The following is an 85,882-nucleotide window of genomic DNA, read 5'->3' as shown; positions in this document are numbered from 1 at the left end:
AAGCTATTAAGCTATTAAGCATATGCTAACTATATTCATATAGAACAATCAAGATAAATCCGGTTTTCGCTAGCGGATACATTAGCATAATTTCGTTTTAAGCAATTGATAAATAAATAACCCAACTAACGTACATCGCACCGTTAAATCGACATGTAGTAACCTTTGTATTTCGTGACCAACAAAAATTAACTTAGCGGGCTAACACGACAACACACCCCCCAATTAAATAAAATAGCCGAACTTTATTCGCTCGGCTTTCTCTGGAAGGTTTATTAAAGTGATTATAAAATCTCGTCGGCAACCTCTTTTGCGTTCCGACATTTAATCAACTTGCGTGTAAACACCTTACGCTCAAACGTTTTACTCAGTTTCTCTGCTACACCTTTTAGGTGAGATGGCTTTAAACCCAACGACAGAAACGCACTCTCCTCGCTAAAACCTTCTAAATGTTTTCCCGTCACTTGCTCATAAGCTTCGATAATCGACCCAAATTCTGATGTCGTTAACGTCGTTTTAGCGTTGTTCTGTTTCTCATTGTTCTGAGTAACAGAAGCTGAAGCGAGTTGTGGAGAGCTCACCGTCTGAGTCATTGAACGAACCAACTCTTCTCGCGCTTGAATCCGGTCAAACTTTCCATTTCGAGAGAGAGGCAGTTTATCCAATTCAAGTAACTGAGAAGGTACATGGGAGTTTGGTAAGCATTGCTGTGCAAAGTCACGAATAGCAGCAGCATTAGCGACTTGGCCATCCGCCACTTTATAGATCGCACCTAACGCTACGTCTCCATTACGTTCGGTATAGTCGACAATCAAAACTTGCTCAATCAGTGGGCAGCGATTTAACTCTTTCTCAATATCGGGTAACGACACACGGACGCCCCTAACCTTCACATAGCCATTAACCCGACCAGCAAAAATAATGGTGCCATCTTCACGATAATAGCCTAGATCACCGGTTCTAAACGCTCTGACCTCACTACCTAGATCATCAATTATCGTCACAAAATCAGTTTGTGTAAGCTCTCCATCAGATAAATACCCTGACGCAAGGTTTACTCCTACTGTCATGATCCGACCTGCTACTCCTTGTGGAACATGTTTACCCAATCCATCCATAATAAAGTACTGATTTGCAGGGAAAGGCCTGCCATAAGGAATAACCGATTTGTCTTCGTCGGTGACAAAGTGCCAGATACTCCATATCGTGGTTTCGGTAGGACCACCAATTGAGACAAGGCGAATATCTTGCTCCAGCGCTCTAAGTTCATCAATCGTTTTAGGTTTAACGTAATCCCCCCCTTGGCAAACTAAGCGTAGAGATTTGAGTTTTTCACCCTGCATACAAGACAACAACATTTCCATCAATGCCGGAACTGACTGCCAAATAGTAATACGGTGCTTCTCAACCAATTGATTCCAACGAATCGCGTCTTTTTCTTCACCAGCCTCTGGTAATACAATGGTTGCCCCGCAAGTAAACGAAGCATAAATATCAAACACAGAGAGATCATGATGGAACGGCGTTACGCACATCAACACATCTTCAGACGTTATTTGCCAAGCTTTACACGTTTCCCCGATGACATTGGAAGTTGCTCTGCTGTTCACTACAACGCATTTAGGTTTACCTGTTGTTCCCGATGTATACAGATAATAAGCACCATGCTCACTTTGACTAAGCACCTCTAAGTCCGTATTGGAGAGTGATGGATAAGCCTGCTCAACAGGTTGCAATAGTGCTTGATAGAGCACTGAGTTTTTACGCTGTGACGTTTGGTTAGTTACCACTAAATTGGCATTGCAATTACTCAGTAGGTAATCCAAACGCTCTTCTGGTGATGAAGCATCGATAGGCACCCATATAATCCCTGATAATGAACAGGCAATCGTCATCACTAAATGCTCAGGGCTCTTTGGCAAACAGATGGCCAACACATCACCTTGCTTCAAGCCAAGGTGAGCAATATGCTGCATCACCTTATGGACGTCCTCCCCAAATGCCTTGTAGCTGATATGCCGTTCACCACAAATGACCGCGATATCATCACTCGCATTTTCCGCAAGATTACGCGCTATCTTGGATAAGAACTTGGAGCATTCAAACTCTTTTACATCACAGTTCAATTTATAGTGTTCAAGGTTGAGTACCTTATGTGAAGGGATGTCAAAATCATGGGTCTCACATACGGTCTCAATGTGACGCTCTATCGATTCAAGTATGGAGACAACCACTCGTTTATCTAGTGCGTCAACCGCATAGTCAAAACTCAATACTAGATTTCGCCTTTCATCAAAATTAAGGCGGATATCTAACGCGACTTGAGGGGTTTGGGTTATACCATCAAAGAAGACGAGTTCATCGTCATCGGATAATGCATCCCAAGTTAGACCATTCGTCACTACAACAGGTAAAGCCAATGAACTGGTTCGCGAAGTCATTAACTGACGATTGATATCAACACCAGAAAAGTCGAGATGATCAAGCGCCTCAAACATATCATTTTGCATACCCTGTGCTCGCTCTAGCAAGCTGCCTTTATTCTTTCGGTACTCCAAAATCACGAACGTCGAACCATTACCAAGAGGTTGATCGCTTTGTGGGATCGCTACCGGAAAACCAACTCTCATCTCTTGTTCTGTCGTCCAATACGACATCCCTTCAAGAACAAGAGCAGAAAGTGCTGAGTTCAAAAACAAGCTGTTGGCTGCACTCGCCATCGTTAACTGAGTTAATGCAGTTTTGTCTATAACAATGCTTTCTCGCTGGTAACGCGAAGCCTTTATATGATCCAATCGCTGTTTCCATGGAAGTGAAGGTGGCGCGCACTCTGGGTCAAGCTTACTTTGCCAGAACGACATATCTGCCTCCCTTTTGGCAGTGTCATGTTCACTATCAAAGTGATTGGTCTCAGCGCTGTTAGCACAGAGCTCATGCAAATGCCCGCTATTCTTTTTCAATAATTCAGAAAGAATCAGGGAGTGTGTTCTACCATCAACAATTAATGCATCAAAACTGGTAAAGACAATGGTCTGATAACCGATGTCAGAGTCAGGCAATTGAATAACAGAAACACGCCATGGCGACTTCGACAGGTCGTGCATCGTGTGATTACTCACTTGACGAATTTTACCAACTCTCTCTAGCGCTTGCTCAATCGACAAGTGTCGAAAGTCATGGGAGTCAAAATTCAAAGTCACCTTAGACGACACCTGCTGAACAAGCTTGTTCTCATCGATGTGCATCCGTAACGCATCGTACTTTTTTACCAATGATTCGAGGCGAGACTCAACTAAGCTCGATTCTATTTTCCCTCGGTATTCCCGGAATTCATGCATCGCAGTGCCACCCATAGGGATATGAGTAGAGCGACCGAGTAGGTAAGATTTTTGTAGCTCTGTTAAAGGCTTTGGACAAGAGGTAACTAAGGGTAACGAAGGACATGCATAACCTAACTGAGCGAGCGTACTTTCCAAAGAGTTATGTATGCTATTAGGTTCATCAGCTAAAGATTGAACAATCGCAATAAACTTGTTAAACAAGGTATCGACAAAGCCTTTAGGGAACACGTCCATTCGCACATCCCAATTGACAAAAATACCTTCGTACGCAGGCGCGATTTGTGCATCTAATGTAACCTGAGCACCTTGAGAGATTACCCAGTTCATTTTTCCGAAGACTTTTGTGACTGCCTCAGAGAATAAATCATCACCTTCAACATCCATTCCCGATGTAAATACGATAGGCGATGCTTGCACGGTCCCATAGTAACGCGATAAATCTCGCATCACCGTTACACCAGAATAGCTTTCATGGTTGAGTAATTGGTTCAGTTGATTGGCAGTACGACGACAATGATTAAGCGTTGATTCTTGAGCTTTCAAGCTAGCGCTGTAGATCAGCAAGTTCGAGAAATCACCTATCGTTGTCTCTGCATCGTTCGTATAGAAACCGCGGTGAAAAGTCGGCACATTCAATCGAAAATCAGGGCTGTTACAAGAGCTACCGACAGCTTGAGAGAAAAGCGTTAGAAAAAGTTGGGTTAAGGTTAAGTGGTGTTTCTTGGCTAACTCTTCGATCGAAGACCGTTGCTCTTGAGTCAACTGATGTGTGAACCGCTGACTGTGCCCATGCTGACGATCAATATCCCCATTAACATACGGAAACTCAGGTGCTCCAGCGATGTCTGGTAATCGTTGTTGCCACCATGTCTTATCAGACTGTCGTTTAGCTACGAGGTAATTGTCCGCCGCTTGTTTATCTAAATATTCAAAGAACGAATTCTTCTCTTGTGTCTCGTTGCCTTGATGTTCATCGCTATAGAGCTTAGCCAACTCTTCGACTAAGATTCGGAAGCTCTGTGCATCCACAGCAATCATGTCTACGTCTATATGCAAACGGCACTGCACTTTAGAATGACGTGTGATACCGATCTGCGCGGCCTGCCCATTGTCTAAATCCAGTTTCTGGTCAGTAATAGCAGTGCGCTTCTCTATTAAAAAGTCACGGGTAGCCGATGGTGAAAGGTGTTCAATATCATCAATGATAAGTTGATGAACAGAAGATAAAGGAGCGATGGTTTGTTGACCACCAGAAGTAACTTTCATCCGTAACATAGGATGATTGATGTACAACTTCCTCACCGCACTTGCCAATTTTTCTGAGTCGATATTTTCACCATCAAATTCAGCATAAATATGAGCCGCTACGCCTCCCATCGATTGGCCTGTTTGCCTACCGACATAATAAGCAGCCTGTACAGTCGTCAATTCTCTCATCTTCATTTCCACACTCATTCATCCATTTAATGTGCCACGAGGCTTATTAAACTAATGTAATACACCAGCTTAAGAATAAACTCAAACAAAAATGATAAGCGTTATCATTTTTGTTTAGTGCTAACTAATATGAGTTGATGTACTGATTGTATTGGGCATGATCTCACTACATCACCCAACAATAAGCTTGACAACACCTAGCTCCTATTTCAATAATCCTCAAAATTAAATGATAATAATTATCATTTATTGGAATTGAATGTTTTCCAAGTCATACCTGGACCGCGCATTTGATGAAGCCATAACATCAAGGAACACTTGTTTTAGGAGGAAGGATGCAAGAGTTAGAGAAGCAACTTAATTCAACCACGATAGAGCCACTGCCGAGTGTGATTGATGTAACGAGTGAAATCACTCTAGACGAAAAAAGTGAACGATTTATCCGTGATAAAAGATTCGAAATCACAGAAATTTTAAATGGGAAAGATAACCGTCTGCTCGTTATCATTGGACCTTGCTCCATCCACGACCCAGAGGCTGCTTTAGAGTATGCTCGTAAGTTGGCCGAACTACAGAACAAATATCGTGACCAGCTCTTGATCGTCATGCGAACCTATTTTGAAAAACCACGAACCCGCGTCGGTTGGAAAGGGCTCATTGTCGATCCCGATTTAGACAATAGCCATAAGATGAGTAAGGGGCTGTTTGTCGCAAGAAAATTCTTAAAAGATGTTGTTGATCTAGAGCTTGCAACGGCAACCGAGTTTTTAGACACCACCGTGTACCCATATGTATCTGATTTAATTTGTTGGGGCGCTATTGGAGCAAGAACCACTGAGTCTCAAACACACAGACAAATGGCTTCAGGCATCCCGTGCCCTATTGGGTTTAAGAATGGAACGGATGGCAATGTAACGATCGCGATTGACGCAATTCACGCCGCGAAATCTCCTCACCTAGTTTATGTCTCTGGTTTTGGTAATACACCCATGTCTGCAATGACACATGGCAACCCTAACGGACATATCATTTTACGTGGCGGAAAACAGCCAAACTATACTAACGTACACGTCTGTGATGTAACAAAACAATTAGAATTAAACGGCCTTAACCCCCGAATCATCATTGATTGTAGTCATGGGAACAGTCTGAAAATTGCCAAAAATCAACTCAATGTAGCCAGAAACATTGCAGAGCAAATCATTTCAGGAGAGCAGTACATCGCCGGCGTTATGTCTGAAAGCTTCTTAGTCGGAGGGGCGCAAAATATAGATGCGACGCCACTAACCAGAGGTCAATCCATCACTGATGAATGTCTAAACTGGGAAGATACCGTTGCAATTCTCGATGTCTTTGCAAATGCAATGGTAGAGGCAACTCACAAGAAATTATCGACGGTCGCTTAACCTAAAATTTTATATGGCGCATGCGCGCCATATAACTCTATGATGTCTAGTTATCGAGCGTTGCACCACCATCAATCCGCAAGTCATGCATAGTGATATGATTAGCTGCATTAGACATCAGAAACAATATCGATTGAGCAATATCTTTGGGTTCAGCAATCTTGTTGAGCGGAATACCTAGACGAAACTGCGTTGCATCTCCGGCAATGACCTGCTCCTCACCATAACTCTCATTCCAAAGTTGCAATTGCATTTCTGTACGTGTAGACCCTGGGCTCACAATATTGCAACGAATCCCCAAAGGCGCGAGTTCAATACCAATGGATTTTACAAACATGTGTAACGCCGACTTAGATGCTGCATAAGCCCCCATATTTGCTCTAGGAGTATTGGCAGCATTCGAACCGACAACAACCATATTCCCCTTCCCCCGATCTTTCATACACTTAGATACCGCCTGCATTGTGGCTAGAGCACCAAACGAATTGACCATAAATGTGTTTTCTATCTGCTCGAATGACATATCACACAGCGCACCTAAATGAAGAATACCAGCACAACTCACTAAGTGGTCAAACTCACCGTACTCTGCTACCCAATGATAAATACTCTGTTTTACTAACTCAGGTTTTGACAGATCCAACGGTTCAACCCAGAGCTGATCTGGATACTTTCTCGCTAGAGATTCAGATTTAGTCGCGAGGAGTTGGCTATCAATATCCGTAGCGAGCACCTTAGCTCCCGAGTCCAACAAACTCTCTAACGTGCTAAAACCAATACCTTTTGCACCACCCGTTAATAACACTAATTGTCCTTCAAGAAATCTTTCCATATACCTAAACAACCGAATAATAAACAATCAAAATTGCGACTTTTGTATGCATTTACATAAAACAAAAATCAAAGAATGTGAGCAGCCTTCAATAATGACGATTTACATCAAATAGAAATCATTATCATTAGCATTTAAATAAATGTAAATGTAATCTTACTGACCAAAATAAGCAACCCGATGAAGTGCATGACAAATGAGTTCCTTTAAGAACATCAATGTAAGTAATTGCACATCGTCATAACGATCTATACACAAAGAGGGACCTGTTATGAAACGTGAAGTCATTGGCTATTCAAAAATGGAAAGTGATCTGCTAGATAGAGAGCTATTGTCATCTCCATTTTTCTTCGCTTCTCCCAGTAATACGATGATGGGTAAAGGTATTGAAAATGAGTTCCACCAGCCTATTGCATTTTCAGAGCTAGCCGAGAAGGCGAACGAAATGCTCCAGGCGGCTAAAAAATCAGAAGCCGATAATCCAGTGCTATTTGGTGTCGTCCCATTTAACGAAGAAAACCCGACTAAATTTATTATCCCAGAGCAGTTATTCATCTCTAGTAGTACAAGATCCTTACACTCAAATCCGCTTTCTTCTGCCGATGCGCACGTCATTTCTTCCCCAAGCGGTAATCATTATAAGCAAGGGGTATCCGACCTTCTTGATATGTTTGCCAACACAGAGCTTTCAAAAGTGGTTCTTTCTCGGGCTATTGAAGTAGAAACAGACGCTGATATTCAGCAGCAAACTTTGCTTCGTAATCTGTTATCAATCAACTCGAAAGGCTATACGTTCGCAGCGAATATCAATGACAACCAAAAGCTAATGGGGGCGAGTCCAGAACTCCTTGTTGCAAAAAAAGGCAGTTATCTCACCTCTAACCCACTCGCAGGATCGCGCCCGCGTTCTGAACTGGACGAACAGAATCAAAGCTCAACAAATTCATTGCTCAATACCAACAAAGATCTGCACGAACATGGTCTAGTTGTAGAAGAAGTTGAGCGTGTGATGAGCAAGTATTGCCACAACCTGTACACACCTATGATTCCATCAGTCATAGAAACAAAAACCATGCTTCATCTCTCCACGGAACTAGAGGGTCAAGTCAGTAACCCTCACACTAATGTGTTGGAAGTCGCTGCTGAATTACACCCTACCCCTGCAGTTTGCGGTTATCCGCGACAGAAAGCGTATGAAGCTATCCGAAAATTGGAGCAATTCGACCGAGGGTATTTTACCGGTATGGTTGGTTGGTGTGATTCAAGAGGTAATGGGGAGTGGGTGGTGACGATCCGTTGTGCTGAGGTCCAAAAACGACAAATGAAAGTTTTTGCTGGAGCAGGTATTGTTGATGAATCACATCCACAAAGCGAACTGGATGAAACTGGTGCCAAAATGAACACCATCTTAACGGCAGCAGGTATCCAACTTAAAGATATGTTGACGGCATAGGTAGACTCATAATGTCGAATGAACATATGGATTATACAGATTGGCCAACACCCCAAGCTTCTTTGTATAGAGAGCTAGGTTATTGGCAAGACAGAACTCTTTTCGATCATTTTCAGCACTCAGTTGAGCGGTGTGGTAACAACATGGCTCTTATCTGTGGTGAGCGTCAATTTAGCTATTTACAAGCCGCAGAGAGAGTGTCTCAAATGGCTTCAGGTTTTCAGTCTTTAGGGTTAATGAAGGGCGACAATGTCGTATTACAAATGACAAACGTAGCCGAATTCTATTTTTGCTACTTTGCCTTGTTACAGAAAGGTATTCGACCCGTTTTAGCTCTTCCCGCTCATCGCTTCTCAGAAGTATCTTATTTTTGCCAACACGCCAAAGCCAAAGCTTACATTGTAGATGGGAAACATACTGGCTTTAATTACCAAGCCTTAGCTAAGCAAGTGTTAGATGAAAGTAATGAATTAGAACATATAATCGTTCGCTGTGATGCTACGAACTTGGCAGATCCAAGGTTCACATCGCTTGATGATTTCACGGGGCAACCCGACGATAAACAAGAAGCAGAAGCATCTGAACTGGCATTTTTCCAATTGTCAGGTGGAACAACCGGTACGCCAAAACTGATACCTCGAACCCACAATGACTATGCTTATAGCGTGATTGGCAGTAACACTATCTGTAAGTTTACTGAAAACACTCGCTACTTATGTGCGCTGCCGGTTGCACATAATTTCCCATTAAGTTCACCGGGAGCTTTAGGGGTCTTTTTCGCTGGAGGTACGGTTGTTCTTACGCATGACCCTACTCCAAAATCAGCGTTTAAACTAATTGAAGAGCATAAAATTACCGTATCGGGCTTAGTTCCCCCACTAGCACTGCTGTGGATGGAGCAGGCTCAATCCACTACTCATGATCTTTCAAGCTTAAAATTAGTTCAAGTCGGTGGCGCTAAGTTTAGCCAAACGGCGGCTACAGACCTACCAAACAAGTTAGATTGTCAGCTTCAACAAGTCTTTGGTATGGCTGAAGGGCTAGTGAACTACACTAGATTGGATGATCCTATGGAAGTTATTGCCTCTACCCAAGGGCGCCCTATTTCACAACATGATCGGATTAAAATCGTGAATGAAGAGGGGGAGTCAGTATCCTGCGGAGAGGAAGGTTTTCTTCTCACTCAAGGTCCTTACACCATTCGCGGCTATTACCAAGCAAAAGAACACAACCGTCTTTCATTCGACCAACAAGGGTTTTATCACACTGGTGACATAGTTAAACAGACTAAGGACGGTAATATCATTGTAACAGGGCGAGATAAAGACCAGATTAACCGAGGGGGGGAAAAGATTGCAGCAGAAGAGGTCGAAAACCACCTAATTCGACACGATGGGGTTCATGATGCCGCTCTCATTGCGATACCTGACGACTACTTAGGAGAACGAAGTTGCGCTGTAATCGTTAAAGTCGAAGGGGCAGACATAAATCCCTTCAAACTAAAATATTTCCTACGTGATTGTGGCTTAGCTGATTACAAAATCCCAGATTTAATCAAATTTGTCGATTCATTGCCCAAGACACCTGTCGGCAAAGTGAATAAGAAACGCCTCCGAGAGGCGTATGCTTAAGCACCCAAAGGTACTAACAAAAACCGATCTCATGAGATCGGTTTTTGTTTTCTAAAACAGGCAAGCTAGTACTCTTCATCCATAACTTCATGGCGTTCATCATGGTATGCTTCTTCATCCTTACCTCGTTTCCAGTAAGGAATCGCATACATATCTTTTCTAGACAGCTTGTACTCTTGTTTAAGCGCTTTACGACACGCAATCACGCTTTCATTTTCACCCGCAATGAAAGCCGAAAGCGAGTGAGATCCATTAGGTGCAATTAAGCCGGAAATGGCTTTGCTCAATAGATATTGATCACTCTTTTCGTCTCTCATTAGCCACTTCAAAACCAGACCTTGCGGATGCTTAATATCATGTTTATCTGCAGCATCCTCTATCTCGATAAATACATGGCCTTGAGTGTCGGAGGGAAGGTTCTCCAAAATAGCACTAATGGCTGGTACTGCTGTTAGGTCTCCCGCAATAATATACCAATCTGCGGGTTCAATTAATGGCTCAGGCCCAGCAGGGCCTACAAGGCCAATTTGGAAACCTTGTTCTGCTTTAATCGCCCACCCACCGCCGGGAGAATCGGTTCCGTGGATCACGAAATCGATATCAAGCTCATTCACATCGGCTCGATACTTTCTGACGGTATAGGCTCGAGGCACGGGTTTATGCTCAGGCCAAATCACAGTTTCACCTTCTCGATAAGGTAACTGCAATATCCCACTCTCCCTATTGGGGAAAAACACTTTTATGTGTGTACCATTTTGATCTTCAGGGAACCCTTTTAAAGAGTCGCCCGTAACAGTCACTCGCAGTAGATGCTTTGAGATCTTCTCCTTACGAACAAAGTCCAACAACATCGGATGTAAACGCACTGGTTGATCGCTCATCAATTTACCTCTTAAGAAATTCTATAAATAATTGGCGCTAACTTGCGAGCAATTATGCTGGTACTTCTTCTGCGTGGTTCTTCAGTGTCGCTTCGATTGCTTGCCACCACTCTTGCAATGAAACCGCTTCAATGAGCTGAGCGAATGAGATATTTGCGCCCTGCTTATTCCACTTCTCTACAAGTGTCATCGCTCGCATCGAATCTAGCCCCATGAAGATTAGATTTTCATTCACATCAATCTCTTCATAAGAAACACCTAATGTTTCGGCCACGTCAGACTGCAAAACATTGAGGCTAAGAATACTCTCTTCATTTGGGTTGATTTCCGCTATAGCTTTATCGAGTGTTTTAATGCTTCCCGTTCGGCCTGATATGTAATTGAGAGTGTGGATATGGTCTTCACGCGAAAAATCCGCGATCGCATCACCGATAATAAAGGGCTGTACATCCAACATGAATGCATCCAAAGCAGTCGATAAAATGCCAATGTGCCCGTAAATACCAGAGATGATCAGCTGAGTTTTTTGATTGTCTTTCATGTAATCAAGCAATGGGGTTTTCTTAAATGCACTGTAACGCCATTTAACGTACTCAATATCATCGCTTTCTGGAGCGAGCGTTGATACGACAGGAGTATGATCGCCGTTTAGCCCCGGACCCCAAAAGTCAGTTAACAAGGCTCTATCTTTTGGGTCTTGATTTGCGGGTTGTGCGGTATATACAACCGGGATTCCCGCTTGTTTCGCTACGTGTTTTAACTGCTGAATGTTCGTTAAAATGTCCGCCATAGGTGACGAATCAGCCTCATAGTAGCTCACAAAATACTCTTGCATGTCGTGAATTAAAAGTACCGCTTTACTAGGTTCGATAGTCCAGTTCGTTCTGTTTATTGGAAACTCATGGTGTTCTGGCAAGTCGTAACTCGCTATTTTCGGTATAGTCATTTGTAATTGTCCTTAATACTCTAATCAGCACTGACGCTCTCTTCTGTCATCTGATCAATTAAATCTTTGGCGCTTAGTAGTCAAAGTGGTGATCCAACAGGAATATGTGTAACCCTCTAATACATACTCAACGGATAAGTTCAAAACACTCTTATCACGTTGCCGTATTTTCGGGTTCTTCTGCTGAAAGCCCCCTTTCGGTACGCCAATGTTTAATTTGCTGATTAATGTACCAATGGGTGATACTAGAGAATAACGTTTCGACATACTCGCTACTCATCCCGGCCTCTTCTGCCCATTTTTTTCGGTCTTCTAGCATTTCAGCGACACGCTCTGGTGCCGGAATACTCTGCTCACTGGGCTTAAATTGTGCGGCGGCTTTGACATACCCTAACCGCTTAGAAAGAATATGAACGATCTCCTTATCAAGGGTATCTATTCCGATTCGTATATCATTGAGACTTTCGCAAACTTCTGGCTTCTTTATAGATGACACGTTGATTTCCTTTAGTCTTTGTTCCCTGTAATGACCCATTGAAGAGTGTAATAATAGAAGCACCTTTCTCAGGCTCGACGACAAGTCATCCTTCTAGAGCACTCTCGATTCAATCAATAGGACGTTGTTTATCGACAATATAGAGCTACGGTAAGCAGCTCGCGTTAGTTAAACTGGCGTATTAACCCAAGGTTCACCACTTGGACCAAGCAATCGCTTTTTATCAATTTTACCTACCGCTGTTTTGGGCAGATTAGAGACAATGAGCAATTCGTCTGGCTGTTTGAAAGAAGCCATCCCTTGGTCTTTTAGGAAGGTGCGTAGCTCTTGCAAAGTTGGGGAAAGCCCCCTTTTCACGACAGCGACTCCGATCCTTTCGCCTAGATGTTTATCAGGTACCGCAACCACGGCGACCTGTGCAACATTAGGATGCATAAGTAAATGCTCTTCGATTTCATCGGTAGCAATACACTCACCAGCTCGGTTTACGACGTCCTTAATTCTGCCAGTCACAACGATATATCCCCTCTCATCAACAATGGCTCGATCTCCACTTCGGTAGAAACCATCTTGAGTAAATGAGCGTTGGTTGTGTTCCTCTGCACGGTAATACCCTCTTAAAGTGTAGGGACCGCGAGTGAGTAGTTCGCCTTCTTCACCCATTGGAACAGTGTTCCCCTCAGCATTGACTATGCGAACCTCATCCCAGCGACTTACAGGTCGACCTTGTTTCGTCGCAACCAAGGTTTCATCATCCCCTAACCGAGTACAGGCGATCAGGCCTTCTGCCATACCAAAAACTTGTTGGAGTGCGCCGGGAAAGGTTTTTTGAACATCAAGAGCATCAGAATAGGCTAGCTTCGAGCCACCGACTTGCATCAGTCTTAGGCTAGATGTATTCGCACTTTCCCATTCTTTAGCCGCATTCCATAGCTGCGCAAGCGCGGGAACCAAAGCTGTCGCCGTCACTTTATTTTTCTCGATAACATCAAAGCAGTAATCAGGACTGGGGTTGGAACTGAAAATGGCACTTCCTCCAACATCAAGCGCTCCCAATAAACCGGGACAACCCAAAGTAAAATTATGCGCGGCAGGTAACACTGCGAGGTATACCTCGTCGGACGACAACTCACTTGCTGCTGCACAACTTTGGATGTTGAGACGATAATCGTTATGACTTCTAGGAATGAGCTTAGGTAGTCCCGTCGTTCCACCAGAAACTAAAAACAAAGCAGGATGATTTGGGTTTGGTCGTTCAGGAACGAACTGGCCAATATTACCCAGAGGTAAAGACGGATACTTTCCAGAGTCTCCCACAATATAGATATGCTTAAATGAAAGGGACTCTTCCGACAGTGAGTCAGCTATGTGTAGTGCTCTTCCATCGTTTTCTAAGTTAGAACCGAAGTAGGCCCTTGCGCCAGATACTTTCATGAAATGGCGAATTTCAACAATACCATGTGCCGGCAGTGCCAATACCGGAATCAAGCCAGCTCTTTGTAAAGCAAAAAACACTTTTGCGAAATAAATGCTGTTAGACACCTGAAATACGACCCGGTCTCCAGCTTTTAACCCGACCTCTTTTAAACCCGCGGCTATTCTGTCTGCTTCAGACTGCAACTCTTCATAAGTAAGGCTACCCGTCGGATCGGCTACTGCAGGTTTAGTTGGATGCAGAGCAACCCCTTCACTCAAAATTGCCCATAAAGGTGTGTTTAACCATAAGTTGTTCTGTTCAAACTTCGCAGATTGACGATCTGGTTGATCAACAAAGCCATATAACAAGCCATCTTGACAAAGCTTCTCCTTGAGCACGGTTTCCATGTCATTCCTTATTGTATGTTGAAGTGCTAAGACCAACGCTTGGAAGTATTAAGATACCCAAATCGATTCAGCACAATTGACGCCTATCAATACATGTAAATGCTAATAATAATCATTTGTATATAACAATCAAGTGGTGATATCGTGTATAGCGAATTTGAGTGAAATATTGGAAGTAGAAGATAAACTTCCGAAAGAAAAGGAAATTATTTTGTCTAAGCAAGAAGCAAATATTGATCTGGTAGAAATAATCAGTCAGGTATTAAGTGTTCCAGTCGAATCGGTAAAGCCGGACGTTAACCTCATCGAACTCGGTTTGGATTCAATCAGTATGATGCGCCTAACAGGCCAACTAAGAAATGCAGGGATAAACATTAGCTTTGCCCAATTAATGGCGACGCCAACACTCGAATCTTGGCAGACGATCATGACCTCTACTGAAGCTACAGCCTAAATTAAGGTTCTGACTTCTAGCACCTTAAACATTTTGACAACCGTTTGGGATCAATAAACGCCTTGCTTTGAGCAAGGCGTTTTTATTATATCTAACCGATTAGAAGTACAATTCTACTGAACCACCAATTTGGCGAGGAGCTTGCTTCGTAATATCGTCTCCACCGAAATTGAATGTTTCTTTCTGAGAATCAAACAAGTTTGTAGCGAATAAAGACATACGTCCGTTAGTAAACACATACGCAACTTGTGCATTTGCAACCCAGTAAGCATCAATACTCTGGTTAGCTGAGTTTTCAACGTCACTGAAGTAATCTCCAGTGTAATTCGCATTACCACTCAATTCGAAATTCTCAGCAAACATGTATAAAGCACCGAAGCTTGCCGTCAAAGAAGGGGCACGAGCGAGTTCTTTTGAGCTATTAGCATGATCTTTGTAGCTTGTTTTCAACAAACCAAGTGAAGCCAATAGCTCTAGGTTAGATGTTGTTAACCAACGGCTTCCTAGTTCTGCACCGTAAGTATATGCTTCATCAACATTATCAACTTTCACATCACCTTTTGATGAAGTCTCCAGTACTTGGAAATTATCATAGTCGTTGTAGAAGACGTTAGTTGTTAACTCAAGTTCATTATCTAGCAGACTATGGCGAGTGAAGAATTCATAGTTCCAAACGTATTCGTCTTCATACGTATATGAAGAAAATGCCCACGTTTTGTTATTGAAGCCAACACCGCCACCTCCAGAGTTAAAGCCCTTAGCTGCTCGGATACCCACGGTTTGATCTGATTCAGGCTTATAGGCAACTTCAAGCTTAGGAAGGAATACATTTGATGTTTCATCATAATCTAAGCCGAAGCGACCCGGGGCAACATAGCGTTTTTTGCTTTCGCGTTCGAATCGCCCTGCCGCTACAACTTCGATGCTCGGCATCACCAAGTACGTCACTTCAGCGAATGCCGACATAGCACGGTTTTTGCCTTCCATTGGTATAGATGACCCAGTCTGTTCAAATACATCATCATCTTCAGATTTGAAGTAGCGTAAACCAAACAAACCAGAAAGATCTTCGCTAAGGGAATCAAATCGAACCAAAGGCTCTATTTGGAACTCATTACCTTTCGATTTGAAATCCTGCTTTCTGCCCGCAGGATCAGTGATTCGATCGTAGGTGCGATCGGTGTAGATCAAATTATTTTCGAACACTAACGTATCTGAGATGTCATAAGATACATCCCAAATGCCGCTTGTTGACTGAGTTTCGTAAACAGCTCTATTGATCTTTGTCTGTTGAGATTCAGATTGAGGTCCAACGGTATCCATATGGGCAATCGTTAACGTGGTTTTGAATCCAGGAAGGCCTGCTGGCTCTAGTAAAAATTTACCGCGAGCTGTCGTCATCTCAATTCGATTAGGGTCACCGACAGGTTCATAGGCAGTAAGGTCTGCATAACTACTGCGTTTTTGTTGATCAACACTCAACCTGAAGGCCAGTTGATCTTCAAGTATTGGCGCTGAGATTACCGCAGCGGTTTGAGAATAGTCTTGCTGACCAATAGCAGCCTTAACTTTGCTCTCAAAATCGTAAGTCGGATCATTGGATTTTAAAACGATAGCACCCGCAGAAGCATTTCGACCTTGGACATAGCTTTGCGGTCCAAGATAAATTTCCGCTTGCTGCATATCCCATAAAGAGCGAGGACCGAACGCGACTTCAGAATAGCTGAGTGAGCGTCCATCAATTGAAAGATTCAATCTTGGCACAGAGCCACCAAAGGCTGCAAGACCACCGAATGAAGGACCTGACCCATCAACACCACGAATCGATGGTAGGTTATTACCCTGACCTGAATCTACAATGTTCGGTGTTAGCTGCAGCAAGTCATCGACCTCAGATGCACCTGGAGTAGTCGCAATACGATCTTCATCATACACATGCACGCTTGAGCCCGTATCATAAATCGAACGTTCTATTTTCTCGCCATACACGGTAACTTCAAAAGTAGTTTTTTCTTCGTTAGCGGTAGTTTCATTATTATTGTTCGTCGCTGCAAAAGCTTGACCACTGACACAAAGTCCCATGATGATTGCAGATAAAGTACGTAGCTTGAATTTGCTATTTCCTAGCTCATTCACTGCCGCGGGGCGTAATGCTGTCATTTAAAATTCTCCTTGATTAAGCATTAACTTTAGGTGGGCTCATGTACGGCATTTATAAGGAAAACTAGGGAAGACATTCAAAGGTTGAAAACGCAACAACTCAAAACGAGTATCAGCTGTACTTCCTTAGCTCCTTATTGACCACTGCTTTAATACATGAGCCAAAATTCCGACTAAAAAACGTCACATTGAACAAGGCCTAAATCACTCAACGAATAAATTGAAAAATGATTTTCCTTTCAATGACCTGACGAATTTTCAACCGTACTTTATCGGTTGCATATTTAAATGTAAAGCATTCTCATTTGATATTGATAATAATTATCATTTTTAACAATTAGCTTGGGTTTGGCATTCTGATTTTTGATGGCTAGAGCACCTAACGAGATGCCCTATTCATAAGGAGGGTTGAAACAAAAATTTAAAAAATAAGACAGCATTAAGCTTATGCAGAATTAATCTAAGACAGAATTTAGAGCTTTAGATAGGTACTTTAGTAAATGATTAGCATGATCTGTTAGTTCATGCAGTTCAAAGAGGCTGCTCTCTGCCTCTATCTTTAAAGACATGTTTTTCGCTTGCCTTGAGCCGCGAAAGGTTACGTTAAACCCGTCCGCAATTCCACCAGCAATAATACGACGTTTCGTTGAGCACCCATGAAATTCTGTCGATTCAAAAGGCAAAATATTAATGAATGGTGAAATAAAATAGTGTCCGCCAGATGTGCATTTATTCTCTACTCGATACCGTCCATGGCAATAATTTCCCCTAAGCTCTTTTACCGCCCTTCTGAGATATGAATCCACCGACTCATCATCGGCAACCTCTCCGATATAAGGAATAGTATTGACCATTAATGACGGTAGGTTTGCACAAGGATTACCCATTCTATTCATAAATGGTAGCCACACAGGCAAAGGAAAAGACGTCTGTTCGTCTGATCGCCAATGCCTATAAAGATACGCTGTACACAGTAAGGTGAGAATGTCACTCCAACCAATCATTAATTGCTTAGATACCGTGATAAGAGAATCACAAATCGACTCAGGAACATCCCTCTCACAATAAACTGTATCAGATACCGAGATATCGTGGTTACTCAGCGTCAGATTGGCTGAATCAAGATAATTACCCCAATAAGATCGGTCAACATCGAAACGGTCACTATCCAAATAATCGGTGTTTTCTTTGAGATAAACCTCAAACGTCTTAAAGTAGTGTTTTGGCGCTGTGTTATTCACTAAACACAGATAAAGCTCCGAACAACGCTGCTCAATTAGACTCATACTGTAACCATCGACCGCAATATGATGAGTTCTCAGATACCAAAAGACTTTCTGTGATCCTACAATATAGAGCTGTACCTTCGTAATCACATCCTTTTCTAAATCAATGGCCGTTTCGACGTCAGAGCGCAAATATGCATTTACTTGTTCTTGCGCGTTTTCTTCCCCACGTAGATCGATGACCTCCACTGTGGGTTTTTCGTCAAAACAAACCATTTGAACGGGATAGTACTGATTTTCCAATCGTCGAAATCTAAGCAGCAAAGCTTCCGCTTCTGAAACAGTCTGATTAATGGCATCGGCTAATTTTTCGAGATCGATAGAGCCTGAAATTTCCAAACAATGAGCTACTGTCGATAAAGGCCTATCTGGATGTTGAACGAATTCGTCCCAATATGCCTCCTGCGCATTAGTCAGTGGATACCAATCTTGGCGAGTCATTATGCTTTTTACCCAATTGATTAAGTTGTTAGTAATCCGACGCACCTGCATCAATAACAAGTACGTTCTATTTATTATTGCCATGTTGCGACAGAAAGCGCTTGATCATTGAACCTACAATATCAGGTGCTTCTTGATATGACGCATGTGCTGTCTGAGGAATGTTGGCAAAACAGCTCCCAGAAATTTTGCCTTTTAAAGCCACTGCCTCATCAAGAGAAAATATAAAATCGTTATCCCCTCTCATAATCAATGTCGGACAGCGAATCTGTTCGACTAAATCACAAGGATAACCCGATGCCGTGTTATCAAACCAAGCCTCTTTAACTGCATCAACCAGCTTAGAAAAATCTGGTTCTGGGTTAGTTGCCTCGTACAAAGCAACGTCCTCCGAGAACCTGTTGCGCCAAAAATCCGGAGTTAAACTGGATAATAGTTTCATAGATGGATCATCAATATTCACTTGCCATTGTGAACCGAGCGTCACCAAGCAAGAAACCCTATTTGGTTCTTGAGCGGCTAAGCGGTAGCCTACAATGCCGCCATCACTGAAACCAAATATCGAATATTGCTCAATTCCTAAAGCGTCGAGTACGGAATGAGCATCTTGCTGATACTGGCTGTAACTAAGTCGTAAACACCCTAGATCCGACTTACCATGTCCACGCAAATCAAGACTTATTAATTGATAATTGTCGAATAAATACTTATGTAACGGCTCTAATTCATGGATTGACCCAAGTCCACCATGAAGCATCAACAGCGGTTCACCAGTAAGATTACCCGATATTTCGTAATATATAGTTGAACCATTGACATTTATATAACTACTTTCATTTATCATTTTTCTTCCACTTCGAACTCTTTCAATTAATTTAACTGATAATGATAATCTTTTCCATTAATGCTTTTATTGGAATTATATCGGTTGTATATTTGATGTCCCGTACATTGTAGCCAAACTAAAAAAGCCACTTTATGAGTACTATTAAACAGTTATTTGTATTAAACGCTGTCTGTATGACAGCGATGATGTCGATCATTCCAGTGATCGGTCCGATTATTCGCGAAGTTGGTTTAATGGAATGGCATGGTGGCTTGGTGGTCGCTATGTCGGGAATAGCTTGGCTTCTTAGCGCAAAAAAATGGGGGGAGACCAGTGACAAGAAGGGACGAAAACCCGTATTGCTAGTCGCTACTTTAGGCTATGCGTGCTCTTTTATCCTCATGACGATATGGCTAGATCTATCCCTGAAAACAACCTTTCACTCACTCATCATACTCATAGGAATGATCGTTGCTCGCACATTCGTCGGCCTGTTTTTAGCGGCTATTACTCCTATTAGCACTGCGTTAGTGGCAGATATTACCACGCCCAAAGAGCGACAAAGTGCCATGGCAAGTATTGGGGCAGCAAGTGCAATAGGGCTAGTTGCAGGGCCAGCTTTAGGTGGAATGTTATCTCAATACTCTCTGACACTGCCGTTGTACGTATTGTCAGTACTCCCATTCATCGCCTGGGTTATTATCAAGATCCGCTTACCTGAAACAACAATAATCCACGAGCCTTCCGAGAATACTATAAGCTTTTTTGACCAACGACTTCGCTTCCCGGCACTCGCTATGTTCGCTTGTATGTTTGCTGTTATAACAGCCCAGATCATCATTGGATTTTTAATACTCGACCGCATCCGAGATACATCGGAACAAGCAGCTCAGCTGTCTGGTATCGTTTTGACCATCACTGGAATCACGTTAGGTATCACACAAGCTTTCTTAGCCAAAATGAAAAATAACGTATTACTAAAGAGTTTCATGATGGGTCCAATAGTGGCATGTGCTGGTCTCTGTATTGTGTCAGTAGCACACTCAGCTACGCTTCTTATTACAGGCTATATATTTATGGCAATAGGGTTGGGACTCTTGTTTCCTGCGGTACAAGCTATCACCGCCAATTCAGTAGATATGAACGAACAAGGTGCAGCTGCAGGTACAATTTCTGCCATCCAAGGGCTATCTTCCATTGTGGGGCCAATCACTGCAACGATACTTTATCAATACAACCAAAGCCTCCCATATTGGGTCGCGGCTTCGCTGATGGCCGGGCTATTTCTGTTCGTACTCATGAATCAATCTAAATTCAATTCTCAATTTGAACACACTGATACAGAGATAGCGTAGAAAAATTAATGTCAGTCACAGTAAGTAAGTGAGCATAAAACTCTCAGGAAAAAGGCTTAAGAACAAGGCAGCTATTTTCGACAAGAAACTTCGATAAGTCGTTATTCTACAATCAAGATTTCTAACGATGTTATCAAGTGATTTAACAAACTAGGCTGACCCATTGTTTACTATTATAGGTATTGCTAATAGTGGTATTTGCTACGATTGGTCATATCTAGTGTAAATTGCAGCAGCTAATGAGACTAGACTAAGGCGAATATTCAGATACAAAAAACCAGCACTGCGGCTGGTTTTTTTAATGATGACAAATGCACCACATTATAAAGACTGCAGAGTTATAAATATTGGATTATTTATAACCTCACGTCATTAGATTAAGCGTTACCTTTTACCTGCACATTTAATTGCTCAGCAAAATCTAGCATGCGGTTCAATGGGATAAGGGACTTCACGCGCAGTTCGTCAGAAACGAAGATCTCGTGTTGCTCGCCACCATTCTCAAGCGCATTTTCAATCGCTTCAAGGCCGTTCATTGCCATCCAAGGACAGTGCGCGCAGCTTCGACAAGTTGCACCGGCACCTGCTGTCGGCGCTTCAATCAGTTCTTTTTCAGGAACCAGTTGCTGCATTTTGAAGAAGATACCTTTGTCAGTCGCGACAATCATCTGTGGATGAGGCAGCTCTTTTGCTTTCTTGATCAGTTGACTTGTTGAACCAACAGCGTCAGCCAGTTCAACCACGCTTGCTGGTGATTCTGGGTGAACCAAAATAGCCGCTTCTGGGTATACTGATTTCATTTTCTTCAAAGCATCAGCTGAGAACTCGTCATGAACAATACACTCACCTTGCCAAAGCAGCATGTCAGCGCCAGTTTGATTTGCGATGTAAGAACCTAGGTGACGGTCTGGACCCCAAATAATGGGTTTGCCTTCAGCGTCTAGGCTTTCAACGATTTCTAGAGCGATGCTCGACGTAACTACCCAGTCTGCACGAGCCTTAACAGCCGCAGAGGTATTCGCGTATACAACCACTGTATGGTCAGGGTGAGCATCACAAAATTCTGTAAACTTGTCTGCAGGACAGCCAAGATCAAGAGAACATTCAGCTTCTAGTGTTGGCATTAGAATGCGTTTTTCAGGTGTAAGAATCTTTGCTGACTCCCCCATAAAACGAACGCCAGCGATGATCAAAGTGCTTGCCGAATGGCGGTTACCAAACTTAGCCATTTCTAATGAATCGCCAACAAAACCACCAGTTGCTTCAGCTAGGGCCTGAATTTCAGGATCTGTGTAGTAGTGTGCAATTAGAACTGCATCTTTTTCTTGAAGTAGTGTTTTGATGTTTGCGATGTGGGCCTGCTTCTGAGCGTCGCTCAGTGGAACTGGCTTAGGCGGAAACGGGTAAACTGTATCGATTTTATCTAGTATATGACTCATTGCTCTTGCTCTACGCAACTTCTTCCGAGAATTAGAGTATTCTACACAGGACAGCGATTGGGATCAAAAAGGATTGGTTTCAAGCGATGACTAACTAATGCTTAAAACGCATAAACAAAGCGATGCGTTGGCATTACAAAGAAGAGAAGTAGACACAAAACGAAAGTGATCAGATATAAAAAAGAGGTACCTGAGCACCCCTATTTTGTTTACAAGTGGGTTTTAGCCACTTTAGCCGAAGCACTGTTTGGATACTCGGTTACAACTTGCTGGTAATATTTCTTAGCTTGCGTCGCGTTGTTGTTACGCGTAGCTATGTCACCAAGCTTAACCAGAGCATCAGAGCGCTTGTTGGAGTCTTTGTATGACACAACAGCGGCAAAGCTCTTCACAGCTTCCTTATCTTGCTTTTTAGCGAAATAAAGCTGACCTAACCAATAATGGGTGTTAGGCGTGAAGGTCGAGTCTGGGAAGTCTTTTTGAAACTTTTGGAATGCTGCAATAGCACCCGTGTAGTCTCGCTGCTTTAGAATCATATCTACAGCATTCTGATAAGCTGTTTGCTCATCAACATCAGTACTGAACGTACCAGAAGCATCCTTAGAGCCTTCGCTCGCTGCTACTGCTACCGTTGCTGTTCCTGCTGCTTTCACCTCGCCTCTCACACGATCCAGTTCAATGAACAATTCACGTTGGCGCTCGAGCATTTGTTTCATATCGTAGCTGTTTCGCTCCAACTCACCACGAAGTTCACTGATCTCCAGTGACATATCGTCGATTTGCTGCTGCATTTGAAGCTGAACGAGATTACGATTTTGAAGCAAGCGCTCTAAACGCTCAATATCTGATTCGTTAGATGCTGATCGAGAGGAAGATGATGAATTTGTTGCGGTGCTATTGAGATCGGATACTGGAGCTGGTGCAGCGAACGTAGTGTTCGCTGCACTTGCCAGTAACGAAAGCAAAATGACTCGCTTTGTGTTACTGAACATGAGGCAATTCCTCAATTATATAGCCTACTGAAATTAGTAAACTAGTACTGCACGACGGTTTTTAGCGTACACGTCTTCAGATTGACCTAGAAAAAGTGGCTTCTCTTCACCGTAGCTTACGATAGAGATTTGGTCTGCTTGAACACCTAGAGCTTGTAGGTATTTCGCTACAGCTTGTGCACGACGCTCACCAAGTGCGATGTTGTACTCAGGAGTACCGCGCTCATCAGCATGACCTTCAACAGTAACGTTCATATCAACGTTCTTAACTAGGTATGCTGCGTGAGCTGCAAGCATTTCTTCGTAGTCGCCAGCGATAGTAGAGTTGTCGAATGCGAAGTAGATTGTTTGAGTTTCGCGTAGCGCTTGCTCTTTAAGCTCTTGCTCAGACAGTTGACCGTTAGCGTCAATTGGCGTTACAACAGTTGTATCTACGTTGCCTTCTGAACCTGAAGTTGTTTGGTTGCTTTCTGTGCCAGATGTTGCAGAAGTTGCTTCATCAGTTGAGCTACATGCCGTTACTGCCATCACTGGTAGTGCAATCATCAAGCCTTTAAGAACTTTGTTAAGTTGCATCTTTTTTTCCTTACGTTATCAAACTTAGTTTCTACAGCGACTAAGTGCTATAGATAGTTAAATGCCACAATAGTTAACACTATCAATAGCTAAAAGAATGTATCAAATCGACTAGAGAAACGGTGACCACGAAGGCGCTCTTACGCGTCCGTTCGTTGCTGGTAATCTAGCCTTAAAACGACCATCGATAGAAACCATCGATAGTACGTTTGTTTTGTTGTAAATAGAGCTATAGATAACCATACCTCCATTCGGTGCAATACTTGGAGATTCATCTAACAATGTTTTTGTTAGCACCTGAACCGCACCAGTTTCCAAATCTTGTTTAGCCAAGTTAAAACCCGAGTTGCTGCGATTAACCATAATCAGGAATCGTCCGTCAGGGGTGATCTGGCCACCTAAGTTTTGGCTACCTTGCCAAGTAATACGAGATGTCGAATTATTTGACAAATTTACATTATAAATCTGTGGTTTACCACCACGATCAGATGTGAAAATTAGAGACTTGCCATCTGGGTGCCAAAATGGTTCAGTATTGTTAGAACGACCGCGGGTAATTTGAGTCAGCTTACGGCTAGCAAGGTCGAGTGTGTACACCTGAAGACTGCCTGTTTTCGACAATACCAACGCCAATGTTTTACCATCTGGCGAGAATCTTGGCGCACCATTATGACGAGGGTATGACGTCACTTTCTCGCGCTCACCCGTATAAATATTCATTATGAATATTTCAGCTTGGCCATTTTGGAAACTCACATACGCAAGCTTCTTACCGTCTGGCGACCATGCTGGTGACATAAGAGGCTGCTTAGAACGAAGCACCAAACGCTCGTTAAAGCCGTCGTAGTCAGCAACACGAAGCTGGTACGGGTATTTGTCTTTGTCGTTCACAACTACGTAAGAAATACGCGTTAGAAACGCCCCTTTCTCACCCGTTAGCTCTTCATACACTAAATCAGAGATTCGGTGTGCGTACTCTCTCAAGCGTTTACCAGGCACTGTCGCTTTCTTGTTGAACAGCACATGATCTTTAGAAAGTACTAATTGGCCTTCATCGCTTAGTGCACGGCTTTGCCCTTTAGTCAGTTGACCACGAACAATGTCGATCAGTTGGTAGTTCACCACATACTGCCCTTCGGCATTTTTAGTGATGCTACCGGTTAGCAGTGAATCAACACCTAGGTTAGTCCAAGCATCAAAATTCACCTCGGTTTCGCTGTAAGGCGTTTGAGGCATTTTACTTGTCGCAACTGGGCTGAATTTACCACTGCGTTGCAAGTCAGAAGCGATAACTGCTGACACATCGTGCGGCAATGGTCCTGCGCCTTCCCAACGGAAAGGAACAATAGCGATAGGTCGTGCAGAGTTAATACCATCTGTAATAACCAGCTCCAGTGCCGCATGGGCAAACTGGCTGCTTGTAGCTATTAAGAAAACAAAACTCAGTAATAGTTTCTTTAACACAAGTTCGTCCTTTTACTCTGGTGATACAGTTAAGTTAATGTCTTTCAGTGATTTTATAATGTCTGGGTCCTTAGGTAACGGGTAAGATTGCACTTGTGCTACCGCACGCTTCGTTGCCGCACATAAGCGACTGTCACCATCTAAGATACTCAATCTACCTAATATCGCATTAGATCCCGTTGGAATAAGCTTTAGGTTTACTCGACATGAACGACCTCTGTAGCTGTCTTCTAACAACAAGTTTTGTTGAATGAGTTGAGTATAGATAGCACCATAACGCTGCGCTTCATCACTAATAAATTGTTGTCTAGCTGAAGAGTTTTGAGTCGCTTCAGTTTCAAGCCCAGCAAAAATATCGTTCAACGCCGCTTCTTGCTGTTTACGCTCTTTCTCCGCTCTTGCTGCAGCTTCTTTCGCTTTACGGGCTTTTTCTGCTGCGGCTGCCGCTTCCTTCTCTTTCGCTATACGTTGTTTCTCAGCACGCTCAGCGGCTTCTTTTTCTTTACGAGCTTTTTCAGCGGCCTCTTTCGCGGCTTTTTCTTTCGCCACGCGTTCTTGTTCAGCTTTAGCAATGGCCGCTTCTTTTGCCTTGCGTTCTTTTTCTGCTTTCACAACCGCGGCTTCTTTCAACTTACGATCAGCTTCTGCTTTAGCGGCTTTCTTTTTCTCTTGTTTTAAGCGAGCCTCTTCAACTTTACGTTGCTTTTCATTTTCAACTCGACGCTTTTCCGCGTCGCGAGCCGCTTTGGCTTCTTTAGCTTGCTTTTCTTTCAGCTTTCGAATGTTCTCTTCTTCAGCTTTACGATTTTTTTCAAGTCGTTCGCTTTCACGTCTTAGTTTATCTAAACGCTCTTGCTCTTTTTTGCTCGCCGCTTCTCTTTGTTGACGAATCTGTTGAGCTTGCTGGCGAACCAACTGAGGATCAATCACCACAGCTTGAACCATCTGCCCTGTAGGCTTTGGCTCTGACATGGTGAAATCCGCTCCCCAAATGAGCGCAACGAATAAAACGACGTGCAGCCCAAGAGAAATAAGAAGCGGTGATCTAAAATTATTGGATTTTTTATTATTCGCTTTCATGAATGCTACGGAGCTATTCCCTTATATCCGTTAAAAGGCCAACCTTTGGCACACCTGCACGGCTTAATTCATCAAGTAAGATAACCACTTCAGCGTAAGGCGTTGCAGCATCACCGCCAACCGCCACTGGAGAATTTGGGTTCAGAGACAGTTCCGCCTTCACTCGGACGATAATATCTTCCAGAGACAAGCCTCGCTGAACCTCTTCGTTATTAACGCTCAAACCAAGCTCACCATCTTTGTTCACTTCAACGATAATGAAACTCGCGTTGTCGTCACCCAATAGATCTTGTGCAGATTTGGCAGTTGAAGCTTGAGGCAATTCAACATCTACGCCTTGAGTAACAAACGGTGAAGTCACCATAAAAATGATCAGTAAAACAAGCATAACGTCGATGTAAGGTACAACATTAATCTCAGCTGTCATTTTGCGTTTTTTAGGTTGGTATCCGGCCATCTATTATTCCCTGCCAGCCATCGCTTGACGGTGAAGAATGCTATGGAACTCTTCAGAGAAAGTCGCGTAGTTATGCTCTAGCTTACCAACTCGGCTGCTAAAACGGTTATACGCCATCACAGCTGGAATCGCCGCGAATAGGCCCATTGCTGTCGCGATCAGTGCTTCTGCAATACCAGGAGCAACCATTGCTAATGTCGCTTGCTTCACTTCACCTAATGCGATGAATGAGTGCATGATGCCCCAAACCGTACCAAATAGGCCAATGTATGGGCTGATAGAACCGACGGTCGCCAAAAAAGGTAAGTTCGTTTCCAGTTCATCAACTTCGCGAGCAACCGCAACACGCATTGCACGACCAGTGCCTTCCATGATGAAGTCTGGAGACGCTGCATTTGATTTTCGAAGGCGAGCAAACTCTGTGAAGCCGGCGTAGAAAATCTCTTCAGTACCAGAGAGTTCGTCTTTGCGCTTATTACTCTCTTGATACAATTTAGCGAGATCAACACCAGACCAGAACTTATCTTCAAACACGTCAGTTTGTTTAGTAGCTTGAGATAATACTTTGCTTCGTTTGATGATCATCGCCCAAGAAACAACAGACATGCCCATGAGAATTAGCATGACCATCTTAACTAGTAAGCTAGCTTCTAAAATTAGGCCTAAGATTGAGATTTCAGCAGTCACTATTCGTTAGCTCCGTGAGAATAAATGTTGGCATTGCTTTGGGTTTCATTTTTTGATTGTCGATACATGCTACCTTAACCATTGCTTTACACAATGCTTTGCCATCAGGATTTACGATCTCTTGACAGAAGACCAAGGTAGCTCGCTTCAACTCGTAAATATTTGTAATGACTTGTAAAGAATCATCAAGGCGCGCACCTTGAATAAAATCGATGTCCATATGTCGGACTACAAAACCGATATTTTGTTCTAACAAGACTTGCTGAGAGACGCCAATTGAGCGCAACATCTCAGTTCGAGCGCGTTCGAAAAACTTAAGATAGTTTGAATGGTATACAACACCACCTGCATCGGTGTCTTCGTAATACACTGTCACTGGCCACGTAAATGGCTTAGATAATCCCCGCAATTTGATACCACAATTCAAAACGATAAAGATCTCACTATAACCTAACTCCTTATCATTAATAGTATATCGCTGTGAATTTTTTGATTTAAGAGACGAAAAAAAAGGCCATCTGTATAAGATGACCTCTTTTTGGCTAAAAACCCAACAAGTATAAAGGTTCACGTCGTTATGAACCTAAATCCTTTGCCTTTTATAAAAGGCGCAGCACCGTTAGGTAGAGCAAAATTGTGAGTGAAACGTATGGGCTGAACAGTAGTTGCCACATCCAAGCTCTCGGCTTAAATCCGATACCGTAAACCATGCTTGAACATGCTGCCCAAATGAACATTGGCCCGATGATCGCGTTAAAGCCACCGATGCTTGTCGCATACGCTTCAGGTTCCCACATCACTAAACCTACATGCATGAACCCCAATACTAGAGATAAAGCTCTTAACAGAGTCTTATCCATTGGTTGATGCAGTTTAGCGATTTGCTCTGCGAGATTACTCACTGTCTTTATCCATCATTTCTGAATGCTCTAACCATAGAGCATTGATGATGCCGAATGCACATGCTAGAAGTACACCCAAAATCCATGCGAAATACCACATAAAATTTCTCCTAAGTTATTTAACTTCTAGCTTAGTAAGCTGAAACGTCGTTATCTTCGATGTGTTTCTTATCTAGACGACCGAACATTTTGTAGTATGTCCACGTTGTGTAGCCAAGAATCACAGGAACCATTACCGCCGCAACTCCAGTCATAAGACCAAGCGTTAGCTCACTTGCTGTTGAATCCCACATAGTCAAACTATGGTTAGGGTTCAGGCTTGATGGCATTACGAATGGGAACATTGCAAAACCAGCCGTTAGAATAACACCAGCGTTAGATAGGCTTGAGAACAAGAATGCGAAACCACCACGCTCAAAGCGAGATGCAATCACAGCAAGTAGTGGCATTACTACACCAAGAATCGGCGCAGCCCACATTGCTGGATACGTTTCGAAGTTTGTCATCCAAGCACCAACTTGAAGTGATACTTCTTTATTTAGTGGGTTTGAATCAGCAAACGTGTCTATCGTGCTTGTAATTACATAGCCTTCGATAGATTGAACCCAGAAACCACCGATAACGAACAGAGCAATAGCAATTAGGCCAGTGATCTGAGCAACGTTACGTGCGCGGCTGTGCAGTTCTTCTGTTGTCTTCATTTGAAGCCATGTTGCACCTTGCATCACGAACAACATCAGAGCCAACACGCCACATAGCAATGCAAACGGGTTTAGCAGAGCGAAGAACGTACCATGATACTTAGACATCATCAGGTAGTTCAGTTCGAATGGAACACCTTGCAGTAAGTTACCAAATGCTACACCAAAGATGATTGGCGGAACTGTGCCACTAAAGCAAAGTGCGTAGTCCCATGCCTTACGCCATTTTGGCTCTTCAATCTTTGAACGGTAATCAAGAGCAAGTGGACGTAGCCAAAGTGCTGCTAGCGTCACGTACATTGCAAAGTAGAAACCAGAAAACGACGTTGCGTAAACCAATGGCCATGCAGCGAACAATGCACCACCCGCCGTAATTAGCCATACTTGGTTGCCATCCCAGTGAGGGGCAATAGTATTCAGCATAATACGACGTTCAGTGTCGCTCTTACCGATAACCGGTGAAAGAGCAGCAACCCCCATGTCAAAGCCGTCAGTTACGGCGAAACCAACCAGTAGAACACCGATCAATACCCACCAAATAAGTCGTAAGCTTTCGTAATCAAACATAATATTCCCTCACTTATACTTCGACTGAACGGCTAACTTTGTCTTCAACAGAGTTATCGTTTTGTTCAAAGTGGTAACGGCCTGTCTTTAAGCTACTTGGACCTTTACGTGCGAATTTCAGCATTAGGTAAACTTCAGCAATCAAGAACACTGTGTACAGTGCAAGAATTGCAAATAGAGAAGTCCAAAGCTGTTCAATAGTCAGTGCTGATGCAGCAACGTTAACCGGCAAGATTTCACCCACCGCCCATGGTTGACGACCAAATTCAGCAACAAACCAACCTGCTTCAATCGCAATCCAAGGTAGTGGAATTGAGAATAGCGCCGCTTTAAGTACCCATGGTTTCTGTTCGATCTTCTGACGACACGTTTGAACAAACGCCGCACCGAATACAAACAGCATGATGAAGCCACAAGCAACCATCAGACGGAACGACCAGAATAGAGGCCAAACTGTTGGGATAGAATCATCCGCAGCCATTTGGATTTGGTCTTCTGTTGCATCAACAACGTCGTCTGTATAGCGCTTAAGAAGCAGTCCGTAACCTAGGTCACCTTTTACTTCGTCAAATGCCGCTTTGTTCTCTTCTGAACGGTCACCACCACGTAGCTTTTCAAGCAACTCATACGCATACATACCGGTACGAATACGATCAACGTGATCGTCGCGCAAGTCACGTAGTCCTGTTACTTCTGTATCAAAAGAACGTGTTGCAATAATACCCATAACGTAAGGGATCTTAATTGCGTAGTCTGTGTGCATGGTTTCTTGGTTTGGAACACCAAACACAGTGAACGCGGCCGGTGCTTCTTCAGTGTGCCATTCAGCTTCAATAGCTGCTAGCTTCACTTTTTGAACTTCACCAAGCTCGTAACCAGATTCATCACCTAGCACGATTACTGACAAGATTGCCGCCATACCGAAAGATGCTGCAATCGCAAAAGAGCGACGAGCAAAGGCAAGGTCACGACCTTTAAGAATGTAGTATGAGCTGATACCAAGGATGAACATTGCACCCGTTGTGTAACCAGACGCTACTGTGTGTACGAATTTAACCTGTGCTACTGGGTTTAGTACAACTTCAGCGAAGCTCACCATTTCCATACGCATAGTTTCAAAGTTAAATTCTGCACCCACTGGGTTTTGCATCCAGCCGTTAGCTACCAAGATCCAAAGCGCAGAGAAGTTAGAACCAAGTGCTACTAACCACGTTACCGCTAAGTGTTGACGCTTTGACAATCTGTCCCAACCGAAGAAGAAAAGACCAACAAAAGTAGACTCTAGGAAGAATGCAACAAGCGCTTCGATAGCCAGCGGAGCACCAAAGATGTCACCAACATAGTGAGAATAGTATGACCAGTTAGTACCGAACTGGAACTCCATGGTTAAGCCTGTCGCTACACCAAGAGCAAAGTTAATACCAAACAATTTACCCCAGAACTTAGTCATGTCCTTGTAAATTTGCTTGCCAGTCATTACATAAACTGACTCCATAATGGCAAGTAGAAATGCCATACCTAAAGTCAGTGGAACAAATAGGAAGTGATACATCGCTGTAAATGCAAATTGCAATCGCGACAGATCAACAACATCAATCATGGTAACTCCTTTGTGTCGGCTGAATGACACTTGTGTGATTATTCACCGCAAAAATCCGTGTTAAAACAATTCGTGAGATTGTTATTACAAATTGAAATTTGTAGTAAAAACGTACCGTTATAGTTAGATTATTGTTAAGCGTGAGCTAATATAGCTGACGCTAATATTACTGGTAAAATCAGTATGTTTCAAAAGGTTTATAGGAGAACCTTGCGTTGATTTGTATCAATTTTATTCAAGCAAATTAGAGTTATTTTTGAACAGTTATGATTAAAATCACACCAATTATGTCTCTATTAATAGCAGCATATGATATCTGTGACAAAAGCTCAGCACTGCATCAACATATGAATTACAACTACCCATAAAGTATTAACAAAAACCATAACAGCTTATTTCACTTTTTGTTACTCAATTCAAACATGAAATCAAAGTTTTCATTTTTGAGGGAGCTATTCAGCTTTTTTTATCGACTCGCTCAAAGAGTTGTTATTCAATAGAAAGCAAAAAATCCCAGCGCTTATGCAACTGGGATCTTTAAAAATGAATAAATTAACGATTAGATGGTTTATCGATGCCGAAGTGTAAATACGCTCTGTCGGTCGCGATTCGACCTCTTGGCGTTCTTTGTAGATAACCTTGTTGAATCAAGTAAGGTTCTAACACATCTTCAATGGTATCTCTTTCTTCACCAATCGCCGCAGCCATGTTGTCTATACCAACCGGCCCACCACCAAACTTCTCCATAATCGCAAGCAAAAGCTTCCTATCCATGTAGTCGAAACCTTTAGCATCGACATCCAACATGTTTAGCGCTTTATCAGCAACCTCTGGGCAAATATGTCCATCGCCTTTCACTTCCGCATAGTCACGAACACGGCGCAGTAAACGGTTAGCAATACGTGGCGTACCACGAGCTCGACGAGCAACTTCTAACGCCCCTTGCGATTCCATAGAAAGACCAAGACAATCAGCACTTCGTTGAACGATGCTTTGTAAATCTTCAACTTTATAGTACTCAAGACGCTGAGTAATACCGAAACGGTCACGCAACGGCGATGTCAGTGAACCAGCACGAGTGGTTGCGCCAATCAAAGTGAAAGGAGGAAGGTCGATCTTGATAGAACGTGCCGCTGGGCCTTCACCAATCATGATATCTAATTGGTAATCTTCCATTGCCGGATACAGAACCTCTTCAACCACAGGACTAAGGCGGTGGATCTCATCAATGAATAGAACATCATTTTCTTCAAGGTTGGTCAGCAATGCCGCCAAGTCACCTGCTTTTTCCAATACAGGTCCTGAAGTGGTACGAATGTTCACATCCATTTCATTAGCAACAATGTTTGCCAATGTGGTTTTGCCCAAGCCTGGAGGACCAAATATCAACAGATGATCGAGCGCCTCATTACGCATTTGTGCTGCTTTGATGAAAATTTCCATCTGACCACGGACGTGATCCTGACCTTGATAGTCAGCCAGTGCTTTAGGGCGTATTGCACGATCAATGACATCTTCATCTTTGAATACTGGGTTGTCCGGTGCAATAAGGCGATCGGCTTCAATCATAAATTCTGATATTCCTAACTATGCGCTTCTTGACGATGCGCTTCTTGACCCTGTGTAAAGGCAAAGTGAATGAATCTGTTTTGTAGAACGAGTATATGAGGTATTAAACCATCGATTTCAGAGCTTCGCGAATCAACTGTTCGCTGGTCATGCCATCTTTAGCTACTTGAGAAACCACCTTAGAAGCTTGAGTCGGCTTGTAGCCTAATGCAAGTAGCGCACTTACCGCTTCTTCTTCCGCGTCGTGCACCGTTGGCATAGAGTCAATAGGAGCTGCATCCGTCGCTGGAGTAAACAGGTCACCTGCGCCCCACCCTTTCAGGCGGTCTTTCATTTCAACGACCAGACGTTCTGCGGTTTTCTTACCAACACCCGGCAGTTTAACCAGCGTTGAGATATCTTCTCGTTCAACACTTTGAACGAATTGGCTAGCGGTCATGCCTGAAAGAATCCCAAGACCAAGTTTAGGACCGACACCATTCGCTTTAATCACTTCACGGAACAAGGCACGCTCTTTAACCGTGTTAAAACCATAAAGTAGCTGAGCATCTTCACGTACCACAAAATGAGTGTAGATAATTGCTTCTTCGCCTACGTTTGGTAACTCATAAAAACAACTCATTGGCATTTGAACTTCATAACCAACACCACTGACTTCAATCAATAATTCTGGTGGCTGTTTTTCTATTAATGTACCGCGGAGACGTCCGATCACAATTCACTCTCTTGATGGAATTTAATTTGGAGGACAGAATATAAAAGAACTGGATACTTATCCAGTTCTTTGTGTTTTTTGAAGTGAATTATTTAGACTTGCTTGGCTTGCGAGACCACGCAGTTCAAGCTCGCGACCAGTTCTTTAACCGAAGTCACATGACCTGTTAGTTCAGAACCATAATTAGCGACTAAGCCTGACACCGATTTAGTTTCCGCCACACTTTGGGCAACTTCTGAACTGGCGAGATCGAGCTCTTTCAATGAGTTCATCTGCATCGCCATAATATTAGTCAGTTGGTTAACGTCGGTCGAGATGGTTTGCACCTCGGAGATAATCCCGTTCATTTCATTGGCCGTGGTTTCAATGATTGCTCTGCCGTGTTCAACTTCTTCTTTACTGCGATCTAACAAAGTTCGAATCTCTATCGCGGAATGACTGCTTTTCGCCGATAATTCTCGCACTTGATCAGCGACGACAGCAAACCCTCGTCCTTGCTCACCAGCACGAGCCGCTTCGATTGCCGCGTTGAGTGCTAATAGATTGGTTTGCTCAGCAACCGAAGTGATCAAATCAGCGACTTTCATTATCTCTTGATTACTTTGAATGATCTGACTGATTGCACTGGTTGACGCTTCTAGCGACTCTGAGCTCTTTTGCGCTTTTGTGCCAACCGCTTCGCTGCGCTCTTTTAGTTCACCCACAAATAAATTGGATTCTTCGATGCCTTGAGTCATTTGATGGAGTTGTTGGCTCATCTGTTCTGCTGCACTCGCTTGAGATTCACAATTGACATTCAACACTTCGACTTGAGCATGCAAGTCTTGTGACTGCTGATCTAAATGAACCGAAACACCTTGTAGGCTCTCTGAATTCGAATTGGCTTGGTCGAGCACGATAGAGAGCCGACCTTCACTTTGCGTCGCTTGGTTGGCAACGTGTTGGCTTTCTGAAATCGCATCCTCTGCCATTTCAATCGCCACCTCTTTTTGCTTAGCGGTAAAGGCTTGGGCAATGCAGATCACCACCAGCGGCATAATCACACCAGACCAAGTTTCTACCACTACCGCATCGGGGGTTAGCTCAAGTAGAGGAAATGCAAATCCATTGAGATGTGCTGAGGTCATCACTAATGAAACGCCGATAACCAGTCCACTCCACACCAAAGCCACAATTCGTGTTCCTGACAAGAAAAAAGCGACCACTAACAAAGGCACCCAATAAGCTTGAGTGGAAGCCACAACCCCACCACTTTGATAAATGATGTTCAACGCGTGTACCGCCATGCCGACAAAACCAAAGTTAAGTGCAAGGCTCGGCTTACTCGTCACACGAAGTAGCAGTGCAGAGATCAGTTCGAATACGATAAGAAATACAGATGTGGCGATCAGAAGTTGCTCTTCGTGCTTAGTCCACTTGATTAAGCTATAGACACCCACGAAGAATGCGATAAAAGTGAAGAGTAATAAGATATCGGCTTGTCTGACTTCGTTGTTACTCCACCCATTGTTTTTAGGTAGAAACAGCGCGCACCACAGCTTGATTGGGTTCATCAGTGATCATCCTTGATTAACTTGTAAGACCTCCGACCAATGTTAATAACATGTTAAATGATACGCAATGTTATTATCTGGGTTATGTTCGAAAGATCTCATTTCATCAAGGATTTAGAGGCGTATTGTTTTGATATGAGCCAAACAGGGCGTGAGGCTCATCAATAGAATAAGTTTAAAAGGCAGAATTAGGAACTAACAATAGAATGAGATTTAACGGTAACGCCCTTTTCTTGCTCCCGTTGCTTTTCCTGCAAGTGCGACCAAGGTTTTATTGGTGTTAGCGTGAGTGATCGCTACGCCTAGAGCATCGGCTGCATCGGCTTGTGGTTTGGCAGGTAGTTTGAGCATGCTCATCACCATGTTCTGGACCATCGACTTATCAGCACCACCATTACCCGTCACCGCTTGTTTGATCAAACGAGCTGCATATTCATGAACAGGTAAATCCGCATTCACCGCGGCTACAATCGCACTACCACGAGCTTGTCCAAGCTTAAGTGCAGAGTCAGCGTTCTTCGACATGAAAACCTGCTCGATCGCAAACACATCCGGTTGGAACTGAGTGATGATTTCGCTCACGCCAGCGTAAATCTGTTTTAGTCGACCTGGCAGTTCTTTTTCGGAAGTACGAATACAACCACTACCTAAGTAATATAGATGGCGACCATTTTGACGAATCACGCCATAGCCGGTAATGCGAGAGCCAGGGTCAATCCCTAAGATAATAGACATAACTTCAATACTGATTATTTATACATGCTTTTCAGCTTAGTATATCGAACGCAAAAAAAAATGCCCGTCAAATTAACGGGCATTTTCTAATTTACTCACAAATCTTGACTAATTAATTAAGAGCTCTCTATCAACTAGGATCTCTTCATCAACGAGAAAGATAACAGGCTTACGCTTGCTCTTTCTTCTCTGCCAATTTAACAGCGATTGCTAGCTCTTCCAGTGATGCTGGGTTTGCTAGGCTTGGCGCATCTGTTAGTAGACATGCTGCTGCTGTTGTTTTCGGGAATGCGATAACATCACGGATATTCTCTGTACCACAAAGTAGCATTGCTAGACGGTCAAGACCGAATGCTAGACCTGCGTGTGGTGGCGTACCGTACTTAAGTGCTTCAAGTAGGAAGCCGAACTTCTCTTGTTGCTCTTTAGCTTCAATACCTAGGATACCGAATACAGCCGTTTGCATTTCTGCGCTATGAATACGTACCGAACCACCGCCTACTTCGTAGCCGTTGATTACCATGTCGTATGCATCAGAGTTTGCTGCTGCTGGGTTCGCTTTTAGCTCTTCCGCGTTCACACCTAGTGGCGATGTGAATGGGTGGTGCATTGCGTGTAGGTTACCTTCGCCGTCTTCTTCGAACATTGGGAAGTCAACAACCCACAGTGGAGCCCATGCAGATGTGTCTGTTAGCTCTAGATCAGTACCTAGTTTAAGACGAAGTGCGCCCATTGCTTCAGCAACGATGCCCGCTTTGTCTGCGCCAAACAGAATGATATCGCCAGATTCAGCTTGAGTGCGATCTAGAATACCGTTGATTACGTCTTCGCTTAGGAATTTAGCCACTGGAGATTGAATACCTTCCATGCCTGCAGCACGGTCGTTAACCTTCATCCAAGCTAGGCCTTTCGCGCCGTAGATGTTTACGTGTTCAGCGTAACCGTCAATTTGCTTACGAGTTAGCTTAGCACCACCTGGAACACGGATAACCGCTACACGACCTTTTTCGTCGTTAGCTGGGCCAGAGAATACTTTGAACTCAACGTCTTTAACCAAATCAGCAACGTCCACTAGCTCTAGTGGGTTACGTAGATCTGGCTTATCAGAACCGAAACGACGAATCGCTTCAGAGAAAGGCATTACTGGGAATTGACCTAGTTCAACATCTAGAAGTTCTTTCCACATATCGTGAACAAGCTTCTCAGTCACGTTACGCACTTCTTGAGAAGTCATGAAAGATGTTTCGATATCGATTTGAGTAAATTCAGGCTGACGGTCAGCACGTAAATCTTCATCACGGAAACATTTAACGATTTGGTAGTAACGGTCAAAACCAGACATCATCAGCAGTTGCTTGAACAGCTGAGGAGATTGAGGAAGTGCGTAGAAGCTACCTTTGTGAACACGGCTTGGTACCAGGTAGTCACGAGCGCCTTCAGGTGTCGCTTTCGTTAGTACTGGCGTTTCGATGTCTAGGAATAGGTTCTCGTCTAAGAAACGACGAACGAAGCTAGAAGCACGTGCACGAAGCTTGATACGGTCGCTCATTTCTGGGCGACGAAGATCGATGTAACGGTACTTAAGACGCTGCTCTTCAGAGTTCGTTTGGTTGAAGTCTAGTGGAAGCGCTTCTGAACGGTTGATGATCTCAAGGCCAGTTGCGTAAAGCTCAACTTCACCCGTCGCCATATCTTTATTTACTTGGCTGTCCGGACGAACGCGTACTTCACCAGTAAACTTGATACAGAATTCATTACGCAGTTGGTTAGCGATCAGGAAGATATCTTTCATATCTGGATCGACAACAACCTGAACGACGCCTTCACGATCTCGCATATCGATAAAGATAAGACCGCCTAAATCACGGCGACGGTTTACCCAGCCGCACAATTCTACAGTTTGTCCCGCCAGGGACTTGTTCAGGTTACCACAGTAATGGGTACGCATAATGAATTTCCCAATCTCTTAATTATTTACTAATTTCCAAGCTGTCAGTGGTCATTCCACACAACAGAGCAAAGGAACATTTATACGCGGAAACTCGCTTAAAATCGACCTTCCACATTCGAATTTATTGTGTTTTATCTGGCTTTGCTGCTTTTTAGCCCATCAAGTGCGCAAAGATTCATCAAAACCGAAAAAATTGCGATAATTATATCTCGAAAGTACCTTAATCAGCAAAACTCTCGTAAAGTAGATTTTAGGGCGCGTTGACCTTTCGTGGTTAAATTTTGTTCGAGATAAAAGCGTTTTAATCGCGGCGAGGGGGAAGTAGCCTAGTCATTCTAAGCAAATCTCCCTCAACAAAGAGTAAAACGCTTTTAGCCGAACCCTTCGGGCAGCGTTTGCTGGTCATTTCTACTACGTTATAGGCTTCTCATGTAGGCTAGCTACATATCAAAGCCTCTGCCTTGTATAAATACCCAGCAACTCGCTGCAAAAACCAGCTCGAAAGATCAACACGCCCTAATTTCAACCCAAAAATTTTTTGTAATGACTGATGGCGTGATAAATAACGGTGTAATAGATGGATGCTCGTGTAATAACAACAGAAACTTTACCTCTAAGACTTGGGTTAACAATGTGGTCTCACTCTGAGTGGCAAAGTCAGTTCTATGGTAAAGGAACAAAACCCGCTGAGCGCTTAGAAAAATACTCCCAAGTTTTTCATACCGTTGAAGGCAACACGACTTTCTATGCGACACCCAGTGTCTCAACGGTCAATAACTGGAAAGCCGCGAGTCACGATGATTTCAAGTTTACTTTTAAGCTGCCTAAGTTCATCACCCACCAGCAGCACTTAAAACATTGCCAAGCCGAGCTCAAAGAATTTCTGCTCACCATGTCGCCCCTACATAGGCGCATTGGTCAGTGGACGATTCAATTGCCCCATAGCTTCGAACCCAGCATGCTTCCTGCCCTGCAAAAATTTTGTACCTTGTTTCCAAAAGACATGCAGCTCGGCGTTGAAGTTCGTCACCTTGGTTTCTTTGATAAAGGCGATGCCGAAAAACGTTTCAATCATTGGTTGATAGAAGAAGGGATCAATCGCATCATTATGGATAGCCGTCCTGTTTTCTCCGCACCACCAACCACAGAAGCGGTGATCGACGCGCATCAAAAGAAACCACGTGTTCCGGTTCATGCCATTGCGACGGCAAACAATCCGATGGTTCGCTTTATTGGTCATCCAGATCAGGAACCCAATCTGGCTTTCTTTAAACCTTGGTTCGCGAAATTACCGACTTGGTTAAATGAAGGAAAACAACCTTATTTAATGATCCACACCCCAGACAATAATCACGCCCCTGAGTTGGCGATTGCTATCTATAAGCAATTACAGACGCAAGTTGCTGAACACACAAAGATAACCTTGCCTAATTTGGCGGAGTTTCCTGCTCAAAAAGGCGACCATCAAATCTCGATGTTTTGATAGTAAACAACTACTAACAAGCGTTCACTTTCATCAATCTCAGTTTTCGTGACAGCCGCGCTTTTTTTACGTAAAATACGTCCCCTTTTATTTGGTATGAATTTTGTGCCAATTACGCTGACTGTCGAGAGAAAATGCCATGAGCAACACAGACAATATCTTTTCCGCTCCTATTGATAAAATTGGAGACTTCACCTTTGATGCAAGGGTTGCTGAAGTATTTCCGGATATGATTCAACGCTCGGTGCCTGGTTATAGCAATATCATCTCTGCAATCGGCATGCTGGCTGAACGCTTTGTAAAGCCACATTCAAATATTTACGATCTTGGCTGCTCGCTTGGTGCTGCGACACTTTCTATGCGTCGTCACATTCAGCAAGAAGGCTGCACGATTTTCGCTATCGATAATTCAGAAGCCATGGTTGAACGCTGTAAGCTGCATGTAAACGCCTACCGCAGTGACACACCGGTAGAAGTGATTGAAGCCGACATCCGTGAAGTGGAAATCAAAGACGCCTCTGTTGTGGTGCTTAACTTTACACTGCAATTTCTGTCTCCTGACGACCGATACGCTCTGCTTGAAAAAATTCATGCAGGCTTACGCCCGGGCGGAATCTTAATCCTTTCTGAAAAGTACGTATTCGAAGACGAAAGTTCAAATGAACTGCTTATCGACCTGCACCATGACTTCAAGCGTGCAAACGGATACAGCGAGCTTGAAGTCAGCCAGAAACGCAGCGCAATTGAAAACGTGATGCGTCCTGACTCGATTACAGTTCACAAGCAACGTTTTGAAAAGATTGGCTTCTCAAGTAGCGAAGTGTGGTTCCAATGCTTCAACTTCGGTTCAATGTTCGCGATTAAATAGCGCACATACCCAGTCAGCTCGTACTAAAATGTCATCCTCAAGAGCGAGGAAGGAGCGTGTTGGGGGTCTCTATCAAGTACGATAAACCGAGACTCCCTATCATGTTCGTCCCTCACTGTAGGGAATGACAAATTTAATTTCTATTTTAGGGTTTATTGACCCTATTAACTCAGTGAAAAACTATGTTTAATTTTGCCAATTTTTATCAACTCATTGCCCAAGACACTCGCCTTCAGCCGTGGCTTAATGTTCTTCCTCAACAGCTGACGGATTGGCAAAATGCAGAACACGGCGACTTCGACCGTTGGTTGCGTGCACTGAATAAAATCCCGCAAGGTGTGCCTGACCAAGTTGATCTGAAAAACTCAGTGACGATTGGCAGCTCTACACCGTTCCACACGGGTGAACTTAAAAAGTTAGAAAGCTTACTGAAGACTTTCCACCCTTGGAGAAAAGGCCCTTACACAGTTCACGACATTCATATCGATACAGAATGGCGCAGTGACTGGAAATGGGATCGTGTGCTTCCACATATCTCTCCATTGAAAAACCGTTCGGTTCTCGATGTAGGTTGTGGCAACGGCTACCACATGTGGCGCATGCTAGGTGAAGGCGCTCGCTTGACGGTGGGTATCGACCCTTCTCACTTATTCTTGGTTCAGTTTGAAGCCATTCGTAAATTGATGGGCGACGACCAACGTGCTCACCTATTACCTCTAGGTATTGAGCAACTGCCAAAATTGGAAGCTTACGACACTGTATTCAGCATGGGCGTGCTTTACCACCGCCGTTCACCACTTGATCATTTGATTCAACTAAAAGACCAATTGGTATCTGGTGGCGAACTGGTACTTGAAACGTTAGTGATTGAAGGTGACGAAAACACTGTTCTTGTGCCTGTGGATCGCTACGCGCAAATGAGAAACGTGTACTTCTTCCCATCTGCACGCGCACTGAAACGCTGGCTTGAACAGGTAGGCTTTGAAGACGTGCGTATCGTTGATGAAAATGTCACAACGATTGGCGAACAACGCACAACAGAGTGGATGACACACAACTCTTTACCGGATTACTTAGATCCTAATGATCCAAGTAAAACCGTAGAAGGTCACCCTGCACCAAGGCGTGCGATTCTAGTAGCGACAAAACCTTAAGCTCTGTTACACAAAACCATAAGCTCTGTCGTCATACAGCCACCGTTATTTATATGTGGGAATTTTGATAAAAAAGAGAACTAATTGTACAAAAGTTGCGCTCATGTTTAATAAGTGAGCGCCCTTAAGTGACAATAATTTTCGTAGCGCTCACATTGCGATTCAATATGACCAGACTCTTACAATAGGATGCTTCACGCATCCTTTTTTGTGGGATAAACTTCTAAATAGTCTGAACTATTCTCTAATTTCCAAAGGTTTTTATATGTTTAAGCGATTATCGCCTATCGTGGCGGTTGGTTTGCTCTCTGGTTGCACCCTCACGAGCGGTGCTACCTACCATCAAGAAACTCTCGACGCTATTTCCCGCTCAGAGACAAACATCGCAAACAAGGTTCAAAATCTTGAACTGCAGCTAAGTAATCAAAGTGATTATATTGAAAGCTTGGAAGACGAAATTACCACTCTTTCTAGTCAATTAGATGTTCACCTGACCAGTATGGAACACAGGGTCATTGAAGAGCTAAAAGAAGCCGAGCCTGTTGCCGTTGCAGCTGCACCTACCGCTCCTACATCACAGCCGACTATTCTAGGCGGTATTGAAAAAGTATCGATCGACTCTATCAAACAAAGCTTCGATGCTCGTGTTGATACTGGCGCAACCACCTCTTCTTTAAATGCCGTCGACATCAAAGAATTCGAACGTAACGGTAAAGATTGGGTTAAGTTCCATTTGGCAGATAAAGCACAAGCAAAAGAAGACCAAAAATGGATCGAAGCGCCCGTTGTACGTTATGTGAAAATCCGTCAATCGACGAATGATCAAACAGAACGTCGAGCTGTGATCGAATTATGGGTAAAAGTCGGAAAAATCCATGAAAAAGCGCAATTTACATTGGCGGATCGCTCTCAAATGAGTCACCCTGTATTACTAGGGCGCGAATTTATCAAAGACATAGCGCTAGTAGATGTAAGTAAAAAGTACGTACAAACGGAAGTTAAATAACAATAGTAGGGTAAGCTATGACGTCAAGAATTCCATTTTATATTTCTATATTCCTGCTCATCGTGGCAGGTATAACTCTGAGTATGTTCAGACATACAACCTACGGTGTACCCTGGACTCCAGGCGAAACTAATCAAGTTTGGGACATTGAAGCTCGTATCGAATTCAATGCAGTGGGCAAAGAAGCAAAAGTTTCACTAGCCGCACCTCACACACAGTCTAACTTTACACTTATCGGCGAGTCAGCTTCATCACCAGGCTATGGCATTTCGTACTTGAATACAGATTCAGGTCGCCGTGCTGAGTGGTCAATTCGTCACGCAGATGGTCCGCAGACTATCTACTACAAGACACAGTTCTTAGTCGATAGCCAAGCGAACGTTACCTCAACACCTCCAGAAGGTGATGTGGCTCAACCAAGCTTTGATGGTCCTGAAGAAGCCGCGGCCCTTGCTTTGATTGACAGAGCAACCAAGCGCTCAGCAGACAACATCACCTTTACTCGTGAGTTAATCAAAACGCTTAACGATCCAGACAGCCAAAACTCAGCGCTGATTCTGAATAACATGACCAAAGTGGAAGCGACACACAAGCTACTTTCTGCCGCTAAAATCCACAACAAAGTCGTCGGTGTTATTGAACTGGAAGACGGACGTCGTCGCCAATCAATCCAACACATGAACCAAATTTGGGATAATAACCAGTGGGTTCTATTCTCTCCTGAATCTAGCGAGCAGCAAGTTCAACCAAACCTGCTAATTTGGGATGAATCAAATGTATCTCTATTAGACGTGGTTGGCGGTCAGAACAGTAAAGTTCACTTCTCTATGATTGCTCAGGAAGTTACTCCAACTGAAGCAACCAACAGTAAAGTATCAGCGGATCAACTGTTAAACCTTTCCATTCATAGTCTGCCGCTAGAAGAGCAAGCGATGTTTAAAACCATCATGCTGATTCCTATCGGTGCTCTGATTGTTGTGTTCCTACGTGTCATCATAGGTCTTAAGACTTCTGGTACGTTCATGCCCGTTCTGATTGCCGTGGCATTCGTTCAAACACAGTTGGTTACCGGTATTGTTGGCTTCCTACTGATTGTAGGTACCGGTCTTGTAATTCGAAGTTACTTATCCAAACTCAACCTATTGCTCGTGGCCAGAATATCCGCTGTAATTATTACAGTAATTATGATTATTTCGATATTTACTGTAGTCGCATTTAAAATCGGACTTACAGAAGGCCTATCAATTACGTTCTTCCCAATGATTATCTTGTCTTGGACTATCGAACGTATGTCTATCCTTTGGGAAGAAGAAGGCGCGAAAGAAGTTGTACTTCAAGGTGGTGGCTCTCTATTTACCGCGGTGCTTGTTTACTTAGGTATGACTAACCCGTTCATTCAGCACTTAACGTTTAACTTTATTGGTTTACAGCTTGTTATTCTAGCGACCATCTTGTTACTAGGTAACTACACAGGCTACCGTCTAACCGAGCTTCGTCGCTTTAAACCGCTAGCGGAGGACTAAGTTATGTTTGATCAATTTACTTCACCGTTTAAGTTGAAAGACAAAGGCATAATGGGAATGAACAAGCGTAACCATAGTTATATTGGCCGCTACAATGATCGTTCCAAGTACCCACTCGTTGATGACAAGCTTAAGACTAAAATCATTGCTGAACAGGCTGGCGCCACCGTGCCAAAGCTTATTGGCGTTATTAGCCACCAAGCTGAAGTAAAAACAATCCACAAGATGGTTAAAGAGTGGCCGGGCTTTGTAATCAAGCCCGCTCAAGGCAGTGGTGGTAAAGGCATCCTTGTTGTGATCTCTCATAAAGATGGGGTTTACACCAAACCATCGGGTTCTACTATCAATGAAGAAGATGTAGAGCGCCATATCAGTAACGCGCTCGCGGGCCTTTTCTCGCTGGGTGGCAAGAACGATGTGGCCGTAGTTGAAAACCTCATCAAGTTTGATGAGTGTTTTGAAGGCTTCAGCTACGAAGGTGTGCCAGACGTACGAATCATCGTATTCAAAGGCTACCCTGTGATGGCGATGATGCGTCTGTCCACTTCAGATTCAGATGGTAAGGCTAACTTGCACCAAGGTGCTGTTGGTGTGGGTATAGACATTGCGACAGGTAAAGCGGTTCGAGCGGTTCAGTTCGATCAGCCTGTTACACACCATCCAGATACGGGTAAAGAACTCGCGTTATTACAAGTTCCTCACTGGGAAAAGCTGTTAACTCTAGCATCAAGTGCTTGGGAAATGACGGGCTTAGGCTATATGGGTACTGACATGGTATTAGACCAAGAAGAAGGCCCTATGGTACTAGAACTTAATGCTCGACCTGGTTTAGCTATCCAAATAGCGAACGGCGCGGGGCTACTTCCTAGACTGCATCATATTGAAAACCTTGGCACGCCTGCTGAATATCCAAAACCTGCGGAGCGTGTTGCTTACGCTGCAAAACAGTTCGGTCACAACTAGTCAAAATTTTGTCACTTAAATTTTAGGCCAAAATTTGGGGTGTTTGGGGTTATCTCCCCTTGCATCCCAATCCTTTCTATACGCTTACTTCAGCAACACATTCACACCAAAAATAGATTAAAAGGTACTTATTTGTGCTAATTCCGCCTAGGAAGTAGAAAAATACGCACCATCAAAATCAATTAAAACCCATCAAATTTGTGTAGATACCCTATTCACTGTAAATCCCACGCATAAGTATTCACACTGCTTGTTTGTAACGACGTTCCCTTACAAAACGACCAACAAATAAATTGTAACCCTATGTTAGCATACGGATAATTTAGTCAATAAAATAAGCAACAACTGTTAAGGAAATGCTCTGATGACCGTCAAAAATAAGATTATGCTAACAATTAGCGGCCTAATCTGTTTAACGATTTTAGTTATATCTACGATAGGATATTTCGAATTTAAGTCTGCCACCACGGATGACTACCGTCATAACTTGTCTACGAAATCGTTTCTTGTAGCCAAAGCTGTCGAAGGGAAAATGGAAGCGTATTTCGGCGCTTTGGAAAGCATTTCAACCAGTATCCATACTGATAGATCCGGTAACATCATGATCAACCCGATGCTGTTGAAAATGATGACGAACAGTAAAGAATCTCTTGGTGTTCTTAATATTTACATCGGTCTTCCTGATGGCAAAACTTACGACGTTAAAAATCAAGGTATCATTCCCAACTTTAATGCTAAGCAAAAACAACGCGAATGGTTCAACCTTGGGTTTTCAGGTGCAAAACGATCAGTAACTAACCCTTACCTAGCAACAACAGGGCATTTAACCATGTCGGTTGTTATTCCTTTTAAAGCCAGAGGCGAAACGAAAGCAGTGATTGGCCTTAGTCTTAAAATGAGTGATATTACAGACTATATAAACGAGCTATCTGAAGAGCCAAACTTATTTGTCTCTCGCCAAGATGGTTTCCTTGTTGCCGCTAGCTATGAAGATTTTATTGGTAAAAATATCTACGATCTTCGACCATCATACCGTGAACACGGTAGTAAGATGACCAGTGAGCACTCTTACAATGTTCCAGATAAAGGCGATTTTTATGTCGTTTCGTCTCAAATTGAGTCATTAGGTTGGAATATTTGGGCTTGGGCAAGTTGGGACGACATTGAAGCGCCTTCAAATGCGATGGTGAAAATAAATACTGTAGTTGGTCTAATTTTCGCGGTTATGGCAACCGGAATAACATTCTTATTAGTTACCCGATTAATGTATCGTCCTATTGGCGGGGAGCCACAATACATAGAGGCTCTTGTTAGTCGAATCTCGGCAGGAGACCTGACCAACATCCCTAAATTAAATGGCGATGAAACGGGGATCTACCGTTCAACTCTTGAAATGGCAGGTAACCTCCAAGGTATTATTGGCAATATTGAGCAGTCTTCAAACTCTCTCTCATCACAATCTTCATCTCTTGAGACCTCGTCAAATCAGTTAAGTACCTCATCAGAAGAGCAAATGATGCAGCTAGAGCAAGTTGCAACCGCGATGAATCAGATGACCGCGACTGTTGCGGAAGTGGCTCAAAATGCGATGCAGGCATCATCATCATCCAATGAGGCAAGCCTTTCATCTCAGTCAGGTCTTGAGACTGTGGGTGACATGAACCAGCAAATCAGCTTACTTGTAACGAATATTGAGCAGGTTCAAGATTCGATTTTGGGTGTTGAAAAAGAAACTCAAAATGTAGGTAGCATACTTGATGTTATCCGAGGTATTGCTGAGCAAACAAACTTGCTGGCATTAAACGCAGCAATTGAAGCAGCTCGAGCGGGTGAGCAAGGTCGCGGCTTCGCCGTCGTGGCTGACGAGGTGCGTAACCTCGCTAACAAGACACAAGAAAGCACAAACGAAATACAAACCATGATTTCATCACTTCAAACTCAAGCAAAACAATCTGTTGAGCTTATGGTTGAAAATGCGGAAACAGCTAAAGTAACTCGTGAAAAGTCAGATCAAGCGAGTCAAATGCTGAATACTATTCAGCATGAGATTGGGACAATTCAAGACATGAACAACCAGATTGCAGCGGCAGCGGAAGAACAATCGCAAGTAGCCGTTGAAATCAACGAAAATGTAGTGAATGTAAATGATTTGGCGCGAGCGACTGTCGATGACGTCCAGCAAAATGTTCAAACAGCGCAAAATGTTAATAATGTTTCGGACGAACTGCATCAAACGATAAAGATGTTTAAGATCTAATCTTAGATAAGCTAAACGTACCGACAACCTATACGTTAAAGCCTAAGTATCAAAATCTTCGGCTTAAAAAAAGATAACGTAATTAAAACCGCCTTCTCTTCTGAGAAGGCGGTTTTTTTATATGGTAATAAGTTCAGGCTGAGTCATGCCAATCACAGTCAGTCATTATAAATAGCTCAGGAATACCACCCTCACCCTCACCCTCACCCTCACCCTCACCAAAAGAATACGAGACCCGTGAAGCTGCCAAACAAAAAAAGCCCCGAAGTTGTATACTTCGAGGCTATTAATTTACGGTAGATAGATTACGCTTCTAAGGGGTTTCGATAAGCTCTTGAACAGGAGATACCGGTTTGTTTTGAGCAAAACCACGCAGACCAACAACGTGTACGTGTTCGTGGTCTTTGAAGACCTTACGTACCAGTTTGTAGGTTGTACCTTTCTCTGGGCTAATGTTCTCTGGCGCAGCAATCAGAAGTTGCATACCTAAACGGTCACACAGTTCAAACAGCGTAGAGATCGACTTAGAATCCAGACGAGCGGCTTCATCAAGGAACAACAAACGACATGGAACGATGTCTTTACTACGAAGTCGACGTGACTCTTCTTCCCAGCTCTGAATAACCATCAATAGGATTGATTGACCAGTACCGATCGCCTCACCCGTAGACAATGCACCCGATTCCGCTTGTAACCAACCGTCTGAACCACGGTTAACTTCAACACTCAGCTCTAGGTAGTTACGGTAATCCAGTAACTCTTCACCAAGAACTTGTGGAGAACGTTGACCCATATCGATATGCGGATTGACACGTTGGAACAACTTCGCCATTGCTTCTGAGAAGGTAAAGCGCGTTGATTCAAACAAGTCTTTGTGCTGCTCTTGCTGAGTCGCTAGCCCTGATAGCAAAATCTCGTGACTTTCACGGATCTTAACGTTCAGACGTACGCCCTTAACCTGACCGAAGTAGATGTTAGACAAACCTTGGTTCAGCATTCGAATACGGTTCTGCTCGCGCTGAATCGTTTTCTTGATGATGCTTGCTACCGACTCAGAGCTGATCGCCAAGCGGTTTTCACGCTGCGTCAGTTCTTCTGTTAGTCGAGCTAGCTCAACTTCCATCTCTTCGATTGCTTCAACCGGATCATCCGTATGAATGATGTCTTGGCGAATACGCTCACGAAGGTGTTGGTAAACTGCGATGTAGAACAAAACCTTACGCTCTGGATGTGCGTTGTCTTCCGATAGACGCAGCGAGTCACGTAGGTCGTCATTGTCAGCCACAGCCAGACGTAGCGCACCCAGTGATTTATCCGACATAGAGCGAAGCTCGCCCGCCGTTAGGTAAGCCAGTTCACGCTTGTGTAGACGACGTTCAACATCGTTTTCACGAGCTAAGCGAAGTACTGAGCACCAGCCAGCTTTTGCTGCAACAACGAAGGTACGAAGTTCTGTGTACTCTTTCTGAACTTTCTTAAGACGCTTAGCTAAGGCTTTCATCTCAAGCTCTGTTGACGTAATCGTACGCTCGTATTCGCTCTTACGGCTGCGAGATGTGTGCAGACGCTCTTGAAGCTCGTCACGACGACGTACAGCACGCTCTTCAGCGCCTTCGTCAGCGTTTACGCCGAACTCTTGTAGCTCTTGTTTAAACTCTTGAACCGTTTCTTGCTTCGCTTGATGTGAGCTCTTCAGTGCCGCCAATACTTGGTTGTATTGGTTCATCTGTTCGCGAGCTTGCTTCAAGCCATCGCGGCCTTTGGTTCTTGCTTGTTCAGCTTGAACCAACTTCGCTTTTAACTGCTCGCTCAGTTCACTGCTCTTGTTAAGCAAATCAACAGAATCCGCGTAAGCAAAGTAGTGACGACGCTCAATCAGATCAGACAGCGCGAACACTTTGCCTTTTAGCGTTTGTAGCGCGTTGTCTGCTTGACGATATTCAGCTTCCAAAGCTTCGAACTGCTCTGGGTCAGCCTCTAGTGCAGATACGATTTGCTCTAGAGAAGTAAGCGCTTTGCCGTGCGTATTCAAGTAAGACTTAGCTTCACTTAAACGCTCTAGTTGTGCTTCTAATTCTGCTAAGCGCTCAGCCAATGTTTCGTCTTCTAAAATACGAACCATTGGCGCTAATTTATCTAGCGCACCGAGTGCCTGCTTGCTTTGTAGAAGCTGACTACGTTGTTGCTGCTCTTTAGAGTTAAGCTCAGCCAGAGAACGAACAATTTGATTACGCTTATCACGAATCGCAGCAAGTGCTTGTTCTGGATCTGCGTTAAACGCAACGTGCAGATGCTTAGCAACAAAGCTGTTGAATGCTTGGTATAGGCGATTCAGTTTCTGAGAGTCAAACGCAGCTTTGGCGTGGTTTTCTACCACAACGTCACGCTCTTCACGCAATTTCTCTAGGCGTTGCTCACGAGCTGCACGACCAAACAATGGAATCTCAGGGAAGCGCGAGTAACGCATTTGACGATCGTTCAGTTGAACACACACCGCACCTTCAAGCTCATCGGCATTGAATGAGCTGTCATCAAACGCATCTACATCACCTTCTAGGATGTAAAGGTCTTCTGGACAATCATCAAGATCCACCAGCTTCTCTTTAATGCCATCAAGGTCCGAAACCACAATTGCGTGACGAGCCGGGCCGTACATCGCACTGAAGTACGGCGCATCGCCAATCGTGATGTCATCGTAGATCTCAGAAAGCAGCACGCCACCAAGCGTATCCGCTAGACCTTTCAGGCGAGGATCGTTAGAACCACCTGGAGAAGCTAAGCGTTCAATCTCTTGCTCAAGTTCAGCTCGGCGCGTAGCCAACTGATCTTTTGCTACCGCTTGAGATTTCTCGTCTTCAAGCACTTGCTGCATTTGAGTCATTACTGCTTGGCTATCTTCTAGCTCAGCTTCTGTGTGATCTCTTAGGGCTTCAAGTGCATCGTTCGCCGTGATCCACGCTGGAGCAATAGACTCAAGTTTTTGAATCTCTTGGTCTTGGTTTTGTTGCACACGACGTTGCTCACTCTTCGCTTCACGCAGCTCTTCTTGAGCATACTCAAGAGATTCGATCTGGATTGCATGGCGTTCACGTTCTTCATCGAAAACCGTTTCGTCAGTCAGTGAGATGTTGTGTTGCTTTTGGTATTCAGTCGCAAGCTCTTTTGCTTGACGCTGCTGCGCCACATCACGAGCCATGTCGCGGTGCTGAGCACGCCACTGCTGTTCGTTTTCAACAACGTGTTTTGCGTTACGGCCTTTTTCTAACGCTTGCTTAGCACTGGTAGACGCTTCTTTACGCTCAACATCACCAACAATGCTTTTAACAAGAGACAGTGCTTTGTCGAACTGTGCAGACGCAGCAGAGGACATGTCTAGCTTATGTTTAGTCGACAGTAGCGTTTGAGTGCTTGATTCTTCTTGTGCTTTTAGCTCAGAAACCAGAGTTAATGCGCTTTCTGCCGTAATAGACTCATCACCAAGTAGCTGTTTAGTTTTCTCTAATGCTTGAACCGCTTGCTGGTATTGAAGCGCACGAGTCTGCTGAACATCCAACGCTTGTTGGTAGTCAGCAAGCTGAGTTTTCAGGCTATCCACTTCTTCTTCAGTTATGGTTGCCTGTTCTTCAGCAAGAAGTACTCGCTCTTGAGCTTCTTCAACCACCATAATCTGCTCTTCTAGACGCTCATTAAGCTCTTCCAGATCTTCGCTGTAACGAGCGATTTTCTCTTGCTGACGAAGTGCTGTTTGAACCAATTGAAGATGATCCGACGCCGCTTGATAGTCTTGCTCTAGTGCCGATTCTTGATCGACCAACAACTCAAGCTCTTCTTGAACGCGGTTCAACAAGTTGTTTTGATCAAGCAAGGTCTCGCGAGAACCAAACAGTTCACCACGAAACTTCATGGTTTGATCAAGCTTGTTACGACGATCGTTGGCATGGCGCATGTAATCTGCTGCCACGTAGTTCGTAGATTCAGTGATCAAGTGCTTGAACAGGTCACGATCCGACTGAGTCGTTTTGATCGCTTCTAGCGTCATGCGGTTTTCACGCAGTGCTGATTCCATATCTTGGAATGCTTTCTTCACACCGCCATTTTGCGGAAGAAGGTAATCACGCAGAGAACGTGTAATCGCACTTGAGATACCGCCGTAAAGTGATGCTTCAATCAAACGGTAGAACTTAGAACGGTCGCTGCTGTTACGCAGTTTCTTAGGAACAACACCGTACTCAAACATCTGTGAGTGGTAATCAACAATCGAAGAGAAGGCTTTAAAGTGCGCCCCTTCATATTGCGCTACCGCTGCTTTCACGTCGTTCAGTTGACACACACGAGCGTGGCTGTCTGAAACGTTCTGAATCAATACATCCGTTGGCTTCACATGGCTTGGAAGGCCTTGGATTACAAACGGTTTGATGTCGACCTTCTTATCACGACCCGCAACTTGCTGCAGTTTTACTGCAAACAATAGGCGTTGATTACGAGAGTTCACAACATCTAGCGCGGCATAACATGCGCCTGGCTGAAGCTTACCGTAGAGACCTTTATCACGAGATGACTGTGAGCTACCCGCTTCCGTAGTGTTACGGAAATGCAGAAGGCTTTGGTCAGGGATAAGTGCTGTAATGAATGCCGCCATTGTGGTCGACTTACCTGCACCGTTACCGCCAGAAAGCGTTGTAACCAATCCATCAATATCAAAAGTACGCGCGAAGAAGCCGTTCCAGTTGACCATGGTTAATGATTGATATTTACCTCTTTCAATCATGCTTCACCTTCTACCTTTGTTTGTTCGCTGTCGTTTGACTCAAGGTCAAAGTCAGCTTGATCGTTAAAAATGTCTTGTTGACCGTTTTCGTCTACGTCTAAATCTATTTCTGATACGGCTTCTGCTTGTTCTTCATTCAACAAGCTACCTTGGTTAGGCTCTTGAGTATGAACAACAGCTTCACCATCACGAATAAGTCGTAATTGCGCTTCTTTCATATCATCGCCAACACGAACATCCGCACCAAAACGGAACACCGCTTCGCTGATACGGAATTTACCTGTTTCACCAATCACGATCAGCATGCCGATACGACGTAAACGGCGTAAAGAAGTACGTACTTTTTCAAACAGCTTTTCTTTGTCTAAGTCAGAACCAGACGCACGGTTGGTTGCTAGCTTCATGAGTTTTTTCTCATCCGCTAACGACATCAGTTCATCAAACAACTCTTGATTGGTGAAGATGCCTTCATGAGCCAAACGCTCTGGGCTTAGGTATAAGAAACACAATACTTTACCAACTAGCATGTCGAGCTCAGACAACACACTACGCCCAATTAAAGACGTAGAACGCGGACGCAAATAAAAGAAACCTTCAGGCGCTTTTACCAGTTCCGTATTGTAGCGTTGATAAAAATGCTGAAGCTCAACTTCAAAATCAGAAAGCAACGCATGGTTATCGAGGTCTTCTGTTGAAACATGCTTGCCTGAACGCAACATGCTATCTAGCGCAGGAAACAATGGGTTCGCTATCGCTTTTACCAGTTTCTCTGGCATGTAATCATCAGTACTTGTTAATGACATTTGCTTGTACCTTTGCACCGAAATCGTTGATTGCCTGCCAATCTGGCTGAATAGCCTGATAGTCAGACTCTGAGTAACCTAAGCGAACGGCTTGGTCGACAACAATTCTGGCTAAATCAAAATGGTGTGTGCGAGGGTGCGCTGCGAGGTAATCACGCAGCACAAGGCCAAGATCAATTGGCGCGCCTTGCTGTTTGTGAGCTTTCAACATATCTGCGATTCGTTCTGAAAGTAGATCGTTCACTTGCTCAAATTCTTCGTATTCTACGTCGATTGGGGCTTGCCCCATCACTTCGTCATCACGGAGCACAAGTGCTTCATCACGAAGATCCGTGAGTTTTTCTGCGTCTGCGTAGGTCAATAACCAAGGCGCATCAAAGTAGTCAGTGACTGACTGACGCAAACGTTGGCTAAAGGCACGGTTTTTATCCATATCGATCGCGGTACGGATAAATTTATGCACGTGGCGATCGTAGCCGATCCACAAATCAATCGCTTGTTGGCCCCAACTGGTGATTCGGTCTAGCTTCATTTGCAAACCAAATAGGGTTTCACCTACAAACTCGAGCTCATCGTCACCATAAACAATTTCTTGAATATCAAGAATCTGGGTTTGCAGTTCATCGCCCGCCGCTTGCAAGGTGTCTTGCAACTCTTTTAGCGTGGCTGAGGTTTCCGATAGCAAAGACTCACAGTTGTTGATTGCTTCTCGCCAATCTTTATTTAAAAGATCCGCAATTTGCTGTTTGACGGTTTGTTGCTGTTCATCCATAACCCGTTGGTTAAGATCGATCTGATCAAAAATTTCGCCAACAGAATACTTGAGCACGCCGTACACATTCCTTCTCCAATGCCCCGGAGTTCCACCTTTCTGGGCGGCTTCAATGGCTTTTGCCATCTCATCGGCAACCATAGAAAGCTGGATAGACAGTTTTAATTTAGAAAACTGGCGGTGACGTAAGTAATAATCTGAGATACCAATCGCCAATGGCGATAAGCGATAAATGCTTGCACCATCTGTGATTTCGCTGGTAAAGCGGCTGATCAGCTTCTGTTTAACCAACTCATTGATAGCGTTGTTGGCACGAAACGCGGACGCTTCGCCAGTATCTTCAAACAGTCGAGTGACAATAGTGAATGCATCGTGCAGTTCACCCTCGCCCAACTCTTCATCGAACCTTTCATTGCTTAGTACGGCGATAGCAATCAAAAATGCTAAGCGCTCTGGTGGCAAGTTTAATGAAAAATCATGCTGCTTGACCCAGCCCACCAACTCATCAATTGGCTGCTCTTCGGCAGTTTGAGTCATTTCACTCATTGTGGTTCCTGTTACTGTTGTTCGTCATATCGAACGTATTAGATATGACGCCTATTTCTTTATGACGCGGCTTCTTACGATGGCATAGCGCATGTTGTGGCTTCTTTTACCACATTCACCGCTGTTATTGCGCAGGTTTTTGAGCCCAAACGTGAATATAACGGCCTAGCGACAGATATGGCTCTTGGCGACATAGCTGTTTCTCTAGTTCCAACACATCTTCAAATTGGTAATCGCCCATGTACTCCATATTGCCTATGTAGTCACTGAAAGAGCGAATGCCTGATTTACCACAGATATCTAGACCAGCGTCTTCTATCCATTGATAAACCTCTTCAGGCTTCAAGCCTTTTTGTGGTTGCAGCTTAAACCTTTTTCGATGTAGCATCCCATTCAATACATGAGGAATGTTGCCACAAATCACATTTTTCAGGACTAAACCATGGTGGTTGTAAAACATTATCGAGGCAATACCACCGGGTTTTACTTGTTCCAACAATAAATCAAGTGCCTGTTTAGGGTCTGCTAACCATTCCATTACGGCATGAAACATCACAAAATCGACTTTCTCTTCGAGATGCTCTGCCACTTTTTGTACCGGAGAATGAATAAATCGATATTGCTCGAGCAAACCCGCTTCGCTGATACTTTCTTCTGCGAGCTTCAACATTTCAGAAGAAAGGTCGCACAGAGAAACGTTGTGGCCTAGTGTCGCAATTTTTTGTGACATCTGTGCAAGCCCACCACCGGCATCAAGCACATGCAGCGGCGAAGCGGATTGATCAAACTTGCTCAAAGCTTGTTCTAAATCTTCCCATACGATGCACTGACGGATCTCTCCTTTGTCAGAGCCGTAAATGTTTTTTGCAAATTTGTGGGCAATATCGTCGAAATTACGGTCTTCAGTCACGGCTACTTGAGTTATTATGTCCTATCGTGCCTGCTATTCTGTCACAGGAATTTCAGGAATAAAGAGGCGATGTCTCTTTTTACTACTAAGTGATGTTTTTTCGGACTATTCGGATATGTTTGAGCTGAAAAAAGTAGTGTCTTCGTTACTGATGCCACTGCCAGCAATGTTAATTCTCGCTTTTCTGGGTTTAGCCCTAGTGATGTTTACTGCAAAAAGGAAGACAGGTTGCCTAATTACCCTTTCAGCCCTCTGTGGTATTTTCCTAATCGCTTTCCAGCCTGTTTCTAGTCAACTTTTAATGCCAATGGAAAGGCAACACACCGCTTTTTTACCTATCGATGATACCGTCGATTACATTATGGTTCTTGGAAGTGGTCACGTTGTTGATGACCAAATCCCACCAACATCAGAACTTAGCCGCACCGGTCTGATGCGCTTAAGTGAAGGGATTCGTATCTTACGTCTTTACCCTGGAGCTAAACTCATTTTGTCTGGTTATGGCGCAGGCACTGAGGTGAGCAACGCAAAAATGATGGCTAAAGTAGCGCTAGCACTCGGCGTGGCAAAACCCGATATCATTCTGCTTGAAACTGCGAAAGATACGTGGGAAGAAGCTCGCCAAGCCGCTGCATTTGTTAAGAATAAGAAAATGGTGCTCGTGACATCAGCTAGCCATATGACTCGCGCACTTAATGAATTCAATGCCGCGGGCATGAAACCATTACCAGCTCCAACCAACTACCTTGCACAAGAAGGGATTGTTGAACCATGGAATAAGTATATGCCTAAGGCTATCTATCTCGAGCAGACTGAGCGCTATTGGCATGAGACGATGGGATTAGTTTGGCAAAGCTTGCGAGATTGGCTAGACACAAGTAATGACCCTGTCGAGAGCAGTACTCCGACGGTAAACAATTAAAAAGTTCAGTAAAAAAAAACCGAGGCATCATTGATGTCTCGGTTTTTTTACGTTCAAGTATCGTTACTGAAATCAGCTTTCCACAGGAAATTAGTCACCAGCAAACATGTAACCTTCACCGTGAACCGTCACAAAAATTTGTGGATTCTTAGGGTCAAACTCCATTTTTGCACGCATACGACGGATTAACACGTCGATAGTGCGGTCATTCGGCGCGTCTACTCGATGGCTGATCATATTCAAAATACGTTCACGGCTTAATACTTGGTTAGGGTAAGAAGAGAGTGCAACCAATAGTTCATATTCAGCTTTGGTCAATTTCACCGGCTCGCTGTTCTTGCTTAGCGCACGGCGAGGTATATCAAACGTCCATTCACCAAAACGAACCACAGATTCGTCTTCTGTTTGTTCTACCGCAACCGCTGCAGTTTTACGAGCAGCCGAAATACGCCACAAGAGGTTTTTAACTCGAACCAACAACTCGCGAAGTTCGAAGGGTTTAGTAACGTAATCGTCTGCACCCATTTCAAGGCCAACGATCTTGTCAATGCTATCCGTGCGTCCAGTAACTAAAATTATTCCAATGTCTGATTGACTGCGTAATTCGCGAGTTAGCATCAATCCATCTTCGCCTGGCAAGTTGATGTCTAACATAATGAGGTCAACGTTATTTTCTTCTAACATTTTTCTCATTTGAGCCCCGCTTTCAGCTTCGCTCACTGTGTAACCTTCATTCTGGAAATATCCAACCAGTTTACTTCGGGTTACCACATCATCTTCTACGACTAATACGTGATAGCTCATCTACACCACTTTTCTTATTTAATAGTTTCAGTGACCATTCTATTCATAACTCGTAACAATTCTAGTACTACAGAAGATAAAAGCCAGAAACATGATTTTTTTTTGATACAAGACAATCTTAAACCTTGCTATTTGTCGCCCATCGCAATTCAATATAGGCATTACTACTAACGAGTAACTTTGCGTTTCGCAAATAACCTTGTTATTCAGCCTTGGTGTGCCTATACATAAATCACTCGACGATGCTAGGTATACACACACCACAAGACTAAATCAGGATCTAAGAAATGAAAGATACGAAAGCATTCAACGAACAACGATCAGAAATATACTGGTGGCTATCAAGCTTGTTCGCTAAAGAGCTCACTCAAGAAGAACTCGATCACTACCACTCTGTTGAAATTCGTTCTTTCCTAACTGGTTTAGGTGAAAATGAAACACTAAAGCCGGCGATTGATAGCTTAGTGGATGCGCTCAACCGTCTACAAACACGTGAAGATGCTCAATTAGAATTGTCTGCTGACTTCTGTGACTTATTCTTAAAGACTGATAAACATGGCGCACTTCCTTACGCTTCTATGTATATCGGCCAGACTGGCCTATTGAACGACAAGCCAGCAAAAGATATGGAAGAGATCATGGCTAAACACAACTTAGTGGTTAACCAAGACCTAAAAGAGCCAGCTGACCACATTGCTATCGAACTCGATTTCCTAGGTAATCTAATCATTCGTTCGAACGAAACTGAACTTGAAGAAGAACTAGAGAAATCCTTCGCTGTTCAACAACAATTTATCGAACAGCAACTGCTTACTTGGGTACCAAAGTTCAACGCCAAATGTCATGACATTGACACATTCGGTTTCTACGCTTCAATCTCATCCCTGCTATTGGCATTCTGCAAATTGGACACTCAATACCTAGCTGGCGAATAAGCTTTTTTTGACGACTCGATAAATAAATTCAATAGAATTGTGACCATTCACCCGGATTTCTGGGTGAATTTTATTGCGAGTAATTTCTAGTCAGTCTAAAATTGTGACCGCAAACGATAAAATATGAAACATTCACGAAATGCTACACTTATTGAAGTTCAGAGCATTTCGGTGTTAAGACAAGCCGCTCAATAGCGGTTTTTTGTTTTTTAGCACTTTAGTACCCAAAGAGCCCTACAAATTTAAGCTCTTAGTTAGGTAGCTTAACGGCTACTTCATTCCGTACTTTGGGAAAGTAGCTTCTAATAGGATAAAAACATGGCCACTATAAAAGATGTCGCACGCTTAGCCGGCGTATCAACAACAACCGTTTCTCACGTAATCAACAAAACTCGCTTTGTTGCTGAAGCGACTCAAGAAAAAGTAAACAAAGCCGTAGACGAACTGAACTATGCGCCAAGTGCCGTTGCTCGTAGTTTGAAGTGCAATACAACACGCACCATCGGTATGCTAGTGACTCAATCAACTAACCTATTCTTCTCTGAAGTTATCGATGGTGTTGAGAGCTACTGCTACCGTCAAGGTTACACTTTGATCTTGTGCAATACGGGCGGTATCTACGAAAAGCAACGTGACTACATTCGAATGCTTGCAGAGAAACGTGTAGATGGCATCTTAGTTATGTGTTCTGACCTGACTGAAGAACTAAGAGAGATGTTAGACCGTCACGCAGACATCCCTAAAGTTATCATGGACTGGGGCCCTGAAAGCTCTCAGGCTGATAAGATCATCGATAACTCTGAAGAAGGTGGCTACCTAGCAACCAAATACCTCATTGAGCGCGGTCACTCCAAGATTGCATGTTTAAGTGGCCACTTAGACAAAGCAGCGTGTGTTGAACGCATCTCAGGTTACAAGCGCGCACTCAATGAAGCGAAGATTACTGCCGATGAAAATATGATCATCGAAGGCAACTTTGAATGTGACACAGCTGTGATTGCTGCTGACCAAATCATTGAGATGGAAGATCGCCCTACCGCAGTATTCTGTTTTAACGACACCATGGCATTAGGACTGATGAGCCGATTACAAGAAAAAGGCATTCGTATTCCTGAAGATATCTCAGTGATCGGTTACGACAACATAGAATTGGCTGAATACTTCTCTCCACCGTTAACGACGGTTCACCAACCTAAGCGCCGTGTTGGTAAAAATGCATTCGAAATACTACTAGAGCGTATAAAAGACAAAGACCACGAAAAACGCGTCTTCGAAATGCACCCTGAAATTGTTGAGCGAAGTACAGTTAAAACGTTAAATTAATTGATGTAATGAGTTTAGTTTAATCAAGCGCACCTTTAGGTGCGTTTTTTTTCTCAACAAACAAAGTGCACTTGCATGCATATCTCAAAGATCATTAATTGAAGCAATATCACATTTTGAAATAAGAAGTGTGAGCCTAATTCAACAAAAACTTTATTCTAATAACCCAGTCACGCACAGGGCAAACCACTTGAAAAAGTGGGACGCAAAGCTTCCGGCCTAAACCACTCGTTGGTATGGTAGCGGGGTTACCGATGGCAAAATGCAGTAACTGCTAATACTTTAGTAATTTACAGCCTATTGACAATTTAATTGCAACATTTTGCTAATCTCTCGGACCTGCTTATTTGGTGGCGTAGTTCAAATACACCGAGATAAATAACATGGATAAACCGATACTAAAGGACTCAATGAAATTATTTGAGCCCCTAGGAAAAATTAAATCACGCTCAATGTTTGGTGGATTCGGGCTTTTTGCTGATGACACTATGTTTGCCCTGGTTGTGAATGACCAGTTGCATATACGAGCTGACAAATGCACAACACAACAATTCGAACAACAAGGATTTCAACCGTACGTCTACAAAAAACGTGGTTTTCCTGTCGTTACTAAATATTTCGCTTTACCTGAAGGCTTATGGCGAGACCAAGAGAAAATCTTGCAGCTTGCGACTACGTCTCTAGGTTTTGCTAAAGAAGAGAAAGCTGAACAATCTTCTGCTAAACCAACTAGACTCAAAGATCTGCCTAACCTTCGACTCGCTACAGAGCGGATGTTGAAAAAGGCAGGGATCGATTCTGTAGAACGTTTATATGAATCTGGCTCTGTAAACGCATTTAACGCCATCAAAGAATCGCATGCGTCTTCTGTCAGTATTGAACTGTTATGGGCGCTAGAAGGCGCGATCAATGGTACACATTGGTCTGTTATACCGCAGCAACGTCGTGAAGAGCTTATCAATCACGTCAATTAACATTGTCAGTGCAAACTATATAGATAACTAAGCCGCATTTTTGCGGCTTTTTTATATCTGGTGAAAGTTATTCTATGCTTTGCCTGTCTATCTATACTAGTGGTATACATTGAAAAACTAATGGTATGCATTGAAAATTTAGAGGAAGTATCAATGAGTAAAAAAATGATATTGGGTATTGTGTTGGTCATAACCATCGTCTTGTTAGGCGTCAATTTCGGCCAGTACTTAACGCTTGAAAATGCAAAAGCCCAGCAAGCTGTTTTGAATGACTACATCGAGAGCAATTTCATTGCCGCTGCCGCTATCTACTTTGTCGCGTATGTCATGATTACGGCTTTCTCAATTCCTGGCGCTGCCGTTGTTACGCTGTTAGGCGCTGCGCTGTTTGGGTTTTGGAACAGTTTACTGCTGGTGTCTTTCGCGAGCGCTATTGGCGCAACCCTCGCCTTCTTAAGTAGCCGTTACTTGTTGCGTGACTGGATCCAAACCAAGTTTGGCGACAAGTTAGCCACCATCAATAAGGGCGTTGAGAAAGACGGTGCATTTTACTTATTCTCGCTACGTCTAATTCCTGTTTTCCCATTTTTCCTTATCAATCTATTGATGGGTCTAACACCGATGTCGGTGAGTCGTTACTATATTACTAGCCAAATCGGTATGTTGCCGGGTACCGCCGTTTTCTTGAATGCCGGAACTCAACTCGCAGAAATTGATTCACTTTCGGGCATCGTGTCTCCCTCAGTACTGTTGTCATTTGCCTTACTGGGTGTGTTCCCAATTATTGCTAAATGGTTGATGAACAAATTTCGCTCAGCACCTGTCGCTGAGTAACGTATATAGCTAGCTAGATAGCTAAATAGCTAAGTAGCTAAGTAGCTAAGTAGCTAAGTAACTTAATAACGCATGCAGCCAAATAAGGTTCTATTTCAATGAAAATCTTCAGTGCATCGAATCCAACAGAAGCTCATATCATCTGTGGATTGTTAGAAAGTGAGAATATTGCGTGTGAAGTCCGTGGTGAGGGTTTGTTTGGTTTAAAAGGTGAAATCCCATTTACCGAAGATACAGACCCTTACGTATGGTTATATGAGCCAGAACTCGCTAGTAAAGCCCGCACGATCGTCAATGACTACCAAAAACAGCAAGATTCGATCATCTATGAAGAGTGGCGTTGTGGTGAGTGTCATGAAATCAATGAAGCACAATTCGGGTCTTGTTGGCAGTGCGGCGCTGCTTCGCCTGAATAGCAAAGTTTCAGTTATTACAGACACGATTCGGTCAAATACCTCCTCCAAATAAAAACGGGAAGCTAAATTAGCTTCCCGTTTTTATTTTAATTCTATTGGATCATCGAGCCTGATAACCAACCCAGAGAATCACTGAATTTGCTTTTGGATAAAAGCGATAGATTGTTGATTGAATTCTTCAGGATTTTCTACATTACATACATGCCCACAGTTGGCAATTTCTACCAACTCGCTCGACTCGTGCGCTTCGACCATTTCTTTAACGGGTTTGATGAACATGTAATCGCGCTCGCCCATCAAATACAAAGTCGGAATCGGCAACTCCCTGTCTTTAAAGTATTTCATCAATGGGTTCACATCAGCCGTGAGGATAAACCAGCGCTTGAACTCTTTTTGGCACAGCTTTTTCGCTTCGCGGATAAACAGGTGACGTGATTCTTTCTGACTTTTTTGCGGCATCACAACATAAGCAAAAAGGCTGTATAGCCACATATAAGGAATGATGTGCTTACTCAGGTTTCCTAATTTGATTAAGACTTGAGATCGAGTGTTGAGTTTAGTGACAGCACCACCAAGCACCATCGAACGTACTCTGCTTGCCGCCAGTTCGGCCACGTTACGAACGATAATTGTACCCAAAGACATACCCACAAAGTGTGCGGATCGGATTTTTAGATGATCTAACACTTTAAGAATATCGAGCGTTACTGATTTGAACGTATAACGGTTCGAAATCAGATCTTTAAGTATGTTGTCTGATTTACCGTGCCCTCTCAAGTCAATGAGAAGCAAGTTGAAATGCTGCTTATACGCTTTGATCTGCTTAAACCAAATGGAGGAACTGCCCCCTGCGCCATGCACAAACACAACCCACTCATCACTCGTAGGGTGAGTAAATGTTTTATGAAATAATAAACTCTCAGACATACCTATCGCTTAATTTATTTATGGAGCTAAGCCTCATCACAAGGCGATGACTAAGGATATCACGCAATTAAGAATTTTAAGTGATAATAGTGTCAAACCCAACACTAGTCATGTGAATACCTGACCACCTTTTCTACCTGACTAAAATGAGTTTGCAAGCTTTGTCTTTGGAAACGTGATGTGATCTGACCAGAAAAAAAAAGGCACTCTATCAGCAGAGCGCCTTCTTTTATTATGAACAGTTGTTATTCAACAACTGTATTTTAAAGCTAAGTCAACAAGTTAAAATGCAGAATGGTACATCGCAAGATATTCTTCTGCCGCATCTTCCCAACTAAAATCTTGTTGCATCGCGTAAAGTTGAACGCGCTTAATTTCAGATGGATTTTGAGCATAAAGTAGTAATGAGCGATGTAATACCGCTAGTAATGCTTGCGGTGTTGGTTCTTCAAAAGCAAAGCCTGTTGCTATCTCGGGATCCTGATCGTAATCATTCACACTGTCCTTTAAACCACCAACAGAGCGCACAATAGGCAAAGTGCCGTAAGCCATGCTGTAGATTTGGTTCAAGCCACAAGGCTCAAATTCAGAAGGCATCAAGAAAAAATCAGAGCCCGCTTCAACCAAATGCGCTAGTTCATTATTGTAGGCTTCTACGAATGAGAACTTGTCTGAATGAAGTGCTGATAACTCTTTCAATTGACTCGCCAAAACCGGGTCACCAGTACCGACAATCACGATCTGCAATTCGTTTTTCAAGAACTGCTCGATGATAGGCAGTAAGTAATGAACGCCTTTTTGGTTGGTCAGACGACAAACCATGCCATAAACCGCACAATCGGTAACGGGTAAACCAACATCTTGTTGCAGTTTTTGCTTACAAGCAGATTTTCCACGAGTCATGCTGTGTTTCGTTGCTTTGAATTTACGAGGAAGGAAAGCGTCTGTTTCCGGGTTCCAAGCTCCATAATCACAACCGTTGAGAATACCAAATAAGTCGGCCGAACGATGTTGGAACTCTGCTGCCATGCCATGGCTACCTAACTCCGTTTTCAGCTCTTCTGCATACGTTGGGCTTACTGCATTGACCTTATCGGCACACATCACCCCTGCTTTTAGCATGGTGACATGCGTGTCACTTACAGATGCTTCAGGCACATTGTAACTGTGCATCTCTGGCAGACATTGCAGTTCATCGTATGCGAACACCCCTTTGAAAACTGCATTGTGAATCGAGATAACACTGCGCGTATTTTCAAAGAATTCGTGTTGTTGATAACGTGATTTAAGCAAGAAAGGCACAAAGCCTGTGTGCCAGTCATTTGCATGAATGATATCAGGTTGGAACGCGAGCTTAGGAAGCATATCCAAACAAGCCGTACTGAAGAACGAAAAGCGCTCTCCGTTATCAGCATACGCTTGATTGTTCTCTGCGTACATTTCAGGACGGTCAAAATACTTGTCACATTCAATAGCGAAGATTTGAACACCTTCGACACTCAACTTTTTGACTTGATAAGCAGTATGAGGCCAATGATCGAGCTCGGTCGACAAAATCACTTCAGCTGAATCAATGTTTGGAATGTTTCTATAAGCAGGGATGGTCACTCGAACATCTTGTTCGAGTGTTTGTAACGCTTTTGGCAGTGCCTTGGCTACATCAGCCAAGCCACCACTTTTAATCAAGCCTTCAACTTCAGACGCTACAAAAAGTACCGAGAGAGTCTTAGTAACCAACTCGAGCTCCTTTGGAAATAACTACTACACCATCGTCAGAGACATGGTAATGCTTTTTATCTTCTTTCAGATTTACGCCAATCTGTGTTCCAGGTGCGATATCTGCATCTTTATCGACGATGACACGACGAAGTACGCAACCTTCACCCACTTTCACATCACCGAGTAAGATACTCTCACTAATATCACACGCTGATGCGATATTACTGCGGAAACCCAATACACACTTCTCAATGCGAGAGCCACGTACATAGCTGCCGTTACACACTAAGCTATCGATGATCTGAACACGGCCGTTTGCCGAATCAGTAAACGTAGCCGGCGGTAGTGGCGGATAGTATGTATGTAGTGGCCACTTGCGGTTGTATAGCGAGAATGGCGCATCTTTCTCAAGAAGATCCATATGAGCTTGCCAGTACGCGTCAATCGTACCTACATCGCGCCAATAAACTTCTTCTTTCTCACCAGTAATACGGTTAGTACTGAAGTCATAAACAAACACATCACCACGCGGAACCATGTTTGGAATGATGTCTTTTCCGAAATCATGTGTCGAGTCTTCTTTATCTGCATCTTCAACAAGTTCTGCGAACAACTCGTTAGCTTCAAATACGTAGTTACCCATAGACACAAGCGCAGACTCCGGGTCACCTGGAATTGGTTTCGGGTTAGCCGGTTTCTCTTCAAAACCAATCATACGTCCTTCAGCATCCACTTCGATAACGCCGAATTCAGATGCTTCAGCAAGCGGCATACGCAATGCAGAAACGGTTAAAGCCGCTTTCTTCTCTTTATGGAAATCAAGCATCTGCTTAATGTCCATTTTGTAAATATGATCTGATCCAAAAATACAAACTTGATCAGGTTCTTCCAACTGCATGAAGCGAAGGTTTTGATAAATAGCATCTGCAGTACCTTCATACCAACGCTTACCTGTACGCATTTGCGCAGGGATTGGGTCGATAAAACGGTCGGTTATACCACTGATATTCCAACCTTTTTTCATGTGATGGAACAGTGATTGTGACTTAAACTGTGTTAATACGTAGATCTTCATTAGATCAGCATTAACGAAGTTATTCAGAGCAAAATCAATTAAGCGGTAACTACCACCGAAAGGAACCGAGGGTTTGCTGCGAGATTCAGTTAAAGGTCTTAAGCGAGAGCCTTCACCACCAGCAAGAATCATTCCTAATACACCAGCCATTTTATTCTCCATATATTTATAGCTTGTCGATGTTAGTGCTCTAAGAGGTATCTTCCTCTGGGGGATGAGCACCAACACTTATTTCGGTACTTAACGAATATCCATCCACATGTAGTGAAAATATCCTAAGCCAAACGTTGTTAAGTGTGCACTATTGTTTGCACTTGGTTTTATATACGTTATCGACTTTCCGGTCGATTTCAATTTTTAATACGCCATTCTGTGTTATGTAAGCCGATTGCTTTCCTAAGACTTAAAGCAGCTCACATTACACTGTTTTTATGAAACATTAAGTTAACACTCGGAATACATCAGGTATACAACTAAAACCTGATCTGTGACTTACAATATTTTAATTAAGTTACAATCACGTTAAGGTTGCATAATTAAAGATTATTATCCATTTCATTTATTTCATGACCTGAATTTAACAAATAGACACAGGTAAGGCCGACGATCGAGAGACAGCATAATTAGTCATATTCAGATCAAAAAAAAAGCAGCCTAATGGCTGCTTTTTTCATCAATAAAATGTCAACCCATATCAGATCGGGTCACACATTCAGTTACTTCTCTTTAGGCTTTTTACGTTTATCCGTAACTTCCCACTTACCGTCGATGTACAAAGCGGTCCAACCTGAAGGTTTACCGTCCACTTCGGTACGAACGTAGTTTTCTTTTGTCTTACGACTAAAACGAACTACTGTCGGCTTGCCATCAGGATCAGCAACCGGTGCTGATGCCAGATACTGGAATTTAGGTGAGATACGGTCTTTAAAACGAACCAGCTCTTCCACTAATGGTGCACGTGTTTCACGTGATTTAGGGAAATTACTCGCGGCCATAAACAAACCAGAAGCCCCATCACGAAGTACGAAGTATGCATCTGAATTTTCACATGGGAGTTCAGGGAAATGCACTGGGTCTTCTTTAGGTGGCGCTACTTCGCCATTCTTCAGAATCTTACGAGTGTTCTTACAATCTTCACTCGTACAGTCCATGTATTTACCGAAACGACCATTCTTCAAAACCATGTCAGAACTACATTTGTCACACTCAACAAGCGGACCATCATAGCCTTTCACTTTGAATTCGCCGTGTTCAACCACATAACCTTCACAGTTAGGGTTGTTACCACACACATGCATCTTACGCTTATCATCGATCAGATAAGCATCCATTGCCGTTTCACAAATCGGACAACGCTTTTTTGCTCGAAGTGCTGCGGTTTCAACGTCTTCTTCAAGAACGTTGATAATACCGTCTTCATCACCAAGGTTAATGGTTGTCTTACAGCGCTCTTTTGGTGGAAGTGCATAACCAGAACAACCTAGGAATACGCCAGTCGAAGCTGTACGAATACCCATTTTACGGCTACAAGTTGGACACTCAATATCGGTTTCAACGATATGATTTGGCTTCATGCCACCAGCGTCTTCATCTAAATCGGCTTTTTCCAAATCGCCTGTAAAGTCTTCGAAGAAGTTATCTAGCACGCCTTTCCAGCTTGCTTCGCCTTCTGCAATTTGGTCTAACTTCTGCTCCATACGAGCCGTAAAGTCATAGTTCATTAGGTCATTGAAACTGCCATCTAGACGGTCAGTAACAATTTCACCCATCTTCTCAGCATAGAAACGACGCTGTTCAACTTTTACATAACCACGGTCTTGAATCGTAGAGATGATTGATGCGTACGTTGAAGGACGACCAATACCACGCTTCTCAAGCTCTTTAACTAGCGCCGCTTCAGTAAAACGGGCTGGCGGCTTAGTGAAATGCTGTTTAGGGTCTAATGCGATTAGGTCTAGCTTTTCACCAACCTGTACAGCAGGAAGAATCGTATCTTCATTTTTACCCATTGGACGTTGAACGCGAGTCCAACCATCAAACTTAAGAATACGGCCTTTCGCTTTTAACGTGTACTCATCAGCTTTAACGCTTACCGTCGTTGAATCGTATTGCGCAGGTGTCATTTGACATGCAACAAATTGATTCCAAATCAGCGAGTAAAGCTTGTGTGCGTCCGCGTCTACGCCGTTTAGGTCTTCAGACTTAACATCGACACTCGAAGGACGAATCGCTTCGTGAGCCTCTTGTGCGCCCTCTTTGCTGCCGTATACAAGCGCTTTCGGTGGAAGATATTGTGCACCAAACTCAGAACCAATGTATTCACGTGCGGCTTCTACAGCTTCTGAACTCAAGTTGGTCGAGTCAGTACGCATATAAGTGATGTAACCCGCTTCATACAAACGTTGAGCCAACATCATGGTTTTCTTTACGCCGTAACCAAGACGTGTGCTCGCCGCTTGTTGCAGAGTCGACGTGATGTAAGGTGCAGACGGCTTACTCTTAGTTGGGCGGTCTTCACGTTTACATACTTCGTATTGCGCTTTTTCTAAAACGCTTACTGCAGCTTGTGTTTGCGCTTCATTATCAGGTTTAAACGCAACACCGTCTTTTTGAGCGACTTGCAGTCTGAAATCTGTTTTCTCTGCCGTTTTGGTATCAGCATGCACATCCCAGAACTCTTCAGGGATAAAAGCGTTGATCTCGCGCTCACGTTCAACCAGTAGTTTTACAGCTACAGATTGAACACGGCCAGCGGATAGGCCTCGTGCTATTTTTTTCCAAAGCAGTGGTGACACCATAAAGCCAACAACACGGTCCATAAAACGTCGTGCTTGTTGTGCGTTTACGCCGTCGATATTTAGCTCGCCTGGAGTTTCGAAAGCTTGCTGAATAGCATTTTTAGTGATTTCGTTAAAAACCACTCGTTTGTATCGCGTTTCATCACCACCGATGATCTCACGAAGGTGCCATGCGATAGCTTCTCCTTCGCGGTCCAAATCGGTTGCGAGATAAACATGGTCTGCGTTCTCAGCCAGTTTTTGCAATTCAGCAACGACTTTTTCTTTGCCCGGTAAGATTTGGTAATTCGCTTCCCACTCTTGATAAGGGTTGATACCCATCTTTTTAATAAGCGCTTTGCGATCTTTTTCTTTCTTGATACGAGCTTTATCTTCTGGGCTCATACCCTTGGTTGAAACTGCAGCAGCCTTTTGACCTGTACTTTGACCCGCCGTTGGTAAATCACGAACGTGACCTACACTCGACTTAACGACAAAGTCTTTGCCAAGATATTTATTGATAGTTTTAGCCTTGGCTGGCGACTCCACTATAACGAGCGATTTACCCATATTGACTCTAACGTCCTTAATCACGATGCTTCAACACCAACAATTTTACTTGTGGGCTTTTACGCATGATATTCTAAATTCATTGCTTCTTTTTTTACTATTGTGCGAGATTACTAGAAGATCAACCGCTTTTTTCAAAATTGGATCTGATCGCTCGACAATTCGACGACTCATAGAGAAAAGAGTCACAATACAAAGAAGCTATAAAGTACTCACTAAGAATACTTGCAAGAGCCTATTCATCAGGCATTACGTCTAAACGCGCTCATACTAAGCTTGTCGGCGAATCTAACGCGAGCCCCATTCAATTATTTTTGTCATAAATCACAAAATAAATTGTGGATGTTTGAAAAGACTCTCTTAATCGGTTGTGAAATCATTGAATTTCTAGTTCGACACCATAAACTCAACGTTATATTCAGTTATCAGAGATAAACTCATGACAAAGAAAGTAATAGCAGAATTTGATTTACTGCTTATCGCAAACCAAATTATCCAATCACATGATGACTACATTGAAGGCATGCGCGCAAACAGCGTAGTAGAAAAAGACGATGTACTCATTTTCAAAGGTGAATACTTCTTAGACAACAACGGAATGCCGACAGAAAATACAACCGCGGTATTTAACATGTTTAAGTACTTGGCGCATCACCTTTCGAAAGAATTTACAATTCAGCAATAATTAAAAAGCTTGCCATCTAGGCAAGCTTTTTTGTTCCTGGACCTTTATATACTTATCATTTTTATAGACTTAGTATTTTTATAGACTCAGCATTTTCAGCTTATCGAAGTAGTCAGGGAATGTCTTGGATGTACAACCTGGATCATTGATCGTCACCGGGGTGTCACTCAAAGCAACCAATGAGAAACACATCGCCATGCGGTGATCATCGTAAGTATCAATCGCCGCGTGCGTCAGTTCAGCCACAGGGTTAACAATGATGTAGTCTTCACCCTCTTCCACCTCAGCGCCTACTTTACGTAGTTCTGTTGCCATTGCCGCTAAGCGATCCGTCTCTTTCACACGCCAGTTGTAAACATTGCGGATTGCGGTTGTTCCTTTAGCAAACAGAGCCGTTGTCGCAATTGTCATCGCCGCATCTGGAATATGGTTATAGTCCATATCAATGCCTTTTAGCTCACCACAACGAGAGATAACGTAGTCATCACCCCACTCGATTTCAGCACCCATTTTCTCAAGTGCATCAGCGAATTGGATATCACCTTGGATACTGTTTTTGCCAATACCTGTCACTTTAATCTCGCCACCTTTGATAGCAGCGGCTGCAAGGAAATATGACGCAGATGATGCATCACCTTCAACCAAGAAATCACCGGGTGCTATGTAAGATTGCCCAGTTGGAATCACAAATTCTTGGTAGTCACTGTTGATAACATCCACACCAAATTGCTTCATGATATGCAGCGTAATATCGATGTAAGGCTTAGAAACCAATTCACCTTCGATTTTGATGGTCACTTCGCCTTCAGCTAAAGGTGCAGCCATCAAAAATGCCGTCAAGAATTGACTAGAGATAGAACCATCGATAGAAACTGTACCACTCTTTAGCCCAGTACCCGTGATCTTCAGCGGTGGGTAATTTTCGTTCTCTAAGTATTCGACGTTGGCGCCGGCCTCTTGCAGAGCAGTCACTAAGTGACCAATTGGACGCTCTTTCATACGTGGCTCACCAGTAAGAACGTATTCACCGCGACCTAAACAAAGTGCAGCAGCCAATGGACGCATTGCTGTACCCGCGTTACCTAAGAAAAGCTCTAGGGCTTTGTCACTTGAGAATGCACCACCAACACCTGTCACTTCACAAACTGTTTTGTCTGCAGACAACTGATAATCAACACCTAACTGTGTTAATGCATTCAACATATGACGAATGTCATCACTGTCTAGTAAGTTTGTTAGGCGAGTTGTTCCCGTTGAAAGTGCAGCCAAAAGAAGCGCACGATTAGAAACACTTTTTGAGCCAGGTAGGTTAACTTCCCCGCTCACTTTCTGAATTGGTTGTAACGTAAGGCTTTCCATTAGTTCTTATAGTCCTTGTACCACCCGAAGTCACTGGCGCGTATTTATTTTCGGGTGATGAATAATTCTTCGTACTTGCAGACTAACGAACTTTTCCGACGAACTCCAGAGCTAATCCCCTCAATAAAGGCGATTAATTAGCCAACCAAACACATTTGTATACTAGTACACTAGATCAACTCGAACGCCATCTGAAAAATAGAGAATCCGCACATCATCACCTCTATTGAACAACATCGAATTGTCAACGTCTTGAATGATGTTAACCAGATTGTCATCCTTGGTTTTAACCAATAATTCAACGAGTTTATATTCCACCCGATATTGCGTATTGCCGCGATTACGAGCGATCCCCGCCCCCGCTACAGCACCAACCGCCGTTGCGACTTCTTTACCTGTGCCGCCACCAAACTGATTACCAACCAAACCACCAATTGCCGCACCCAACAAGGTTTCCCAACCATTCGCTTTCGACTCTACGATCTCCTGTTGGGTAATGTACCTGACCGTATCAACCTCACCGTAAACGACCTCATTCACTGGTCTGGCTTGGTTTCTGTTGTAAGCTGCATTTGCCAACATGGGCAAAACAAGTAAAATCCAAAGCAACTTCTTCATGGTAAAACTCCTAAAGACCTCTTGGTCAGTGATTAATCTGTAATGCGGTACTTATGACTATATACCTAACCGAACTTGATACTACTAGTATAGAGTTTCCTTCGCCCTTCGACGCGCTTGATGAACCCAACGGTCTACTCGCGTTCGGTGGTGATTTGTCACCCATACGAATTCTGAACGCTTATAGCCAAGGTATATTTCCATGGTATGGCCCAGGTGAGCCTATACTTTGGTGGAGCCCTGCACCGCGAGCGGTATTTAATCCTAAGACATTCGAACCGTCAAAAAGTCTTAAAAAGTTTCAAAGAAAGCACAATTACCGAGTCAGCATCAACCAAGCGACGGACAAAGTAATTGGTTATTGCTCTTCACTAAGGCCCAAAGAAGAAACCTGGCTAAACAGCGACATGCAGTCAGCCTACCGCAAACTCGCTTCATTAGGTTTCTGCCACTCGGTTGAGGTTTGGCAAGATGATGAACTGATCGGCGGACTTTACGGCTTACAAAGAGGCCAAGTCTTTTGCGGTGAATCGATGTTCAGCCTGAAGACTAATGCCTCTAAAATTGCGCTATGGTACTTTTGCGAGCACTTTACACAATTCGGCGGACAACTCATTGATTGCCAAGTCATGAACCCACACTTGGAATCCTTGGGCGCTATCGAGGTTGATAGGGATGAATTCCTGAGTTCTCTTCGATTACTCAAAGAAACGTCCGTTAACGATGCATGTTTTAAAAAACAATGGCTAAAGGAAATGCCTTAATGAATCCAGATTTACAACAAATCAGAATTGGATTAACAGACAATCACGCTTGCAGTTACTTACCCCACCTCGAAGAAAGAGTGGCAGTCACGCTTGATGAACACATGCACACCGCAGATAACTATGAAGTTCTGCTTGCGAATGGATTTCGCCGCAGTGGAACAACCATTTATAAACCACATTGCGATAATTGCTCATCGTGCCAAGCGATTCGACTGTCGATTCCCGAGGTCAAGTTTTCCAAGAGCCAACGACGAATACTCAACAAGGCCAAAGCGCTGCGTTGGGAGCTGAAAGATGAAATGGATGACAACTGGTTTGACTTGTATAGCCGCTATATAACCGCTCGCCACCGTTCGGGAACCATGTATCCACCGAAGAAAGAAGAGTTTCTGCATTTCTCTAAAAATGAATGGCTTGCTACAAAGTTCATGCACATCTATGATGAGGGGCAGTTAGTCGGCATTGCCGTTACAGACATCATGTCTCACTGTACGAGCGCGTTTTATACCTTCTTCGACCCTGATATCGACATTTCCATGGGAACTCTTGGCGTTCTATTCCAGATCCAACATGCCCAGAAAGAACAAAAACAATGGTTATATTTGGGTTATCAAATCGATGAATGCCCTGCGATGAACTATAAAGTACGATTTCAACGTCATCAAAGGCTAGTAAATCAGCGGTGGCGAGGGTAGAATACGCGACAACTTTACATATTTTGATTTTAACGGCACAATCAAGCCGTTGAAAACCGCCAAATTTCGAAAGAGGATTAGATGGCTAAAGAAGACGTAATCGAGATGCAAGGCACTGTCCTTGATACTCTACCAAACACAATGTTCCGTGTTGAGCTTGAAAACGGTCACGTAGTGACAGCACACATCTCTGGTAAAATGCGTAAGAACTACATCCGTATTCTTACTGGTGATAAAGTAACTGTTGAGATGACTCCATACGACCTTTCTAAAGGCCGCATCGTCTTCCGTGCTCGTTAATTTTTAATTACCGAATACGATAAGAAGCGGAGCCCTCAAGGCTCCGTTTTTTATCGCCTGAACTTTTTACCACTCCAACAACACCAACCTAGCATCTAGCATCTAGCATCTAGCATCTAGCAAGCATAAAAAAACGCACAACCAAAGTCATGCGTTTAATATCGTGATTAACTGTACTCAGTGCTCTTTATAAGCCGTTAGTGTTTAAGAAGTATGCCTAATGCATAACCTCTTCTTTCGCACCAACATAGATGAAATCCAGTTCGTCTTTTTTCAGAGATACTTTAACCGTACCGCCGTCAACCAAACTTCCGAACAGCAACTCATTAGCAAGAGGCTTTTTAAGCTTCTCTTGAATCACACGTCCCATCGGACGAGCGCCCATGGTCTTGTCATAGCCTCTTTCAGCTAACCAATGACGAGCATCCTCAGAAACCTCTAAAGATACACCACGAGCGTCCAGTTGGACCTGAAGCTCAACAATGAACTTATCAACAACTTGACTGATCACACTTGGATCAAGGCTGTTGAACCAGATGATATTATCAAGACGGTTACGGAACTCAGGAGTAAATACCTTCTTGATTTCACTCATTGCGTCTGGCGCATGATCTTGTTGGATCAAACCGATCGATTTCTTCTCGGTTTCTGCAACACCAGCGTTGGTCGTCATCACTAGGATCACATTGCGGAAATCTGCTTTGCGACCGTTGTTGTCGGTTAGCGTACCGTTGTCCATCACCTGTAATAACAAGTTAAAGATATCTGGGTGTGCCTTCTCGATCTCATCAAGTAGCACAACAGAGTGTGGGTTCTTGATAACAGCATCGGTTAGCAGACCACCTTGATCATAACCAACATAACCAGGAGGCGCACCGATCAAGCGGCTTACCGAGTGACGCTCGCCGTACTCAGACATATCAAAGCGCAGAAGCTCAATACCCATCAATTTAGACAGTTGAACAGTCACCTCTGTTTTACCGACACCAGTAGGGCCAGCAAACAAGAATGAACCAACAGGTTTATTGTCTGCTCCCAACCCTGCACGAGTTAGCTTGATCGCTTCGCTCAATACATCGATCGCTGGGTCTTGTCCGAATACCAACATTTTCATGCGGTCATCCAGTTTCTGCAGCGTATCTTTGTCTGAAGACGATACTGACTTCTCAGGAATACGCGCCATTTTCGCAACCATTGACTCAATATCAGCCACGCTTACCGTTTTCTTACGACGACTTGCAGGCGCCAAACGACTACGAGCACCCGCTTCATCAATAACGTCAATCGCCTTATCTGGAAGGTGACGTTCATTAATATACTTAGCAGACAACTCCACAGCGGCACGTAACGCTTTGTTGGTGTAACGTACTTCGTGGTGAGCTTCGTATTTTGGCTTCAAGCCAATCAGAATTTTGGTTGTATCATCTAGCGATGGTTCAACAATATCGATTTTCTGGAAGCGACGAGATAAAGCACGCTCCTTCTCAAAAATACTGCTGTACTCTTGGTAAGTGGTTGAGCCAATACAACGTAATTTACCGCTGCTTAATAGCGGTTTAATTAGGTTTGCCGCATCCACCTGACCACCCGATGCTGCACCCGCACCAATAATGGTATGGATCTCATCGATGAACAGGATAGCGTCTTCTTCTTTCTCGAGTTGCTTCAGAATCGCTTTAAAGCGCTTCTCAAAGTCACCACGATATTTCGTTCCCGCAAGCAATGAACCAATATCCAAAGAGTAAATCACGCTGCTCTGAATGATTTCAGGGACTTGGCCTTCAACGATGCGCCATGCAAGACCTTCAGCGATAGCAGTTTTACCCACACCCGCCTCTCCCACTAATAGAGGGTTGTTCTTACGACGACGACACAGAACTTGAACGGTACGTTCTAGCTCTTTGTCACGACCGATGAGTGGGTCAATGTTACCTTGCTTCGCTACTTCGTTAAGGTTGGTCGCAAAATTTTCTAGACGATCTTCTGAGTTAGCTTCTTCGGCATTCTCTGCACCACCAAATGAATCAGGAGATGAACCGCTATCGCCTTCATTGCTGCCTTTGGTAATACCGTGTGAAATAAAATTCACTATGTCTAAGCGGCTGATGTCGTTTTTCTTAAGAAGATATGCCGCGTGAGATTCTTGCTCACTAAAAATAGCCACAAGTACATTTGCACCTGTTACTTCGCTGCGACCTGAAGATTGAACATGAAAAACAGCGCGCTGAAGTACTCGTTGAAAGCTCAGCGTGGGCTGGGTTTCACGAGTCTCGTCGCTTTCAGGGATGAGTGGGGTCGTTTGGTCGATAAAAATATCGAGCTCATTGCGAAGAGCATCGAGATCAGCCTGACAAGCTTGGAGCGCTTCCTTGGCCGCATCATTTTCTAATAATGCTAGTAGGAGGTGTTCGACAGTCATGAATTCATGTCGCTTGTCTCGCGCACGAGAAAATGCGCCATTTAAACTCGTCTCTAATTCTTTATTTAGCATAAGTACCTCCTAAGGGAACAACAGTGTTGTTCGAGCAATTTACACTTGCTCCATTGTACATAGTAGCGGATGCTCATTTTCCTTTGAGTATATCGTTACCTGCGCTACCTTTGTTTCCGCTATTTCAGCACTGTATGTGCCACAAATAGCTTTACCTTCATAATGAACCTTGAGCATCACTTCCGTTGCTTTTTCGATATCTAGTGAGAAAAATCGCTCTAGGATCTCGATTACAAAGTCCATGGGCGTGTAGTCATCGTTATGTAATACAACGTTATACATTGCCGGTGGCTTTACTTTCGTTCTCTCTTTCTCCAGTAAATCTGAGCCTGGAGATGCCCATTCAAAGTTTCTGCTCATATTAGCTTTGCTAAGGGTTATTTTTCGGAAGTAGTGAATGTTTAGTTAACTCAAATTTACCACATTCACGCATTACGGTGTACTAAGAAACTGCACCAAGAAACAGTACCAAAAAATATTCCTCTATACTGAGCCTAATCCACCATTTCCATCGCTGCAAATAAAAGATCTCGATTAACAGGATTAACATATGTGATTGATTAAAAAGACACCACAACTATTGATGGTGACGATAAGATCGTCGTTAAGTTACTATTTAGTTAATAGTATGCAGCCAATCTCGAATGTGATTTGTTATTAAAATTGATCATTTTTATACCAATTTGCTATTGACTGTACTCAATCATTAGCTACATTGGAGCTAAAAGGTTTTTCTGATACAACTTCGTAACACGATTCTAAACCTAGTAATAAGCGTTAAAAATTTATAATAAGGAATAATTACGCAGGGTAGCGTTAATTTCCGTAAGCAATGTATGAGATTCAAGCTATCAGCTGAAATTGTTTAGTTGATAGGAATAATATCAATCGAACTTACATTGATTTGATATAACAACGTTAGTAACAAAATGCATGAGGGATGTATAGCATGGCTACAGGTACAGTAAAATGGTTTAACAATGCCAAAGGGTTTGGTTTTATTTGTCCAGAAGGTGAAGATGGCGATATTTTCGCGCACTACTCCACAATACAAATGGAAGGTTATCGAACCTTAAAGGCAGGTCAACAGGTCGATTATGAAGTAGAAAGTGGACCTAAAGGCTCCCATGCTAGCTCCGTTGTTCCTGTAGAAGGCAGCGCCGTAAAATAGGCGATTGCCAAACATGTAGACCTCTATCAGTCTTAATAAACGACTGTCAGGTAAGCAGAACATTGAAACCGCTCATTTCATACCTGTAATACAGGCTTAAATGGGCGGTTTTTCGATCTGAGAGCTAAAAGCTATTCACCAGTACAAATCGTCCGAGAGATCCCTTTAGCAGGTCTAGGTCTAGGTCTAGGTCTAGGTCTAGGTCTAGGTCTAGGTCTAGGTCTAGGTCTAGGTCTAGGAAGCATTATGAATAAAAAAAGACGCTTTAACGTTATCATTAAAGCGTCTTTCGTTTTGACTTTATCTGTGACTTAACTGCCAGACCAAGCAACTCGTTAGTAAATCATGTTCATGACTTACTAACGATGAGTCCAATCACTATGCGTCAATAAATGCGTTTAGCGTTGAGCTTGGGCGCATTAGTGATGAAACCAATGCATCATCAAGTAGGTAATAACCGCCTAAGTCGCCAGCTGGACCTTGAGCGTTATTCAGCTCAGCAACAATAGCTTCTTCACTTTCAGCCAATTGAGTTGCAACACCTGCGAACTCAGCAGCAAGGTCAGCGTCAACCGTTTGCTCAGCCAGCGCTTTCGCCCAGTATGCTGCAAGGTAGTAGTGGCTACCACGGTTATCAAGCTCACCCACTCGACGTGAAGGAGACTTGTTGTTATCTAGGAATTCACCCGTCGCTTTATCAAGCGCGTCAGCGAGAACTTGTGCCTTAGCATTCCCCGTTACTACGCTTAGGTGCTCTAGAGATGCCGCTAGTGCCAAGAACTCACCAAGAGAGTCCCAACGCAGGTGGTTTTCTTTCTCTACTTGTTGAACATGCTTAGGCGCAGAACCGCCAGCACCTGTTTCAAACAGGCCGCCACCGTTCATAAGTGGAACAATCGATAGCATTTTAGCTGACGTACCAAGCTCTAGAATCGGGAACAAATCCGTTAGGTAATCACGTAATACGTTACCTGTAACCGAAATAGTATCTAGGCCTTCTTTGATACGAACCAGTGAGTACTGAGTTGCTTCTAAAGGAGCAAGGATCTTAATTTCAAGACCATCGGTATCATATTCAGGAAGGTAAGCGTCAACTTTCTTAATAAGCTGAGCATCATGCGCGCGAGACGCGTCTAGCCAGAATACTGCAGGAACACCCGAAGCACGAGCACGAGTTACCGCTAGCTTAACCCAGTCTTGAATCGGTGCATCTTTAACCTGACACATACGGAAGATATCACCTTCCTCTACGTCTTGCTCTAGAAGCACAACGCCTGAAGCGTCAACAACTTGAACCTGACCAGCAGCTTCAAGGATAAAAGTCTTATCGTGAGAACCGTACTCTTCGGCTTTTTGAGCCATCAAGCCAACGTTTGGTACACTACCCATTGTTGTTGGATCGAAAGCACCATTCTCTTTGCAGAAATCAATAACTGCTTGGTAGATGCTTGCGTAGCTGCGATCAGGAATCATAGCTTTCGTGTCTTTTTGCTTACCTTCTGGATCCCACATTTGACCTGAAGAACGCAGCATTGCAGGCATAGATGCATCAACAATGATGTCGCTTGGAACGTGTAGGTTAGTAATGCCGCGATCCGAATCAACCATCGCTAGTGGTGGTTGAGTCTCGTATACCGCTTGTAGGTCAGCTTCAATCGCTTCTTTCTGCTCTTGAGGAAGCGCAGCAATTTTTGCGTATACATCGCCGATGCCGTTGTTTACATCAACACCAAGCTCTTCAAACAGTTGACCGTGCTTAGCGAATACGTCTTTGTAGTAAACCTTAACTGCATGACCAAAGATCACAGGGTCAGATACTTTCATCATCGTCGCTTTCATGTGAAGAGAAAGCAGTACACCTTGCTCTTTAGCTGATGCGATCTCTTTCTCGAAGAACGCAACCAAAGCGGCCTTGTTCATCACTGACGCATCAATGATCTCTTTATCTTGCAATGCAAAAGCGGGCTTCAGAGTTTTCTTCGCACCATCTTTACCAACGAATTCAATGCTAACTTCTGTAGCACCTTCAATTGTTACTGACTTTTCGCTGCCGAAGAAGTCTTTGTCGTCCATACTTGAAACGTGCGACTTAGAATCCGCAGACCAAGCACCCATTGAGTGTGGGTTCTTCTTCGCGTAGTTTTTAACAGAAAGTGGAGCGCGGCGATCCGAGTTACCTTCACGTAACACAGGGTTTACAGCACTGCCTTTGATTTTATCGTAAGTCGCTTTAACGGCTTTCTCTTCGTCAGTGTTTGCTTCTTCTGGGTAATTAGGAAGTGCGTAACCTTTTGACTGAAGCTCTTTGATTGTTGCTTGAAGTTGAGGAACAGATGCAGAGATATTTGGAAGCTTGATGATGTTCGCTTCAGGTGTCTTAGCTAACTCACCTAATTCTGCTAATGCATCACCAATACGTTGCTCTTCGTTCAGGTAGTCAGGGAAGTTGGCAATAATGCGCCCTGCAAGTGAAATGTCGCGAGTATCAACGTTAATACCAGAAGAAGCCGTAAAAGATTGAATGATAGGCAGCAGAGAGTAAGTTGCTAGCGCCGGAGCTTCATCAGTAATGGTATAGATGATCGTTGGTTTTTCAGTAGGCATGAAATTTCCCTATAGTTCTTACAAGCTCACTTAAAGCAGTGAGAGTGTTATAAATTGACCAGTAAGCCACTCTGAGAGTGAAAACTGCTTACTCGATAGTCGTACTCTATCTTATTTTTCATGCAATCTTGATGACAGCATGAGCCAAATCCGTGAGTGCATTGTTTTAATAAAAGAGCCAGTTATAATAAAACACGAAGGTATAATTAAACAAATCAGGCTTAAGAGTCCATCAACTTGTTCTATTTTGTGTCTTTTAGGCGCGCAAATGATAGCTCAATTCCGTTTCTATGAAAACTTTTCGGCACACTTCGTTTACATTTTTGCAAGGTAGTTAACATGTCTACTCGCTCACGCAGCGCATCTCGTTCAGACAAACCGGCTCGTTCTGGTACCACATTAAAACAAAGCGGTAATAGACAGAATCAACACAGTGGCAAAAATGACACTGGCAGTTCACACAAAAAACCGCACTCCAGCAAACACCGATATAAAGGCAAACCTACCAACGCAAAGCCTAAGGTAGCGCCCGAAGATCGCAAAGTGATTCTATTCAACAAACCTTTTGATACTCTCAGCCAGTTCACTGATGGCGAAGGTAGAAAAACGCTAGCGGATTTTATTCCCGTAAAAGATGTTTATGCTGCTGGTCGCTTAGATCGAGATAGTGAAGGTTTATTGGTCTTGACTAATGATGGCATCTTTCAAGCTAAGTTGACTCAGCCGAACTCAAAATCGACCAAGACTTACTGGGTACAGGTTGAAGGTGCGCCTTCTGAGAAAGATTTAGATAAATTGAGAAAAGGTGTTGAGCTAAAAGATGGTATGACATTGCCTGCAGAAGTAGAAGTGATGCAAGAACCTCAGGTTTGGGAAAGAACTCCTCCTGTGCGCTTCAGAGCGGCGATACCAACAACATGGTTAGCGATTACCATCATCGAAGGACGTAACCGTCAGGTAAGACGAATGACGGCAAACATAGGCTTCCCTACCCTGCGTCTAATCCGCTACTCAATGGGCAATATGGATGTGGGTCAGCTTCAGCCAGGTGAATGGAAAGATATTTAGCTGTTACTGATACAGAAAAAGTACTAATATAGCAAAAGCGAGACTCTTATTAGTCTCGCTTTTTTTGTAGATGAAGATTGATTACTCTTGGTCAATCATCCATTTACGGAATTCTTTACGTTCTTGCTTAGAAGCTTTGATGTACCAAGCCTGCAATTGCTCAATATTCTGAGTCTCAGCCAGTTTCACTGGTTTCTGAGCTTTGCCGCTTGTCTGTGCTGTCGTATTATCTACCACAGAAGTTAATACTACCGCTTCAGCTGGCTTATCAAGTAACACGCCATCTTTAAAATAGACTGCCTTACTTGCATTGTACTCAGCCAGTCGAGACTCTAGCCCGCCAAATGGCGCAAAACCGGGTTTGCGTTCAATAACATCTTGCTGATATTTAACAGTCACATCATCCTGAAAAACTACCCATGATGGATTCACAGCTTCAAAGGTCTTCTCCGCTTCCATATAGCTACGTACTTTTGGAGCCTTAATTTCAACCTCTTCACCAGTAACATCAAAATTCAATACATAAGGTGCCGAAGAGTAAACACCGCTGTTACCAAATTTTTTATCAAAGCGAACTAAAACCTGGTTAAAACCTTCATTAATCTGATTTTCACTGATTTTATTCGGAGCTGCTTGACCATTAATGTATAGGATAGATACGCCTTTCTGAGGCGTTAGGGTTGCCGCACTTACACTGCCAATAACAGTTGTAAATAAACCTAAAACTAGTAATGCTTTCTTCATCATGTCTCTCTTTCAAATCGAATAAACTACTCTTTATACTAACAAAAAAGCCACCCTAAGGTGGCTTTTTTTCTAAAACTCGATTACGAGATCATTAGAATGATGCTTCAACACCAATTGCTAGACCGTTATCAGCTTTGTATGTAGCTTTATCATCTGAATCGATACCACCAACTTCCGCGTACACTTTAGTGTTAGGTGCGATTGCGTAAGTAGAGTTAACGAACCAACGATCTTCGTCTTTAAGAGCTACATCGTGGTCACCGATTGAGTAACCAGTGTTGAAGCCCCAAAGACCCATAGTGTAACCCGCAGCAAATGCGATTGTTGCGTTGTCATCGTTCGCTGTATCAGAGTTTACACCGTAGTATGCTGTAGATAGGTAAACGTTCTCGATACCAGAGAATACTAGCTCAGCACCGTAACCTTGGTGATCGCCTTTTGCCACGTTTGTGTCGAAATCAGCAACGAAAGCAGAAATATCAAAATCAGCAAAACGGTAACCCATACGAGCGTCGAAGTACTCAGTATCTTTACCTTTCTCTTCTTTGTTGTTTGCGCCACTTACTTTGTCTTGTACGTAACCTAGAGTTGCGTAAAGAGCACCATTGTCGTAGTCGTAACGAACAGCTTCGTCAGCACACTCGTTAGTTGCATTATCTAGAAGTGTAGAGATGCCGTAAGCTTCATCTTTACCAATGCCTAGATCATCAACAGCAGTACATAGGCGACCAAACTTAATTGAACCTAGAGTATCGTTGTATGCTGCTACGTATGTATCACCGTTACGAGTTTTTTCAGCATTTGCGTTCTCAGAACCGTTGAATTCCCAGTAAGCGCCTACTTTCCACTCTTCGTTTACCATGTACTTGATATCAAAACCGAAGTCAGCATCTTCGATTTTTTGTTCCATTGAAGAACCTTTTTTGTACTCGTTGCTGTATACAACTTCGATGTCGCCTTTAAGGTCAACAGAAACGCCGTCTTGGTTGTAAATTTCGATTGCTGCGTTTGCAGAACCAGCTGCTGTCATAACTGCTAGAGCTAATAGAGTCTTTTTCATAATAAATCCACTGCCTTTTCTAAGAATGGGAGATCCTTGCCCGGTTCCCTTTTATTTTTTATGACTGGTCATTACTACTCTTTGGTAGTTAATCACCGCCACTAAATTTCGTGGTCTAGATTGCAAAAGATTATCCTGCGTGTCAAATAAACTAAAAACAAACCTAAAAAAAACAAAAATACATAAAAATCATAGGTTTACATTTTTTTTCATCATTTTACGAGCAACTTACCCTTAAATTTAAAGGGAAATATAATAGCCCAAATAAAGAACAATTAAGTATAATACTCCACTCATTTAGGTTTAAATCGTGATTCACAGAACTTAACACCTGCATCGTGCGATTTTTTAATATATATATTTCGTAACATAAATAAAATCGTTAAGTTCCTGAAGGTTCAGTTTTTTTTTGTGAACGAGATCTACCTTTGATTCAAAAGCAAGCTATTTTGCGGTAAATGTACCGACTAGTGATATGTGCTACTATCCTCGCTCCGTTACGTAGGTCACAGTATGCTAACTACTAAAATTCAAAATTCTATACGCACCAGTTATCAAAACCTCCAAGATCAGTTGGATAACTTTGTACCTCGACGTGCTCAAAATTACCTTGTTGCAGAAATAGCGAAGACACTTTGTGGTCAATACCACAAAAGTAATCGCATGATTGTTGCTGAAGCAGGTACCGGGATCGGGAAGTCACTGGCTTATTTAATGGCAACAATTCCTGTCGCCGTGCTCAACAATCGTAAAATCGTCATTTCAACAGCGACCGTTGCGCTACAAGAACAACTCGTCAATAAAGATCTCCCTCTATATAGACGACTTACTGATAGAGAGTTTTCTTTCATCTTAGCGAAAGGAAGACAGCGTTATTGTTGTACAGAGAAGTTGGCCGCTGCGTGTGGGGTTGATGGTGGTCAAATGGCCATGTTCGATTCCAAACCAAAAAAGAAAGACATCGAGCAACTGCAAACCATGTACCGCAGCCTCACCCAAGGTAAATGGGATGGCGACCGTGATTCGTGGCCAAAACCTATCGACAACATGATTTGGCAGATGATTGTCAGTGATAAGCACAGCTGTAACAACAGTATGCCTACGCACAGAGACTGCCCTTTCCAAAAAGCACGTTCAGAGCTAGATAAAGCAGACGTGATTATCGCCAATCACAGTTTAGTGATGGCTGATGCGGACCTAGGCGGCGGTGTGATACTGCCAGAACCAGAAAATAGCATCTATATATTTGATGAAGCTCACCACTTGCCACACGTAGCGAGAGATCACTCCTCTGCTGCCGCAAGCTTAAAAGGTGCTGCCTCTTGGTTAGAGCGTTTGAATCAATCGATCACTAAGCTTTCGGGGCTAGCAGACGAGAAACGTGTTCATAGATTTAGAAATGAGTTGCAAGACTCAGTACAACAACTGATCCCGACTCTGACTCAAATGAGCAAACAGTTTGACGCTAGCCACTTCGAAGATGGCTTGTATCGCTTCGAGCATGGTGACTTACCTGAATGGTTAGAAAGCGAATCGAAAGATCTCAAACAATTAACGCAAAAGGCGAGCCAAGCCGTAGCAAAAATTGCAGACTTGATTGCAGAACGAGTTAAAGACGGAGAGCTTTCAGCAAAGCTTGCAGAGCCTGCGCTTGCAGAAATTGGCTTCTATATACAAAGAACAGAAAACCTTGCTCAAGTATGGCGATTAATGGCTGAACCTAAGAGAGAAAAAGGGGCGCCTTTGGCTCGTTGGCTTGAATTAAGCAAAGAAAGCGAGGGAGACTTTGTTGTTAATGTCTCACCATTAGAAGTCGGTTGGCAACTGGACCAACAGATTTGGAGTCGTTGTGTTGGTGCAGTGTTAGTATCTGCGACCATGAGAGCACTCAACTCTTTCAGCTTTTTTTGTCATCAATCAGGTATCAGCCAAAAAGCAGAAGATGGCGTACAATTTCTTGCTTTGGCATCGCCGTTTGATTATCAGAACCAAGCTGAATTAGTGGTACCTGCAATGAAGTACGAACCACAAGCACCTCAGTTTACCGAATATCTTATTGAAATTTTGCCTAAGGTAATAGAAGACAACAAAGCCAATCTCATTCTATTCTCTTCTTATTGGCAAATGAACCAAGTGGCCGAGGCTTTGGCAACAGATTTCGTTAAAAAGTCGTGGGCGTTACAGGTTCAAGGGGATACCTCACGAACTGAAATCCTAAAAAAACATAAAAAGCTCATAGACCAAGGTAAAACCAGCGTTCTTTTTGGAACGGGTAGCTTTTCTGAAGGTCTTGATCTGCCTGGCGAGCTGCTTGAAAACCTTGTTATTACCAAGATCCCTTTCGGTGTTCCTACCTCTCCTGTAGAGCGGGCACATTCAGAATATATTGAATCTCGTGGCGGTAATCCTTTTATGCAGATTACTGTTCCAGAAGCGAGTAAAAAGCTTATTCAATCTGTGGGTAGATTGCTGCGTAAAGAACGAGATTCTGGTAAAGTCACGATCCTTGATAGACGCATAGTCACGAAGCGATACGGAAAGTCCCTACTCGATTCGCTACCGCCTTTTAAAAGAACAATAAAATACTAATTTTCCTACCCTCGTGGTAGTTATGGGCCTGCCATCGCTAGGCCCTTGCATTCACAACCCAGCATGACTAATCCCTCGATTCTTCATGTGGCTGCCCGAACGGCCGATAACGAGAACACTAGCTATTTATGGAAATGATTGAGCCAACCATGTTGGTCATACTTGCCTTGGTTGCATTTGCTGCAGGCTTTATTGATGCTGTCGCCGGTGGCGGAGGGATGTTAACTGTACCAGCTTTGCTATCGCTTGGTTTACCGCCACACATTGCACTCGGCACTAATAAGCTGGCCGCAACATTCGCCTCATCAACAGCCGCTTTTACTTACTATCGCAAGAAGCTGTTCAAACCTGAATGTTGGGTCAATGCTTTCATATCTACTTTAATAGGTGCAACAATCGGCACCCTGACTGTTGATGCCATAAGCACAGAGTGGTTAGAGAAGGTATTACCGCTAGTCATTCTTGCAGCAGCGGTCTATACCATTTTTCATAAGACTCCAGATGTGAGCCATAATGTGTCTCCTAAACCGTGCCCGGTACTCAAGAGAAAGCAAAAGTACCAAGGATTCATTCTCGGCTTTTATGATGGTGTTGCTGGCCCAGGAACCGGCGCTTTTTGGACTGTGAGCTCGATGGCGCTTTATCGTCTCAATATCTTACTTGCTTCAGGTCTATCTAAAGCCATGAACTTTACCAGTAACTTTACGTCTTTGGTTACCTTCGCAATTCTTGGTCATATTGATTGGGTTCTTGGTTTAACTATGGGTCTTTGTTTGATGGCTGGAGCATTTGTTGGGGCACATTCTGCTATTCGTTTCGGTGCTACATTTATACGACCTGTTTTTGTTACTGTTGTAAGCGTACTTGCGATTAAGCTGGCTTACGAAGCTTGGTTTGTAACCTTATAGCCCAGTCGCCCAAGGTAAGTAAAATGAATCACTTCTCTAAATTAAAAAGCGTCATTGATACCTTAATTGGCCATTGCTCGCAGGTTGATAAATCTCGAGGGGCTTATCATCAAGCCTTGTTCGATAGAACCTTGTTTAAGTGCAGCTCTTCTATTTTACTGCCCTACGCACTCGAAACTCAGGCAACGTACAACACTATTGTTCGAGAACAAGCGACAAACCAACTTACTGCTTCTCGGGCCAACTACCTGACAGAAAAACTCACTAATCAGATAGCTGCAATCCAAAGAGAACTAGCCAACCATGATTTAAGGTTAGATCGAAAAAGTAAGTCAGGAAAAAACCTTAACGACCTATACAACGAACTCGCTCAGCACCAAGATTGGCAAAAGCGACTGGTTGATTTAGTACGAGTACGCAAGTTAGCGTTTGATTCTGCGCCTCGCCACAGTAAGAAAAAAGCGGACGAGGCTTGGCAATTAGCAAAAGAACGATTAGAACGCTGCGAAGACTCAATGAAAAATATTGAGAGACTGATTAACTTAGAGAACCCCAAGCGAAATGAACACTGATAACCCATCATCACCACTGGATAACGCCCCAGAAGAAGTTAAGTTAGCTGTCGACCTGATCTATCTGCTCGAAAGCAACGAAATCGACCCAAAGGTTGCGTTAGAAGCAATTAAGATTGTCCAACAAGATTTACAAGCCAAACTAGCATCTAGCATCTAGCA

70 protein-coding genes and 1 riboswitch are annotated in these 85,882 nt (G+C 43.4%); of the genes, 28 read left to right on the top strand and 42 right to left on the bottom strand.

Going from position 1 to position 85,882, the window contains the following annotated elements; translation table 11 throughout:
• Nucleotides 1-284: 284 nt before the first annotated feature.
• Nucleotides 285-4,778 carry an amino acid adenylation domain-containing protein gene (locus AB4513_RS11220; RefSeq protein ID WP_240798322.1) on the bottom strand — a complete coding sequence of 1,498 codons (4,494 nt, stop codon included), beginning with the start codon at nucleotides 4,776-4,778 and terminating at the stop codon, nucleotides 285-287.
• A 335-nt stretch (nucleotides 4,779-5,113) separates the two neighbouring features.
• Here AB4513_RS11220 and AB4513_RS11215 point away from each other — a divergent pair, with 335 nt between their 5' ends.
• Nucleotides 5,114-6,184 (top strand): 3-deoxy-7-phosphoheptulonate synthase, encoded by a 1,071-nt coding sequence (locus AB4513_RS11215; protein ID WP_009846397.1) that lies wholly within the window; start codon nucleotides 5,114-5,116, stop codon nucleotides 6,182-6,184.
• A 46-nt stretch (nucleotides 6,185-6,230) separates the two neighbouring features.
• Here AB4513_RS11215 and AB4513_RS11210 read toward each other — a convergent pair whose 3' ends face one another.
• The gene (locus AB4513_RS11210; RefSeq protein WP_102257355.1) at nucleotides 6,231-7,016 is read right to left on the bottom strand and encodes a 2,3-dihydro-2,3-dihydroxybenzoate dehydrogenase; all 786 of its coding nucleotides are present in this window, start codon (nucleotides 7,014-7,016) and stop codon (nucleotides 6,231-6,233) included.
• Between the two features lie 271 nt (nucleotides 7,017-7,287).
• Here AB4513_RS11210 and AB4513_RS11205 point away from each other — a divergent pair, with 271 nt between their 5' ends.
• On the top strand, nucleotides 7,288-8,469 hold the full coding sequence (locus AB4513_RS11205; protein ID WP_009846395.1) for an isochorismate synthase: 1,182 nt from the start codon (nucleotides 7,288-7,290) through the stop codon (nucleotides 8,467-8,469).
• Nucleotides 8,470-8,480: 11 nt separating this feature from the next.
• The gene (locus AB4513_RS11200; RefSeq protein ID WP_102257356.1) at nucleotides 8,481-10,100 is read left to right on the top strand and encodes a (2,3-dihydroxybenzoyl)adenylate synthase; all 1,620 of its coding nucleotides are present in this window, start codon (nucleotides 8,481-8,483) and stop codon (nucleotides 10,098-10,100) included.
• 65 nt (nucleotides 10,101-10,165) lie between these two features.
• Here the strand turns inward: AB4513_RS11200 and AB4513_RS11195 are convergent, their stop codons facing one another.
• From AB4513_RS11195 to AB4513_RS11180, 4 genes are all read right to left on the bottom strand, one after another.
• The gene (locus AB4513_RS11195; protein ID WP_009846393.1) at nucleotides 10,166-10,981 is read right to left on the bottom strand and encodes a siderophore-interacting protein; all 816 of its coding nucleotides are present in this window, start codon (nucleotides 10,979-10,981) and stop codon (nucleotides 10,166-10,168) included.
• Nucleotides 10,982-11,033: 52 nt separating this feature from the next.
• Complete coding sequence (locus AB4513_RS11190) at nucleotides 11,034-11,927, bottom strand: isochorismatase family protein (RefSeq protein WP_009846392.1); 894 nt, start codon at nucleotides 11,925-11,927, stop codon at nucleotides 11,034-11,036.
• A 154-nt stretch (nucleotides 11,928-12,081) separates the two neighbouring features.
• Nucleotides 12,082-12,423, bottom strand: coding sequence for an isochorismate lyase (locus AB4513_RS11185; RefSeq protein WP_029223919.1), 342 nt, complete (start codon nucleotides 12,421-12,423; stop codon nucleotides 12,082-12,084).
• Nucleotides 12,424-12,591: 168 nt separating this feature from the next.
• Nucleotides 12,592-14,247, bottom strand: coding sequence for a (2,3-dihydroxybenzoyl)adenylate synthase (locus AB4513_RS11180; RefSeq protein ID WP_009846390.1), 1,656 nt, complete (start codon nucleotides 14,245-14,247; stop codon nucleotides 12,592-12,594).
• A 211-nt stretch (nucleotides 14,248-14,458) separates the two neighbouring features.
• On the opposite strand from AB4513_RS11180, the gene AB4513_RS11175 reads away from it, so the two are divergent.
• Nucleotides 14,459-14,701: a phosphopantetheine-binding protein gene (locus AB4513_RS11175; protein ID WP_032499777.1), complete on the top strand. Its 243-nt coding sequence runs from the start codon at nucleotides 14,459-14,461 to the stop codon at nucleotides 14,699-14,701.
• A 99-nt stretch (nucleotides 14,702-14,800) separates the two neighbouring features.
• Here the strand turns inward: AB4513_RS11175 and AB4513_RS11170 are convergent, their stop codons facing one another.
• The 3 genes from AB4513_RS11170 to AB4513_RS11160 form a co-directional block, all read right to left on the bottom strand.
• Nucleotides 14,801-16,861, bottom strand: coding sequence for a TonB-dependent receptor (locus AB4513_RS11170; protein WP_009846388.1), 2,061 nt, complete (start codon nucleotides 16,859-16,861; stop codon nucleotides 14,801-14,803).
• A gap of 455 nt (nucleotides 16,862-17,316) precedes the next feature.
• Nucleotides 17,317-18,588 carry a condensation domain-containing protein gene (locus AB4513_RS11165; RefSeq protein ID WP_102257375.1) on the bottom strand — a complete coding sequence of 424 codons (1,272 nt, stop codon included), beginning with the start codon at nucleotides 18,586-18,588 and terminating at the stop codon, nucleotides 17,317-17,319.
• A gap of 67 nt (nucleotides 18,589-18,655) precedes the next feature.
• Nucleotides 18,656-19,432: an alpha/beta fold hydrolase gene (locus AB4513_RS11160; protein WP_102257357.1), complete on the bottom strand. Its 777-nt coding sequence runs from the start codon at nucleotides 19,430-19,432 to the stop codon at nucleotides 18,656-18,658.
• Nucleotides 19,433-19,566: 134 nt separating this feature from the next.
• Between AB4513_RS11160 and AB4513_RS11155 the strand changes: the two genes are divergently transcribed.
• On the top strand, nucleotides 19,567-20,769 hold the full coding sequence (locus AB4513_RS11155) for an MFS transporter (protein ID WP_102257358.1): 1,203 nt from the start codon (nucleotides 19,567-19,569) through the stop codon (nucleotides 20,767-20,769).
• Nucleotides 20,770-21,146: 377 nt separating this feature from the next.
• Here AB4513_RS11155 and nadA read toward each other — a convergent pair whose 3' ends face one another.
• The 17 genes from nadA to aspS all read right to left on the bottom strand — a co-directional run bounded on the left by nadA (nucleotide 21,147) and on the right by aspS (nucleotide 37,754).
• Entirely contained in the window at nucleotides 21,147-22,208 is a 1,062-nt protein-coding gene (nadA, locus tag AB4513_RS11150) for a quinolinate synthase NadA (RefSeq protein WP_009846384.1), read from the bottom strand.
• 209 nt (nucleotides 22,209-22,417) lie between these two features.
• Nucleotides 22,418-23,200, bottom strand: a complete 783-nt coding sequence (ybgF, locus tag AB4513_RS11145) for a tol-pal system protein YbgF (protein ID WP_009846383.1) — start codon at nucleotides 23,198-23,200, stop codon at nucleotides 22,418-22,420.
• A gap of 33 nt (nucleotides 23,201-23,233) precedes the next feature.
• Nucleotides 23,234-23,776 carry a peptidoglycan-associated lipoprotein Pal gene (pal, locus tag AB4513_RS11140; protein ID WP_102257359.1) on the bottom strand — a complete coding sequence of 181 codons (543 nt, stop codon included), beginning with the start codon at nucleotides 23,774-23,776 and terminating at the stop codon, nucleotides 23,234-23,236.
• A 111-nt stretch (nucleotides 23,777-23,887) separates the two neighbouring features.
• Nucleotides 23,888-25,240, bottom strand: a complete 1,353-nt coding sequence (tolB, locus tag AB4513_RS11135; protein WP_009846380.1) for a Tol-Pal system beta propeller repeat protein TolB — start codon at nucleotides 25,238-25,240, stop codon at nucleotides 23,888-23,890.
• A 12-nt stretch (nucleotides 25,241-25,252) separates the two neighbouring features.
• Nucleotides 25,253-26,320 carry a cell envelope integrity protein TolA gene (tolA, locus tag AB4513_RS11130; protein WP_017097725.1) on the bottom strand — a complete coding sequence of 356 codons (1,068 nt, stop codon included), beginning with the start codon at nucleotides 26,318-26,320 and terminating at the stop codon, nucleotides 25,253-25,255.
• 13 nt (nucleotides 26,321-26,333) lie between these two features.
• Nucleotides 26,334-26,777 carry a protein TolR gene (gene tolR, locus AB4513_RS11125; RefSeq protein WP_009846378.1) on the bottom strand — a complete coding sequence of 148 codons (444 nt, stop codon included), beginning with the start codon at nucleotides 26,775-26,777 and terminating at the stop codon, nucleotides 26,334-26,336.
• 3 nt (nucleotides 26,778-26,780) lie between these two features.
• Nucleotides 26,781-27,464 carry a protein TolQ gene (gene tolQ, locus AB4513_RS11120; protein ID WP_009846377.1) on the bottom strand — a complete coding sequence of 228 codons (684 nt, stop codon included), beginning with the start codon at nucleotides 27,462-27,464 and terminating at the stop codon, nucleotides 26,781-26,783.
• Nucleotides 27,454-27,891: a tol-pal system-associated acyl-CoA thioesterase gene (gene ybgC, locus AB4513_RS11115; RefSeq protein WP_102257376.1), complete on the bottom strand. Its 438-nt coding sequence runs from the start codon at nucleotides 27,889-27,891 to the stop codon at nucleotides 27,454-27,456. Before ybgC ends, tolQ begins: the two co-directional genes overlap by 11 nt.
• A gap of 172 nt (nucleotides 27,892-28,063) precedes the next feature.
• Nucleotides 28,064-28,366, bottom strand: a complete 303-nt coding sequence (ybgE, locus tag AB4513_RS11110; RefSeq protein ID WP_009846375.1) for a cyd operon protein YbgE — start codon at nucleotides 28,364-28,366, stop codon at nucleotides 28,064-28,066.
• Nucleotides 28,359-28,466: a cytochrome bd-I oxidase subunit CydX gene (cydX, locus tag AB4513_RS11105; RefSeq protein WP_000270284.1), complete on the bottom strand. Its 108-nt coding sequence runs from the start codon at nucleotides 28,464-28,466 to the stop codon at nucleotides 28,359-28,361. Before cydX ends, ybgE begins: the two co-directional genes overlap by 8 nt.
• Nucleotides 28,467-28,497: 31 nt before the next feature.
• Nucleotides 28,498-29,634, bottom strand: a complete 1,137-nt coding sequence (gene cydB, locus AB4513_RS11100) for a cytochrome d ubiquinol oxidase subunit II (protein ID WP_009846374.1) — start codon at nucleotides 29,632-29,634, stop codon at nucleotides 28,498-28,500.
• A gap of 13 nt (nucleotides 29,635-29,647) precedes the next feature.
• Nucleotides 29,648-31,234, bottom strand: a complete 1,587-nt coding sequence (gene cydA, locus AB4513_RS11095; RefSeq protein ID WP_009846373.1) for a cytochrome ubiquinol oxidase subunit I — start codon at nucleotides 31,232-31,234, stop codon at nucleotides 29,648-29,650.
• A 552-nt stretch (nucleotides 31,235-31,786) separates the two neighbouring features.
• Nucleotides 31,787-32,803 carry a Holliday junction branch migration DNA helicase RuvB gene (gene ruvB, locus AB4513_RS11090; RefSeq protein WP_102257360.1) on the bottom strand — a complete coding sequence of 339 codons (1,017 nt, stop codon included), beginning with the start codon at nucleotides 32,801-32,803 and terminating at the stop codon, nucleotides 31,787-31,789.
• A gap of 103 nt (nucleotides 32,804-32,906) precedes the next feature.
• The gene (gene ruvA, locus AB4513_RS11085; RefSeq protein WP_017062079.1) at nucleotides 32,907-33,518 is read right to left on the bottom strand and encodes a Holliday junction branch migration protein RuvA; all 612 of its coding nucleotides are present in this window, start codon (nucleotides 33,516-33,518) and stop codon (nucleotides 32,907-32,909) included.
• Nucleotides 33,519-33,610: 92 nt separating this feature from the next.
• Nucleotides 33,611-35,071: a methyl-accepting chemotaxis protein gene (locus AB4513_RS11080; protein ID WP_102257361.1), complete on the bottom strand. Its 1,461-nt coding sequence runs from the start codon at nucleotides 35,069-35,071 to the stop codon at nucleotides 33,611-33,613.
• A 213-nt stretch (nucleotides 35,072-35,284) separates the two neighbouring features.
• Entirely contained in the window at nucleotides 35,285-35,806 is a 522-nt protein-coding gene (ruvC, locus tag AB4513_RS11075; protein WP_009846369.1) for a crossover junction endodeoxyribonuclease RuvC, read from the bottom strand.
• 169 nt (nucleotides 35,807-35,975) lie between these two features.
• Nucleotides 35,976-37,754, bottom strand: a complete 1,779-nt coding sequence (gene aspS / locus AB4513_RS11070) for an aspartate--tRNA ligase (RefSeq protein ID WP_102257362.1) — start codon at nucleotides 37,752-37,754, stop codon at nucleotides 35,976-35,978.
• 580 nt (nucleotides 37,755-38,334) lie between these two features.
• Between aspS and AB4513_RS11065 the strand changes: the two genes are divergently transcribed.
• The 7 genes from AB4513_RS11065 to AB4513_RS11035 all read left to right on the top strand — a co-directional run bounded on the left by AB4513_RS11065 (nucleotide 38,335) and on the right by AB4513_RS11035 (nucleotide 47,011).
• On the top strand, nucleotides 38,335-39,240 hold the full coding sequence (locus tag AB4513_RS11065; RefSeq protein ID WP_102257363.1) for a DUF72 domain-containing protein: 906 nt from the start codon (nucleotides 38,335-38,337) through the stop codon (nucleotides 39,238-39,240).
• 139 nt (nucleotides 39,241-39,379) lie between these two features.
• A complete protein-coding gene (cmoA, locus tag AB4513_RS11060; RefSeq protein ID WP_009846366.1) occupies nucleotides 39,380-40,108 on the top strand; it encodes a carboxy-S-adenosyl-L-methionine synthase CmoA in 729 nt (242 codons plus the stop codon).
• Between the two features lie 182 nt (nucleotides 40,109-40,290).
• A complete protein-coding gene (cmoB, locus tag AB4513_RS11055) occupies nucleotides 40,291-41,262 on the top strand; it encodes a tRNA 5-methoxyuridine(34)/uridine 5-oxyacetic acid(34) synthase CmoB (protein WP_102257364.1) in 972 nt (323 codons plus the stop codon).
• A 265-nt stretch (nucleotides 41,263-41,527) separates the two neighbouring features.
• Nucleotides 41,528-42,268: an ATP-dependent zinc protease gene (locus tag AB4513_RS11050; protein ID WP_009846364.1), complete on the top strand. Its 741-nt coding sequence runs from the start codon at nucleotides 41,528-41,530 to the stop codon at nucleotides 42,266-42,268.
• A 17-nt stretch (nucleotides 42,269-42,285) separates the two neighbouring features.
• Nucleotides 42,286-43,791: an inactive transglutaminase family protein gene (locus AB4513_RS11045; RefSeq protein WP_009846363.1), complete on the top strand. Its 1,506-nt coding sequence runs from the start codon at nucleotides 42,286-42,288 to the stop codon at nucleotides 43,789-43,791.
• Nucleotides 43,792-43,794: 3 nt separating this feature from the next.
• Nucleotides 43,795-44,754, top strand: coding sequence for an alpha-L-glutamate ligase-like protein (locus AB4513_RS11040; protein ID WP_012603623.1), 960 nt, complete (start codon nucleotides 43,795-43,797; stop codon nucleotides 44,752-44,754).
• A gap of 364 nt (nucleotides 44,755-45,118) precedes the next feature.
• Nucleotides 45,119-47,011, top strand: a complete 1,893-nt coding sequence (locus tag AB4513_RS11035; RefSeq protein WP_009846361.1) for a methyl-accepting chemotaxis protein — start codon at nucleotides 45,119-45,121, stop codon at nucleotides 47,009-47,011.
• Between the two features lie 313 nt (nucleotides 47,012-47,324).
• On the opposite strand, the gene mukB is transcribed toward AB4513_RS11035, so the two are convergent.
• From mukB to cmoM, 4 genes are all read right to left on the bottom strand, one after another.
• The gene (gene mukB / locus AB4513_RS11030; protein ID WP_009846360.1) at nucleotides 47,325-51,779 is read right to left on the bottom strand and encodes a chromosome partition protein MukB; all 4,455 of its coding nucleotides are present in this window, start codon (nucleotides 51,777-51,779) and stop codon (nucleotides 47,325-47,327) included.
• Nucleotides 51,776-52,582 (bottom strand): chromosome partition protein MukE, encoded by an 807-nt coding sequence (mukE, locus tag AB4513_RS11025; protein ID WP_032555182.1) that lies wholly within the window; start codon nucleotides 52,580-52,582, stop codon nucleotides 51,776-51,778. The genes mukB and mukE overlap by 4 nt, the downstream gene beginning before the upstream one ends.
• The gene (mukF, locus tag AB4513_RS11020; RefSeq protein ID WP_009846358.1) at nucleotides 52,563-53,900 is read right to left on the bottom strand and encodes a chromosome partition protein MukF; all 1,338 of its coding nucleotides are present in this window, start codon (nucleotides 53,898-53,900) and stop codon (nucleotides 52,563-52,565) included. Before mukF ends, mukE begins: the two co-directional genes overlap by 20 nt.
• Before the next feature lie 124 nt (nucleotides 53,901-54,024).
• Nucleotides 54,025-54,810, bottom strand: a complete 786-nt coding sequence (gene cmoM / locus AB4513_RS11015) for a tRNA uridine 5-oxyacetic acid(34) methyltransferase CmoM (RefSeq protein WP_102257365.1) — start codon at nucleotides 54,808-54,810, stop codon at nucleotides 54,025-54,027.
• Nucleotides 54,811-54,925: 115 nt separating this feature from the next.
• Between cmoM and elyC the strand changes: the two genes are divergently transcribed.
• The gene (gene elyC, locus AB4513_RS11010; RefSeq protein ID WP_009846356.1) at nucleotides 54,926-55,732 is read left to right on the top strand and encodes an envelope biogenesis factor ElyC; all 807 of its coding nucleotides are present in this window, start codon (nucleotides 54,926-54,928) and stop codon (nucleotides 55,730-55,732) included.
• A 90-nt stretch (nucleotides 55,733-55,822) separates the two neighbouring features.
• Here the strand turns inward: elyC and torR are convergent, their stop codons facing one another.
• Nucleotides 55,823-56,536, bottom strand: a complete 714-nt coding sequence (gene torR / locus AB4513_RS11005; RefSeq protein ID WP_009846355.1) for a two-component system response regulator TorR — start codon at nucleotides 56,534-56,536, stop codon at nucleotides 55,823-55,825.
• A gap of 287 nt (nucleotides 56,537-56,823) precedes the next feature.
• On the opposite strand from torR, the gene torD reads away from it, so the two are divergent.
• From torD to AB4513_RS10980, 5 genes are all read left to right on the top strand, one after another.
• Nucleotides 56,824-57,471 carry a molecular chaperone TorD gene (gene torD, locus AB4513_RS11000; RefSeq protein ID WP_009846354.1) on the top strand — a complete coding sequence of 216 codons (648 nt, stop codon included), beginning with the start codon at nucleotides 56,824-56,826 and terminating at the stop codon, nucleotides 57,469-57,471.
• Between the two features lie 318 nt (nucleotides 57,472-57,789).
• Nucleotides 57,790-58,794, top strand: coding sequence for an HTH-type transcriptional repressor PurR (purR, locus tag AB4513_RS10995; protein WP_009846353.1), 1,005 nt, complete (start codon nucleotides 57,790-57,792; stop codon nucleotides 58,792-58,794).
• Nucleotides 58,795-58,964: 170 nt separating this feature from the next.
• Nucleotides 58,965-59,050: riboswitch (cyclic di-GMP riboswitch) on the top strand.
• A gap of 127 nt (nucleotides 59,051-59,177) precedes the next feature.
• Entirely contained in the window at nucleotides 59,178-59,768 is a 591-nt protein-coding gene (locus AB4513_RS10990; RefSeq protein WP_102257366.1) for a TfoX/Sxy family DNA transformation protein, read from the top strand.
• Nucleotides 59,769-59,921: 153 nt separating this feature from the next.
• Nucleotides 59,922-60,602 carry a TVP38/TMEM64 family protein gene (locus tag AB4513_RS10985; RefSeq protein ID WP_009846351.1) on the top strand — a complete coding sequence of 227 codons (681 nt, stop codon included), beginning with the start codon at nucleotides 59,922-59,924 and terminating at the stop codon, nucleotides 60,600-60,602.
• 98 nt (nucleotides 60,603-60,700) lie between these two features.
• Complete coding sequence (locus AB4513_RS10980) at nucleotides 60,701-61,018, top strand: DUF2007 domain-containing protein (RefSeq protein ID WP_009846350.1); 318 nt, start codon at nucleotides 60,701-60,703, stop codon at nucleotides 61,016-61,018.
• Between the two features lie 129 nt (nucleotides 61,019-61,147).
• Here the strand turns inward: AB4513_RS10980 and AB4513_RS10975 are convergent, their stop codons facing one another.
• The 4 genes from AB4513_RS10975 to topA form a co-directional block, all read right to left on the bottom strand.
• Nucleotides 61,148-61,945 (bottom strand): alpha/beta fold hydrolase, encoded by a 798-nt coding sequence (locus AB4513_RS10975; protein WP_009846349.1) that lies wholly within the window; start codon nucleotides 61,943-61,945, stop codon nucleotides 61,148-61,150.
• A gap of 282 nt (nucleotides 61,946-62,227) precedes the next feature.
• Complete coding sequence (gene glgA, locus AB4513_RS10970; RefSeq protein WP_009846348.1) at nucleotides 62,228-63,682, bottom strand: glycogen synthase GlgA; 1,455 nt, start codon at nucleotides 63,680-63,682, stop codon at nucleotides 62,228-62,230.
• A complete protein-coding gene (gene glgC, locus AB4513_RS10965; protein WP_080518005.1) occupies nucleotides 63,672-64,901 on the bottom strand; it encodes a glucose-1-phosphate adenylyltransferase in 1,230 nt (409 codons plus the stop codon). Before glgC ends, glgA begins: the two co-directional genes overlap by 11 nt.
• A gap of 554 nt (nucleotides 64,902-65,455) precedes the next feature.
• Entirely contained in the window at nucleotides 65,456-68,086 is a 2,631-nt protein-coding gene (gene topA / locus AB4513_RS10960; RefSeq protein WP_102257367.1) for a type I DNA topoisomerase, read from the bottom strand.
• 439 nt (nucleotides 68,087-68,525) lie between these two features.
• On the opposite strand from topA, the gene AB4513_RS10955 reads away from it, so the two are divergent.
• Nucleotides 68,526-68,771, top strand: a complete 246-nt coding sequence (locus tag AB4513_RS10955) for a YciN family protein (protein WP_009846345.1) — start codon at nucleotides 68,526-68,528, stop codon at nucleotides 68,769-68,771.
• A gap of 78 nt (nucleotides 68,772-68,849) precedes the next feature.
• On the opposite strand, the gene aroA is transcribed toward AB4513_RS10955, so the two are convergent.
• Both aroA and AB4513_RS10945 read right to left on the bottom strand, forming a co-directional pair.
• Entirely contained in the window at nucleotides 68,850-70,130 is a 1,281-nt protein-coding gene (aroA, locus tag AB4513_RS10950; protein WP_009846344.1) for a 3-phosphoshikimate 1-carboxyvinyltransferase, read from the bottom strand.
• 162 nt (nucleotides 70,131-70,292) lie between these two features.
• On the bottom strand, nucleotides 70,293-70,748 hold the full coding sequence (locus AB4513_RS10945) for a glycine zipper 2TM domain-containing protein (protein WP_009846343.1): 456 nt from the start codon (nucleotides 70,746-70,748) through the stop codon (nucleotides 70,293-70,295).
• Between the two features lie 53 nt (nucleotides 70,749-70,801).
• On the opposite strand from AB4513_RS10945, the gene aat reads away from it, so the two are divergent.
• The 3 genes from aat to infA all read left to right on the top strand — a co-directional run bounded on the left by aat (nucleotide 70,802) and on the right by infA (nucleotide 72,510).
• Nucleotides 70,802-71,512, top strand: a complete 711-nt coding sequence (gene aat / locus AB4513_RS10940) for a leucyl/phenylalanyl-tRNA--protein transferase (RefSeq protein WP_009846342.1) — start codon at nucleotides 70,802-70,804, stop codon at nucleotides 71,510-71,512.
• Nucleotides 71,512-72,210, top strand: coding sequence for an arginyltransferase (locus AB4513_RS10935; RefSeq protein WP_029223914.1), 699 nt, complete (start codon nucleotides 71,512-71,514; stop codon nucleotides 72,208-72,210). Before aat ends, AB4513_RS10935 begins: the two co-directional genes overlap by 1 nt.
• A gap of 81 nt (nucleotides 72,211-72,291) precedes the next feature.
• Nucleotides 72,292-72,510, top strand: a complete 219-nt coding sequence (gene infA, locus AB4513_RS10930; RefSeq protein WP_001040192.1) for a translation initiation factor IF-1 — start codon at nucleotides 72,292-72,294, stop codon at nucleotides 72,508-72,510.
• A gap of 217 nt (nucleotides 72,511-72,727) precedes the next feature.
• Here infA and clpA read toward each other — a convergent pair whose 3' ends face one another.
• Nucleotides 72,728-75,001 (bottom strand): ATP-dependent Clp protease ATP-binding subunit ClpA, encoded by a 2,274-nt coding sequence (clpA, locus tag AB4513_RS10925; protein ID WP_012603605.1) that lies wholly within the window; start codon nucleotides 74,999-75,001, stop codon nucleotides 72,728-72,730.
• Nucleotides 75,002-75,040: 39 nt separating this feature from the next.
• The gene (clpS, locus tag AB4513_RS10920) at nucleotides 75,041-75,361 is read right to left on the bottom strand and encodes an ATP-dependent Clp protease adapter ClpS (protein WP_102257368.1); all 321 of its coding nucleotides are present in this window, start codon (nucleotides 75,359-75,361) and stop codon (nucleotides 75,041-75,043) included.
• Between the two features lie 589 nt (nucleotides 75,362-75,950).
• On the opposite strand from clpS, the gene cspD reads away from it, so the two are divergent.
• Nucleotides 75,951-76,172 carry a cold shock domain-containing protein CspD gene (gene cspD / locus AB4513_RS10915; RefSeq protein WP_009846336.1) on the top strand — a complete coding sequence of 74 codons (222 nt, stop codon included), beginning with the start codon at nucleotides 75,951-75,953 and terminating at the stop codon, nucleotides 76,170-76,172.
• Between the two features lie 378 nt (nucleotides 76,173-76,550).
• Here the strand turns inward: cspD and AB4513_RS10910 are convergent, their stop codons facing one another.
• Nucleotides 76,551-78,776 carry an NADP-dependent isocitrate dehydrogenase gene (locus AB4513_RS10910; protein ID WP_009846335.1) on the bottom strand — a complete coding sequence of 742 codons (2,226 nt, stop codon included), beginning with the start codon at nucleotides 78,774-78,776 and terminating at the stop codon, nucleotides 76,551-76,553.
• Nucleotides 78,777-79,115: 339 nt separating this feature from the next.
• Between AB4513_RS10910 and AB4513_RS10905 the strand changes: the two genes are divergently transcribed.
• Complete coding sequence (locus tag AB4513_RS10905; RefSeq protein ID WP_009846334.1) at nucleotides 79,116-79,844, top strand: pseudouridine synthase; 729 nt, start codon at nucleotides 79,116-79,118, stop codon at nucleotides 79,842-79,844.
• Nucleotides 79,845-79,925: 81 nt separating this feature from the next.
• On the opposite strand, the gene AB4513_RS10900 is transcribed toward AB4513_RS10905, so the two are convergent.
• A complete protein-coding gene (locus AB4513_RS10900; protein WP_009846333.1) occupies nucleotides 79,926-80,588 on the bottom strand; it encodes a DUF2057 domain-containing protein in 663 nt (220 codons plus the stop codon).
• Nucleotides 80,589-80,682: 94 nt separating this feature from the next.
• On the bottom strand, nucleotides 80,683-81,651 hold the full coding sequence (locus tag AB4513_RS10895) for a porin (protein ID WP_009846332.1): 969 nt from the start codon (nucleotides 81,649-81,651) through the stop codon (nucleotides 80,683-80,685).
• Between the two features lie 513 nt (nucleotides 81,652-82,164).
• On the opposite strand from AB4513_RS10895, the gene dinG reads away from it, so the two are divergent.
• The 4 genes from dinG to rsmS all read left to right on the top strand — a co-directional run bounded on the left by dinG (nucleotide 82,165) and on the right by rsmS (nucleotide 85,880).
• Nucleotides 82,165-84,240, top strand: coding sequence for an ATP-dependent DNA helicase DinG (gene dinG, locus AB4513_RS10890; protein WP_009846331.1), 2,076 nt, complete (start codon nucleotides 82,165-82,167; stop codon nucleotides 84,238-84,240).
• 128 nt (nucleotides 84,241-84,368) lie between these two features.
• Nucleotides 84,369-85,148 (top strand): TSUP family transporter, encoded by a 780-nt coding sequence (locus AB4513_RS10885; RefSeq protein ID WP_009846330.1) that lies wholly within the window; start codon nucleotides 84,369-84,371, stop codon nucleotides 85,146-85,148.
• Between the two features lie 23 nt (nucleotides 85,149-85,171).
• Complete coding sequence (locus AB4513_RS10880; protein WP_009846329.1) at nucleotides 85,172-85,720, top strand: primosomal replication protein; 549 nt, start codon at nucleotides 85,172-85,174, stop codon at nucleotides 85,718-85,720.
• On the top strand, nucleotides 85,710-85,880 hold the full coding sequence (gene rsmS / locus AB4513_RS10875; RefSeq protein ID WP_009846328.1) for a pleiotropic regulatory protein RsmS: 171 nt from the start codon (nucleotides 85,710-85,712) through the stop codon (nucleotides 85,878-85,880). Before AB4513_RS10880 ends, rsmS begins: the two co-directional genes overlap by 11 nt.
• The last annotated feature ends 2 nt before the right edge of the window (nucleotides 85,881-85,882 follow it).

Origin of the sequence: Vibrio sp. 10N.222.54.E6 (assembly GCF_041473955.1) — a bacterium.
Taxonomy (GTDB): Bacteria; Pseudomonadota; Gammaproteobacteria; order Enterobacterales; family Vibrionaceae; genus Vibrio; species Vibrio tasmaniensis_A.
This window is presented reverse-complemented; position numbering and strand designations above follow the sequence as displayed.

What these genes read in the sequence shown, in the direction of transcription:
- AB4513_RS11220 (WP_240798322.1), bottom strand. Translation starts at nt 4,778, where the DNA reads ATGAGAGAATTGACGACTGTACAGGCTGCTTATTATGTCGGTAGGCAA.
- AB4513_RS11215 (WP_009846397.1), top strand. Translation starts at nt 5,114, where the DNA reads ATGCAAGAGTTAGAGAAGCAACTTAATTCAACCACGATAGAGCCACTG.
- AB4513_RS11210 (WP_102257355.1), bottom strand. Translation starts at nt 7,016, where the DNA reads ATGGAAAGATTTCTTGAAGGACAATTAGTGTTATTAACGGGTGGTGCA.
- AB4513_RS11205 (WP_009846395.1), top strand. Translation starts at nt 7,288, where the DNA reads ATGAAACGTGAAGTCATTGGCTATTCAAAAATGGAAAGTGATCTGCTA.
- AB4513_RS11200 (WP_102257356.1), top strand. Translation starts at nt 8,481, where the DNA reads ATGTCGAATGAACATATGGATTATACAGATTGGCCAACACCCCAAGCT.
- AB4513_RS11195 (WP_009846393.1), bottom strand. Translation starts at nt 10,981, where the DNA reads ATGAGCGATCAACCAGTGCGTTTACATCCGATGTTGTTGGACTTTGTT.
- AB4513_RS11190 (WP_009846392.1), bottom strand. Translation starts at nt 11,927, where the DNA reads ATGACTATACCGAAAATAGCGAGTTACGACTTGCCAGAACACCATGAG.
- AB4513_RS11180 (WP_009846390.1), bottom strand. Translation starts at nt 14,247, where the DNA reads ATGGAAACCGTGCTCAAGGAGAAGCTTTGTCAAGATGGCTTGTTATAT.
- AB4513_RS11170 (WP_009846388.1), bottom strand. Translation starts at nt 16,861, where the DNA reads ATGACAGCATTACGCCCCGCGGCAGTGAATGAGCTAGGAAATAGCAAA.
- AB4513_RS11165 (WP_102257375.1), bottom strand. Translation starts at nt 18,588, where the DNA reads ATGACTCGCCAAGATTGGTATCCACTGACTAATGCGCAGGAGGCATAT.
- AB4513_RS11160 (WP_102257357.1), bottom strand. Translation starts at nt 19,432, where the DNA reads ATGATAAATGAAAGTAGTTATATAAATGTCAATGGTTCAACTATATAT.
- AB4513_RS11155 (WP_102257358.1), top strand. Translation starts at nt 19,567, where the DNA reads ATGAGTACTATTAAACAGTTATTTGTATTAAACGCTGTCTGTATGACA.
- nadA (WP_009846384.1), bottom strand. Translation starts at nt 22,208, where the DNA reads ATGAGTCATATACTAGATAAAATCGATACAGTTTACCCGTTTCCGCCT.
- ybgF (WP_009846383.1), bottom strand. Translation starts at nt 23,200, where the DNA reads ATGTTCAGTAACACAAAGCGAGTCATTTTGCTTTCGTTACTGGCAAGT.
- pal (WP_102257359.1), bottom strand. Translation starts at nt 23,776, where the DNA reads ATGCAACTTAACAAAGTTCTTAAAGGCTTGATGATTGCACTACCAGTG.
- tolA (WP_017097725.1), bottom strand. Translation starts at nt 26,320, where the DNA reads ATGAAAGCGAATAATAAAAAATCCAATAATTTTAGATCACCGCTTCTT.
- tolR (WP_009846378.1), bottom strand. Translation starts at nt 26,777, where the DNA reads ATGGCCGGATACCAACCTAAAAAACGCAAAATGACAGCTGAGATTAAT.
- cydX (WP_000270284.1), bottom strand. Translation starts at nt 28,466, where the DNA reads ATGTGGTATTTCGCATGGATTTTGGGTGTACTTCTAGCATGTGCATTC.
- cydB (WP_009846374.1), bottom strand. Translation starts at nt 29,634, where the DNA reads ATGTTTGATTACGAAAGCTTACGACTTATTTGGTGGGTATTGATCGGT.
- cydA (WP_009846373.1), bottom strand. Translation starts at nt 31,234, where the DNA reads ATGATTGATGTTGTTGATCTGTCGCGATTGCAATTTGCATTTACAGCG.
- ruvB (WP_102257360.1), bottom strand. Translation starts at nt 32,803, where the DNA reads ATGATTGAAGCCGATCGCCTTATTGCACCGGACAACCCAGTATTCAAA.
- AB4513_RS11080 (WP_102257361.1), bottom strand. Translation starts at nt 35,071, where the DNA reads ATGAACCCAATCAAGCTGTGGTGCGCGCTGTTTCTACCTAAAAACAAT.
- ruvC (WP_009846369.1), bottom strand. Translation starts at nt 35,806, where the DNA reads ATGTCTATTATCTTAGGGATTGACCCTGGCTCTCGCATTACCGGCTAT.
- aspS (WP_102257362.1), bottom strand. Translation starts at nt 37,754, where the DNA reads ATGCGTACCCATTACTGTGGTAACCTGAACAAGTCCCTGGCGGGACAA.
- AB4513_RS11065 (WP_102257363.1), top strand. Translation starts at nt 38,335, where the DNA reads ATGGATGCTCGTGTAATAACAACAGAAACTTTACCTCTAAGACTTGGG.
- cmoA (WP_009846366.1), top strand. Translation starts at nt 39,380, where the DNA reads ATGAGCAACACAGACAATATCTTTTCCGCTCCTATTGATAAAATTGGA.
- cmoB (WP_102257364.1), top strand. Translation starts at nt 40,291, where the DNA reads ATGTTTAATTTTGCCAATTTTTATCAACTCATTGCCCAAGACACTCGC.
- AB4513_RS11050 (WP_009846364.1), top strand. Translation starts at nt 41,528, where the DNA reads ATGTTTAAGCGATTATCGCCTATCGTGGCGGTTGGTTTGCTCTCTGGT.
- AB4513_RS11045 (WP_009846363.1), top strand. Translation starts at nt 42,286, where the DNA reads ATGACGTCAAGAATTCCATTTTATATTTCTATATTCCTGCTCATCGTG.
- AB4513_RS11040 (WP_012603623.1), top strand. Translation starts at nt 43,795, where the DNA reads ATGTTTGATCAATTTACTTCACCGTTTAAGTTGAAAGACAAAGGCATA.
- AB4513_RS11035 (WP_009846361.1), top strand. Translation starts at nt 45,119, where the DNA reads ATGACCGTCAAAAATAAGATTATGCTAACAATTAGCGGCCTAATCTGT.
- mukB (WP_009846360.1), bottom strand. Translation starts at nt 51,779, where the DNA reads ATGATTGAAAGAGGTAAATATCAATCATTAACCATGGTCAACTGGAAC.
- mukE (WP_032555182.1), bottom strand. Translation starts at nt 52,582, where the DNA reads ATGTCATTAACAAGTACTGATGATTACATGCCAGAGAAACTGGTAAAA.
- mukF (WP_009846358.1), bottom strand. Translation starts at nt 53,900, where the DNA reads ATGAGTGAAATGACTCAAACTGCCGAAGAGCAGCCAATTGATGAGTTG.
- elyC (WP_009846356.1), top strand. Translation starts at nt 54,926, where the DNA reads ATGTTTGAGCTGAAAAAAGTAGTGTCTTCGTTACTGATGCCACTGCCA.
- torR (WP_009846355.1), bottom strand. Translation starts at nt 56,536, where the DNA reads ATGAGCTATCACGTATTAGTCGTAGAAGATGATGTGGTAACCCGAAGT.
- torD (WP_009846354.1), top strand. Translation starts at nt 56,824, where the DNA reads ATGAAAGATACGAAAGCATTCAACGAACAACGATCAGAAATATACTGG.
- purR (WP_009846353.1), top strand. Translation starts at nt 57,790, where the DNA reads ATGGCCACTATAAAAGATGTCGCACGCTTAGCCGGCGTATCAACAACA.
- AB4513_RS10990 (WP_102257366.1), top strand. Translation starts at nt 59,178, where the DNA reads ATGGATAAACCGATACTAAAGGACTCAATGAAATTATTTGAGCCCCTA.
- AB4513_RS10985 (WP_009846351.1), top strand. Translation starts at nt 59,922, where the DNA reads ATGAGTAAAAAAATGATATTGGGTATTGTGTTGGTCATAACCATCGTC.
- AB4513_RS10980 (WP_009846350.1), top strand. Translation starts at nt 60,701, where the DNA reads ATGAAAATCTTCAGTGCATCGAATCCAACAGAAGCTCATATCATCTGT.
- AB4513_RS10975 (WP_009846349.1), bottom strand. Translation starts at nt 61,945, where the DNA reads ATGTCTGAGAGTTTATTATTTCATAAAACATTTACTCACCCTACGAGT.
- glgC (WP_080518005.1), bottom strand. Translation starts at nt 64,901, where the DNA reads ATGGAGAATAAAATGGCTGGTGTATTAGGAATGATTCTTGCTGGTGGT.
- topA (WP_102257367.1), bottom strand. Translation starts at nt 68,086, where the DNA reads ATGGGTAAATCGCTCGTTATAGTGGAGTCGCCAGCCAAGGCTAAAACT.
- AB4513_RS10955 (WP_009846345.1), top strand. Translation starts at nt 68,526, where the DNA reads ATGACAAAGAAAGTAATAGCAGAATTTGATTTACTGCTTATCGCAAAC.
- aroA (WP_009846344.1), bottom strand. Translation starts at nt 70,130, where the DNA reads ATGGAAAGCCTTACGTTACAACCAATTCAGAAAGTGAGCGGGGAAGTT.
- AB4513_RS10945 (WP_009846343.1), bottom strand. Translation starts at nt 70,748, where the DNA reads ATGAAGAAGTTGCTTTGGATTTTACTTGTTTTGCCCATGTTGGCAAAT.
- aat (WP_009846342.1), top strand. Translation starts at nt 70,802, where the DNA reads ATGACTATATACCTAACCGAACTTGATACTACTAGTATAGAGTTTCCT.
- AB4513_RS10935 (WP_029223914.1), top strand. Translation starts at nt 71,512, where the DNA reads ATGAATCCAGATTTACAACAAATCAGAATTGGATTAACAGACAATCAC.
- infA (WP_001040192.1), top strand. Translation starts at nt 72,292, where the DNA reads ATGGCTAAAGAAGACGTAATCGAGATGCAAGGCACTGTCCTTGATACT.
- clpA (WP_012603605.1), bottom strand. Translation starts at nt 75,001, where the DNA reads ATGCTAAATAAAGAATTAGAGACGAGTTTAAATGGCGCATTTTCTCGT.
- clpS (WP_102257368.1), bottom strand. Translation starts at nt 75,361, where the DNA reads ATGAGCAGAAACTTTGAATGGGCATCTCCAGGCTCAGATTTACTGGAG.
- cspD (WP_009846336.1), top strand. Translation starts at nt 75,951, where the DNA reads ATGGCTACAGGTACAGTAAAATGGTTTAACAATGCCAAAGGGTTTGGT.
- AB4513_RS10910 (WP_009846335.1), bottom strand. Translation starts at nt 78,776, where the DNA reads ATGCCTACTGAAAAACCAACGATCATCTATACCATTACTGATGAAGCT.
- AB4513_RS10905 (WP_009846334.1), top strand. Translation starts at nt 79,116, where the DNA reads ATGTCTACTCGCTCACGCAGCGCATCTCGTTCAGACAAACCGGCTCGT.
- AB4513_RS10900 (WP_009846333.1), bottom strand. Translation starts at nt 80,588, where the DNA reads ATGAAGAAAGCATTACTAGTTTTAGGTTTATTTACAACTGTTATTGGC.
- AB4513_RS10895 (WP_009846332.1), bottom strand. Translation starts at nt 81,651, where the DNA reads ATGAAAAAGACTCTATTAGCTCTAGCAGTTATGACAGCAGCTGGTTCT.
- dinG (WP_009846331.1), top strand. Translation starts at nt 82,165, where the DNA reads ATGCTAACTACTAAAATTCAAAATTCTATACGCACCAGTTATCAAAAC.
- AB4513_RS10885 (WP_009846330.1), top strand. Translation starts at nt 84,369, where the DNA reads ATGGAAATGATTGAGCCAACCATGTTGGTCATACTTGCCTTGGTTGCA.
- AB4513_RS10880 (WP_009846329.1), top strand. Translation starts at nt 85,172, where the DNA reads ATGAATCACTTCTCTAAATTAAAAAGCGTCATTGATACCTTAATTGGC.
- rsmS (WP_009846328.1), top strand. Translation starts at nt 85,710, where the DNA reads ATGAACACTGATAACCCATCATCACCACTGGATAACGCCCCAGAAGAA.